The following is a 115,343-nucleotide window of genomic DNA, read 5'->3' as shown; positions in this document are numbered from 1 at the left end:
CAATGGCCATGCCTCTGATTCAGAGGAAAGAATGAAGTAATCTGCATTTTTTATGTAAGGATAAGGATTCATTCTGTTACCCAATAAAATAAAGGTGTCCTGTACGTTATTTGCCTGCACCTGCTCTGTCAGGTTTTTCATTTCTTCACCATTACCCACAATCACAATACTGTGTTGAAACCCTTCATTAATCAATTTTTTGTGAGCATCAATAAGCTTATGATAGCCTTTTCTGGTATGAAGGCGGCCTACGGAAACAAAAACCGGCCCTTTTGGAAAGTCTTGTATTTTTTCTTCCGCTTTCTTTTTGATTTCTTCAATAGGAATGGCATTAATGACAACACTTTCTGCCGGGTATTGCAAATTCGGATAAGATTGATGCATAATATCCTTGATCTTTTGAGAACAATAGATCATGTGATCAAACTGAGGAAAGTTTTTAAGAATATCCGGAACCAAAGGCTTCATCCCAGGAATATTGATTTCGGAGTGAAACCATCCTATTTTTTTGGATGCGTGATTGCTGGAATTGATAACCGAAGAGAAGGCCGCGTAAGTAGGAGCAATCTCGATATCAAATTTTTTATTTCCCAGGATCCGATCCGATATTTTATGGTCTTTTAATGCCTTTGAAAGTTTTAGCCTTCTGCGGATAAGCTGAAGCTTATGGACAAGAGGGTTTTGAGAGAAACTTTCTTTTCCTTCCGTCAGATACACTTTTTTTACATGCTTTGGAAATTCATCCTTCAGTTCTCCCTGATTCAGGTTCAGGCAAACCGTAATGTCAAATTTATCAGGATTAAGATTGTTGAGCATACTTAATATCACTTTTTCCACGCCTCCCATTTCCATAGAACGGTGTCTGAAAAGAACCTGTATTTTTTTGTTTTCTGACATTATCTGAAAAGTTTTTGTAATGTAATGACTATATTTTTCTTTATCCTGTACCAAATTCCATGCTGATATTCCAACAGCGCGAAAATCTCTTGATGATTGGTATATTTTTCCGGAATTTTTTTTCCATTGATGGTGGTAAGCCTTCTCCTTTTCATTGTAGCCAAAACAACCTGAGCAAAGTAATCATAGGACTTTCCTTTGTTGTCATTTTGAGAGATGCCTCCGGAGTGTGCTCTGTAAAGATAATTGGTATCATCTATAAAATAAACATCTCCTTTTTCATACATCTTGAGATAAAGATCCTGATCTTCTGCAATCCTCAATTCAGTATTCATTTTTTCTGTCTTTTCATAAACATCCTTTCTGAATGTTACAAAATGATTGATCTGATTAGGGTAATTAAAGAAATAAGGGTCTCCATTCCTTACCTGCATGGCAGATTTAAATGGGGCAATAGGTTTAAGATCCTTATCACAGCCCATAAAGCGGGAATAGGTGAGTACTACATTCTTTTTATTTTTAAAAATCTGAATGGTCTTTTCGATAGCTGTGGGAAGTATAGCATCATCAGGATCTACAAAACCACAGATTTCTCCGGTAGCCAAGTCTATAAGCCTGCTTTTTGTAACTCCAACACCGCTATTTTTTTCATTTTCAAAAAACTTGAATCTTTTGTCTCCTGCAATAAGAGCCTTTACTTGTTCTCGTTCTTCTTCTGAAGATGCATCATCTACGATAACGGCTTCCCAATCTGGGTAAGTTTGCTTAGTAAGGGAATTGTAACAGTCCCTAAACAATGCAGCATTATTGTAATGGGCAATAAGTACGGAAAACTTCATAGTGTTTTATAACGAGTGTTGATCATTTATTCCTGTCTGGCTATCATAATGACAGGGCTTTGTATTTTTATCAGGTATTGCTGACGAATATTTCAGAAAATATGCTGAAAGAAAACTGTTCATTGAAAAATGAAATTCTGATGACAAACTGGCATTTTTCATAATAGGGATAGAGGTAATGCTTTTTTTCACTTGGGCTACACAAATATAATCTGTTTTTATATAAATGAAAAAAAAATCTTTATTTTTGCTTTATTAAAGGCAACACAGTGAGTGAAATAACAAGAGTTCTCAAAACATTTATCGGATATCTGAAAAGACCCGACCTTTATCCGGAACTGGGCCGGAAGATTATTAAAAATACTGTTAACAGAGGCAATGCCTTTAAGGGAAAGGAAAAGACCAATTCCTGGGCAGCCGGAAGGGCAGTATCACAGAAAGAAGCCGTTTCAAAGCTGTTTGGGCTTGAAATAGACGCTTTTCGTAATGATTATCAGGAAATTTTAGCTACAGCAGCACAAAGAGAAAAGGATTGTCCTGTGAAAATGGGTGGGCCTGGTGCTTTGGAACTGATCTATTATGCATGTGAGTTTGCTAATGCTCAGCATGTCGTGGAAACAGGAGTTGCGTATGGATGGTCTTCATTGGCTTCCCTTTTATCTTTGACAAAAAGAAACGGAACGCTATATAGTTCAGATATGCCCTATCTTGCTCAGGATGGCGATCAGTATGTAGGATATGTAGTACCGGAGACTCTTAAAGGGAACTGGAAATTATTCCGGTTTGCAGATAGAGAATCGTTACCAAAAATCTTTTCTGAAAGTACTATTTTTGATGTTCTTCATTATGATTCTGACAAGAGCTATAATGGAAGAATGTGGGCGTATGATGAGCTTTACAGGCATTTAAGAAAAGGAGGTGTTTTCATTAGTGATGATATTGGTGATAATTCTGCGTATCAGGACTTCTGTGAAAAAAATAATATAGAGACTACAGTAGTAGAATACGAAGGAAAATACATTGGTGTTTTTATTAAATAGTTTGTAGAAAGGTACTTGTTAATCCCTTCTCTTAATATATTTTAATGAAAATATGATGATCTCTTTAGTTGACGATTTCTGGATAAAAAAATGTGCATATAAAATGTATAGTACAGTTGTTTAAGCGGTTTTTATGAAAATAAGCCAGATTACATTTACCAGATTTCTTGCGGCTATGGCGATTGTTGTTTCCCATTTCAATAAAGATCTGTTTTTATATAAAATTGATTATATATCCAATATATTCCTGAAAGCCAATGTAGGAGTGAGCTACTTCTTCATTCTTTCAGGTTTTATTATGATTGTAGCTTACCACAAAAAAGATAAAATCGAATATTTTGATTATTATAGAAATCGATTTGCCAGAATCTATCCCTTGTATGTATTGGGGCTTTTGTTGTATTTGGTAACCCGATATTCCAATTTCAGTATTTATAAAGGGTTTTTGTACTTGTTTGGGCTTCAGAGCTGGATTCCCGGTGAAGCTATGATTTTGAATTTTCCCGGTTGGTCTATTTCGGTAGAATTTCTATTCTATCTGTTATTTCCTTTACTATATAATTATTTTTATTCTAAGGGAAATAAAAGTATTTGGGTAGTAACGGTTATTATTTGGATCATGACCCAGGTATTTTGCAGCCTTTATGTGGATTCTTCTTATTATAAAGGCCCACATACAGCAAGTCATGAGTTATTGTACTACTTTCCACTGATGCATATTAATGAATTCCTGGTTGGGAATCTTGCAGGATTATTTTTTGTGAAAAACTCTGGTCAGAAGAATTATGATGTATCGGTAGTTATTATTTTCGGACTCATATTATTGTCCTTAATTTTTCTTCCATGGTTTTATCATAATGGATTGATGGCACTGCTTTTTATTCCACTTATTGTTTTAATATCCAAGAATAATGGTATTTTGACGAAGGTCTTTTCTTTGAAACCTCTGGAATATCTTGGTGAGGCCAGCTATGCTGTATATATTACCCATATTCCTGTTCTTTACATTCTGAGAGAAGTGGTAAGCAAGTATAATTTTTCCATTGATATTGTATTCGGGATTTATATAATTGTAGTTATCCTCACTTCTATTTTATTTTATCAATGCATTGAAAAGCCATTAAGAGATTATCTGAAAAAGGTGAATATCAGATAAAAATCTTTATTTTTGTAACAAAGCAACACAATTATGGAAATGAGAATGGTTCCCAATATTTATATTTCAAATGAAGGTCTGATACAGAAATTCATTGTTCAGGAAAATAAAAAAAAAATACTGACAGCACCGGGAAAGCATACATTAATGTTTTAATAAAAAAGAATATTTATGTACAAGACATTTTCGGAGCTTAAAAAAGAACTTCGCAAAGATTCCAAAGGATTAAAAAAAATAAAAATTGCTCTGTTGGGTGATACGGCAACTCAATTTCTGAATGTTGCTTTGAAAGGGACTGCAATAGGCGAAGGTTTTGAGTTTGACATTTTTGAGGCTGATTTCGGTCAGATTTCCCGACAGATTCTGGATCCAACATCTGAATATTATGAGTTCAATGCTCATTATACAATCATTTTTGAATCCTCACATAAGCTATTGGCGCAATATTACAAGTCATACGATTCACAGGTTTGTTTTGCAGAGAATAAGCTTGCTTATGTGGCAGAGTTATATAAAACGATACAGGAAAGAAGCAAAAGCAGAGTAATTTACTGTAATTTTCCATCAATTAATAATCAGGTTTTTGGAAACTTTTCCAATAAGGTAGAATCTTCATTCGTTTTCCAACAGAATAAACTTAATTATCTTCTTTCAGCAGAAATTGCATTTAAAAATGATAATTTTTTTATTGCCGATCTGGTTTCCATTCAGAATAAATGGGGAAGAGATTTTATGTTCTCTCCCAATATCTATGTGAATACGGAAATGGTACTGTCTCTTGATATACTACCTATTGTAGCTCATCATATTACCGGAATTATTTCTTCTCTGGAAGGAAAATTTAAAAAATGTCTGATCCTAGACCTGGATAATACGACCTGGGGCGGGATTATTGGAGATGATGGCCTTGAAAAAATACAGATCGGAAGCTTTGGGATCGGAAAAGCATTTACAGAATTCCAATATTGGGTGAAAGCCCTTCAGCAAAGAGGAGTAATCCTTGCTGTTTGCAGTAAAAATGATGAAGATAAAGCCAAAGAGCCTTTCGAGAAACATCCTGATATGATTCTAAAGCTTGATGATATTGCTGTTTTTGTTGCCAATTGGGAGAATAAGGCAGATAACATCAGGAAAATTCAGGGAATTCTAAATATAGGATTTGATTCTATGGTGTTTCTGGATGATAATCCTTTTGAAAGGAATATTGTAAGAGAAAACCTGCCTGAAGTTTGTGTTCCGGAACTTCCGGAAGACCCGGCAGAATATCTGGAATATCTTTACAGCTTAAATCTCTTCGAAACAGCAAGCTTTTCAGAAAATGATGCTGAAAGAACAAAACAATATCAGGTAGAAGCTCAGAGAGCTGTTGATGTAGAGCGATTCACCAACGTTGAAGATTTTCTTAAGAGTCTTCAGATGGTTTCTGATGTTCAGGCATTCAACAGTTTTTCAAAACCGAGGGTTTCTCAGTTGACACAGCGTTCCAACCAGTTTAATCTGAGAACAGTACGGTATACAGAACAGGATGTTGAAGAATTAATGAATTCGGATACTCATCATACCATTTCTTTTACTCTTGAAGATAAGTATGGTGATAATGGGCTCATTTGTGTGATTGTTCTTGAAAAGAAAGATCAGGAAACGCTCTTCATAGATACGTGGCTGATGAGCTGCCGTGTTCTGAAAAGGGGAATGGAGGACTTTACTTTAAATACCATCATAGATACAGCCCGGAAAAATGGGTATAAATATGTAGAAGGAGAGTTTATTCCAACAGCTAAAAACCAAATGGTGATGAACCATTATGAAGGACTGGGTTTCACTGAAAAAGATGAACGATGGATACTGGATGTAGAGAAATACGAAGACAAACAAGTATATATTAATCATAAACTATAAAACATATTACAAACTATTATGAACAAGGATGAAATTTTAATTAAACTGACTGATATTTTCCGTGATGAATTAGACAATAATGAAATTGTATTGACTCCAGAAACTACAGCGGAAGACATTGAAGAATGGGATTCACTTTCTCATATTCAGCTAATTGTAGCGGTAGAAAAAGGCTTTGGAATTCGTTTTACTTCATCGGAAATCAGAAGTTGGAATGATGTAGGCGAAATGATAGACTCTATAACTTCTAAATAACTGCTGTTGTATGCTTCTTAATTCATACAGCTTTATATTATTCTTTATTGCGCTTTATTTTATTTATTATCTAAGCGGGAAAACCTCAAAGATTCAAAATATTATTTTGCTTGTAGGAAGCTATGTCTTTTATAGCAGTTGGAGCTGGGAGTTTTTATTTTTATTGATGGCTACAACAGGGGTTACCTATTTTGTAGGAAATAAAATAAAATCAGCTTCAAAAGATACATCTAAAGTATGGTGGCTGAGGTCAGGGGTTTTTATTGTCCTGATTCAGCTTTTATATTTTAAATATTTTAATTTTTTCATTGAGAACTTCAATGATTTCCTGCATCTTTTTGGAGTTAAGAATCAATTGGGAGTATTGAAAATTATCTTTCCGATAGGGATCAGTTTCTATTCGTTTAGAATGATAAGCTATTTGTTGGATATCAGGAATAATAAATTGAAGGAAATTCCATCTCTATTGGATTATGCGGTTTTTATTGCCTTTTTTCCATGTATTATTGCCGGGCCAATTGACCGAGCTACACCATTTTTGAAAAATCTGAAAATAAAAAGAGAGTTTTCTTCTTCTCAATTTACAGATGGATTGAAACAAATTTTATGGGGTCTTTTCAAAAAGCTGGTAGTAGCAGATAATATTGCCGGAATTACCTCGGAACTATTTCAGTCTTATCATACCTTAAACGGAAGTGCTTTATTTGCCGGGGCAGTATTGTATTTTATTCAGCTGTATTCAGATTTCTCAGGATATACAGATATGGCTATAGGGATTTCCAAGCTGTTAGGGATTAAGATTCAACCCAACTTTAATTATCCATTGTTTGCTCAGAATGTTGCCGACTACTGGAGAAGATGGCATATTTCTTTAACCTCCTGGCTTACAGAATACGTTTTTACTCCTTTATCTATTCACTTCAGAGATTATGATAAGTATGGATTGATTATGGCGATCATTATTAATTTTTTAGTGGTGGGATTCTGGCATGGCGCAGAATGGCATTATATTCTTCACGGATTAGTAAGCGGCATCATGTTTATTCCATTGATTTTGAGTGGGAAAATGAATAAAAAGGTGAAAACATCTAACAATTTCATTCCAACAAAAGACGAAATAAAGAATATCCCGGTAACGTTTATTCTTTTTACTTTATTAATGATTCTTTTCTTTTCAAAAGATATGGAAATGGCTACGAAATATTATCAGGGAATTTTCTCATTATCATTTTTCCAGCTACCCAATTTTCCAATCCAGAAAGAAGTTATACTGGTAATGGTATTTATGCTATTGCTGGAATGGGGGAACCGAGATAAAGAATATGCCATTAAAGAGATTTTTGTAAAGAGAAATATTGTTTTACGATGGGGCTTTTATTATATATTGGTGTTTTTAGTTTTTCTGTTTTATATTGCTCCTAAAGGGTTTATGTATGCTATGTTTTAGCAGATTAACGGAAATAATAGGAAGAACTTAGTAAGCTCCGGCATAACTTGAATTATGAAGAAATCACTTTTAAGATTGGTCATGTTTTCTATACTACCTTTGTTGGTATTAGGATATGCCGTCTATTTTTTAACACATAATACGGATGATTTTTATAAAAGGTTTACATCTCCTCAGCAGAACTCTTTTATATTGGGAAGTTCCAGAGCTGCGTTGATGGATCCTTTTATCATGGATCGTATTTTACATTCAAAATATCCCAATTCGGCTATATATAATTATTCCTTCACGTGGGCACATTCCCCTTATGGACCTAAATATCTGGAGTCTATTGAGAAAAAAATAAAACCAGAAACAAAAGATGGTGTTTTTATTGTAACTGTTGAGCCTACAGCTTTAATGGTTGATAAAAAGAAACCGGATAGTCCGGAATTTTATATTGAAAATGATAAGAGCGTTGCAAAGACTTCTATGGTGGCTATCAGTCCCAATATCGAATATCTGTTTGAAAGTTATGATCCATCCATTACCAATGAGCTCAATAAAAAAATACTACCCCCTAAAAATGTAGTGGGAGTTTCTACAATCCTGGACAACGGAAAATATGATTTGAAAATCATAAAAAAGGTTGCGCCGGAAAAACAGGAGATGTCCAACAAAAAGAATATGATAAAATTTCAGGAAAGGATTGACGGATTGAAAGTATCTGAAAATAGAATTCTTTATCTTGAAAAAACGATTGAGTTTCTTAAACAGCACGGAAAAGTGATGGTCATAAGAATGCCTGTTAATAAAGCACCCTATTCAATAGAAGAAAAAGCATTTCCGGATTTTGATAACCGTATGGAAGCTGTTGCCTTGAAAACAAAAGTGTCCTATATCAATTATAATAAATTGGAGAATAGCTACCATTGGCTGGATGAGGTTCATTTGGATAAAAGATCTGTAGAAGCCTTTTCAGGAATTGTAGCAAGAGATATTTTGTCTCGTTAAATAATGCCGAAGTTATTTTAAACGGTTGAACGCGGATTATTTTTAGAAAATAAGGATAATATATAAAGCTTTAGTAATAAGAATTGTAAATTTAATTTCAGAATTTACTGATAACATGTCAGGAGAGTAATTAAGATCAGAAAACAAATCGTGTAACCTAAAACACTTACAATGATTGAAATAATAAATGTTCCCCAATCAACAAAAAATATTCTATCGGAGAAAAATAGAAACACTCGATTTCAGAGAAGTATTATAACCCCTATCTTCTAATTACGATGTTATTCAACTCAATAGGATTTCTTATTTTTTTACCAATAGTATTTTGTCTCTATTGGTTTGTTTTCAATAGAAAATTTCAGGAACAGAACAGGTTGCTGTTATTGGCCAGTTTTTATTTTTATGCCTGCTGGGATTGGAGATTCCTTTTTTTATTGATGTTTTCCATTGGATTGGATTATCTATCAGGAATTAAAATTGAGAACAGTAAGACGAATCGGGAAGCCAAATTCTGGCTCACTTTAAGTATTGCCATCAATCTTGGTTTTTTAGGATTTTTTAAATATTATAATTTCTTTGTTGAGAGTTTTGCAGACCTTCTGAACGGTTTTGGTTTCAAGGTAAATGTTTGGCTTCTCAATGTTATACTTCCTGTAGGAATTTCGTTTTACACATTTCATGGGCTTTCTTATGTAATTGATGTTTATAAAAAAAGAATAAAAGCAGAGAGGAGCTTTACAGACTATGCTGTTTTTGTAAGTTATTTTCCTCTTCTTGTAGCTGGTCCTATAGAAAGAGCAACACATCTTTTGCCTCAGATACAGCGAGAAAGAGCATTCAATTATGAACAAGCCGTGGATGGAATGCGACAAATTCTGTGGGGATTTTTCAAAAAAATGGTGATTGCAGATAATTGTGCACCACTGGTGAACGAGATATTCACCAATTATCAAACGGAAAGTCCCGGAACTCTTGTGATAGGAGCCGTATTGTTTGCTTTCCAGATCTATGGAGATTTTTCAGGATATTCAGATATTGCACTGGGAGTTTCCAGATTATTTGGAATTGAATTATTGAAAAACTTTGCATTTCCTTATTTCTCAAGAGATATTGCCGAATTTTGGAGAAGGTGGCATATTTCGCTTTCTTCCTGGTTTAGAGACTATCTGTATATTCCCTTGGGTGGAAGTAAAGGCGGACTTTTGATGAAGATCAGGAATACATTTATTATTTTTCTGGTTTCAGGATTCTGGCATGGAGCAAACTGGACATTTATGATCTGGGGAGGGCTGAATGCTTTATATTTTATGCCTTTGCTGATCATGAATAGAAATCGACAGAATATAGAAGTTGCAGCTCAAGGAAAATTTTTACCCTCTTTTAAAGAGTGTTTCCAGATTCTGCTTACTTTTTTGATTACCTGTATCGCCTGGATTTTTTTCAGGGCAGAATCTGTAACGCAGGCGATTTATTATATCGGAAGAATTTTTAGCCGTGAATTACTTTCTGTTCCACATCCATTGCCCATAAAAGTATTAGCACTGGTCGGGTTTATGCTCATTGTAGAATGGATCAACAGAGAGAGGTTTCACGGATTGGAAATTAAAAGATTTGGTCCGTGGATGAGGCGTATTTTTTATCTTGTTATTATTTATATCATTCTCCGTTATGCCAACTTCGGGAATAATGAATTTATTTATTTTCAGTTTTAGCATGAAGAAGTTTTTAATTAAAATAGTGCCTTATTTTGTTGCTGTACTTATTGTATTGGCCATTCTTGGTTCTTTTGCAGATGGGAATACAGATGACAACTATATGCATTTTTCGGTTAAAAAACCACAGAATATAATATTGGGAGATTCTCGTGGCTCTCAGGGAGTTGTTCCTGGAGTATTGAAAAATAAGCTTTCCACAAATTTTGATAACTTTTCTTTAAATATTGTAGAATCACCTTATGGACAGGTTTACTTTAAAGCCTTAAAAAGAAAATTAGATCCTGAAACCAAAAATGGAACTTTTATTTTAACAGTAAGTCCATGGAATTTGTCATTAAATAAGAGCATCAAAGAAGAAAAAGATTTCCCTGAAGAACACTCTCCATTGAATGATATGTATTTTTATGATCAGTCTCCAAATTATGAATATCTGCTGAAACATTATACACGAAGCTGGTTTAAGATTTATACTGAAAGAGCAGAACTGGGACGATCCAATACCTTCCTTCACCAGGATGGTTGGCTGGAAGTAAATATCAATATGCATAGAGACTCTGTGGCAGTGAGAACAAATAAAAAGGAGCTGTTTTATGAAGGGTTAGCTAATACCGTAGAGCTTTCACCGGAGCGTCTCAAAGCAATCAATGAAATGATTAATTATTTAAGAACAAAAGGTAAGGTTTATCTCGTTCGTCTTCCTACATCGAAAGGGCTTATAACCATTGAAAATCGAAAATACCCCGCTTTTAATAAGTTGCTTAAAGATATCGCAAGAAAACAGAATGTGAAGTTTTTTGACTTCTCAGGAAATTACTCAGAATATGATTACACAGATGGAAACCATTTGTATAAAGAATCAAGTCGTAAGATTACTGGCCGCATTGCAGATTCTATTCTGGTAAGCAGAGGAAGATAGCGTGTTGCTACCTTAAAATAGATTATTTCTGAAATTAATGTTATAGATTCCAGATCGAATGCTTTTGTAGTCTGTTACAAGATATTTCATGATCATTCCCCATTTTTTTGAGACGGGAGCATTAGCAATCAGAAAGCTTCTATACATTCTTTTGATATGAAGTTTTATATTTTCAGGAAGGGTAGGTTCATTTTCTGCCCAGGTATCTACTTCATTCCATAGAAGAACACGTGTGGTAGCAGGATTTACTTTTTTAGAATCAACCTGAGTAATTCTGTTATCTTCATGTACTCCACGTACAGCCACGGCTTTGTCCAAAATTCCGGGATATAGATTCAGGTAATAGGAGAGTCTAAACAGAAACTCAGTATCCTGATGTAATCTTAAACTGGCTTTAAAGAAAGGATTCATTTTTTTCATTAAAGAATCCCTACGAATTGTTAGTGCGTCAATACTAAATAAACCAAAGCTTCCCAGCATATAGATTTGCCCAGGGAAAACATCTTTAGGTTCATGTATTTTATAGACAGTAGTTAAGCGATCTCCAAATAAAGAATAATACTGTTTTTTTGCCTTTTCGGTGTAATAATGAACACCAAGAGCACCATATACACCTTCTATTTCTGGCTTTTGGAAAAGTTCTTTTTCAGCATCAAACCTGTTGGGAAGAAAATAATCATCTGCATCCAGAAAGGCAATAAAGTCTCCGGTGGATTTTTCTATTCCTAAATTCCTTGTAGGCCCTGCACCGTGGTTTCCTTTATCAGCATGCTGATAGAGTTTTACCCTGTCGAATTTTTCAGCAAGCTGCTGACAAACCTCCAATGCATTATCAGGTGATTTGTCTTCAATCAGTATGATTTCGTAAACTTCATCAAACTGCAAAGCAGATTCAACCGCCTGAGAAACATACTTTTCGGCGTTGTAAACGGGAATAATTACTGAAATTTTCATTTTTTTGCCAACTTAATTTTTTATACCATTCGTGTGTGTGAAAGTGTTGCAAGATAATCAATTATAAAGACTTATATCTGATTTTTTTAATATAAAAAATAGATAAGATTCTTATTCATTTTTGATTCAAAAAGTCTGCCGAATAGAATAGATTCAGATGATTGTAGCAGAAAATTTGTAATGCACGCTTTTTTGATTTTGTGTTTTAATTTAAGTTGTAATCCTGGATTTTAGTTTTTAAGAGATCAATGAATGTCGGAAATTGATATTGTATAATCCAGACCTTATACTTTGATAGTCGGTAAAGAAATACTTTATAATCATTCCCCATTTTTTTAGCATAGGAGCTTTTGCAATTTCAAAACTGCGGTGCATCCTTTTAATATGAATCCTGACATCTTCGGAAATTTCGTTTTCAGTCTGAGACCAAAGGTCTACTTCTTTCCACAGTTTAGCTCTTGATACTGCAGGATCTATAACGCGCAGGTCTACTTTTGTTATCCTATTATTTTCATGTACCCCTCTTATAGCGATCGCTTCATCCAGAATTCCAGGATAAAGATCAAGATAGTAAGAAAGGCGAAACAGAAATTCTGTGTCTTCATGAAGTCTTAAATGAGGTTTGAATAAAGGCTTTAATTTATTCATTAAAGGCTCCCTGCGTACCGTTAAAGTATCAATACTAAACAATCCAAAGCTTCCCAGCATATGAAGTTGTCCCGGAAAGACATCTTTGGGATCATATTTTTTATAGACTGTAGTGAGTCTGTCACCAAATAATTGATAATATTGTTCTTTTGCTTTTTCGGAATAGTAATGTACTCCAAGAGCTCCATACACTCCTTCAACTTTTGGATCTTTAAATAGCTCTTTTTCAGCATCGAATCTATTGGGTAGGAAATAGTCGTCTGCATCGAGAAAGGCAACAAAGTCGCCGGTTGATCTTTCTATGCCCAAGTTTCTACTTGGGCCGGCTCCGTGGTTTTCTTTATCCGGATGCTGGTAGAGTTTTACTTTTTCATGTTTTTCGGCAAGCTGCTGACATATCTGTAATGCATTGTCCGGGGATTTATCTTCAATCAGAATGATTTCGTGTACTTCATCAAACTGAAGAACAGAGTCTACTGCCTGGGAAACAAACTTTTCTGCATTATAAACGGGAATAACTACTGAGATCCTCATTTCTTCTCCTTTTTACAATAAATTTAGAATTACAATTGCGTTTTATTAGTACCTTTTGAATTCGAAATTTAAGCTTTTAATTTTATTTTAAGGTTATTAAAAGTTTGTTTTTTCCATAAAATGGTAGGGAAGCAGTATAGAGGCAATCAGAGCAATGATTTTTGATGAAAAATTCTTCTTTGAAAGGTGAAAAAATAATATAAAATCCTCTATTGTGGGAATTATTAATATTAATTTCTACATAATTTTAAAAAAAATAAACCAGATTTTCTATATGGATGCTATGAATGAGAGTAGGTGAATCTATATTTTGTTTTTAAAATGTTCGGATTTTTTAAAATAGCGGCCAATAATCCAAGAGTCTTTGAGATACCTTTTTTACCTGAAAGTTCAAATGCCTTTTTCTGCAGATAAATATGTTTTGCCGCATCTGTTTCAAGAGATAAAGCGTCAGACCATTGATAGAGAGAGTTCCAAAAAAGAAATTGTCGTTGATTATATTGTGGAGAATATCTTACTATTTTGGTGATTCTGTTATCATCATGCATCCCTCTCATAGCGACTGGAAGGTCTATAATACCGGATTTAAGATGGCAATGATAGGAAAGTTTAATAATAAAATCTGAATCCTGATGAAGACGAAGATTTTCGTTGAATTTTAATTTTTTAGACTCAAGTGATTGTCTTCTAACAGTAAGAGCATCTAAGGTGAAAAATGAGCCAAATGCCTTGGGAGTGAGTCCTAATAATCCTCTGAAGACTTCACTACCTTCCGCCGGATAATTAACAGTGAGCAGTTCGCTTTCATTGATATTAGACTGAAATTCTTCTTTCCCTTTTTCTGTTAGGTATTCTGTACCAATCGCATTAAAAATCCCGTCTATTTTAGGATCTTTAAAAAGTTCTTTCTCAGCAGTAAATCTATTGGGAAGGTAATAATCATCTGCATCCAGAAAGGCAATAAAATCTCCTGTTGCTTTCTCTAATCCCAAGTTTCTGCTGGCTCCGGCACCATGATTCCCTTTATCCGGATGTTGGAAAAGGTGTACACGATCATATTTTTGGGCTAACTCATGACATACCTGAAGAGCATTATCCGGAGATTGATCTTCTACTAAAATCACCTCGTCAACTTCATCAAACTGTAAAGCCGATTCCACAGCTTTTGAAATATATTTTTCTGCATTATATACAGGAATAATTACGGAGATCTTCATGTTATCTATTGTAGTAAGTGAAACGGTATTGGGTTTTTAGTATTTCAGGGTTTTTAAGAACTTCTCCTATAATATTAAAGTGCTTGAAAAAGCCTTTCTTTAAGGACAGGTCAAATGATTTATACAATAAATAAATTCTTTTTCTGGGTTCTGAGGGAATCTGATTGGAAATCGCCCATTGATTGAGAGATTGCCATAAAAGAAACTGCCTCTGATTATATTGCGGAGAATATTTTACAATTTTAGTAATCCTGTTATTATCATGAATACCTCTCATAGCAACAGCTTCTGTAATGTTTCCTGTTTTTAAATAACAATGATAGGCGAGTTTGATAATGAAATCTGAATCCTGATGTACACGAAGATCCTTATTGAATCGTATATGATGATACTCCAGAGAAGCCTTTCTAATAGTAAGTGAATTGAGATGGAAAGACGTACCGAAGGTTTTAGTTGAAAGACTTAAAAGTCCTTTGAATACTTCTTCTCCTTCTGCAGGATAATTTACTGTACTCAGGGATACTTCTTTAAATTTAGACTGAAATTCTTCTTTCCCTTTTTCTGTTAAATATTCTGTACCAATAGCATTGAATACTCCATCTACTTTAGGATCTTTGAAAAGTTCTTTTTCAGCATCGAATCTATTGGGTAAATAGTGATCGTCAGCATCCAGAAATGCAATAAAATTACCTGTAGCTTTTTCTATACCTAAGTTCCTTGATGCACCTGCACCATGGTTTCCTTTATCCGGATGTTGGAAAAGTTTTACCCTACTGTATTTTTGAGCCAGTTCACTGCATATTTGAAGAGCATTATCCGGGGATTGATCTTCTACTAAAATTATTTCACAAACTTCATCAAATTGTAAAGCAGATTCTACAGCTTTTAAAATATATTTTTCGGCATTGTATACGGGAATAATTACGGAGATCTTCATGAACCTAAAGGGGAGTAATAATTAAGTTATCATTAACGAACAGTTCCTGCTCGATAGTAAAGAAATCTTTTTTGTGTACTCTGCTGTATACTTTAAAATGATTATCAAAAAAGAACTGGAGCAAATCCTTAGAAGTATGCTCTCCCTGTTCATCGATAGCAGCCGGACAAAATTCCATAAATAAAATAGGCCTGTTTTTCAGGAAGATATCCTTGTTTTCAAGAATGACAACAGCTTCGTATCCCTCAACATCCATTTTCACAACATCAAACTTAGCATCAGATATCATTTTTTTAAGAGGTTCTATCTGAACATTGATCAATTTTTTTCCGGGATTCTTGCTTTCAATAAATGAGCTCATTCCTGCATGCCCTGCAACATAGTTAAATGACTTTACTTCAGAGGAACCTCCAATAGCTGTATTGAAGAGCTTAATGTTGGTATAATTATTTTTTTTAATACTTTCGTTAAACTCGTGATAGACATCAGGAATAGGTTCAAATGAATATACCTGTTTACAGTATGGAGCTAACAGCAAACTGTGCTGCCCGATATTGGCTCCTATGTCCAACAATACTTTGTCTTTGGTAAGAACAGATCTTATATCATCAATAATATACTTCTCATAGATGCCATTTTCAAAAATATAGAGATCAACAAAACCAAACTTTTTATTAAGATAAATCCTGGTTTTTCTATTATTATAATGAATGGTAAAAAGCTTACGGTTATCAAGATAAGAAATGTTCAATTTTCTTTTGATAAAGCTGATAGGTGTTTCTTTAAATAAAATGCTATGAAGGGATCGTAGGTAGTTAGGCATATGATTTTTTTTGCTTTGTGTTTAAAAATTATAAATATGATTTGTTATTATCTGCCCATAAAGCAAGTTGTAAAAGATTCCAATGTCTCTCATCCTTGTCAAGGAAACTCTGAGCTGCTTTGAAATCAATAAAATTAAATACCTTATGATTAGGGTCTTTTAACAGATCATTTGAAAAATTCATCAGTTTTTCTTCCGCAAACCAGCTTTTTACCCCAAGACCAAATCCTTGTTTATGACGTTTTCTGATGGTTTCCGTCCAGTAAGAGCCCATGGCCTCACGAAGGATAATTTTATCATTACTATCATTAAGTTTCAGTTGATCCGGCAATTGGATACAAAATTCCGCAAAGTCCAGATCCAGAAATGGGGTTCTTACTTCCAAAGAATTAGCCATTGCCATTCTGTCGGATTTTACCATCATATTAGCTGGGACGTAATTCTCCAGATCTACTCTCATAATATCGTTAAGGGAATCAGGATCAGGGGTAAAACTATACGTTTGCAGATAGTCAGATGAAACCCCAAGTAGATCACGTTCTTTTTTATTAAAAGCATTTCTTACATCATTCAAATGAAAATCCATAATGGATGAAAACTCTATATTTTTCCTTGTAAGGAATGAAGTAGGCTTTATTTGCTGGTAGAGTTTTAATCCAAACTGAGCAATGATGTTCTTATAGCTGAAGTGTTTCTTTAATTTATTTTCAACAGTGTAGAAATGGTAGCCTCCAAACAGTTCATCTCCTACATCTCCGGATAATACAACCGTAAGGTTCTTTCTTGCCGCTCTGCATATCTCATAATGAGGGATAAAAGAAGCATCTGCAAAAGGCTCATCAAAGAATGGAGATATTTTTAAAAGAGAGGTGACAAGATCAGATTTCTTCTCATGAACCTCAATATGATTGGTTTTGTATTTATCGGCAATTTCTTTGGCATATTTCAGTTCGTTGTCTTTGTGATCATATCCGAAGCTGATCGTAGTCTGATGAGGTAAAAACTCATCCACCAAAGCTACCACAGATGAAGAATCTAATCCTCCACTCAGGAAACTTCCTACTTCTACATCTGCGATAAGCTGTTTCTTGACAGCATTTTTCAATAGATACAGAAATTCTTCCTTAGCATCAGAAAGACTTATAACGCTATCTTTTGCAGGAATGCTATAGTAGCGTGAAACGGTAAATTTTCCATCTTTCCAAACGAGTTGATGGGCTGGTGGAAGTGTATAAATGTTGCTATAAATGCTCTGATGAGAACTTACATAACCATATTGAAGATAATGGGAGAGTGCTTGAGAGCTTACTTTAGGCTGAATAAGCCCCGAAGCTAAAATTGCTTTGATTTCTGAAGCAAAAATAAACTCATTGTTTTTACCAATGGCATAATAGAAAGGCTTTTCTCCAAAACGGTCTCTTGCACAGAAAAGCTGTTGTTTTTGTTCATCCCAAATAGCAAATGCAAACATCCCGGGAAGATCATGAATGAGGTTTTCCTGTTTTCTCTGATACATGGCAAGAATGACTTCGGTATCAGAACCTCCATGATAAGGATATTCTGCATATTGTTTTTTGATGTCCTGGTAGCCGTAGATTTCGCCATTGAGAACGATACATTCATTTTGAGTATTGGAAAACATAGGCTGCTTTCCATTGTCAGAAAGGTCTATAATGGAAAGTCGGCGGTGGCCTAGTGCGGCATTGTCATAAAATTCATAGTGAGAAGAATCCGGGCCACGATGAATCAGGGAATCTGTCATCTTTCGGATTTCTTCCTGGTAATTTCTGGCATTACTGCTTATAATTCCCGCTATTCCACACATAATATTTTATTTTTCATCATTAATTTTCACTTTTTGTACAGCTAATTTACGATAGATTCAGAAAACTAGATCCTGGTTGGGTCAATTGCTTTCGTAAGCTGCTTATCTTTTCACTATCTCTCGCTATTTTTTTATACTTCAGAGATAATTCTTTGTACTTGCTGATATTTCCTGTGAGCAGGTTTTTAAACATACTTTGTTTTAATGCTTTTTTCTCCTGGTTCAAACCGTTGGGAAGGCTAGGGTTCAATGTATTGATCTCGATACGAACATCTTCGTATTTGGTGAAATCTATTTTGTGCAGGAGCTGTACACCATCATGAACTACTTTACTGCCAGGAACCAACAAGACTTTCTTTTGATGGAAATGAACTCTGTTTACGTATTCATCATCTTCTCCATAATGAAAAAAGTAAGGATTGAAACCTCCTATTGTTTCTATCGTTTTCTTTGGCAATAGCCAGTGAGCTGCATTTACAAAGTGAATTTCGTAATAAGGTTTTAAAGACTGAAAATACAGATCAGAGATCAACCTGGTTTTTTCGTAATTCTTAGCAATATACTGATCCAGGAAAATATCAAGATATTTTTCAGAACCATCAATATGAATAGGGCTTATGATACCAATTTCGTCTTTGTTGGGGTGGCTGTTGTATACTTCCAGCATTGTTTCCATACTATTCTCGTAAAGCCATGCATCCTGATTCATCAGGTAGAAGAATTTTGCCCCATCTTTATAAGCTTTTTCAATCCCTATATTATTGGCTTTTCCGAATCCAAGATTAGATTCAGATTGGGTGAAATCCACTTCAGGGAAATGAGTTTTTATATATTCCTGAGTTCCGTCCGTAGATCCGTTGTCTATTACAAAGCACTTTACAGGGACAGATGATTTTCTTAGACTGCTAAAGCATCTTTCTGCCCATTTCATGGCATTATAAGTAACAATGATGATGTGAATCTCAGGCATTTTTATTTTAATATTATTTGAGGACTGATGAAGCGTCCATATTTTACAGCAAATTCGTGATTCTAAAATACAAAAAATAGTAGATTTGTTTAAGAAACTTGTCAAACTGTGGGAAAAGTTAACATTCCAAAAGAGTTTAATGAACAGATAAAAAGCTGCTGTATATAGTAAAAGATAAATCCAAATACAATATATTCAAATGTAAGTTCATTGGAGGGTATCAATAAGTTTCCCAAAAGTATTTTTAGCTTGAATTCTTCATCTTGGTAATTAATCAATAAATACTTTTTTAAAAGTATCCATCACCGGATGAGGAAGGAACTTTTCATAAAGCTCTTTTGCGGATAAGCTGAGGTCTGCATCCAGAATAATATCCTGTAGTTCTTTACTATCGTTGTAATAATAAGCCTGATCCTGTAAATGAGTAATATGAGCTTTTTCTGGTGGGTTCGCAAAAGCAATTACAGGTTTTCCCATGATCGCAAATTCAGCTACTGTAATTCCAAAAGTTTCTCCTCTTTCGCGGGCATGAAGTAATGCATTACAGGTATTGATGAATTTCTGCTTCATGATAATATCCGAACTTGGTGGAAGAAATATAATGTTTGAAGGAACAGATTTCCACCACTTCTTTTTGATGAATGAATCTACGCCCATAAAAATGAAATAGACATCCTTGTATTTTGATGCAATCTTTTCAATGGTCTTTTGGGCAAAAAGAATATTAAAGCTGATATGCCCACCATAATATCCGAATACTTTTGCATGCTTGGGGATATTAAGTTCTGCTCTTAGATCTTCATGAGTTTGAGAGTCAAAATTAACCATGTGAGGTACATAAGGATATTTTGAGCCTGTCATTTCTTGGCTTAGCCATTCAGAGACATAGGCATAAACATCACCATGAGGTTCAAAATGCTTGAAAACACTATGGATGACAGATTTACATTCCTTAGTATCTATACCGTCTATATTGCCGTTTTTAATAGCATAAAAAAGGTCTACATTCTGCTCACGGATCAGTTGATCTATTTCGCTGAAGTCTGAGTAGCCGTGTACACGGAACCTTTTTTCAAATTTTTCAACACCCAGCGGATGATTGGTCTTTGCATTTTTATTGTATACAATGATAGACTCATTCCCCAGATATTTTTCATTAAAATCTGCGTAATCATATACTGCTATGGAAGTCCCTCTATAATTGAGCTCATCCTCATGGAAAAGAATTTTCATCTTGCTTGTGTTATTTAAATATGTTTTTCAATCTCCCTATGATCTTCTGAATAATGGTTTTCTTCGGATATTTGGTAAGATCATTATGCTTAAAAAGACCTTCTCCCTGTGCTATTTTGAAGCTTTGTTTTACCCACCAGGCAGCAATATTTCTTTCCAAGGATGCTGTTTCTCCTGAAAAAGGAATCACTGTTTCCAGCAAAAAGCTTTTTCCGACAAGGTAAGGATTATTAGTCCAGTTGGCCCAACGTGAGGTCGTAATAAAATATTCTCCCTGCTTTTGTATCTTGTCCGGAAATTCTACAGCAGGATCAAGCCAGTGCAGAGATTCAAGGAGATGGGGGGAAGTACATTCATGCCAGTCGTCATAATAATCTAGCTCGTTTCCTTTATGTCTGATGGAAATAAGAGGATAACCTGGTGTGTTTCTGCTTCGGTAGCGAACTACATCAAAGCCATTGTCAAGCATTTCCAATCCACTTTTAAGGCGGGAGAATACGGTTGCTTTATTTTCAATCAGCTCAAAGTCATGCTCCAGAAAAAGAATATTTTCACAAACAGCATTTTCTGCCAGTGTTTTCATCCCTTTTCCGATACCGATATTATCTTTTAGACCTATGTATCTTATGTTGTACTGATCTGCCAGTTTTTTGTCAGATTCACTTACTTCCTGAAAAAGAATGACAACATCATCAACTATATCTAGAAGACCATACTTCTGATAGGATTTCAATGTGTTTCTCAATGTTTTCCCTGTTTTCCAGGAAAGAATGCAAATGCTGATAGGGAGTGATTTCAAAGGATTAATTTTTATGTACTACATTATTCATCAGTTCTATTACTTTCTTTGTATAGCTTTCCCAAGTTTGATCTTTTACCAGCTCATGGGCTCTTACACATAGTTTTGTATACTCTTCTTCGTTCATCATAAGAATTGTTCGGATACTATCTACAATATCACTGACTTCAGTATTTTGAAGATAAATACCGAAATCATTTTTCTCCCCATAATCTAAAGCAAAGGCTTCATAAGGTTTTATAATGATAGGCGTATAGTAAAACATACATTCAATGGTACTGGAATATGCTGCCCAAATTTCGGATGGATTTACCAAAATTTTTGCATTAGTAATAAGATCGTAGTATTGGGTATTCTGTTCCGGATCTCCTTTATCCAAATATTCATAACAAACTATATTTCGATCTGTATCTTGTAGCAACAATCTGTCTTTAGGAATATTAATAATATTTAAAGTTAAATTGGGGAAATCTTTCTGTAAAATTCTAACTGCTTCTACCAACTTTCTCGCCCCTAATAAATATTTCATCGATCCAATAAGCAGCAGTTGTTGTGATTTTTTTTTCTTTTCTAAAATTTCTTGAACAGTAGGTTTATTAAAGTTGATATCATTAACAACATTACTGCCGAGGTGATGTACTTGTTTACCATGGCGTTCAGAAATTATTTGTTGTGCATCTTTAAAAAGTGAAACGACTAATTCGGAATTGTTGAACGCTTCATGCTGATATTTGATAAACCATTTTTCAAAGAAGTAGGGTTTTCTTTTTAAGCGATCTAAGATGACCATGTCATAACTCCAATCGTGAAATAATAGTGATGGAGTATTACTGAATTTATTATAAAAATCGAAACTCAATACGATAACAAAATAAAGATCCGGATTATTTTTTACAACCTTTTTGATCTTTTTATAAGCTAATATCCTTGAAATAGGAGTTTTAATAAATTCATATTGATGATTCGGAAAGAATCGGGATAAAATTCTTCCCGGGTACTTATTCCATAATGTTTCGTATTTCGGTGAGGGCGATAAATCTACACGCAGGAGTTCATATCCCTGCATTTTTAAATTTTCAGAAAAAAGGAACGGCACATTAGACCAGGCTTTTGGAGAGTTTGAATCTCCATAACAAACAAAAAGAATTTTTTTACTCATTTAGAAATTTTTAGATATTTAAAAATGGGTGTGAAGAGTTGATGATTTTTTGACGATGCTCATGAATTTCCTGTAAGCGAGGTAAAAAATACTTATTCATTTCACGTTGCTCAATACGTTCTTTTGTATAACCTTTTAATGCGAATTTATAAAAATCCCATAATAACTGCTTTTTTATTTTTACTGGATCAAAATCAAATGCAGGATTCATAAATTCGGTTTGTTTTTGTAACCTCAATGAAAGCCATTTTTCTTTATAAGCGGCTTCGGGACTTTGAAAAACTTTATGTTGTTTAGTATCATGAACTACAAGGCTATCCAGACAAAGTATGACTTTCTTTTTATTATACACAACACGATTTAAATAGTCGTAGTCTTCACCATAATGGAAATAAAACGGATTGAACCCACCAACGGTTTCAATGGTAGACTTAGGCAATAACCAATGTGCAGCGTTTACAAAATCTATTTCGTACCATTTATTTAGCTGTTTTAAAAACAGGTCAGAAATTAAGCGGTTTGTTTTGGCATATTTTCCCAGATAATTTTCAAAATGGGAATCTAATTTTTTTTCACTTCCGTCTAAATGCATCGGACTTAGTATGCCAAGTTGTTCTTTGTTGGGATGGCTGTTGTATACTTCCAGTAATTGTTCCATACTGTCCGGGAAAATCCATGCATCCTGATTCATCAAATAAAAAAAGTCGGCTCCTTCTTTATACGCTTTTTCAATACCAATATTATTGGCTTTACCAAAACCTAAATTTTCCGAAGACTGAATAAAATCAACTTCAGGAAAGTTTATTTTAATATACTCTTGAGTGCCGTCCGTAGAACCGTTATCAATAACGATTGTCTTTACGGGAATGTTGGACTTTCGTAAACTTGTAAAACATCTTTCTGCCCATTTCATGGCATTGTAAGTAACAATAATTACATAAAAATTAGCCATCTTAAATATACTTTCTGGTTAATGTTTCTAAATAGCTCTCTGGTGTTTTTCCAGAGAAAAAAGCGATGATATCTTCATCAAAATCCACTTTATAGAAATCACCTTCATGAGTTTCGGTATAAAGCCCTTTTTTATCGGTTTCCTTTTCAATAGTACTGATGATTTCCTTTAGATCATAATAATAAGGAAAGGAGAAATTGATGGTTTTGTTGTGAGCATGTAAACCGTGTGATTCTACAAATCTCGAGATGTCTTCAATGTCTAAAAGAAGTCTTCTGGCTTTAAGATGTAGGGTAAATTGATTGTTGTTGTCAATCTGGGTTTTAAGAAAGTTGAAAAGAGTGTTGGGATTTCCCCCTTTTCCTACAATATTGCCTATTCTCAGAATGAGGTAATGGTCAACATTATTTTCTATGTAATTTTCAATTTCTTTTTTATGGATGACATAGGGGCTATTTTGCTTTGATTGGTCATGGATGCTGAGGGTAGAAAAATAGATCAGCTTCTTTTCTCTGTTATCTCCATAGATCGTTTTTAAAAGAGAAAATTCTCTTTCAAATTCTGATGCTCGTATCTCCAGAGAATTGGATACTCCTGAAGCAAAAAAAACTATATCTTGTCTGTCATAAGATTTTACAGCATTTGCTATAATACCGTTTCCAATAATCATACCTTAGTTGTTTCATTAATTGTGTTATAGGGGAACATTATTCCATATCTGAAGAAAAATTATTTCATTCAGATACTCAAATATATGAATAGTATTTCATTTTGTTGGGGTAACCAGTCTTCTCTCTCTTTTTTCTCATCGGTTAAAAAGATTAAAAATTTTATTTGCCCAAACATATCTCTTGCTGTTGAGGATATTTTTTAAATGCTGGTTATTATCGTAGAGCTTCTCAAAACTACCGAGTTCCTTTGTGAAAAACTCGATGTGTTTTCTGTATACAATATTGTGGGTTACCATTTTCTTCATGTCCCCGTTGTCGGAGATCATGTCTTTGATCATGGAGTTTTCTTTGATCCTGTAATAGAAACAAATTTCTTTGATTTTATGCACTTTACCTCCATTTTTGAGAATGGAAATCCAGAATTCCCAATCTTCCAGACCATAAATAAGGCTGGTGTCATATCCACCGGCTTTTTCCCAATCTGTTCTTTTAAAAAATGCAGTACAAAAAATAACATTTCTTACCGCTAAAGCTTGTGGGGTATATTCGGGTAGAATCCATTTTCCTGTTTCTATACCAAATTTTTCAGCTTCACAGTAAATAACACTATAGCCATTATTGAATTCTTTCTCTGCCAATTCAAGATAAACCGGAGAGATCTTATCATCAGCATCCAAAGGTAAAATCCATTCTCCTTTTGCAACTGCTATTCCTGCATTTCTTGCTGAGGATAATCCTCCGTTTTCCTTATCAACATACTGAAAACGTGCGTCTCTTTCTATCCATTTTTTAGCAGCATCTTTCGTGTTGTCTGGAGAACCATCATTAACAATAATACATTCCCAGTTCTGATACGTCTGCTGAAGTACAGATTCCAGACATTCATCAAGATAAACAGCCTGATTATAGCAAGGAACAATGATGGAGATTAAAGGATTCATTTTATATAATTTTCTTTAAAATCTTATACAAAGAAAAAGGAAGCTTCTTTCTTACAGCGAAGTCCAGTTTCTTTGAACGAAACGGATAGGCATGATAAGCACTGGTATATTCTTCAGGAAGCTGTGTCCCTGATTGATATAATTTTTGAGTAATATAATTGATACTTCCTCTTGAAACTCCTTTTTTATCAAACATCATCTGGAGCAAAGCGGCCTCCATTTCAATTCTGTCGGCTTTTACTTTAGAAATATTATCAGTATGCAGTCTGTAATAGGCCAATTTTTCCGGGATATAGGCAATCAGATATTTTTGGCTGACCTTCAACCATCGATAATAATCTTCTATGATAAATTGAGCATCATATTTACCGGTTTCTCTTACTACATCTGTTCTTAATAATACCGTTAAAGCTGCAATTCTATTCCCTTTCAAGAGTTCTTCTCTGAAAACTTGAGGATCTACTTTGCCTAAAGCATCATAGTCTGCAATATCTTCGATGATCTCACTGTCGTTATTTACAGCATGAGTATGAGAAAAAGACATTCCGTATTCATTTCCTAATTTCTCTAATGTAGAAACTGATTTTTCAATAGATTCCGGATGCAGAAAATCGTCAGCTGCAATGATTTTGATATACTTTCCTTTGGCCAGATCCATACATTCATTCAGCATGGTTGGTAAGCCTGTATTCTTAGTATGGAAGTTTTTTTCTGCAGGATAGTTATTTTCCTGCAGCCACTTTTCAAAAACTTCTACCGAATGATCCGGAGAGGCATCATCACCTACAATTAACTGAATGTTGCTGTAGGTTTGATTTTTTATACTATCCAGATTTTCTTTTATAAACTGAGAGTGATTATAGGAAACTACAACCACTGTTACTAATGGTTGTTCCATTTAAAATTCGTTTACCGTTTTAATAATGGTTTGTATTTCTTCTTCATCTAAAACAGAGGAGATCGGAAGACTTAAAACTTCTGCATGAATTTTTTCACTGATAGGGAAAGACAGGTCATTCCACTCTTTGTAGGCTTCCTGCTTGTGAGGCGGAATAGGATAGTGGATGATGGTTTGTATTCCCTGTTCCGTAAGATAAGTCTGAAGCTCATCTCTTCTATGAGTTCTGATAACGAAAACATGCCATACATGTTCATCTTCATTTTCAGGATATTCAGGAAGAATGATATCCGGGTGGGTGATTTCATTGATGAATCTTTTGGCAATAATTCTTCTTGCATTATTTTCATCATCAATATATTTCAACTTGATATCTAAAACAGCAGACTGCAGTTCATCAAGCCTGGAGTTTAATCCCTGATAAATGTTGACATATTTTTGGTTAGAACCATAGTTTGCCAATGCTCTGATGGCCTTTGCAAGCTCATCATCATTGGTGGTTACAGCTCCTGCATCTCCTAATGCTCCTAGATTTTTTCCGGGATAAAAACTGAATCCCGCAGCATCTCCGAGGTTTCCGGATTTTATGTCATTCCATGCTGCTCCGATAGCTTGTGCATTATCTTCAATGATCTTTAACTCATGTTTCTGAGCAATTTCTTTAAGCTGATCCGAGAAAACAATTCTACCCTGAAGATGCACAATAAGGATACCTTTTGTTTTTGGAGTAATCTTCTCTTCAATTTTAGCTATATCAATATTGTATGTATTGATTTCCGGTTCTACAAGAACTGGAACCAATCCGTTATCAGAAACAGCCAATATAGAAGCAATATAAGTATTAGAAGGAACAAGAATTTCGTCTCCTGCTTTCATAATTCCTAATTCTATGTAAGCGCGAAGAATCAGACGTAATGCATCCAATCCGTTGGCCACTCCAATAGCATGTTTTGTTCCAATATATTGAGCTAGATTCGTTTCAAAAGCTTTGGTTTTTTCTCCTAAAAGATACCAGCCAGATCTGAAAGTTTGAAGTAAGCTATCTTCTATTTCTTGTTGATATTTAAGATTAACTTTTTGTAAATCAAGAAACTTTATCATTGTTATTATTCTTTAAAAATTTTGCAGGGTTTCCTACCCATATTTCGTTATCAGGAACATTTTTAGTAACCACGCTTCCAGCCCCGATTAATGCATTTTTACCAATGGTGATTCCTGCTAAAATAGTAGCATTGGCACCAATGGAAGCTCCTTTTTTTACCAGTGTTTTTACCAGCTTGAAATCTTTATTTTTAGACTTAGGAAAAAGGTCGTTGGTAAATGTTACATTGGGCCCTATAAATACATTATCTTCAAGGCTTACTCCGTCCCAGATCTGAACTCCGGGCTTTATCGTAACATGATTTCCAATGGTAACATCATTTTCTATAAGTACCTGGCAATTGATGTTGCACCCACTCCCAATTTTTGCTCCCTTTAAAATGACACAAAACTGCCATACAAAAGTTCCTTCACCTATATTTTGAGACTGTACGTCAGCTAAAGGATGTATCATTTTTTGTAGTTTTTAAAATCTTCGAAATCTCTGAAATAATCATCCTCGTCATACAGTTCAGAAGCAAGACATAAAAGAACAGCATTGTGGCTGAACTTAATATCTCTCCAGATTAATTCCGGAATATAAAGTCCTTTGGAAGGCGAATCTAATATGAATGTTGCTTCATTACCTTCCAAATCCTGAGTGTTGAATTCTATTGTTCCTGAAACAGCAAAGATAACCTGCTGTAATTTCTTATGTGCATGTCCTCCACGGATTACATCTTGAGGGGTAAAATAAGTCCAGTAAACTCTGTTGATGGAAAAAGGAACATTTTTCTGAGCTTCAGCTACAGTGATGTATCCTAATTCCGGAGATCCGATCTTTAAAAAATCTATAATATGCGGAGTCATAATCATTTAATTTATATATCTATTAGGACTCGTTTTTAGTCCCTTCAATTCCATACGAATTTTGTATCTTCTTTCCATCTTCATCCAATGAATAGAGAAGTATTTTCTTGTCTTCTTTTACTACACTTACTTCAAAAGGAACAATATTAACCACGTCAATATGATCGGGGAGTCCCAGGTGAAGAGTATATCCGTCGACAAATTTTTCATTTAATTCATCAACACTTATATTGATGGTCGGGTTGAATGTTTCCACAGAAACCCTGTTTAAAGTTGTACCTACCAGTTTGGTTTGTAATGGGCTCATTCCTTTTCTAAAGAGTTTATGCTGTAATGCATGTCTGAACACATTTTCTTCTAAAGTGATTGGGTTGTGATAAGGTATTTTTTCTAAAACTTTTAACAAATGCTTAGCGTTGTATACCGTTCCGTCCACTGAAAATGGATAAGACCAGTGCGTAATATTCTTATCTGCATAATAGTCCCATTCATAATGATTGCCTTTTTTCTGAATATAATTAGGGAACCCTTCAATATTATCACCTACATACATTCTGTAAGACGAATGTTCAGGATCTTTTTTAAATTCCGAAAGAACTTCTTCATCCAGAACTACATCATTATAAAAGACACCATCATCGGTATTGAACATGACCAATTCATGTTTGGTCTTTCTTAATAAATCCTGAAGCAGCCCTTTGAAGTTATCGCCCTGCTTATTCTTTAGATTTTTCTCCAGGAAGAATTTAAAATTTTTTTTGTTGGTAAGTGTTTTGAAAAAAGCGGTGTCAAACCATATTTCTTTTCTTTCCTCAAAACGAATATTAGGATAGTTTTTATACTTTTCAATTAATTTTTTATAACCTAAATGATGATTTCCGGTCGTGTGATATAAAATAACCGTTTCATAGTCATCTATCTTTATTTTTTTTAAAATAGTACTTAGCAGATAATCTACCTGCATAGCTCGGTTATATGAAAAGATAATATTTAAAAGCATGATGAATTATTTTGAATGATGAGCACTGAAAAGTTATAACTTTTTGATTTCCGAAGCAATAGCAGGCGAAATTACACCTGGTGATTTTTTGATGTCTCCAAATTGATTTCTGATTCCATTGATTTCAAAACCAAATGATTGTGTTTTGAATGCGATCTCGGAACGGTTCATTCCCCAAAACATATCAAAATAATAAGAATCCTCATTAAGTATATTGGCCGGAATATCAAAACAGATAGAGTAGCCCCCCGGTTCTCCATTCTCACTGATCATAAAGCCGTTACTCATCACAATAACTTCATGAGAGTTTTTGATATAGAAAGAAAGATCTACAGTTGCATTTTGAATCGTGCTTATAAAATCTACTTTTATTCTTACTCCTGAATTGATATTCAGTACATTTCCTTGGATAGGTGTTGCTGAGTAGGCCTGAACTTTAATTCTGTCATTACCAATTTCAAAACCATCTTTTGAAGCTTCATAATGAGAGATGTAGGAATTCTTACGCTGGTATTCAATGATACATTTATCTTTGTCTCCTTGCATGGCCACAGAGCCTTGATCTAATAAAATAGCACTGTTGCAAAGCTCATTAATGGCAGCCATATTGTGGCTTACAAACAAAACAGTTCTTCCTTGTCCCTTTGTAACATCACCCATTTTTCCAAGACATTTCTTTTGAAACTCAGAATCTCCTACTGCAAGTACTTCATCTACGATCAGTATTTCAGACTCAAGGTGTGCCGCAACAGCAAATGCCAGACGGACATACATTCCTGAAGAATATCTTTTTACCGGAGTATCTATATATCTTTCAACTCCTGAAAAGTCTACAATTTCATCAAATTTTCGGGTGATTTCCTTTCTGGTCATCCCAAGAATAGCTCCATTAAGGTATACATTCTCACGCCCTGTCATTTCAGGATGGAATCCTGTTCCTACCTCCAGTAGTGATGCAATTCTTCCCTGAGTATAAATTTTTCCGGTTGTTGGTTTGGTTACTTTACTTAAAAGTTTGAGTAAAGTAGATTTACCAGCACCATTTCTTCCTATAATTCCTACAGCATCTCCCTGTTCAATCTCAAAATTGATATCACGGAGCGACCAAACGTACTCAGAATCTCCTTTAGTTGTTCTGTCGTTGGTTTCACCAATTTTTAAATAAGGATCTTCTTTTCCTCTTACTTTATGCCAGAATCTGTTAAGGTCATGAGAGAGAGTTCCCGTGCCCACCTGTCCCAGACGGTATTGTTTTGATATGTTTTCTGCTTTTAAAGCCAGCATGTTTAGATTGATTTTAGATTAAAGATAACAGTTAAATCTTATACGGTGTCCATAAAGGTTTTTTCAACCTTATTAAAAATCAGTATTCCTAATACCAATAAAATAAGAATAATAACCGTACTGATTCCCAGCATTAATGGCGAGAAATCACCTACGCCAAGCCAGGCGTATTTAAAACATTCAAAAATCCCCGTAAGCGGATTATAGTATGCCAGTTTTTTGAATCCTGCCGGAAGAGAGGATACCGGATAGATTACCGGAGTGGCATACATATATAAACTCACTCCAAAGCCTAATAACATACTCAAATCTTTATATTTTGTAGTAAGAGCCGAAAATATCATTCCTACTCCCAATGCAAAAAAGGCCATCAATATGATCAGAAAAGGAGTTGCAAGAATCCAGATGTTAGGCTGCACTTTTCCTTGGCTCAGGTAATAAGCCCATGCAAGAAGAAATAAAAGGAACTGTACCCCAAAACGCATCAGGTTGGAGATGACAACTGAAAGTGGCGTTACCAGTCTTGGGAAATACACTTTCCCGAAAATAGTTGAGTTCCCTACAAAGGTAGTGGAAGTAGTAAGCAATGAAGCTGAGAAGTAATTCCAGAGAGTTACACCAGACAGATAAAATAAAATAGGGGGAGCACCATCTGTAGGAAGTTTGGCAATCGCTCCAAAAACAACCAGATATACGATTGTTGTTAAAACCGGGTTAATAAAAAACCAGATTGGCCCCAAAATGGTTTGCTTGAAGCTTGATATGAAGTCTCTTTTTACAAACATGTAAATAAGATCCTTATACCGCCATACTTCTTTAAGTTTTAAATCAAATAAAGAATGATTGGCTTCTATTGTTTCTGTCCACTTTTGCTGTGGTTCATTCATCTGTGTAAGTTTTTGCAAATTTATAATAATTAATTCTTACCGATTTTTAGTTCTTACATTAGATATAAGGCTAAAAGTGAATAACTAATATATTGATATTTGTTATTATGAACAAAAACTATTGACTATGAAGTCAATAGTTTACAAAGTTTATAAATTAAATGGTTATTGACCAACGAGTTGTTTCAAATACTGCCCGTAGCCACTTTTACCATACTTTACTGCTGTTTCCAATAGCTTTTCTTCGTTGATGAATTTATTTCTGAAAGCGATTTCCTCAATACATCCGATTTTAAACCCTTGCCTCTTTTCAATAACACTTACAAATTCTGAAGCATCATGAAGTGAATCAAATGTTCCGGTATCCAGCCATGCTGTACCTCTGTCCAGAACACCTACCTCAAGCTTTTCGTTTTTAAGATAAACATTATTAATGTCAGTAATTTCTAGTTCTCCTCTTGCAGAAGGTTGTATGTTTTTAGCAATTTCCACCACATTGTTGTCGTAAAAATAAAGACCTGGGACTGCGTAGTTTGATTTAGGTTTTAAAGGTTTTTCTTCAATAGAAACAGCTTTGAAATTGTTATCAAATTCTACAACACCATATCTTTCAGGGTCTGCAACGTGATAAGCAAAAACAACACCTCCATCCGGATTGGTTTTGTTCTTTAATAAAGTTCCCATTTCAGAACCATAGAAGATGTTGTCTCCTAAAACAAGCGCTGCCGGATCATTACCTATAAATTTATCACCTAGGATAAAGGCTTGTGCCAGGCCATCTGGGCTTGGCTGTACAACATATTCTATATTACAACCAATCTGAGAGCCATCACCTAATAGTTTAGTGAACCCAGCCTGATCATGTGGGGTTGTAATGATCAGAATATCCTTAATTCCAGCTAAAAGTAAAGTGGATAATGGATAGTAGATCATCGGTTTGTCGTAAACAGGCATTAGCTGCTTACTTACGGCAATGGTTAGAGGGTAAAGTCTTGTTCCGGATCCTCCGGCTAATATTATTCCTTTCATCTTTTTTATTTTATATTCTGTGATTGGCAATACTAATTGTACTGATTTTCATAGTATTTTTGGTAATCTCCGCTGGTTACATTTTCAAGCCATTCCTTGTTCTCAAGGTACCAGTCTATAGTTTTTCCTAATCCTTCTTCAAATGTTACGGAAGGCTTCCATCCCAAATCCTTATTTAATTTAGTGGCATCAATAGCATAACGCTTATCATGTCCTGGCCTGTCTTTGACAAATGTGATTAGCTTTTCAGAATAACCTTCAGGTTTTCCAAGTTTAGCATCCATCTGTTTGATTAATTCTTTAACCAAGTCAATATTCTGCCATTCATTGAATCCTCCTATATTATAAGTTTCTCCGGTTTTTGCTTCGTTGAAGATCTGGTGGATTCCTTTAGCATGATCGATTACAAATAACCAGTCTCTGGTGTATTTCCCGTCACCATAAATAGGTAAAGGCCTTTCGTTAATAATATTAGAGATACAAAGAGGGATCAGCTTTTCAGGGAAATGATTAGGACCATAATTGTTTGAGCAGTTGGATACAATAAATGGCATTCCATACGTATTTCCATATGCTCTTACTAAGTGGTCGGAAGCTGCTTTTGATGCAGAATATGGTGATTGAGGGTCATAAGAAGTAGTTTCTAAAAAGAATCCTGTTTCTCCTAAGCTACCATATACTTCATCCGTTGACACGTGATAAAATAAATTGGTTCTCTTCTCATCCGGAAATCTTCCGTGAGTATGCTCCGGGTTGAGTGTCCAGAATTCTTTACAAAGATTAAGAAGATTAGCTGTTCCGTTTACATTGGTGTTGATAAAAGCCATTGGATCAGTAATACTTCTGTCAACATGGCTTTCTGCGGCTAAATGTACAATTGCGTCTGGGTTATATTTTTCAAAAACCCTTCTTAGTTCTTCGGGTTTTGTAATGTCTGCTTTTTCGAAAACATAATTAGGTTCATTTTCAATGTCCTTCAGGTTTTCTAAATTTCCGGCATAAGTAAGAGCATCAAGATTAATGATGGTGCTTTCCGGATTGTTTTTTACAAATTCTCTTACAACATGGGACCCAATGAATCCTGCTCCTCCCGTAATAATAATGTTTTTCATTTCTTTATTTTGTAATTGTCTTTCTACCTATACTTTTATAATAAAATCCGTTTTGTTCAGGAATTTCTAATGGATACATATTCCTGCCGTCAAAAATAACCCTATTTTTCATTTTTTTAGCCATAAGCTCAAAATTAGGATTTTTGAATTCAGGCCATTCTGTAGCAATAAATAATGCATCTACGTCTTCCAATGCATCATACATTCCTTTAGCATATTGAATTTTATCGCCCAGTAGTTTTTGAACATTGTTTTCAGCAACAGCATCATAAGCTACAACTATTGCGCCTTTTTCTAACAAAAGAGCAATGTTATCTAAAGAAGATGCTTCTCTGATATCATCTGTATTGGCTTTGAAGGCGAGTCCCCACATGGCAATTTTTTTTCCTGCAATATTTCCGCCGAAATATTTTTCAATTTCAGAAACTAAAATTACTTTCTGGGAAGTATTTACATTTTCGGTAGCTTCCAGAATCTGAAAGTTGAAATCTTCCTGTTTTCCAGATTTTATAAGAGCTTTTACATCCTTCGGAAAGCAACTTCCACCGTATCCGATGCCTGGAAATAGGAATCTGTGCCCAATTCTGTCATCACTTCCCATTCCTAATCTTACCTTATCTACATCAGCACCTACTTTTTCACAGTAATTGGCAATCTCATTCATAAAGGTAATCTTTACAGCAAGGAATGAGTTTGCAGCATATTTTGTAAGCTCGGATGACTTTTCATCCATAAAAATAATCGGGATTCCCGTATTGGTAAATGGCTGATATATTTTAGCCATAATTTCTTTTGCTTTTTCTGAGCTGGCTCCCACGACTACTCTTGAAGGATTCATTGAATCTTCCACGGCAAAACCTTCTCTTAAAAATTCAGGATTGGAAACAACATCAAAAGGAATATTAGTTTTAAACGATATGGTTTCTCTTACTCTGTCTGCAGTGCCTACAGGAACAGTACTTTTATTAACAATAACCTTATATTCGGTCATCATTTCTCCAATATCATTGGCTACCTTTAATACATAGGATAGATCAGCAGAACCATCCTCGCCGGGAGGAGTAGGTAATGCGAGGTAAATCACTTCGCTTTTGTCTAAAGCTTCTTTTAAATTGGTGGTGAAAAATAATCTTTCAGATTGAATGTTTCTCAAAAACATCTCTTCAAGGTTCGGCTCATAGATGGGAACTACGCCGTTTTTCATACCTTCTACCTTTTTTTCATCAATATCAACACAGTATACTGAATTGCCAAGCTCTGCAAGAGTAGTTCCCGTAACTAATCCTACATAACCTGTTCCTACAATCGTTATATTCAAAATGTTTGTTTTTAAAATTCAAAGACAAAAGTAATAAAAATACCTTCATATGCCTGTTTAATTTAATGTAAATGAATTTCGTTCTATTTGCTTGATAATAAGATAATTTTGCATTTTTGGAAAAAAAGCGTATATTTGCCATGGATTTACGGAAAAAATGGGAAGGCTTCGCAAGAAAGCCTTTTTTCGTACTGTAAATCAAGATAAAAGAATGTATGGAGTTTAAAAAAAGAATTGAAGAATTATTAAATGAATTCCTTGAGACCAGAGAAGATCTTTTTCTTATTGATCTTAAAATCTCTGCAGGGGATGATATTACAGTGATTTTAGATGGTGATAATGGAGTTTCTTTGCAAGATTGCCTTGATGCAAGCCGTGCGATAGAATTCAATATGGATCGTGAAGAACACGACTTCAGCCTTCAGGTGATGTCTGCAGGATTAAGCGAACCATTAGTAACACCAAGACAGTTCAATAAAAACATAGGAAGAGAGATTGAGGTGATGTTGGAGGATTCTTCTAAAATTGAAGGAGAATTGTCAAAAGTAGACGAAGAGAAAATCACTCTTGTTTTACGTTACCGTAAACCGAAAGATATCGGGAAAGGAAAGGTGGATGTGGAAGAGGAAAAAGAAATTCCTTACACGGAGATCAAAAAGGCATTAGTAGTAATTAAATTTTAAAAAAGAAAAAAAAATAGATGGATAATATAGCGTTGATTGAATCCTTTGGTGATTTTAAAGACGAAAAAGGGATCAGTAAGATTGATCTTATGGCAATTATTGAAGATTCACTGAAGACTCTTTTGAGAAAAAGATTCGATTCAGATGACCACTTTGATGTGATTGTAAACCCGGATAAAGGAGATTTTCAGATATTTTTAAATAAAACAATTGTAGAGGACGAAATGTCTGAAGATGATGATTTGGAAATTGAAATTTCTGAAGCAAAGAAGATTGACCCTACCTTCGAAGTAGGTGAGGACTTTACAATGGAAATTCCTGTTGCTCAGTTGGGAAGAAGAAATATTCTTACCCTAAAGCAGATTCTGGCTACAAAACTTCAGGAGCATAATAATGCTATGCTGTATGAACAGTTTAGAGATAAAATTGGTGAAATCGTTGTAGGAGAAATCCACCACATTCGTCACAAGCATGTAATCTTGTTGGATGATGAAGGAAACGAATTTATTTTACCAAAAGAGAACCAGATCCCATCCGATTTCTTTAAAAAGGGTGAGAATATCAGAGCTATTGTTGAAACAGTAGATTTTAAAGGTTCAAAACCACAGATTATTATTTCCAGAACTGCACCTAAATTCTTAGAGAAATTATTAGAGCTGGAAATTCCTGAAATCCAAGATGGAACGATTATCTTGAAAAAGGTAGTAAGAATTCCTGGAGAAAAGGCGAAAATTGCAGTAGATGCTTATGATGACAGAATTGATCCTGTAGGAGCTTGTGTGGGTGTGAAGGGATCCAGAATTCATGGAGTAGTAAGAGAGTTGAAAAATGAAAACATCGATGTTATTCAGTGGTCTAAAAACCCTGAAATTTTGGTGAAGAGATCTTTAGGTAATATTACTATTAATAAAATTGATATCAACGAAGAGGCAAACTATGCATTAGTGTATACTCCAGTTGAAGAGATTTCTAAAGTAATCGGAAAACAAGGACAGAATATCAGATTGGCTTCTTGGTTGACAGGATATGAAATTGATGTTTACAGAGAGTCCAGCGAGGATGACGATGTTGAATTGAGAGAATTCAATGACGATATCGAGCAGTGGATTTTGGATGAATTTAAGAAAGTAGGACTTACAACTGCAAAATCAGTACTGGATAAAGAAACTGAGAGTCTTTTAAATATGGTTGACCTTGAAGAAGAAACAATTGAAGAGGTTAAACGTATTCTGAGAGAAGAATTTGAAGATTAAGAGATGATAAATCTTAATAAAACAGTGAAAAGGAAATACTTTAATTTTAAAAATTAAAAAAACAGTAAATAATATAGATGCCAAAAATTAGATTAAATAAAGCGGTTAAGGAATTCAACATCTCGATGTCCAGATTAGTAGAGTTTTTACACTCAAAGGGTTTCGAGGTTGAAGGCAATCCTAACGCTCAATTGGAAGAATCGGCATATTCTGCATTGGAAGCTGAGTTTGCTAAAGATGGCGAACAAAGAAAAGCTTCCCATGAGGTGGTGATCACTAAAGTTCCGGAAGAAAAACTGGAAATTGAAGAGAAGAAAACCCCTGAAGTGATAAGAGCTAAAGCAAACAAACCAGAAACCAAAATTTTAGGTAAGATAGATTTAGAGCCTGCAAAACCTGAAGTTGAAGAAACCCCTGCTGCTCCTGTAGTGTCACCGGTGGAAGAAAAGAAAGAAGAGATAGTGAAAGAAGAACCGGAAGTAAAAGCAGCTCCTGAAAAGCAGGAATTTAAAGTTTTGGATAAAATTGATTTGTCTCAGATAGAATCTAGAAATAGACCTGTAAAAAAAGACAAGCCAAAAATGGAGGAGAAAAAAGAAGAAGAAAAACCGGTTGAACCTGTAAAAGAAACTCCAAAACCAGTGGTAGAAGAGAAAAAAATAGAAGCTCCAAAAGTGGAAGCTGAACCTGAAAATCAGGAACCTCAAAAAATTGAAACTGTTTATCAGAAACTGGACGGTCCTAAGATCGTAGGTGAAAAAATTGACTTAACTCAGTTTGCCCCAAAACCAGGAGCTGGTGCTAAAAAGAAAAGAAAGAGAATTGAAAAACCTGGTGGCCAGAATAATCAAGGCCAAGGTGGAAACAATCAAAACTCTGGAAATAACAACCAAGGTGGCCAGGGTGGAAACCGTCCGCACAATAATAACAATGGTGGTGGACAAGGTGGAAACCGTCAGGGACAAGGTGGACAAGGAAATCGTCCACAAGGTCAAGGCGGCCAAGGTGGAAACCGTTTCGGAAATAACCAAGGTGGAAACCGTCCAGGTGGCCAAGGTGGTGGATTTAAGAAAGGAGGTCAAAACAACAGACCTGGTCAAAGAGTTATGCCAGTTGAATTAACTGACGAACAAGTTAAAAACCAGATCAAGGAAACCTTAGAAAAACTTACCAACAAAGGTGGTAAATCTAAATCTGCAAAACACAGAAAAGATAAGAGAACTTTCCGTAGAGAACAAGATGAACGTCAGCAGGAGCTTGAAGCACAAGACAGAACGCTGAAGGTAACAGAATTTATTACAGTAGGGGAATTAGCGAGCTTAATGAACGTTTCTCCAACTGAAGTAATCTCTGCATGTTTCTCACTAGGAGTAATGGTGACAATGAACCAAAGATTGGAAGCTGATACCTTATTATTAGTTGCTGATGAATTTGGTTATAAAATCGAATTCTCTGATGCTGATCTTGAAGATACAGATACAGAAGACGAAGTTGATACAGAAGAAAGCTTAGTATCAAGAGCTCCGGTTGTTACCGTAATGGGACACGTTGACCATGGTAAAACTTCATTGCTGGATTATGTTAGAAAAACTAACGTAATTGCAGGTGAATCAGGAGGGATTACTCAGCACATTGGTGCTTATAATGTGAAACTGGAAAATGGTCAGAGAATTACATTCTTAGATACTCCAGGTCACGAAGCCTTTACAGCGATGAGAGCAAGAGGTGCTCAAATTACTGATATTGCAATTATCGTAATTGCTGCCGATGATGATGTAATGCCACAAACAAAAGAGGCAATTGCTCACGCGCAAGCTGCAGGAGTGCCAATGATTATCGCGATTAACAAAGTAGATAAACCAAATGCAAACCCAGATAACATCCGTCAGCAACTTTCAGGTTTAAACCCTCCGGTTTTAGTGGAAGAATGGGGAGGAAATGTTCAGGCTCAAGAAATCTCTGCCAAATTCGGTAATAATGTAGATGTATTACTAGAGAAAGTTTTATTACAGGCAGAAATGCTTGAATTGAAAGCTAATCCAGACCGTTCGGCGAATGGTGTTGTTATCGAAGCATCTCTTGATAAAGGAAGAGGATATGTAGCAACAATGTTGGTACAAACCGGAACTTTAAGAGTTGGTGACTATGTAGTAGCAGGTAAAAATCATGGTAAAGTAAAAGCTTTACTTGATGAAAGAGGAAAGAACCTTGCGGAAGCGGGGCCTTCGATTCCAGCAACGATCTTAGGTTTAGACGGAGCGCCTACAGCAGGTGATAAATTCCGTGTTTATACTGATGAGAGTGAAGGTAAAGCTATTGCGAATAAGAGAGAGCAGCTTCAAAGAGAACTTTCTATTAGAACGAAAAAACATACAACACTTGAAGAATTAGGTAGACGTATTGCTCTAGGAGAATTCAAGGAATTGAATATTATCCTTAAAGGGGACGTGGATGGTTCTGTAGAGGCACTTTCTGATCAGTTACAAAGATTATCAACAGAAGAGATCAGTGTGAAGATCCTTCACTCAGGTGTAGGGCAGATCACAGAATCTGATATCAACTTAGCGGCAGCATCAGATGCTATTATCATTGGATTCAATGTAAGAGCTGGTGCTAATGCAAAAGAACTTGCAGACCGTGAGGAAATTGAAATCAGAACATATTCTGTAATCTATAAAGCAATAGATGAAGTAAAAGAAGCAATGGAAGGAATGCTTTCTCCAGAAATTCAGGAGCAGGTAATCGGTAATGTTGAAATCCGTGAGGTATTCAAGATTTCTAAAGTTGGTTCAATTGCAGGTTGTATGGTTCTTACTGGAAAAGTAACAAGACAGTCTAAAGTACGTTTGCTAAGAGACGGTATTGTGAAATTTGATGGAGAGCTTGAAAGCTTAAAGCGTTTCAAAGATGATGTGAAGGAAGTAACAAAAGGTTACGAATGTGGTCTGAACCTTAAAGGATACAACGATATTGAAATCGGTGATATTCTTGAAGTTTACGAAGAAGTAGCAGTTAAGAAAAAGCTGAAATAATATTCAGATATATAGATAAAAAAAGCCGTCTCAATGAGAAGGCTTTTTTGTTTGTAATCTTTTGAAGTAAACATTCTATTTAGAAATCAATGTTTCTTAATTTATAAAAACGAAACATAAAAACTTTGTTTGATGATTATTCATTGAGTAAAATAAGATCATCTTACTGTTTAAAGGTTGTTAAATTTTTTTTTATGAATGTTTATAGGTATGATGCACAGAATGAGTGGCTTGTTTTTTTTCTTGAATAAGTCTAAAAAAGACACTCAAATATATAAAAGTTTATAGCTTGTCAAAAATCATTAATTTTTTTACATATAAAGTTGTATTTGGTTGAAAATTAGCGCTATTCTAATTTAGATTTATTATAAATAATTTTTTTTTCATCGAATTATTAATTGTTAAATTGCTTTTTAAAACGAATATTTTTTATTTTGATAAATAAAGTGGACTTAATATTGCGGATTCTCTTGTTTGTAAGGGGTTCTGTGTGCCATATTGTGAACGAATTTGTACTTTGTTTATACATGAAATTTGCTAGTGTTAATATTTATTAACATATTTGCGACTAAAATATATTAAAATTTGTTAATATGAATGTTAAACTACGTGTATTGAGCGTTGGAGCATTGTTCTTTATAGGACAGGCTGTATCTGCTCAAAAAGTTAAGAAAGATACTACGGCTAAAGAAACTCAGATTGACGAGGTTGTAATGGTTGGGTATGGAAAGCAAAAGAAGACTGACGTTACGGGTGCTATTGCAACTGTTAAGAGTGAAGTTTTGCAAGAGCAACCGGTTTCATCCGTGGAACTTGCCCTACAAGGGAAAGCTCCTGGGGTTCAGGTAGCAAATACAGGTGGACGTGCAGGAAATAATACTAAAATAAGTATTAGAGGAAATGGATCTTTAAGTGCATCCAATAACCCTCTTTATATTATTGATGGTATTCCTCAGGAATCATTAGGAAACCTTGCTCCGGAAGATATCAATAGCATGGAAATCTTGAAAGATGCAGCTTCTGCAGCAATCTATGGTTCCAGAGCTTCAAACGGGGTTGTATTGGTTGAAACAAAAGCTGGAAGATATAATGGAAAGCCTAGTGTTTCTTTTTCATCATCTTATGGTATCCAGGAAATTATCAAAAGACCTAGATTGCTGAATGCTCAACAATATAAGCAAGTACATGATGTAGCTAGACAGAATTATTTAAGTGATATTGCTGCAGGTATATTACCAAAGCCGGCTAGTCAGCTAGAGTTAACTCCTATGAAAGATACAGGAATTGACACAGATTGGATGAATTATGTTTTGAGAACTGGAGCTATTACCAATAATCAGATAAGCTTTACAGCTGGAGGAGCATCTTCTAAGATGTATTTCTCAGCTTCTCATATTAGCCAAGACGGTATCATTATTGGAGATAATTATGAGATTTCAAGAGCAAGATTAAATGTTGAGCAAAAATTTGCAGATAACTTTAAGATTGGTATTAATACTTATTTTACATATACAAAAGCTAATCCTATAGCGGATGATAATAACACTTATCAACCTTATAGCAACGCAATGGCTGCGCCACCAAACCTTGCAGCATATGGTGCAAATGGTAAGCCTAATAGATTTAACTTTAACAACCCTCTATTTGCATTTGAACGTCAAGTAAGTGATAAATGGCAAAATATTGGAGCCAATTTCTTCGCAATATATAACCCTATCAAGGAAATTACTTTAAAGACATCCATCAGTGGTAATATTGCGTCTAACAGATATAACAGGTTTGATGCTCCTAATACAAGAAGAGGTGAAAATGCCGGAGTGCCTTGGGGATATGGTTATTACAGCACTGCTAATAACAGAGATTATTTGATCGAAAACACGGCGTCATATGACAAAGGTTTTGTTGATAATAGATTAAAACTTAGTGTTTTAGTTGGGCAATCTTTCCAAAGATGGGAATATGAAGATTCTCGTGTTGAGGGAGAAAATTTTCCATCAAATAATTTACCATGGTTAGTTTCTGCTGCAACAATTAATAAAGGAAGAAGTTATATGATTGCTATGTCATTAGCATCATTCTTCGGAAGAGCTCAGTTAACTTGGGATAACAAGTATAACTTAATGTTATCAACAAGATATGATGGTTCTTCTAAATTTGCAAAAGGTAATAAGTGGGGGAATTTTCCAGCAGCTTCAGTGGGATGGACAGTTTCTAATGAAGAATTCTTCAAAGTTCCTTTTATCAATGAATTTAAGCTTAGAGCGTCTTATGGTCTTACAGGAAACCAGACTGGTATTCCTTATTCAGGAGGTCTTAGTCTGATTGCAGCTGGGCAAAACCATAACCAAGAGCCTGGAACAGCTGTTACAGAATTATATAATCCTGATTTGAAGTGGGAGAAAGGTAAGTCTTTTGATGCTGGTTTGGATTTATCAATGTTTAACAGAAGAGTTAATTTAACTGTTGATTTCTATAACAAAACTACAAATGATCTGTTATACAGACTGCCAGTTCCTCAGGAAACAGGATATAACAGTAAATTAAGTAATGTAGGAACAATCAATAACAAAGGGATTGAGATTAGCTTAGATACAAAGATTATCAAAGGAGAAAGATTTAAATGGGATTTTGCGGCTAACTTCTCTTACAACAAGAACGTTGTTGAAAAGATCGGAACAAAAGCAGGATACTTTACAACAGGATTTGGATCAATCGTTAAAGAAGGAGAGCCTTTAGGTTCATTCTATATGATTGAAGCTTTAGGAGTTGCAAAAGAACGTTACGAATATAGAGATCAAAGTGGTAAAATAACTAAAGTTGTACAGCCAGGAGATATGATTTATAACGATCTTAATGGAGATGGAGTAATTGATTCCAACGATAGAAAAGTGTTTAATGGAGGTATTGCTCCAATTTATGGAGGTATTTCTACTAGATTCTCTTTTGATAAATTAGACCTTTCAATTAATGCTCAGTATTCTATTGGTAAAAAAGTTTATGCAATGTATAAAGAAGGGCAGTTAAGTGGAGCTGATACTGGATATCCTTCATATTCTGAAAATATGATTGCAGAGCAAATGAATTACTGGACACCTAATAATCCAAATACTAATGTTCCTCGTCCACATTTAGCGGGTGCAATTTCATCTTGGAATAATCAAAGATCTTCAAGATTCTTAGAAAATGCAGATTATTTAAGAATTACAGATATTACAATTGGATATAACTTTGACAAAACTCAATTAGGTTTTATCAAATCGATGAGAGTGTATGCTCAGGTAAGAAATCCATTTACATTTACTAAGTATTCAGGAGTAGATCCAGAAACTTATTATGTAGATCAGACTGCAGCTTCTTCTCAGAATACAGCAGATACAACTAAGGTAACTTCAGGATTCGACTTAAATGGTATTCCAAATGTAAAGGTATATAGTTTAGGGTTAAATGTTAACTTTTAATTAGAAAAGAAATGAAAAAAATAAGTATATTATTACTAGCATTTGGACTATTAGTAAGTTCATGTGAAAAAGCATTGGATATTCAATCTGAGGTAGCTTTAGATGCTAATTCTCCACTATCTTCTGATGATATTGATAAGTTATTAATTGGTGCTTATAGTAGTGTCATGAAACCAAATGATTATGGTTTCTTTAATATCATGGCTCCAGAAATTTTGGCTCAAGAAAATCTTCAACCGATTAAGTTTCAGTGGATTCAGGTTAAATATTTATATGAGCATACAACGCCTCCAGGAGATATTCTATTAACTTATCTATATAAAGATTTTTATAAAGGAATTAGTAGAGCAAACACTATATTAAAAGTTCCTACATCTTCTAATGCCCAAAAAGGAAAAGCAAGATATGTAAGAGCACTGTCTTATTTAAGGCTATATGATTTATATGAAGGAGTTCCATTAGTTGATGAAACTTATGATTCTAAGCCAATCAAAGCATCTTCTCCTAAAGAAGTATTGAACTTTATTATCAATGACTTAAAGTTTGCAAAAGATAATATTGAGCCTTTCAATGTTAATGATCCTAAAGCTTTGCTTAAGCCTACAAAAGAAGCTGCTATGGCTCTTCTAGCGAGAGTTTACAGAATGAATGGAGATATTCAAAACGCAGGTCTTGAAGCTGAAGCATTGATTAAGAGTGGTAAATTTGCTATTTCAGATAATCCAAAAGATTTAGATGCTGAAACCATTCTTAAATTTAAAGGAAACAGAGCTGAGGAAAATGGATCTTGGGGATGGATTTTAAGTTATGACGCAAGTACATGGAACTGTTTTGCTGCTTCTCAAAGTCTTTTAAACTTGTTAGGAACTAATGATACTAGAAAAGTTTTGTTCGATTTTGCTGAAGCGCCAGATACAGATGGTTTTGTTTTCTCTAATAAATACAGTAAATCTGATGATTCTGATCTTTTGATCTCAAGAATCCCAGAAATGTATTTGATTTCTGCAGAAGCAGGAAATGCTAATAGATTAACAGAATTACAAACTAAAAGACATTCAACTCTTTCTCTAGATAATGAAAGAAGACTAGAACTATCTTTTGAATGGGTAAGATGGTCTGATCTTAAACTTAAAGGAGAAAAGTATAAATTGCCTTTCCCTCAGGGAGCGGTAGATGCTAATGAACTTTTAGGACAATAGTTTCCAAAATTATAGTAATATTTAACATATTATATATAGAACCCCTGCATATAGCAGGGGTTTTTTATTTACTATTATTTCTTATTTTTGCTGTACAATAATGAATAATGAAGTATATCCTTTTCATAATCACTTTCTTCAGCTTCGCTGCCCACGCACAGGTTGTTACAACAGAAGATACTCAAAAAAATAAAAAGTCGGGAGACACTCTGGTCATAGACTCCGGGAAGAAAGATTCCTTGATAATTTTCAAACCTACCATCAACGATTACTTGTATCAAACCCAATTTTCAGAAAAGAAAGTTTTTGATACGGTAATGACTTTTGATAAAACTTATATCTTTTCACAATATAATAACAGAGACAATTTCGGAAGAATACAACCTGCCAATATTGGCTCAGGATTCAACCCTCTTGTATTTGAAACGAATGCAGAACAGAACTTATCGTTATTACCTTCCAATAAATCTTATCTGATTTTGGGCGCAAATGATGTAAAATACTATGATGTAAAAACGCCAACGGCCACATTCATCTATCATAATGCGATGAGAAATGGAGCAGCATTAAATTCTACCTATACTCAAAATATCGGAAAAAGATTCAACTTTGCTATTGAATATATGGGACTTCGTTCACAAGGTCTTTACAGAAATTCATTAGCTGCCAATAACAATACCATATTCTCTGGACACTATGTTTCAAAAAGCGGAAAGTATGAGCTTTTTGCTCACTACCTTCACCAGAACGTCAACAATCAGGAAAGTGGAGGGATTACTGAAGATGATCTATTCCAAAGTGGAGACAGTAACTATAAGAATAGACAAAATGCACAAGTGAATCTATCTTCAACAAGTTCACAATTTGCTTATAGAAGATATTATCTGAGTCACCAGTTTACACCTTTCGATGCTGAAAAATTTCCTTTCAGTATCAGACATACAATATCTCATCAAGGGAATAAATATTATTATAACCAAAATGCATTAGAGACATATTGGTATAAGGCTTCTACAGAGTTAGTGAATGGAATGCCTTGGACAACGAAGAAATATTCAAGCAATCTGAGTAATACTTTGAGCTTAGTTTTTAATAATGAAAAGTTCAAGTTGGATGCTGGAGTTCGTTACCAGATGATTAAATTTGGGATAAGAGACGTTGTTGTTCTTAATAATGTTCCTATTCCTGGTGAGCTTAAAGAAAGCCGAATTGGAGCAGTAGGAAATTTGGAAGTAAAACTTTGGGATAAAGTACAGCTAAACTCATTCCTTGAGTTCTCCAACGGAAGCGAGTTTAAAAGTTATTTAAAAACGACAAATAATCTGAAGTTTGAGCCAATAAAAGATTACTTTGTGAATGCAAAAGTGAACTTCCAAAGCGCTTATCCATCATTTAACTATTTATTGAATACTTCAGTTTATAATAAGTTCAACTATTATCTTGAAAATGCAAAGAACCAATCGATAATGGAACTGGGTGGAAGTATCAATTTAAAATGGTTTAAAACAGAGCTTTTTGCTAACTACTTCAGAATTGATAACTATACTTATTTTGATAGCAATGCAGCTCCTAAGCAGAGTGACAATTCATTAAGTATTTCTCAGGTAGGAGGGGATGCCACTTTTAGTTATGGTAAATTCCATTTGAATACAAGACTGCATTTCCAAAATGCATTAACAAATAAAAACCTTATGCCAATGCCAAGTTTTGTAGGAAGAGCAAATTTCTTCTATCAAACGCAGGCATTTAAAAAAGCAGCAGAAATTCAGGCAGGGCTTAAAGTGTATTATTTCTCTAAATTTAGCTCCAGAGAGTATTTCCCGGTTCTTAACGAATATGTTCTTCCCGGTACAAATTCATTCTCTATCGGAGGGCAGCCTATTGCTGATCTATATATTAATATGAAGGTGAAAAAAATGTTCTTTTTCATAGAAGGGCAGCAGATTGGAACCTTTATTTCCAATAACAAAGCTTATGCATTTCCACATTACCCGGTGTATGATTTCAGATTGAATATTGGGATCTTGTGGTATTTGTTCAACTAAAAACTATATACGAGTTGAAAACAATTAACAAAATATCATTTAATGATATAGAAAGCATACCTCAATTAGTAAAAGACTTTTTGAATCAGAATATTGAGGGTTTTGAAGATAAAACATTTTCTGTAGAGCATTTTAGCCAGCAGATCCACTTAAAAAAAGATTCCTTCTCTTCAGAGCAGAGGAATATTTTATTTGATGTGTTCGAAAAGCAGTTGTCTGATCTTGATCTTTCTTCAAAACAGAAAGAAAATCTTGAAAATCTTAAACAACCTAACACTTTTACCATTACAACCGGGCATCAACTGAATTTGTTTTCAGGGCCGGTTTTCTTTGTCTATAAAATCTTGCAGACCATTAAAACCTGTACCTATCTTAAAGAACATTTTCCTGATTTTAATTTTGTTCCGGTATATTGGATGGCATCAGAAGATCATGATTTTGCTGAAATCAACCATTTTAAGACAGAGAATAATTATTATGAAATCAATGAGAAATCCGGTGGCCCTGTGGGCAGGATTCAGATTAGTGATACCTATTTCATCTCTGAATTTGAAAAAGAGTTCAAAGATTCAGTTTTTGGAACAGAACTGATCCTCATGTTGAAAGAAGCCTATAAGATTGGAAATACTTTAACACAAGCCATCCAGATTTTGGTTAATCGCCTTTTTTCTGAATTTGGATTATTGATACTGGATGGAGATTCAAGAGAACTTAAAGAACAGATTAAAGAGGTTTTTAAAGATGAGTTACGTCATTTCAGTTTACAGAAAAATTCAAAGGATAAAGTAGATTTTCTGACTGAAAAATATGGGAAAGTTCAGGTGAACCCTCGCGATATTAATCTTTTCTATCTTTCCGAAACGAGGGACAGAATTGATTTTAATGGGCAGAAATATATCGTTGTAGATACCCATATTCAATTTACAGAAGAAGAGATCATTGCTGAGCTTGAAAATTATCCTGAAAAATTCAGTCCAAATGCATTAATGCGTCCTGTATATCAGGAAAAAGTATTGCCAAATCTTGCCTATATTGGAGGAAATGCTGAAATCATGTATTGGTTAGAGCTTAAAGACTATTTTTCCAAAATAAATATTCCTTTCCCTATTCTGATTCCAAGAAACTCTATGCTTTTCTTGAAGGAGAAAACATTGAGGAAAATTGAAAAACTTGATCTTAACATAGAAGATTTTTTCCAGAATTTTACGGTGATTACCAATCACAAAATTTTGAAAAATAATCCTGTTCTAGAATTATTAGAGCAAAAAGAAGAAATGTTGACAAAGAATTTTGCTGAGTTAAAAGTATCTGCTGAAGCCACCGAAAAATCCTTTGGAAATATGGTGAAAGCAGAAGAAGTAAGACAACTGAAATCCTTTAAAAGGATGAAAAAACGTCTTCTTCATGCTGAAAAAATAAAACAAAACGAATTATTGGAAAGGCTTGAAAATCTGTTTTTAGATGTACACCCTTCTAAAACCTGGCAGGAAAGAGTTTTCAATTTTAGTGTATTCTTTTCAGATGAAGGCTATCCATGGCTTGAAAATTGTTTGGAAGAGATGGTGGTTCAAGATTCCAAATTAATAATTGTTGCCATTTAATTTTAAAGAAGTATTTTTGTAAATTATAATTATCTAATATGATAAAGAGGTTTTTTATTCTATCCAGTTTATGTATGGTTTTGGGAGTTTCAGCCCAGAAATCGCATACCGTTGTACAAGGTGATAACCCTTACAACATTGCAAAGAAGTATGGAATGACTGTAGATGAATTGCTGAAACTAAACCCTAAACATAAAGATGGCAAGCTGGCTATCGGAGATGTTTTAACCGTAAAAACAGAAAAAGCAGCAACTCAGGTTGCTCCTAAAGCTGCCGTACCTGAAAAAGTAGGTACCATTGCGGGAACTTCGGTTGGTAAAATTATTTTACAGCCTAAGCAAACCATCTATGGAATTACAAAACAATACAGAATATCTGAAACTGATTTGAGAAAGCTGAATCCTGAATTGGATTCTCATATGAAAATCGGGGATGAAATCACATTACCTCTTGCCAGCATCAAAAAATATGGTGGTGATCAGCCAACAGTAACCGCAGCAAAACCTGTAGAAACTTCTGTAGAAAAGACAGAAACTGTTACCTCTACACCTGTATCCGCTGTAGAAGGAGAAACTTATGTGATCCAGGCGAAAGATAATTATTACAGAATTACAAAACAGTTTGGAATCAGCCAACAGGATCTTTATGCTTTAAATCCAGGATTGGAAGAAAAAGGCTTAAAACCTGGTGATGCCATCAAAATAAAAAGATCCAATACAGAACCTGTAGCTGAACCAGCCAATTCAAAAACGAAAATTGATGCAGGGAATGAGAAATCTTCGACGGTTTCTAATAATGTAGTGGTTGGTGACGACTATGTTACCTATACCGTTCAGCAGGGAGATACTGTATTCTCAATTGTGAATAAGTTTGGAGTAAGTATTGATGAATTAATTGCTCTTAACCCAGACCTTTCAAAAGGATTAAAATCTGGAATGGTGTTGAAAATCAAAAAGCAGGATCCGGTATATGTTAAAAAAAGCGGTGATGCGCTAAGCGTAGTATTGATGCTTCCTTTCGGATACAGTACCAACGAAACACAGTACAGAGGAATGGCTCTTGACTTTTTAACGGGAGCTAAGCTTGCTATTGAAAGAAACGCAAGAGGAGGTCAGAAGCTGGATATTAAAGTCGTAGACTCAGGAAATGAATCCTCTTTCAAAAACTCTTTAACACAGATAAATCCTGAAAATACAGATCTTATTATTGGCCCATTCTTTAAGTCCAATGTAATTGATGTTTTAGATTTTACTAAAAATCAAAAGATTCCTGTAGTAGCACCATTTGCCAATACACCGGAATTATACAACTATAATAATTTGATTATTGTTGAAACGAATAATCAGACTTATGCAGATAAACTTGTAGAAGAAGTAAAAGCAGTATATTCAGATCAAAAAATATATGTAGTAGCAGACGCTAAAAAAGAAAATGCAAACTACATCAAGTCTGGTCTGGAAAAAGCAGTGAAAAATCCTAATATCGTTATTGTGAATTCTCCGGCAGAAATTCAATTAGATCAAAACATGATGACAGGGCAGTCTGCACCAGTGATTGCTGTTCTGGCCAATGACGAAATGGGAGACGCATTTGCCAACAGAATGATTGCTATTTCTAAAGAAGTACATGGAGTAAAAGCATTCAGTATGTTTTATTCTCCGGTTTTTGAAAAGAAAGTTGACGATTTGAGCCAGGCAAGTCTGGTATATCTGATGGACAGAAAGATCAATACAGATGGTAATTTTGAAAAAGAGATTCTAGCTGCTTACAAGAGCAAATATTGCAAGACTCCTCCAAAATATGCTATTGTAGGTTTTGACGTTGTTAATGATATGTTGACAAGAGAAAATAAAAAAGGAGAGATTTTCAAACAAATGAATAAAGTGCAGACTCAGCTTGCAACCAAATTTGAATTTGTAAAATCTAAGGCTAACGGAGCTTATGTAAACACAGGTTACAGAGTAATTAGGTTGGTACCTTAGATGATTTATCTTCGTTTAAAAGAATATTGTTAACATTATAGTTATATTTGCATAATATTTAATTCAATACATGAAAGCACTTGTATTTCCAGGGCAGGGTTCTCAGTTCGTAGGAATGGGAAAAGAATTGTATGATTCTAGAAAAGATATTAAAGATCTGATGGAATCTGCCAATGAAATTTTAGGTTTCGACATTCTTTCCATTATGTTTAACGGAACAGATGCGGATCTTAAAAAAACAGAGGTTACCCAGCCTTCAATATTTATACACTCAGTAGCAGCATTAAAAGCAGTAAACGGTCTTGGAGCTGAAATGGTAGCAGGACACTCTTTAGGAGAGTTCTCAGCATTGGTAGCGAATGGCGTTTTATCTTTTGATGATGGCTTGAAATTGGTTTCTGAAAGAGCGAAAGCAATGCAGGAAGCTTGTGATGCAAATCCAAGTTCAATGGCAGCTATTTTAGGTCTTGAAGATGCTAAAGTTGAAGAAATCTGTGCACAGATTAGTGGTATCGTAGTTCCGGCAAACTATAACTGTCCAGGACAATTAGTGATCTCAGGTGAAACTTCTGCAGTTGAAGAAGCTTGTGTAAGACTAAAAGAAGCAGGAGCAAAAAGAGCTTTATTGTTACCTGTAAACGGAGCTTTCCATTCACCATTGATGCAGCCGGCTCAGGAAAGATTAGCTGCTGCTATCGAAAACACGAAATTCAGAAAAGCTACAATTCCTGTTTATCAGAATATTACCACTACAGCAGTTACAAATCCTGATGAGATCAAACAAAATCTTATCGATCAGCTTACTGGGCCAGTAAAATGGACTCAATCTGTACAGAATATGATTAAAGATGGGGCATCTAACTTCGTAGAAGTAGGGCCAGGAAAAACTCTTCAGGGATTGATCAAAAAAATTGACAGTTCAGTAGATTCTACTTCTGCCATCTAATTAATATAATATGAGCGCGATTTTTTCACCGGGCAAGCTTATGCTTACTTCAGAATATTTCGCAATCGACGGAGCTCTTGTCTTAGCGGTACCAACCAAGCTGGGACAAGAGTTTTTCTTTGAAGAAAAAGATGATAACCAATCTTTAATTCTTTGGGAAGCCCTTCATCAAAACAAACTTTGGTTAAAGGCTGTCATTGACTATGAAAATTGGCAGATTCTCGAAACCAATATTCCATCAAGCGCTGAATTCATTTTGAAAACATTAAAGAATGTTCAGCAGCTTTCTACTACAAAATTCAAAAACGATTTTAGTTACCACTTAACAACCAACCTTCAGTTTCCCGCAGACTATGGTCTTGGAAGTAGTTCTACATTAATGAATAATCTTGCAGAATGGGCTGATATCGATCCTTTTTATCTAAATACAATCAGTTTAGGAGGGAGTGGTTATGATATTGCAGTGGCAAAAGAAAAGTCTGCCATTCTTTTTCAGAGTAAACCTGAGATTAAATATGAGAAAGCAGATTTTAATCCGTCTTTTAAAAATGAACTGATCTTTATTCACTTAAATCAGAAACAAGATAGTCGGGAAGGAATCAATCTTTATAAATCAAAAAATAAGTCTCAAGAATTGGTTGATGAATTTTCAGAAATCACAAAGAAAATTTTATTATGCAATGAATTGGAAACTTTTTCTGAATTAATGATGATTCATGAGCGTAAAATCTCCGATTTTATTGAAATTCCTGCAGTTAAGGGTAAAATGTTCCCAGATTGTCCCGTATTTGTCAAAAGTTTGGGGGCTTGGGGCGGAGATTTTGTGATGAGTGCCAAATTTGGGGGCTTTAAAGACTATTTTTGGGAGAAAGGTTTTACAACTATTTTTGAATGGGAAAATTTAATTGATTTATAATCAGTATTTTACAAGTCTGTTTTTTTATTTGTCATTCTGACTTATATCAGTATATTTAAACCACCTTTAACAAATAATTAATATTATTTTTGTTGAAGTCAATAAAGAAATAGAAAATATAAGTAAAATGAAAAACACTAAAATCATCCAGGATTTAGAGAAATTAGGGATTAAAGGAAACTATGAAGTAGTGTATAACCCTTCTTACGAAGAATTATACCAGGCTGAAGTTTCTCCTGAAAATCAGGGGTTTGAGAAAGCGGAACTTACGGAATCGGGCGCGGTATCAGTAAAAACAGGAATTTTCACAGGTCGTTCACCTAAAGACAGATATATTGTTCAGGATGATGTTACAAGAGATACAATTTTCTGGGATGGTAAAGTAAACTTACCTACTACAGCAGAAATTTTCGGGTCTTGTAAAGAACTAGTGCTGAACCAGCTTGCTGAATCTAAAAAGATTTATGTAGTAGATACATTCTGCGGAACGAATGCAGATACGAGACTTAAAGTAAGATTTATCGTTGAAGTAGCTTGGCAGGCGCATTTTGTTACTAATATGTTCATTCGTCCTTCTCACTATGAGCTTGAAAACTTTGGAGAGCCAGATTTCACAGTAATCAACGGTTCTAAAACAACAAACCCTAACTGGGAAGCTCAAGGATTAAACTCTGAAAACTTCATCATGTTCAACCTTACTGAAAAACTACAGATCATTGGTGGTACTTGGTACGGAGGTGAAATGAAAAAAGGTATGTTCGCTATGATGAACTATTACCTTCCATTAAAAGGAATGGCTTCAATGCACTGTTCCGCTAACGTAGGAGAAAAAGGTGATGTAGCTTTATTCTTTGGTCTTTCAGGAACAGGAAAAACTACTTTATCTGCAGATCCGAAAAGATACCTTATCGGTGATGACGAGCATGGTTGGGATAACAACGGAGTATTCAACTATGAAGGTGGATGCTATGCTAAAGTTATCGACTTATCAGAAGAAAAAGAACCGGATATCTTCGCTGCCATCAAGAGAGATGCACTTCTTGAAAACGTTGTTGTTAACAATGGAGTAGCAGATTATACAGACGGATCTATCACTGAAAACACAAGAGTTTCTTACCCAATCTATCATATTAACAAGATTGTATTGCCTTCTAAGGCAGGACATGCTAAAAAGATTGTTTATCTTTCTGCGGATGCATTCGGAGTACTTCCTCCAGTTTCTATCCTTAATGAAGATCAGGCTCAATACCACTTCCTTTGCGGTTATACCTCTAAATTAGCAGGAACTGAAAGAGGAATTACTGAGCCTCAGCCATCTTTCTCTCCGGCATTCGGTGAGGCGTTCCTTACATTACACCCAACAATGTATTCTAAAACATTGATCGGAAAAATGAAAGAACATGGAGCTAAAGCTTATTTAGTAAATACAGGTTGGAATGGTACTGGTAAGAGAATTTCTCTAAAAGATACAAGAGCAATCATTGATGCGATCATTGACGGATCTATCGATAACGCTCCTAAAACTCAGGTTCCAATTATGAATCTTGAGATTCCAACTGAACTTCCAAATGTTTCTACTGGTATCCTTGATCCTAGAGATACATATGCTGCTGCTTCAGAATGGGAAGAGAAAGCAAAAGATCTTGCTTCAAGATATATCAAAAACTTCGAACAGTATTGTGATACTGAAGAAGGGAAGAGATTAATTGCTTCAGGGCCTCAATTACAGGAACAAACAATCTAATCAGATTATTTATAAATACAGAAAAGCCTCATCATTGATGAGGCTTTTTTATTTTAATATTTTTTGCAATTGCTAATTAATTCATTTTGATCATCTAGTTTGTGAATAGTGTCCTTGATAATCTCTTCACTCAGGTTTTTGACAATAAGAAAATGGCTTGAAGAAAAGTAAGGAGCTGTTTCAAGGATATTATCCAAATATTTTGGAGTGGTAAAGGTTAACCAATATCTATCATTATTCGAAAATGTGATGGTTACTTCTATGTTATCAGATTCCGGATCTATTATTTCATCATCTATATGAATTGATGTTATTTCCGGTTCACTATCTGAGCTAAAATAAAATTTTGAATACCATTTAAGTTTATTTTCATCATTACAGATCCTTATATTTCCAGAATCTGAATTTATTCCTTCAATAATATAGGATTTTCTCTTTGTGAGCTGGCTGGAATAAACTCCTATAGCAGTACAATAAACTTTATCCTTTATCTTCATATGTTTTGTAGGCAAACTTATTTTAAACTCAGTATCGCCAATCTATATCCATCCATTCCAAATCCGGATAAAACAGCATCAGTATTAGCTGCTGTAACAGATTTCTGTCTGAATTCTTCTCTTTTATAGATATTACTGATGTGAACTTCAACCTTTGGTTTCTGAATGTTCTTTAGGCAATCTGCAATGGCATAGGAATAATGGGTAAAAGCTCCCGGATTAATCACAACAGCATCAAAATCATCTTCCTGAAGTCTGTTGATTAATTCTCCTTCAATATTGGATTGATAATAACCTAGTTCATGAGTTTGGAACTCCGATTTTAAGTTTTCCAGATAAGTTTCCATGGAGATGTTTCCATAGATTTCAGGTTCCCGGGTACCTAAGAGATTTAGGTTTGGCCCATTTATAATCAAAACTTTCATTCTATAAAATTAAAAAGTTTTTTCAATTAAAGATCAAAAACTTTAGAATCTCTCATGTTTTAATAATTACATTATTGATAATGATATTTATCATGTTTAATAATATGGCAATCATTGTAATTCCTTTTTGTAATGGGTTTTAATAAAAACTTATGTTAATTTTTGAAAAATTATCATGAAAAAACAATAAGTCTACTTGTTTTATAGACTAAAAGTTTATAGCTTTGCAACCATATTTCGATCGGCTTATAAAGAAAGATGGAGGGAACTGACCCTGCGAAATCTTGACAACCTGCATTGTGTAAGGTGTTACATTCAGCCTTTAAAGGAAAAATAAGCATTTGGTTTATCGTATTTATCGATGCCCTTTGCTGACTTTTCAGTAAAGGGCAAAATTTTAATATATGGTAAACAAAATTGATTATGATTAATAAAAATTTATTTAATTCTAAAGTTTGGATTCCACCAGTTGCTGTATTTTTTCTGGGAATTGTAAGTGTCAATGCACAGAACTCCAAACCTAAAAAAGATACTCTTAGAGAAAAGGAAATTGATGAAGTAGTAGTGGTAGCTTATGGAAAAGCGAAAAGAAACAGTTATACCGGATCGGTAGCAACAATTTCCAGCGATAAAATCAATAACAGACCTGTAACCAATGTTACTAAAGCATTGGAAGGGCAAGTTCCCGGAATTCAGGTTACGGGTGCTTCGGGACAACCTGGAGCTACTGCTACCATCAGAATCAGAGGAGTAGGTTCGGTAAGTGCTTCCAGTGAACCATTATATGTTGTAGATGGGATTCCTTTTGACGGAAATATCAATGGAATCAGCCCCAATGATATAGAATCTATCAGTGTACTAAAAGATGCAACAGCAAGTGCATTGTATGGTTCCAGAGGGGCAAACGGAATTATTATTGTTACTACAAAATCCGGTAAAAAAGGAGAAGCGAGAGTGAACTTTAATATAAGCCAGGGATTCTCAGGCAGAGCCGTAAAAGACTATGAACAAGTAAATACTGATCAGTATTTCCAATTATACTGGGAGGCAATGAGAAACGGATATCAGTCTGGTTCAATTTCTGCACAGCAGGCAGCGCAGATGGCGACGGATAATATTATTTCTAATTTAGGGATTAATCCTTATGGAGCTAATTATCCAAAACCAATAGGCACTGACGGAAAGTTATTACCGGGAGCAAGAGCTTTATGGAATGATGACTGGAGAGATGTCTTACAAAGAGTAGCTTCCAGAAATCAGGTAGATCTTGATATCAGTGGCGGAAGTGAGAAAAGTAATTACTTCTTTTCATTAGGATATCTGGATGATAAAGGAATGGCCATTGAATCCGGATTTAAAAGATATAATACAAGGTTAAAGATTAACTCAGAAGTTAAAAAGTGGCTGAATGTTGGGGTGAACTTAAGTTATACCAACAGTATTCAACAGGCACCGAGTTCTTCAGATTCTAAAGCAAGCAATATTATTCAGGCTGCGAGAGCAATCCCTTCTTTCTATCCGTACTTTGAAAGAAATCCTGACGGCTCTTACGTATTAGACGCTGATGGAAACAAGGTGTATGATTTTGGGAGATACAGACCTACGGCAGCACTTCAGAATCAGAACTTAGCGGCAAGCTTACCATTGGATAAGAATGAAAATAAGATTGATAACTTTTCAGGAAAAGGTTTTATGGAATTAACGTTCCTTCCGGAATTGAAATTTAGATCAAGCTTTTCTGTTGATTTGGTAAACTATAACGAGCATTATTATACGAATCCACTTCTTGGCCAAGGAAAAGAGACCGGAGGATCTGTAAGAAAAACCAACAGCAGAACGCTTTCTTATACTACCAGTAATATCCTGACCTATGATAAAAAGTTTGGTAAGCATCATATTAATGTTTTGGGAGGTCATGAATTTTACAAATATGATTACCAGATTATTTCAGGAAGCAGACAAGGATTTTCATTACCTAACTATTATGAGCCTGACGCAGCTTCTTTATTGGTAGATTTCGGCGGAAATAGTGATAAATTAAGTTTATTGAGTTTCCTTGGAAAAGTGGAGTATGATTTTGATAATAAATATTTCTTATCCGCATCAACAAGAGCAGATAGTTCTTCCAGATTTTTAAAAAATAACAGATGGGGAACATTTTGGTCTGTCGGCGGATCTTGGAAACTTTCAAACGAAGAGTTTGTTAAAAACCTGAATTTCTTTAATCTATTAACGTTGCGTGCAAGTTATGGAGGACAAGGAAATGACAAATTGCAAAAGCCAAATGGTTCAGCTCTTTATTATGCTTACCAGGAATTATACAAAGATTCACCGCTTGCTGGTGAGCCCGGAAAAACATTAGAAAAAGTAGGTACTCCTAATCTGATGTGGGAAACTAACCTTAACCTGAATGTAGGGTTAGAGTTTGCGATTCTTAATAACAGGATTAAAGGTAATGTAGAGTATTTTGAAAGAAAAAGTAAAAACTTGCTGTTTAACGTACCAGTGGCTCCGTCTTTAGGAATTAGTGACTATCCAGCCAATGTAGGGACAATAAAGAATACCGGTTTTGAATTTTCATTGTTTACCACACCTATTAAAACTGAAGATTTCCAATGGAATGTAGATGTTAACCTAAGTACTTTAAATAATAAAATTACAAAATTGCCTAATGGGCCACTTGTGGTTGGGACGACTAAGCAATTGAATGTAGGAGGTTCTGTATATGATTTTTACATTCAGGAATGGGCAGGGGTAGACCCAAGCAACGGAAAACCATTATGGAAGACCATTACAAAAGATGCCAATGGAAACCAGGTAGAAGGAACAACATCCGAATATGCTAAAGCTACAAAAATATTACAAGGTTCCGCTTTACCTAAGCTAACTGGAGGTGTGAGCACAAGTATCAATTATAAAAGCTTTGATTTTTCAGCTTTATTAACATTTAAAATTGGTGGGAAGATTCTGGATTCAGATTATGCTTCCATCTTACATAGCGGAAACTTAGGCGGACGTGCATGGGGAACAGAAATGCTAAACAGATGGACTCCGGACAATCCTTATACAGATGTTCCTGCTTTAAGCACGAAAACCAACAACTGGACATCAACGTCTACAAGATTCCTTTATTCAGGGACGTATGCAAGGCTGAAGAATGTAAGTTTAGGATATACGCTTCCATCTGATTATTTTGAAACATTAGGGTTGAAAAAGTTCAGAATTTATGTTCAGGCAGAGAACCTTCTGACATTCTACAAACATAAAGGAATGGATCCTGAGCAGGCATTGGATGGGACAACTTATTTCAGATATCCGGCAATGAGAACGATCACTTTTGGTCTTCAGGCAACTTTCTAACTTTTAAAATTTAAACAATGAAAAATTTAAAATATTTATCTTTTGCTTTAATAGGATTATGGTCGCTTACAAGCTGTGAGAGTGAAATGGATACCGCACCTACAGATCAGGCTACCAGTGAAGAGGTTTTCAAAACAGCTGAAAGTGCGGAAACGGTAATCAACGGAACATGGGCAAAATTCAATAATGACGGAACTACTTTTGCTAATATTGGATATTCCACTGTTTTAAGAGCAAGTGATGCGATGGGAAGCGATGTTGCTGTATTAACTAATAAATACGGTTTCGCATCTACCTACGATTTTACTGAAATGGTGAACAATACAGTGTCTCGCCCGCTATTTATCTGGACGATGTTGTATTCCACCATCAATAATATGAATAATGTTATTGCGAAAATTGATGCAACGGAAGGAAGCCAGGCGAAAAAAGATCAGGTAAAAGGCCAGGCAAAAGCATTACGTGCTTTTTGTTATCTTAATATTGCCAGCTTTTATCAATTCAGCTATCTTAAAGATAAGTCTGCATTAACGGCTCCGATCTATACAGAACCTTCAACGACAAGTAGCGTAGCAAAGAAAAAATCAAGCCTTGAAGATATTTATACTCTGATTAAAAGTGATCTTACGGATGCTGATAATCTGTTGAAGAACTATACAAGAAATACCAAGGATAAAATTAACCGTAACGTTGTAAACGGTATCTTGGCAAGGGTTTATCTGAATACAGGAGAATGGAGTAAAGCTGCTGTTGCGGCAAAAACGGCAAGAGAAGGATTTCCTTTGATGGCTCCGGAAAAGTATAAAGATGGATTCAATGATATTAATAATGAAGAATGGATTTGGGGAAGTAGACAAACTCAGGAACAATCAGATGGAAGTTATGCTTTCCACTATCTGGATGTATCTTCATCGGGAAGCTATTATTACAGCTTTATGGCAGATCCCTATTTTCAGAAATTGTTTGATACCAATGATATCAGAACTCAATTGTTCTCATGGGATAATCTTCCATCAAGAGAAGGACTGTTGAGATATGCTAAATTTAAATTTAAGTCAACACTTATTGCAGATATTGTCTATATGAGAGCCGCTGAAATGTATCTGATTGAAGCAGAATCAGAAGCCAGAAATGGGAATGTAGCTCAGGCAGTAACAGCTTTAAATCAATTGAGAGCCGCAAGAAAAGCTAATGCTTATACAGGTTCATTAGTACAGAATGATGTTGTGAACGAAATCTTGATTGAAAGAAGAAAAGAATTATTTGGAGAAGGATTCTCTCTATCAGATATTATCAGAACACAAGGGACAGTGGTGAGAAAGCCATTTGTAGATGGAGAAGGAAAACCGATCAAAGTTCAGATTATAACCTCTAACGGAACGATAAAAACAGTGGATGGTAAAGGCCATACAGTATTTGACCTTCCTAATAAGACCCAATTTGTTCCGAACAGCCCTTATTATTTATTCAGTATACCATTGAAGGAGATTGAAAATAATCCCAATTTATAATAATATACAGTCCAATAATTAGATTTGATTTTTTAGCCACCGCTTTTGCGGTGGTTTTTTGTTTCTATCCCCAATGCAATTATTTTTCTTTAGTGGAATATGTTATGCACTTTGGTAAAAAGTAATACAAATATCACTCTCATCAAATAGTCCATTTTCAGAGAGAATAAAATCAAATTTTTTATCTGGAAATAGATGATAAAGCCTCATCTTCCAAAATTCCAGAATATATAATCCTATTTTCTTATGAGCTTCCGGCTCGTGAGATTTGATGTCTTCGGAAAAATAAAATACATCTGAGATAGAAAGATTGTTGATATATTTTTCCTTTCCTTGCGGGGTGTTGTCAAATCTATTTTTATCGTTTTCTCTATAACCTTTAAAATGGGATAGTAAGTAAATGTTGCCATCGATCTCAATAAAATCAGGACTTATCACTTTCATTACAAGTACTATTTGCTCGATTGTTAAAGTGTATCCCATATATGCCAAATCAGATTCTAAATTATTTTCTGTTATAATTCCTTTGTGTATAGTCATCATTTCCGAAAAGTCTATTAATGGATGGAGTATTTGATTCTGTATTTCTAGCAAAGCTAGGTTTTCTGCCAGAAAATATATTACTAAATGCTAAAATATGTATGTTTGTTCCTCTTTCTAATAAGATTCTACTTATTTTAAACAGCAATTGTTATTTAGTATTCCATTGAAGGAAATTGAAAATAATCACAATTTATAATCTACAGTCCGATACTTTCCCAAGTACAGTTGTCTTAGAATCGGCATGAGTAATACTGGCACTGACAAAAGTTTTATAAATTATTTACCTTGAGATCTGTAATATACCAAAGAGTCAAAAGTCTTCATAAATTTATTGAAATTGATACTCTTTACACTATCAAATTTTTCTCTTTTTTCAATAAAATAATGGTATTGCAATGATAACAACCTTTTATTTGTTCTGATTTTAATTCTATCGGACATATAAATAGAATTGGTTCTTTGTCCTATTTTTGTGTTGTCATTGATAAGATGAATCTGGTTCTTGTCAAAGCTTTCTTTTAAAATTGCCCAATCTTTTTCTGTTAATTTAAACCTAAGGGTATCAGAGGTATCCGGTTCAATCTGAAGATTTGATGTATAAATATCAGTTCCAAGAATAGTAGAGAGATTTCTACTTGGGGTTAATATAGTAATATCTTCGCTTAATGTTTCCTTTCTCTCACATGAAAATAGGATGAAACAGAATCCTATGAGAAGTATATTGATCTTGAATAATTTCATTTAAATGTTGAGTATTTATAAAATTGTATAAAGAATAAAAAATATCTAAGTCATCAATTTACTTCTAAAACTTAACTTTTATGCTATCCTTGATAACAAAATTATCCAGATAAATTTTAAAATACATATGAGATAAATGAGTCTTTTTGATCTTACAAAGGTAAGAACATTATTTGGGTGATCACAGAAAGTGAAAAATGGTATTTGTTTTGATAATTGGAAAATTACTGTTGGAAGCATAGTCTGATTGTAAAAACTGTATAAAAGACTTTAGAATTCACCCTGCTCTCCGAAGTTTCCCGACTTTGGAGAATGTTTATAAATTACTTTTATTTTTTGACTCAAAGTCTGGAGACTGTGCCTAGCGGAGGTTTTTTGTTGAAATATAAAGAGATATTTGAATAAAAACTGTCTCATTGATGAGACTGTTTAAATGTTATAAGTTATTAAATTTCATTATCTTCAAAAGACTCTTCAATAAAATTAATAAATTCTTTAGTTGTATGATGCAAGAGATCATAGTAGAAGTAGGCATGTTGTTTTAATAGATCTCCGAACTCTTCTGAGATATACATTTTAACCATGTCATTTTCTAAGAATTCTTTTTCTATCATATATTTAAGAGAGAATTCTAATTCACTTACCTTAATTGAATTTTCAGCATATCTATACTTTTCGAATGAAAAAACGGGTGGATTAAAGAAAGGATGTACAAACTTGTTAAATACAACGATATTTTCTATTTTCTTATCTGTTACTTTCTTAAAAATGATAAGTTTATATTCAGGTTCTTCCCATTTTCCTTTTCTAAAATTGGTTTTACAAGATTGATAATCGGTTTCAATCCCTAAATAGAAACTTCCTTTAAAGGGGCGATATTTAATTATCTTTTTGCCCAAAACTAATTTCTGTGAAAAGTCAGGAAACTTTAGATCTAAAAGATCCTGATAATATTGAATCCAACTATCTACATTGAAAAAAGCAGCATTTGCTAATGCCGTAAACATTTTTGCTTTTGGTACCAGCTTTTCTTCAAAACAATCAAAACAGGAAATGGTTTTGTAATGATTCATTTCTTCTTTGTCTGCCCAAAATAATTCTTTTGAAAAATTTTGAATTTGGTGTGTAAGATCAGTAATCACCCACGAATCATCAATTTTTTGTCCATCAACATATTTATACTGACTATATCCAGGAATTTTATTATCAAAAGTAACATCTGTATAATCTACAAAAAATTCTAAATGAGAAAGTCGTTCTTTCAAAAACTCGATGTGCGGATCAAGATCCTCGTATTTTATGCGGGGGTCAAGAATTTTTTGAAACAAAGTACATTCTAAATACGTATTTTGAATTGTAAGAATGTATTTCAGCGTTTCTTCAGAAAATTTTCCTTCATTCAGTTCTATATGTGAAAATTGATTCATATTTTAAGTTGGAATGGGTCATGGAGTAATTCTAAATAGGTTGGGTCCAATGGCTGCTACTCCCATTTGATTAATCTGTTGTATTGTAGTTGAAGATTTAGTAAGCATTTGTGTTTGTCTCAAAGGATCGGACTCTGCAGGAGCACAATTTAAGCAATTATAATAAATTATCCTATTATTTAAAATTCTAAGGATTTACCATTTTAGAAAAAAACTTTACCTTTGTAACAATGAACCTGTTAAGATGGATACTGGCAATTTATTTCATGGCGTTATCACTGATGCCATGTGAAGATGTGTCTCATCCATTGAACTCAGGAAACAAAAGTATTTCTTTAAGCATTTCCGAGACTCATTCTACAGACAAAGGAGATATCTGTTCTCCATTGTGTGCCTGCAGCTGTTGTCAGATGACGGTTTCAGCATTTAAAATGGATCCGTTATTGGAAATCCCTGAGCAGATTCCTGCTTATTTTTCAAAGAAAATCTTATTTCATAAAAACGATTTTGCCTACCAGGTATACGATCCTATCTGGCAACCTCCTAAAATTTAATTTTATTGACTGTTAGAAAGTTATGCTTTCTAAGCCTGCGTGAAACTTTGCAATACCATTGCAGAGGTTTTCATGATATTTTTGCTGCAGTATTCTATACTGTATGCTCGTATTTTCAATAAAATTAAATAAAAATCGTGTTAGATAAAATCATAAAATTCAGTATCAAGAACAAGGTTATTATTGGTATTATGACATTGGTACTTGTCATTTGGGGAACATGGAGTGCTACCAAACTACCCATTGACGCTGTACCGGATATTACCAACAATCAGGTTCAGATCATTACTGCATGTCCTACATTGGCAGGGCAGGAGGTAGAACAATTGGTCACCTTTCCCATTGAACAAAGTATTGCCAACGTTCCGGATATTCAGGAAACAAGAAGTATTTCAAGATTCGGACTGTCTGTTATTACAGTAGTCTTCAAAGAAAATGTGGATGTTTACTTTGCCAGACAGCTTATCAATGAACAGCTGAAAAATGCTGTAGAAGAAATTCCCAAAGGAGTGGGAACTCCGGAATTAGCTCCTGTAAGTACAGGTCTTGGAGAAGTATATCAATATATTCTTCACCCTAAAAAGGGAAGCGAAAAGAAATATAATGCAAAGGAACTGAGAACGATGCAGGACTGGATTGTTCGAAGACAGCTTAACGGAACTCCGGGAGTGGCTGAGATCAACAGTTTTGGAGGAGAATTAAAACAATACGAAGTGGCTATCGATCCCAACCGATTAAAGGCAATGGGAACAAGCATTACCGAAATATTCACAGCCCTTGAAAAAAATAATCAGAATACGGGAGGAGCTTATATAGATAAAAAGCCCAATGCTTACTTTATCCGTGGAATCGGACTGGTAACTTCCCTGGAAGATATTAAAAATATTGCCGTTAAAAATGAAACAGGAAGTGTTCCGATTTTCATCAAAGACGTAGCTGATGTCCGTTTAGGAAGTGCAGTACGTTATGGTGCTTTAACATACGATGGAAAGGTAGATGCTGTAGGTGGAGTAGTGATGATGCTAAAAGGAGCCAACAGTAATGAAGTAGTGAATAACATCAAGGCAAAAATTCCTACCATTCAGAAATCACTTCCTGACGATGTGGTAATAGAGCCATTTTTAGACAGAACAGATCTAGTAGGAAGAGCTATCAGTACGGTTGAGAAAAACCTGATCGAAGGAGCTCTGATTGTTATTTTCGTGCTTGTGGTGTTCCTTGGAAACCTGAGAGCCGGGCTTATTGTGGCATCAGCCATTCCGCTTTCCTTATTATTTGCTTTGGGAATGATGAATGTGTTTGGTGTAAGTGCTAACCTGATGAGTCTTGGAGCAATAGACTTCGGGTTAATTGTTGACGGTGCGGTGATCATTGTAGAAGCGACTTTACACCATTTAGGAGTAAGGAAATCTATGAGAACCTTAACACAGTCTGAAATGGATGAAGAAGTTTTCCTTTCTGCCTCAAAGATCAGAAGTAGTGCCGCATTTGGGGAAATTATCATCCTGATTGTATATATCCCGATTCTTACTTTGGCTGGTGTAGAAGGAAAAATGTTTACCCCAATGGCAAAAACAGTTGGATTCGCCATTCTTGGAGCATTGATTCTTTCCTTGACTTACATTCCAATGATGAGTGCCTTATTCTTATCTAAAAAAGTATCACACAAAGAAACTTTCTCTGATAAAATGATGAACTATCTTCAGAAGATCTATCAGCCATTATTACAGAAAGCGATTAAAGTAAAATATATTGTTGTTTCAGCAACAATAGCGGTTTTTGTGATCGCAGCATTTGTCTTTAAAAACATGGGTGGTGAGTTTATTCCTCAATTGCAGGAAGGAGACTTTGCTTTTCATTGTATATTGCCACAGGGAAGTTCACTCAGTCAGAGTATAGAAACCTCAATGCAGGCTTCCAGATTGATCAAACAATTTGATGAGGTTAAAATGGTCGTTGGAAAAACAGGATCTGCTGAAGTTCCTACAGACCCGATGCCGCCTGAAGCCACTGATATGATTGTCGTATTAAAGCCGCAAAGTGAATGGAAAACCAAAAAATCCTATAATGAACTGGCAGATGAGATCAGTGAAAAACTGGAAACTATTCCTGGAGTATTTTTTGAGAAAAATCAGCCTATTCAAATGCGTTTTAATGAATTGATGACCGGGATCAGACAGGATGTTGCGGTGAAGATCTTTGGAGAGAACTTAGATTCATTGGCGGTGTATGCTGATAAAGTGGGTAAGATCATTCAAACAGTAGATGGAGCAACAGCGCCGCAGATTGAAAGAGTAAGCGGTCTTCCTCAGATCAATGTACAATATGACAGAACAAGAATTGCCAATTACGGATTAAATATAGAAGATGTCAACAATGCAGTAAGTACAGCCTTTGCAGGAAAAGCTGCCGGACAGGTTTTTGAAAACGAAAGACGTTTTGATTTGGTAGTCCGCTTAGACAGTCTTCACAGAACAGATATTTCCGATGTGAATAACCTGATGATCACCTCAGCGACAGGAGCTCAGATTCCATTGTCACAGGTTGCCAATGTGAGTTATAAACTTGGGCCTGCACAAATCAGCCGTGAGCAAGGGAAGCGTAGAATCGTAATAGGATTCAATGTGAAAGGACGTGATGTGGAAAGTGTGGTAAAAGATATTCAGACCAAACTGGATAAAGTAAAATTGCCATCCGGATACTACTTTACCTATGGCGGACAGTTTGAAAATCTTCAGGAAGCCAGTAAGCGTCTGATGATCGCGGTTCCGGTTTCATTGCTGCTTATTTTTATGCTGTTGTATTTTACCTTCAAATCTTTCAAACAAGCTGCTTTGATCTTTACGGCCATTCCGATGAGTGCTATTGGAGGTGTCTTTGCCCTTGTTGTAAGAGATATGCCATTCAGTATCAGTGCCGGAATTGGGTTCATTGCATTATTTGGAGTCGCAGTTCTTAACGGAATTGTATTGATCGGAACTTTTAACCAGCTTGAAAAAGAAGGTGAAACAGATATTTTAAAACGTGTTTTTGAAGGAACAAAAACCAGATTAAGACCTGTTCTGATGACCGCAACTGTTGCTTCTCTTGGATTTTTACCGATGGCTATTTCTACAGGAGCAGGAGCGGAGGTACAGAAACCTTTGGCAACCGTTGTGATTGGCGGGTTGGTAACAGCTACATTCCTTACCTTATTTGTATTGCCAATGCTGTACATTATTTTTAATACAAAGATTTTGAAAAGAAAAAATAATAATCCTCAGTCATTTACTATCGTTCTTGTATTGGGATTAATGATGCTTGGGCAGACCTTTAAAGCGCAGTCCAGACCAATTTCTGTGGAAGAAGCAGTTCAGATGGCAGTCAATAATAATTTGACTTTACAATCAAAAGATTTAAGCATTAAATCGGCAGAAGCTCTACGTCCAACGGCTAAGGAGCTTCCCAAATTAAGTTTTGATGCCCAATTGGGACAATACAACAGCCCAAAATTTGACCAGTCTTTTGCGATTTCACAGAGCATTCCTTTTCCAACTTTATTTAAAGCCAGAAAAGAACTCATTAATGAAAATATCAAGAGCAAACAGATCGATAAGGAGATTACGACCAATGAATTGATAAAAGACGTTCGTACTTACTATTATCAGATCGAATATCTTCAGTACAATAAAGAAAAGCTGACCAGTTTAGCAGGTTTTTATGAAGAATTTATCAGAATTGCAACAGTAAGATTTAAAGCAGGTGATATCAAAAAAATTGAGATCAACACTGCAGAAACTCAAAAAGGAGAAATTGATCTGTTATTAAGACAGAATGAAGTCTATTTGAATAATGCCTATAAAAATCTAAAAACACTTCTGAATACCTCAGAAAATCTCGAAGTGCCATTCAACGCAAACTATGAACCATTGAAAGCTGAAAATGTTTTGGATAGTAATGTCGTAGCAAATAATCCTACGGTAAAAGCTTTCTATCAGGAAATGGAAATTGCAGAGAAGAATAAAAAGGTAGAGAAAGCTACAGGGTTACCAGATTTTAGTTTGGGATATATCAATCAGTCATTGATAGGTCTTCATACCATCAACGGACAGGAGAATTTTTATGGTTCAGGAAAACGTTTTCAGTCAGCAACAGTAGGAGTAGCTATTCCATTGACTTTTGGAGCTACAAAAGCCAGAATGCAGGCGTTGGAATATGATAAACTAGTAGCAGAAACGAATGCGAAAATGCAAAAGAAGCAGCTTACAGCCCAATTGGAAAACGCTTTCAATCAGTATCAGCAGGATGTTCAGCAATATGATTACTATACCAATCAGGCATTGCCAAATGCTGAAAAAATTGTAAAAGCAGCTCAGTTAGGTTATAAAACAGGAGAAATTTCTTATGTAGAATATCTTTTTGCCCTACAAACAGCAACGAATATTCAGTTAAAATATCTGGAATCTATTCAGCAGGTGAACCAGGCTGTAGTAACCATTAATTCAATCATTAATAAATAATATGAAGTCGATTGTGTACGACCTTAGACTCAATAAAAATTCAAATATGAAACTCAAATATAACATCATAGCCCTTGTATTCATTTCTCTGTTGGCAGTAAGCTGCGGAAAAAAAGAAACTGCAGAAGAAAAAGCACCTGAAAAAACGGAACAGAAAGAACAGGCACATGAAGATGAGGCACAAACCATTGCTTCTCTTACAGAAGAGCAAATGAAATCTGTTGGAGTGGCTTTGGGATCGGTAGAAATGAAAGAACTGACCTCAACGATTAAAGCCAATGGTCTTTTGAGTGTTCCTAATAGTAATAAAGCAACCATTACTTCTTTGTATGGGGGAATTATTAAAACAATAAACATCCAGGTAGGAAGTATTGTAAAAAAAGGACAAGTAATTGCAACCATTGCTAATCCTGAATACATCCAGCTTCAGGAAGATTATTTAACCACCAACAGCAGAATTACCTATGCTGAACAGGAGTTCAGAAGACAAAGAGAACTTTTTGATAATGATGCCGGTGCTAAAAAGAATCTTCAGAATGCTGATGCTGAATTGAAAACCCTAAGAACGAAAAGAGCCTCCCTTTTAAAGCAGTTGCAGATGATGGGAATCAATCCGGGAAATGTAAACAATGGAAATATGAGATCCGGTTTGGTGATTACGGCTCCAATCAGTGGCACCATTAGCGGAATTACTGCACAGATAGGAAGTTATGTGGATATTTCTTCTCCTGTGGCCACAGTGATTGATAACGGTTCTATTCACCTGGATCTTCAGGTATTTGAAAAAGATCTTCCGAAAATGAGAGTAGGACAGATTGTACATTTCAAACTGACAAATAACCCTGAAACAGAATATGATGCCAAGATTTACAGCATTGGATCTTCTTTTGAAAACGAAAGCAAGACCATTTCAATGCACTGCGAAGTGATCGGAAATAAAACAGGACTGATTGATGGAATGAATATCACAGGGATCGTAAGCCTTGATAAAAGTGTTACCCCTGCAGTTCCTACCGAAGCTATTGTAGAAGCAGACGGAAAATTCTATGTCTTTATTCAAACCGATAAAAAGGCAGAAGAAGAACATGATGAAAAAGGGAAACCTCATCCGAAAACTTTAAACTTCGAGAAAATAGAAGTAGTGAAGGGAACTTCAGATATGGGCTATACTGCCATTACGCCTGTCGGGAATATTCCGGACAATGCTAAAATTGTAGTAAAAGGAGCCTTTTTTGTAAATGCTAAATTAGTAAATTCAGGAGAGCACGAACATTAATGAAGGAGATCAGAATCAGTAAAATGTCGATTTTTATACGTAAATTAGAACTGTTTACGGACTTATTATAAAAACCGACTGAGGAAAGTAAAGATTATCTTACAAACTTTAATACATGACCTATTTATGCTATTAAACAAAAAAATATCAGTCTGGTATTTCATCCGTGAAATAAAATCTCAGATTCTGTTCATCGGAATATTTGCCGTAGCTATTGGACTCTTGGATATGTTGCCATGGTTTCGAAAAATTTCACTTCCACTCAATATTCCTGCACTTTTAGGAACAGCGGTCTCACTACTGCTGGCATTCAGAACTTCTCAATCTTATGAAAGATGGTGGGAAGCAAGAACGGTTTGGGGGGCTATTGTGAATGATTCCAGAAGCTTTGTAAGGCAGGTGATTCAATTTTTACCTGCTGAAGATCATAAAATGGTTAGAGAATTTGCAGAACGACAGATCATCTGGACTTATGCTTTGGGAGAATCGTTGAGGAAATTACCTTTTTCAGATAAAGTTCAGGATTATTTGAAGGAAAATCAAATCAATGCTGTTAATATCCCCAATGCTCTTCTGGATGCGCATTCAAAGCAACTTAAAGAAATTGGATCTTCAAAATTGACAGATTTTCAGCAAATGCAGTTAAATGATATGGTAACAAGGCTCTGCGACAGCATGGGGAAATGTGAAAGACTAAAAAACACCGTTTTTCCGAGATCCTATAGTGTTTTAGTGCATACTTTGATCTATGTGTTTGCGATAATCCTTCCATTTGGGCTGGATGATTCACAATTGATTGTAGAGATTCTCATTACTTTCCTGATTCCGATTGTATTTATTATCATAGAGAAAACATCCATCATGATGCAGGATCCATTTGAGAACAAACCGGTGGATACTCCGGTGACCTCTCTGGCTCAAACCATAGAAATCAATATCAGACAAATGATGGGAGAGCAAAACGTTCCTTTGAAAAAAGAAAATACATCTTATTATGAAATGTAAATAAGCCATTAACTATGGAAAACACCCAAACACAAATACAGACTCCCTCCGCAGCAAGCAGACATAAAAAAAACTTGCTGATTGTACTTTGCCTCAGTGGTACCTATCTTATTGCTGAGGTGATAGGCGGAATTGTTACCAATAGTCTAGCATTACTTGCAGATGCTGCACACATGCTGACTGATGTTGTAGGTTTATTGCTGGCCTTTATAGCTATAAAAATAGGCGAGAAAAAAGCAGATCCTTCCAGAACATATGGATATTATCGTACCGAAATATTAGCAGCAGTTATCAATGCTGTCGTTTTGTTGGGAATTTCGATATATGTTTTGTTTGAAGCTTACAAAAGATTTCAGAATCCACCAGAAGTACAGAGTAAATCTATGTTGATTGTGGCAGGGATTGGATTAGTGGTCAATATTGTCGGAATGATGATCCTTAGAAAAGATTCAGAAGGGAGCCTGAATATGAAAGGGGCTTATTTTGAAGTGCTTTCTGATATGCTGACTTCCGTAGGAGTGATGATTGCCGGAATTATTATGCTGACAACAGGCTGGTACTATGCAGATCCATTGATTTCAGCAGCCATCGGGTTATTAATATTCCCCAGAACATGGCGATTGTTAAAAGAAGCAATCAATGTATTATTGGAAGGAACTCCTGCTGATGTAGATATCCATGCACTAAGAAAATCATTGGAGCAGGTTCAGGGCGTGAAAAATGTGCATGATCTGCATGTATGGTCACTGACTTCCAGTGTCAATGCCATGAGTGCTCACGTGGTGAAAGATAGAGGAGTTTCCCAAAATCAATTGTTAAAAACGCTGACGGATACTACTGTTGAAAATTTTAAAATAAGCCATACAACATTTCAGATCGAGGAAGAAGGGTACGAAGAAAATGAAGTACATCTGTAATATTTTAAAAGATTAAAAATGAAAAAAGATATAGAAAACAAACTCATCGATAAAAATACGAAGCCTACCAGTATGAGGATTTTGGTCTATGATTTTTTAAGCTCGCAGGACGCAGCATTGTCCCTGTCTGAAATAGAAAATCATTTTGAGAATGCAGACCGAATTACCATTTACAGAACATTAAAAACCTTTGAAGAAAAAGGAATCGTTCACGGCATTCAGGAAAATACCACCACAAAATACAAGTTATGTGATGACGATTGTGATGAGAAGACACATAAAGACTGGCATCTTCATTTCTATTGTAAAATATGCAAGCAGACTACCTGTAAAGAAGATATTTCCTTCCCGGAAAACATACAAACCAATTTCCGAATCGATGAAATAAGGCTTTTTGCTAAAGGAATCTGTGAAAATTGTCTTGAAAGTTTGCAATAGCATTGCATCAGTCTCACCATTAAATTTGTATAAAAATATCAGTTATGGAAAAATGCTGTAGTACAACCCCGGAAAAAGATCCAAAAGGACATACTCATAATCATTCAGAAGGAGATGGGCATAACCATGACCACGATCATGATGATCATGGCCATTCTCATGACACCGGCGATCAGACCATATTTCAGATGTTTCTCCCGGCGATTGTTTCTTTTGTGCTCTTACTATTAGGAATTGCTTTTGACAATTATATAAAACCTGCCTGGTTTGCAGGATGGGTACGTTTAGTCTGGTTCCTGGCAGCTTATATTCCTGTGGGCTTCCCTGTATTGAAGGATGCTTTTAAAAGTATTATTAAAGGTGATGTCTTTTCAGAATTCTTTCTGATGAGTATTGCCACCATTGGAGCCTTTGCGATCGGAGAATATCCTGAAGGAGTAGCAGTGATGCTTTTTTATGCTGTGGGAGAGGTTTTCCAGTCTATGGCGGTAACCCGAGCGAAAGGAAATATCAAAGCTTTACTAGATCAACGTCCTGATGAGGTTACGATTATGGAGAATAATCAGCCTAAAACCATTAAAGCTAAAGAAACAAAAATAGGAGATGTGATCCAGCTAAAACCTGGTGAAAAGCTAGCGCTGGATGGAGAACTGATTTCCGATTCAGCTTCATTTAATACCGCAGCATTGACCGGAGAAAGTAAACCCGATACCAAAAATAAAGGTGAAGTGGTTTTAGCAGGGATGATTAATATGAACAGTATTGCTTTGGTAAAAGTAACTACTGCTTATGAAGACAGTAAATTAAGTAAAATATTGGAGTTGGTTCAAAATGCAACCGCTCAGAAAGCCCCTACAGAATTATTCATCAGAAAATTTGCAAAAGTATATACACCAATTGTCGTATTTCTGGCAATAGGCATTACCTTCTTGCCTTATTTCTTTGTCAGCGATTATCTGTTTAGAGATTGGTTGTACAGAGCATTAATCTTCCTTGTAATTTCGTGTCCTTGCGCTTTGGTGATCTCTATTCCGTTAGGATACTTTGGGGGAATCGGGGCAGCGAGCAGAAACGGAATTTTATTTAAAGGAAGCAATTTCCTCGATAGCATTGCTGAGATCCAGAATGTAGTGATGGATAAAACCGGAACCATGACAGAAGGTGTTTTCAAAGTTCAGGAAGTAAATATGAGCTCTGAATTTAACAAAGATGAAATCATGCAGTTGGTTAATCTGCTGGAAAGTAAAAGTACCCACCCGGTAGCTACTGCCATTCACAATTATGTAGGAGATATTAATTATTCCATTCCGATGGAAGAAGTAGAAGAAATTGCGGGCCACGGATTGAAAGCTACAGTTAATGGAAAAGAATTGTTGGTAGGAAACTTTAAATTAATGGATAAGTTCAATATCAGTTACGATATCAATCATGCTAATATTGTGTATACCCTTATTGCGGTTGCGTATGATAAAAAATTCGCAGGATATATTACCATTGCAGACAGTATTAAAGCAGATGCCAAAGAAACCGTTGATAATCTTCACAAAATGGGCGTAAAAGCTACGATGTTAAGTGGAGATAAAGGAACCGTAGTAAAATATGTAGCCGATCAGTTGGGAATTGATAATGCATTTGGAGATCTTCTTCCGGAAGATAAAGTGAATAAAGTAAAAGAGATCAAAGCCAAAAATCAAACCGTTGCCTTTGTAGGGGATGGTGTGAATGATGCTCCGGTAGTGGCTTTAAGTGATGTGGGAATTGCAATGGGAGGTTTAGGCAGTGATGCTACGATTGAGACTGCAGATGTTGTTATTCAGGATGATAAACCAAGTAAAATTCCAATGGCAATCAATATCGGTAAACAAACGAAAAAAATCGTTTGGCAGAATATTATCCTGGCCTTTGCTGTAAAAGCGGTTGTGCTTATTTTGGGTGCAGGAGGTCTGGCAACAATGTGGGAAGCTGTTTTCGCAGATGTGGGAGTTGCTTTGCTGGCAATCTTAAATGCAGTGAGAATTCAGAGAATGAAGTTTTAGAAATTAAAAACATACAACTATATTATATTAAAGAAGGCTCTGCTGGTTACAGCGGAGTCTTTTTTTGTTGGAATACGCAAAGGCGCAAATTTTATCTGCATTGTGTATATTTTTAAGGCGCAAGAAAATCAAAGATTTTCAGCAGGAAATCTTCTAAATGATTTGCCACTAATACACAAATAAAAGGTTAGTATTTTCAAAAATGAATTTTAAGAACTCTTCTACCCTTGTATTTATCTTGTTTAACCACATATCCACATAGATTTTGTGCAAAATAAGCTCATTCGTGTATCCTTGGCATCAAAATATGCAGCATTCAATTTTATCGAAGATAAAATCCTGGCGCCTTAAAGCACAATCTTTTAAAAACTCTTCGCGCCGTTGCGTATTCCAACAACAACAACAACAACAACAACAAAGAAAAAGCCCTGCCGAAAAACAACAGAGCTTAACAAGATTAAACTTTTATAAAGAACTAAATTTTTTGTTTTGATAAGGCAAAGAAATCAAAATTCTCTTTTCCAATACTGAATTGATGTTCCCCAACTTTGGAAAAACCGTTTTTATCATAGAACTGTAATGCTCTTTCATTGGAATTCAGAACAGATAACCAGATGTATTTCTGATCAGAATTTTCGAATGAAGTCATGAGTTCATCCATCAATGCTTTTCCTGCTTTTTTATCCAGAAACTCTTTAAGAACGTAAATCTTCTGTAGCTGAGAAACATCAGCCGAATCAATAAAATCAGTAGGAGAATTCACTTTCAGTTTTGCATATCCAATAGGAAGCTCATTCCAAAAGGCAATCCAGAATTTATTATTAGGGTTTTGTATACTGCTCCTGATTTTATCAACACTGAAGGTTCGTTCAAAGTAATCAAACAAATCTTTTGGATCTCGGAAATGTTCCGAGAATGTTTCTGTGAAAGTTACCCTTCCCAGCAATGCAATGTGTTGAGCATCCTCTGTAGTAGCGGTTCTTATCTGGATCATAGTATAGATTCTGAAACCTTATATTCAAAGTTCGTTATAATATGATAATGATGACAGGTACAGTTTTATTAATTTTATAGGTAACAGATTCTTGTAAAGAGGTGAAGACTCTCGCAGATCTTGCTGTATCGCAGATAAAATCTTCTTACCTTAAAAATGTAATCTTAAAAGTTCTTTGTGCCTTCGCGTATTCCAACAAAACAGGAAAAATCATCAATGACATTCATCATAAATACAATATAAAACAATTTTGAAGTAGTATATTTGTAACACAGAACAGAAGAATTGAGGTTATTCATATCCATATTTATCATTTTTACGGTTGCAATACGTCCTGTGTTGCCACTGGTAAACTATGCGGTAAACTATGATTATATTGTAAAAAACCTTTGTGAAAAAAGAGATATCCCGCAGTCTACCTGTAAAGGGAAGTGCTATGTAGAGAAAGAACTGGCAAAAACAGAAAAACAGTCCAATACTTCACAAACTGTAAAGATTTCCGGATTAGATGTTTTTATCTCTAATGAAATCCTTTCTTTTTCGAACAAGAAAGATCCTGAACCACTGGTAAAAGCTCCAGGTTCGGATTACTTTGATTTCCATTCTTCTGATTATTTTTCCAGAATATTTCATCCTCCTTTAGTTTAGTTTTAATATTGAACTAAGATTTTAGTTTTTAGCTAAAATCTATATAAACAATTCATTGCGGATTTATAAAAAATTTTCTATGCGATTTCAATGTGTCGTATAATTTATTTTGATGTATTGTTTAATCCCGTAATTTTATCAATAGTATTAATTTCAATTTATTATTAAAATGAAATCTCCAATTATTTTGATGGCTTTGCTGTCAATTACCTTATTTTCCTGTGCAAAAGAGCCACAGGTAAAACATACAAATAAAATGGATTCTTCCGGAGAGAATATAAAGAACGTACAGGTCGTTAACGAAGAAGATCCTATATGCCATATGAAAACAGCAGGATTTACAAAAGATACTGCAGTATATAAAAATAAAATATATGGTTTCTGCAGCTCTTACTGTAAAGATGAATTCAAGAAAAATCCTGCAAGTTATGCCCAAAAATAAACAGACTAATAACAAAAGTAAGGTCATTATCCCGATTGCTGTTATGGCCTTATTATTCCTGGGAATAGGAGTAGGAATGGGTTATTTTAAAAAGAATCTTTATACAGTGATGAAAGTTCCTGATTTTGAATTGACCGATCAGAATGGAAAAAAAATCACCAATAAAGATATGTTGGGAAAAGTATATCTGGTAGAGTTTTTTTTCAGTAAATGTCCTACTATATGTCCTGTAATGAATACCAATATGAAGGCTGTGCAAAACCAAATTGATAACCCTGATTTTGGAATTATCTCCATCAGTATTGATCCGGAAAATGATACTCCTGAAGCTTTAAAAGAACATGCCAAAAGAATCGGAGCAAAATCTCCCAACTGGCATTTCCTGACTGGTGACAGAACATATATTGGTAACCTGGCAGATAAGTTTAATATCTATGTGGGAGATAAGGAAGATGATGCAGAAAGTCTTAATCATAGTGGAATGATTGCTCTTGTAGATGAAAAAGGAAATATCCGTTGCAGATACAATAAAGAAAATATGCCGATTCTTTATTATTCAGGATTAAATTATGAAGATCCGGAAGGAAAAACTCCAAAGTTAACCGGAAAGTATCATCCAGACAGAGAGATTCTGATTGAGGATGTTAAAAAGTTGCTGAATTAGAAGGGAAGAGGGACGCACGAAGATGGAAGTACTCTTCGTTTATAGAATAAAAGAGTTCAGATTATTAACTAATATAACTTCCAGCTTCCAGCCTCCTTACTTCCTTTTTAAAGAAATATTGTTAAACCATATAACAAAACATTATGAAGATTATGAAAATAGCTGCTTTAGGAGCAGTATTTGCGGCTCAGTTTACACTGGCTCAGTTTAAGCAAACCCCTTTACCATATGCTTATAATGCATTGGAAGGATCAATAGATGCACAGACCATGGAGATTCACTATTCAAAGCACGGAGCGGCCTACGCTGCCAATTTGAATAAGGCTATTGCCGGAACTCCACAAGAAAAAGAAACGTTGATTCAGATCCTTTCTGAAACTTCCAAATTAAGCCCTGCGGTAAGAAATAATGCTGGCGGACATTACAACCACGAGCTTTTCTGGACGATTCTTACTCCAGAGAAGAACACTCAGCCTTCAGCAAAATTAGCAAAGGCGATTAATGATGCTTTTGGAAGCCTTGATGCTTTTAAAGAAAAAATGAGTAAAGCGGGGGCAGACCGTTTCGGATCAGGATGGGCTTGGCTTTCTGTGGATAAAAACGGAAAACTTTTCGTTTCCTCTACTCCAAATCAGGACAACCCTTTGATGGATATTGTAGAAGAAAAAGGAACTCCTATTTTGGGAATAGATGTTTGGGAGCACGCTTATTACCTGAAATATCAGAATAAAAGAGCAGATTATCTTTCAGCGATCTGGAATGTACTGAACTGGAAAGAAGTCAGCAAAAGATATGAGGCTGCTTTAAGCAAAAAATAATCAATGAAATTCATTTACAGCATACTTTTTATAGGCTATATGGTGTTCAGACCTCTGATACCACTGGCTGAGTATGCTGTAAATTATGATTATATCGTTAATACGCTGTGTGTAAACAAAGCTAAACCTGAACTTCATTGTAACGGAAAATGTTACTTGAGCAAAGAGTTGGCAAAAGCCAATAACGAGACAGAATCTACTCCTTTCAATAAAATAAAAAACTCAGGGCAGAAAATTCTTGATGTGTATACACTGCCTGAGATTACAGAGGTTATCATTACTGGAAAAATTACATTTTTCAATTTCAACTTTCTTTATGAAACAGCTTATTCCTTTCTGTTTCTGAATCACATTTTCAAACCACCGGTTTTTTAAGTTTTTCCTATAAAATACTAACCACAAAAATCACAAAAGTTTACTTAAGAGAGCTTAAGTAAGCTAAAATTTACTGTGCCTTTTGTGGTAAAAAATATTGGATGTTTTTGCATTCAAAGTATTTGTATTTACCAACTAAAAAAATCAACAATGAAAATGTATCAACTTTTCATCATGAGTTTACTGTTGATGGTTGTTTCCTGCACCCTCGACAAAACGGATTATGAAAACGAAATCAATACAGCCGTTCCGGAACACTATGAGTTTAAAGAAGCAACGGCTATTAATAAAGATCAATATAAAATAAGCATAGAGACCTTAAACGGAACATTTTATCAGGGATATAATGAAATCAGAGTAAAGATTATCAATACTCAGACCAACGAAAATATCAATACTTCGAACATTACTTTTTTACCCATCATGACAAAAGCTGATGGAAGTAACACTTCATGTCCTTATCGATACACTTTAGATTACAAACAGGATGGGAAATATTATTCAGGGTATTCTGTATTTACTGATAAAAGTAATTCTACAGTAAGCTGGAAACTTTATATGAGTTTCACAGTGAAAGAGGAAATGTATACGATCAATAAAGATATTATTGTGAATGAGCAGAGCAATAAAAACCTTAATATGACTTCGTTTACAGGAAATGATGGTGAGCAATATTATATTGCCCTTATTGCCCCTCAGAAACCTAAGGTGGCAGAAAATAAACTGGTCGCTGGAATTTATAAATACAATAAACCTACTGTTTCATCCGGGAGTTTTCCTGATCCTTCACAGTTTTCCTATTCTGAAGTGAAAGGATATACGCTGCAATTGGATCCGAGAATGCCCGAACCATCCATGGGAAACCATTCCTCTCCCAATAATCAGAATTTAACACAGGGAAATGACGGATTGTATTACGGGATTGTCAACTATACCATGACAGGAAACTGGACTTTAAATTTTATCATGCTGAATCAAAATGGTAAGATCATTAAAGGAACTAAGGTTTCAACAGACTTTACCCCAGGTGTTCCGGGAGCTAAAAGTGAACTTTTTATTGATACCTTATTCTAAAGTAATGAAGCAGTTCGGAATTATATTGATCTTTTTGAGTGTTGTTATCAATGCACAACACCGAAAAGTAAAAAAAGACAGTATTGCTCATATCGCTGAGGTAAAAGTTAAAAGCAATAAAAAGAAGATTGAAACGGACATGAAAATGGGCGTTTCAGTGGATGAATTTTTGGCATCTTCTGATAAAATCAGTTTTATAAAACGTGGAGCCTATGCTTGGGAACCGTTGCTCAATAACATGAGTACGGAAAGATCCGTCATTACTCTTGATGGGATGCGCATCTTTGGAGCATGTACTGATAAAATGGATCCGGTTACCTCATATATGGAAAGCAATAATCTTTCAGGGATAGATATAAAATCAGGCCAGGAAGGAAGCTCGCATGGAGCAACAGTAGCAGGAAGTATTGATCTGAAAAGAAAAAGTACTTCTTTTGGCCTTGAAAAAAAGTGGAATGGGGCCTATCAGACAGGTTTTGAATTCAATAATAAGCAAGTATTCAATCTTGGAAATATATCTTATTCTGGGAAAAAGCTTGTGGTGGACGGAAGTATCTCATTCCGGAAAGCAGGGAATTATTATGACGGGAATGATGCTGAAGTAAATCACTCTCAATATAATAAGTTCAATACCGGAATTGGAATCGCTTACAAAACAAGTCCCTTGTCTTCAGTGAAAGTGGATGCGATTTTTGATATGGCAAAGGATGTTGGATTTCCAGCATTACCAATGGATTTATGGCTTTCCCGAGCAATGATTACCTCTGCGTCTTACAAACAATTATTTCAAGAAGGAGTCATTAAGTCCTGGGATACAAAAATCTATTTCAATACCATCGAACATTATATGGATGACACAAAGCGTCCTGAAAATCTGGTACACATGGATATGCCGGGATGGAGTACTACTTACGGTCTGGTTTCTTCAATGAATATTACAAAAGAACGATATACTTCAGACATAGAACTTAATGCCTACAACAATACATCAATTGCAGAAATGAGAATGTATCCTCAGGATAGAAAGAACAGAACCATGTTTGCGTATAGTTGGCCTTGGGTAACTACACGTTTTACCAGTTTTTCGATGAATAATAAATGGGATCTATCTGATAAAAGCCATTTGAGTTTTGGAGGATCATTAGGACTGAATTATAATGAGTCTAAATATCCTGAATTCAACTGGATCTTTCATCCTAGAGCATCACAGAAAAAGACAAGAATTCTTCCCAGCCTGCATGCTGGATATCAATTTACCAATCATCATTTTAATTTTTCTGTAGGAACGGGTTATGGCCATAGAGCGCCTTCCGTTTCAGAAGGGTATGGCTATTATATTTACAACAGCTTTGACCGCTATGACTATATCGGAAACCCTGATTTAAAAAATGAAATTTCTTATGAAACCAATGCCAGTGCAGGTTTTAAGAATGAAAAAATGAGTCTTGAAGCCAAAGTGAATTATTTCTATATTCAGAATTATATTATCGGAAGGATTCTGAGTCTTGGAAGCCCTATGAACTATCAATCGGTAGGAGTGAAGGCTTATACTTCACTGGATCATGCTACACTCTTTAATATGTCTCTGAATGCCAATTACAGCATTATCCCGGATTTACACTGGAAAGGAACGTTGACGTATGCAAGAGGAAGAGATGATAAAGGAAAAAACCTGCCCTTCATCCGCCCTTTAAGCTATCTGACTTCTTTACATTATACTCATGGTAGTTTTGGAATTCAGACCTCTGTAAATGGAGATTTTATTCAGCTTAATTACAGTCCGGAATATGGTGAAGATCAAACACCAGCTTACACCGTATGGAATCTTTCCATGGATTATACTTTCAGAATCAGAAAACTTAAGACCGTTTTTCAGATAGGAGCCGAAAACCTGTTAAACAAATATTACAGCACCTATGCAGACTGGGGAAACATCCCAAGAATGGGTCGTAATATTTATACGTCTTTAAAATTCAATTTTTAAAGATGACAGAAACTTTAATTAAAACAACAACTAAAATTTTTAAAATGCAAAACTTAAAACAATATCTACTATTATCCGCTTTTTCATTAGGAATCATTTCTTGCCAAAACAGTGATGATAATCCTGTTGCCAATAATGTGACCCTTGAATTCAAAAATACATTTAAAAATGAAACGATTGTTCTTGGAGGTGCCACTTCAAGTACTGCCACTATCAATACCTCAGCAGAAGGGCAAGTTCATCATTTTTCAGAATTGAAATATGTGATCAGTAATATTCGTCTGGTAAAAGCAGGTGGTAATGAAGTTCCTTATAAAGTCAATGATCTTGATCAGGGTGCTACAGTGATTGACCAATCAAAACCGGAAACGCTTCGTTACTTGCTGAGTAATATCCCTGCCGGAGAGTATAAAAAAATAAAATTCGGACTAGGTGTAAAAAAAGATCTGAATGTTTTAGATCAGGTTAGATTTCCAAAGTTCTATGCTACTGCAGGCTCCAATGATACCCAAATGATGTGGGAATGGGGAGCTGGGTATCGTTTTACAAAAATCGAAGGTTTTTATGGAGCGGATAATAAGCAGATGTCTATCCATACAGGAAGTACCATAAAAGGATCAGAAGGTAATTTTACCCAGGGAGTAGATGCATATAGAGATGTGACTTTAGATCTTTCTCAACATGCTATTGTAGATAATAAAGCTCCTAAAATTATTATTAAAGCAGATTTTGATAAACTGTTAACGGGTAAAATCAATACGATTGTATTGGTTACAGGAACTGGATCAGATGGCAATGCCACTCCGAATATTCATACCGCTAATCAAATGGTAAAATTTGTTGATAACCTCGGTGGAAACGGTTCAAGTGATATTTCCGGAATGTTTTCAGTGAGTGCTGTTGAAAATTAAACTCTTTTCTGTTGCGATGAAAAAAGGATTAAGCATTTTAGTAATTGTTATTCTATTAATATCTTGTAATAATGATCGTTACGAACCTGTTTCTGACGATAATCCACAGATCTCGCTCAATATTCCGTCTGGGTTTCCGGAACTAAATAATTCGGTGAACTTTAACAGACCTACAAAGTATGGGGTAGAGTTGGGGGAAAAGTTATTTAATGAGAAAAGGCTGAGTGCAGATAATAGTATTTCCTGCTCCAGTTGTCATATACAGGGAAATGCCTTTGCTGATCATAATGCACAGGGAGTAGGGATTCAGAATAGAGTAGGATTGCGAAATGTTCCCGCTATTCAGAATATGCTCTTTATGAGGTTTTATAATTGGGATGGCAATATCCTTCAATTAGAAAATCAGCCCTTGGTTCCTATTATCACTCATGAAGAAATGGGTTCTTCTATTCTGGAGGTGATAGGGAAAATAAGAGACGATATAATGTATAAAGATCTGTTTCGAAAAGCATTTGGAAGTGAAGCCATTACTGCTGAAAGAATTTATAAAAGTATTGCCCAATATGAATACACTTTGATTTCTGCCAATAGCAAGTACGATAAAGTAAAACGAAATGAAGGGGAAGCTTTTACAGAAAACGAGAAACAAGGTTATCAGACTTTTCAGCAAAAGTGTGCAAGCTGTCATAATACAGAGCTTTTTACCGATCAAAGTTTCAGAAATATCGGATTTCCTGTAAATCCGAATACTAATGAAGCAGGACGTGGAAGAGTTACCGGTATTCCGGGAGATTATATGAGTTTCAGAGTTCCCTCTCTAAGAAATGTAGAATATACGGCTCCTTATGGAAGCTATGGACAGTTCCCAACATTAAGAGCAGTTCTGGATTATTTTGATAAAGGTGTTTTGGAAGCAGATAACCTTGATCCTGTTTTTAAAAATAATGGAAACAGAATTCCTCTCTCAGAGCAGGAAAAGACCAATCTTATCTTGTTTATGAAGACACTGAGCGACCGTGAATTTGTGAAAAAATAATCATTGATAAACACAGAGAAATTCAACAGAAATTAATTGTTTATATCCCGTTACAATGTAGCGGGATTTTTCATGTTTATTGGTTGATAATCATTTTGTTCTGCATAACATCGTATCTAGTGGGAATTTTATATCTTTGCCGGAATTTGGTGAGCCATAATAAGCTCTTAAAAGGGAATCCGGTGAAAATCCGGAACAGACCCGCTGCTGTAAGCTCCGCACCAAAGTTTTTGAAAAATACATCCACTGTTTTTAGGAATGGGAAGGATTTCAAAAATGGAGTAAGTCAGAAGACCTGCCAGAAATAATAAACGTTTGACGCTTTCGTGGAATAAAGCTTAGGACAACAATGATTCTGTGCAGTGACAGCTGTGCTTTGTCGTTGCTATTCTTATATCCATTAGCGTCATCATGATCCATGAATGAGCTAATGATAGCAAAACTAACTACATTTCAATTCCATACGATTGTTTTCACGGTATTCGTGTTGACTTCTCAAATTTTATTTTCTCAATCAAGAAAAAAAGATAGTATTAAAGGGGAAGCCATAAAGACTGTCAATATTTACAAAAAAAACTTTAAAGAAATCTTGCCTGCGCAGGTCTTACAAGGTGAAGAACTAGAAAGGCTTAATAGCCATTCTGTTGCAGATGCATTACGGTATTTTTCCGGTGTCCAGATTAAAGATTATGGAGGAATGGGAGGTTTGAAGACTGTCAATATCCGAAGCATGGGAAGTCAGCACGTAGGTGTTTTCTATGATGGAATTCAACTTGGAAATGCGCAGAACGGATTGGTAGATTTGGGAAGGTATTCTTTGGATGATCTGGAAGAAATTTCATTGTACAATGGTCAGAAAAGTGAAATTTTTCAGCCCGCAAAAGACTTTGGGTCATCAGGATCTATTTATTTACAACCCAAAACACCTGTATTCACAGGAAATAAGAAAACCAATCTTTTGATAAGAGCAAAAAGTGCTTCTATTGATTTATTTAATCCTTCTTTCCGCTTAGAACAAAAGATTTCCAAAAGAATTTCAGCAAGCATCAGTGCAGAATTTCTCCAAAGTGATGGTCTTTACAAATTCCATTATAGTAGGAAATATCCTAATGGAGCTACTGCTTCTGATACCATTTCCAAAAGATATGATTCCGACATTAAAGCAAAGCGCTTTGAAACGGCTCTTAATGGAACTTTAAATAACGGAAGCTGGAATATACGGGGGTATGGTTATATTTCAAACCGTGGTATTCCGGCACCTATTGTGAAGAACCGTTTTAAAGCAAGAGGAGCGAGAATGCTTGATGAAAATTATTTTGTTCAGGCCAATTTCAGAAAAAAACTGTTTCCTAAGCTTGAAACTCAGCTGAAGGCAAAGTTTGCTTATGATTATACCTATTTTAATGATACGGTGTTGTCTCAGTCTGCGATGCCAGCCATCAATACTTATATTCAACGGGAAGTTTATCTTTCCTCTTCCAATGTATACTCCATCACTCCTAATTGGGATGTCAGTCTGAATGGAGACTTTCAGTACAATAATCTGGATGCTAATTTGTATAACTTTTCATATCCTACCCGCTATACTACGCTTGTTGCCTTAGCTTCTACTTATCAGTGGAACAGGTTTAAGTTTTTAGGAAGCCTTTTAGGGACATTTACCTTTGAGGAAGTAAAAATGAATAAACGTCCTGATGACAGGAGAGAATGGACACCTGCTTTCTTTATGAGTTATCAGCCTGAATCAATACCAGAGCTTACCCTCAGAGCTTTCTATAAAAATATTTTCAGATTACCAACCTTTAATGACCTGTATTATACGAGTGTTGGAAATACGTATCTGCAACCTGAGTTTACTCATCAATACGATGTGGGATTTACTTATCAAAAAAAATATAATCATTCCCTATTGAAAGGTCTTTATGTAAAAGTAGACGGATATTATAACAGGGTAAAAGATAAAATTGTTGCTGTACCTACCACTAATATGTTTCGTTGGATGATGGTAAACCTTGGGAAGGTTGAAATCATTGGGGCAGATGTAAACATACAGGCTGAAATGATGTTGGGGAATGTGAAAATTAGACCATTATTATCATATACCTATCAGAAGGCTCAGGACATAACAAACAATGCCGGAGAGAAAGAAACCTATTATGGAGAACAAATCCCTTATACACCATGGCATAGCGGATCCTTTACTTTAATGGCTGATTATAAAGACTGGAGTTTCAATTACAGTACAATCTATGTAGGAAAAAGATATGATGGGCAGCTGGATAATATTCAGTACAATTTTATTCAGCCCTGGTATACCCACGATCTTTCTATTCAGAGAAAACTGAGCCTGGCCGGACATCCTTTTAAAATTAATCTGGAAATGAATAATGTTTTTAACCAGTACTATGATGTAGTGCTCAATTATCCTATGCCGGGAAGAAACTTCAGACTCACTTTAAACTTTAATTTATGAAAAAGCTAAATATTTGTTTTCTGTTTTTGACATTGATTGCGCTTGTTTCCTGTCGTACCGATGATATCATTATTCCCATGGAAGTTGTAGAAGGGCTAAGCCCTGTTGAAAATACAGCAATAAAAGGATTCTATGTATTGAATGAAGGAAATATGGGCAGCAACAAATGCACCCTTGATTTTTTTGATTATACCAAAGGAACCTATTTCAGAAATATCTATTCAGAGATCAATCCCAATGTTTTAAAAGAATTGGGTGATGTAGGAAATGATATTAAAATCTACGGGAGTAAGCTATACATTGTAGTTAATGTTTCCAATACCATCGAAGTGCTGGATGCCAAAACCGCCAAGCATATCAAATCAATTTATTTACAAAATTGCAGATATATGACCTTTAAAGATGGAAAAGCCTATGCCAGCAGTTATGCAGGGCCTGTGGATATCAACCCGCTAGCTCCAAAAGGAAAAGTAGCAGAAATAGATACTTTATCTCTTACTATTCAGCGTACTGCAACAGTAGGATATCAGCCGGAAGAAATGGAAGTTGTAGGAAATCAATTATTTGTTGCCAATTCCGGAGGATACATGGTTCCGAATTATGACAGAACCGTTTCAGTGATTGATCTGAACACTTTTACTGAAAAGAAGAAAATTGATGTAGCGATCAATCTTCACCGTCTTAAAAAAGATAACTATGGGGACTTATATGTGAGTTCAAGAGGAGATTATTATAACATTCCTTCCAATTTATACCTGGTAGATGCAGCAACAGGAGTGATCAAAAAAGACTTTCATATTGCAGTCAGTGAGATGACCATTGTGAATGATAAATTGTATTACTATGGAAATGAATTCAACTATAATACCCACGCTTATGTAAAGACATTTGGAATTATAGACGTAAAGACGGAGCAGGTTATTTCCAACAGAATTATGGATAAGGAGTATGAATCAATCATTAAAACACCTTACGGAATTGCCGTAAATCCAATTACTGAAGACATTTATATGACAGATGCCCGAAACTATGTATCGATGGGATTTGTATACTGCTTCGATAAAAACGGACATTTTAAATGGAAAACTGAAGGCGGAAATATCCCTGCCCATTTTGCTTTTTTATATAAATAATAAAAACTGAGAACATGCATAAAAGAACGATTAATTATTTAACAACTGGTATTGTGTCTCTTTTGTTGGCAGGAATCATAGCTTCTTGTCAGCATGACGATGAGGTGACAGCAGTTCCTACCGATCCTGAAGTAATACCTCCTACGTTTAAAGGTTTAGATACAGCTTATACTATTGAACGATTCAGAGTATTGAGTATTCCTACCAATATTTCAGGAAACATCACCTGGAGCATTAATGATTCTATCATTTCTAAAAATTCCGAATTGGAATTTATCAGTACTAAAACAGCGGTCTATCCTTTAACACTAAAAGTGGGTGCGGATAAAGTATTTCATTCCAAAATTGTTGTCACTAAAGAAAAAGGAACATTGAGTCAATATATTTCCAAAGTATTAGACTTCCGCCCTGCTGTAGGACAGTTTATGAATGAGATTCCTGAATTCGAACAAGGAAATACAACCGCAAATATGATCAAGAAAGCCAATGACTATCTCGTGGGTTCCAATCCTTCTATGGTAAGCCTTGGAGGATTTGGTGGATATGTAGTATTTGGCTTTGACCATACCATTCCCAATATGGAAGGAAGAGATTTTAAGATCCTGGGAAATGCCTTCTTTGGAAATGAAGCCACTGACCCGCGTTCCGGAAACTGCGAGCCGGGAATTATTATGGTGGCCTATGATAAGAATAAAAACGGAAAACCTGATGATGACGAATGGTATGAAATTGCCGGAAGTGAATATTTTAAAAATACAACCGTAAAAAATTACAGCATTACCTATTTCAAACCTAATGAGAATAAAACTCCAGTTCCTGGAAACAATCCATGGCAGGCTGATATAGAATATATCAAATGGCAGGATAACCAGGGGAACACAGGATTTAAAACAAGAAATGCGTTCCATTCACAAAGCTATTATCCTCTATGGTTTTCAGATGCCTCTTACGGCTTTACAGGAACAAGGCTTAAAGATAATTTTTACGATCAGAGCGGTGTAGGAAACTATTGGGTAGGGAAATCTTATGAATTCGGATACGCAGATAATGCTCCCAATAATGACGAGGCTTCCAACATCGATATTTCATGGGCGGTGGATAGAAACGGAAAATATGTAAAACTCCCTGGAATTGATTTCGTAAAAGTATACACAGGGGTCAACCAGGAAGCCGGATGGCTTGGAGAGGTTTCTACAGAAGTAGCAGGAGCTTATGATCTACATTTAAAAAAATAAGAACAAACAATAAATTTAATTAATAAAAATGAAAAAGTTTTACCTTTTTACTCTGCTTTTTCTGTTTGCATTTTTCACGAATGCTCAGATAAAAGTGCAGGGTGTCCCACGAAATGATATTCCGGGGAATACCCAATTGAATACCATCAATAAGAATGTGACAACAAATATCAGTTTTTCTGATATTCAGTATTGGGTGGGAACCGGTTCTAACCAGGCTGCATTCGTAGTACAGTGGAATGATAGTAAAAATCCTGATGCTTTGGTATGGGGATTCAGATGGGATGGCAATGCAACAGGCGAAGATATGCTTAAAGCGATTGCAAAGACAGATAAGAGATTCTTCACATTACTTTATCAGGGAACTCAGTTCGGAACTGCGATAGGAGGGTTTGGATTTGATCTGAACGGACAGGATTCCAATGCACTTATTAAAAGCGGTAATACAACCTATCCTTTATATCCTGTTAATGGTATTGTCAATACAACAGCGTATGATTTTGATGATTATGTTGCAAAAGATGCCAGCGATCACTGGGTATCTGCTTGGTATAACGGGTATTGGTCTTATTGGGTGAAAGATCCTACTGATCCTGATTTTGGATATTCAGGGTTAGGAGCTTCTTCTCGTATTCTCCAAAACGGATCATGGGATGTATGGAACTTTAGCCCGTCTTCAGGAGGAGTACCGATCTCATCTACTTTAACACCTGTTTCGCCTTATGTAAGTTCTACCAACTTTACAAACGGTTTCTTTATGGTGAATGAAGAATGGTTTGGACATACTAACGGTTCTGTAAACTTTATAGATAATAACGGACAAATCAATTACCGTGTTTACAGCAATGCGAACAACAATCATGCTTTTGGGGCAACTACTCAATTTGGAACAATCTATGGAGATAAGTTCTATTTTGTATCCAAGCAAGCCGCAGACGGAGGAGATTCTCAATATACTCCTGGCGGGAGATTAGTTATTGCCAATGCGCAGACGATGCAGAAAATTGCAACCTTTAATACCATTGGAGGTGGAGACGGAAGATCATTCTTGGGAGTCAATGAGAATAAAGGATATATTGGAGCATCCAATGGTATTTTCTTATTTGATATCGCAAATTTACAGGTTGGTAATATGATTGCAACAACTGGTGGCGGAAGTCAATATACCGGACAGATCGGAAATATGATTCGTACTTCAAAATATGTTTTTGCCGTAAAACAGACTGCAGGAATTTTAGTAATTGATCCAACTACAGATACTGTTGTGAATACTATTGCCGGAGCTTTTATTTCCGTTGTTCAGGCTAAAGACGGAAGTGTATGGGCAATTCAGAATCAGAAACTAGCTAATATTGATCCTGCCACCCTTGCAGTACAGTATTATAATATTCCAACTACAAAATATTCTGACACATGGGGCGCTTGGAATGCAGGAAGCTTTACAGCAAGTAATACAGAAAACACATTGTATTGGATCAAAGCCGGTACCGGATTTAACCCGGGAAATCAGGTGGTAAAATTTGATGTTACTACAAAGGTATTTAATGAAAGCTTTATTACATTACCAGGTCAAACAGGAACTTATAAACAAATTCCTTACGGTGCAGCACTTCGTGTAAATCCTTCTACAGGTAATCTTATTTTAAATACTACAGAAAGTGGATTTGGAGCACATTACCAAAAAAACTGGATTCATACCTTTGATAATAATGGGAATCTTATTGATACTAAAACATTGGCTGATTATTATTGGTTCCCTTCATTAGCGGTTTTCCCGGATAATACAGCTCCGGTTGTAAACAATACATTCCCATCACAGGTTACTGCAACAGGTACTACAACTATTGATCTGAAAACAATGGTTTCTGATGAAGACAGTTTTGGTTCATCGATTATAAAATCTGTAAAATCAAATTCTAATCCATCAGTAGTAATGGCTGAAATCAATGTCAATGAAGAATTGGTACTTACTCCAATAGGCTCAGGGACATCAAATATTGTAATCAGCTTCAACTCAAACGGGAAAGTAGTAGAAAGAACACTTACAGTAAACAGTACTACTTCTACATTAGCAACTGCTGAGGTGAAAAAACTGGAATTCGGTATCTATCCGAATCCTGTTACAGATATTTTATATATCAAAACACAGGAGAAAGTAGTAAGCGTTGCCATTTATGATATCTCAGGTAAGCTTATCAATACTCAGTTCAATAATGGACAGATAAATGTAAGCATGCTGCCAAAAGGAATGTATATTCTAAAAGCAACTACAGATAAAGCTGTTTATCAGCAAAAGCTGATTAAAAATTAATTTTAGCATAGCTAATTTTAGTTTCACTCTGACCCGGCCATAGATTGGCCGGGTTTTTTGATAAGATAAGACGTATTTTATTTAATATTTTTTGCGAAAAAATGAAAATTGTATGTTTTTATTCAAAAATTTTTAGAATACTTGTGATAAAAAACATAAGGCTTACACCCTTTCAGTTACTGAGGTCGTAGGATGCGTGTAGAGTGTCTTGAGTACCATGGATATTGGTGTTGTTGTATCTAAGGCGTATGTGTATTTTCGGAGATTGAAGTACCTAAAATATATTTTTGCTGCAAAATCAAACCAAATGAAAAGCAGAAAAAATTATGTATTACCCTTAATATTCTTTACGAGTATTTTATTTTCCCAAGTAGGTATAGGTACAGCCAATCCCAGAGGTGCTTTGGACATCAATAAAGAAACCACCAATAATATGGGGTTGGTTCTTCCTACCAATGCAGATCCTAAAAACATGATCAATCCCAAAGGAGGTGATGTTGCCATAGGGACAATTATGTATGATTCCACACTGAGTTGTGTAAGAGTTTTTAAATCTACAGGATGGTCAAATTGTTTGTGTGATCAATGTGGGCCTACGCCTGGCCCTGGTTTTACTTTAGATTGTTCCAGTGGTTCTCTTAATGGAACTTTCACTACAGGGGCCCAGTCTAGTGGTACCAAAATAATTAATTATACAAACGCAACGGGGCAGTCTTATCCGGCAATAGCAGCAGCCTCTTCAGGAGTTTCAGGCCTTACAGCTTCGGCTGTAGCGGGAACATTGGCGAATGGGAGTGGAAGTATTTCTCTCAATATTTCGGGATCTCCATCCGGAGCAGGACTTGCTTCTTTCACAATAAATATCGCAGGGCAGTCCTGCAGTTTTTCTGTGAATGTAAATTCAGGGGTGATTCCCAAAAGAATGATTCTATCTCTGGGTGGAGGGATGTATACACCCAATCCGGGAAATACAACAGCTCCTACAACGATATTGCAGTCATTAGCAAATTTTGGTCCTACAGGAACTGTTCCATCCCAAGGATTTGATATCAGGTCTATAGGTACTGCACAGGGTAACCTTGCTACAAACATTGCCACATACAATCCTTATATAATTATTTTTACATGGGATTATACGTCTAATGCAGCAGATGCAGTTGCCCTTAAAAATTATCTGGATAAAGGTGGCCGGGCAATGATCTTCCTGCAGCAGGCACAGCCTAATCAGTTGCTGAATCAGATCTTTGGGGGAACCACCACTCATAATGCAGCTACCGCTACTGGACTGGTTAAGCCCATCGCTAATCTTAGTCATCCTATCCTGAACGGGCCCTTTGGAGATGCAAGAGGAAAATTGGTAGGGGATGATAATGATGATTCCAGTTCTTATACTAATGCGAATATCAACAGTTCAAATGTTGACATTTTATCCACAAACAACGGTCAGATCGTTGGTTTTGTTCATAAAACATACAAATTATTCTTTTGGGGAGATGGTGGATTCCCGTTAGGAGCATCAGCCAATACTTCAGCAACATCATATCCGGCAGGAGTAGATGCATCCGCTAAACCTATCCCAAAGATCAATTTTGGTACAGGAACTTCAGCTTCCTCAATAGTTTATAACAGTATTTTATATGCTAATGCAGTAGCATGGATGATGCAGTAACTCATGAGTGTATATTTCTAGTTTAATATTTGTTTGGGCACTGAAAATCGTAAAACAGTTTTGGTTTAACATCACAAGTCTATTTTAATGGTACACAAGTGCGATAAGGCAGGTTCTATATAACCTGCCTTATTAATACTACTTTGCTGACTATCCAATTATCATATGTTGAATAACGTTGATCACGTATTATGTCCTATTAAAAGCAATATTCGAAAACTTTGTAGGATATATGTAGTATTGATACTTCACTCTTATTATGCTTTTGAGGTAGCTATGGAATAGGTTGATTTTTGGGAGTATAAAAAATGAAATACATTTTTTATAAAATTATTAATAAAAATAATCAATGATGTGGGTTAAATGAAATTATTGTTGTGAATTTTGTAAAATATAGTTTAAAAATAAATTATATATTTAATGGTGAGGATATTTTAATTCAAGATTCTATTTTTCTCCTTTTTCTTATATCACACCGTATTTTGATGAAATGATATTGATTTTAAATGAAATACAGACGGATGTGTACTTTCTGAATCCTAGATATAAAACAAATTTATTATCAATAAAAATATACTAATATTAAAATAATAAAAACATGAAAAAAACCTTATTATTGATCTTTACTGTTTTGTATCTTAAGTTCCCAGGTAGGAGTTAATACAGGTACACCTAACCCAAAATCCATACTGGATGTTGTCTCTACGGATAAAGGAGTCCTGCTGCCAAGGCTGTCTACAACAGAAATAAGCAATATTTCAGGGCTAGGTGCCACCGAAATTGGGCTTACCGTTTTTAATACCACCACAAAATGCTATAATATTTGGAATGGCTCCCAATGGTACGATGCATGTGGAAATGCAGAAGGGCAAAGTACTTTTAGCATTAATTGCAGTACAGCCTCAATTTCTTCTAATCTTGTGGTTGGCGAGCCCGCAAAGTCTATTATCACACTGGAAATTAATGCATCAACTATAGGAACATGGAGCCTGCAGAGTAATACCATTTCGGGAGTGTATTACTCAGGGGCCGGAAATATTACCGCTCTCGGCCCTCAGTTGATTAAGTTAACAGCTATAGGAACTCCAACAGCCGCTAACAATAATGCAGTGTTTACTTTTACAGATACTCAGACACCTCCGAATACCTGTTCTGTGACCATTAAAATTATTGACCGTGCTACTAAAGTTTATACGGTGATGAGTTTATTGCCAGAATACTGGAACTCCACATTGGGGCCAACTTCTAATTCATTTACCTCTACTTTAAGAACAACATTGGCAGGTAATTTTTCACCAAGTGGAACCGTTAAAATTGCAGGATTCAATTATGTGGAAGGTACTGCAAGTGAAAGTTTAGCAAGCTTTACCAACAAACTTAATTCCGCGGATATTTTATGGTGTGGATGGCCTGCTACCAATGACTGGCGCACAGCTAATGATAAGATACAAGCTATAAGAGCATGGGTTGATAATCACAAAGGAGTAGCTATTTTTCATGCTGATGATAGTGATCATGCTATTTTTGCTAATATTTTAGGATACGCAGGTCCCTACTATGGAAATCAGTCCGGAGTCTTTACAGCCGAAAACGAAATCCCTCTTAACGGAAGTTTTGGAGATCTCAGATCTCAGGCATTCCCTGCAGCGGGTTCAGGGGCTAACCAGTCAGCAGTGCTGGGAGAGGGGAAAGTATTAGCCTATGGAAGTGGTGCCAATAGTACAGTAGCTTTAATTGTTATGAAAGATAATTACATTATTCTGGGAAATATAGATTGGGCTGGGAACTCTACCCTTACAGCTGCCAATATTTTTGGAAAATTGTATATGAATATTTTTGAATGGGCAATTAAAACCGGACCTGTTAACTAAAATTATTTACTTTATGAAAAAGCTTTTGTTATTAATAGGAATTGCTGGATTTACATTGTTCGGCGCTCAAGTAGGAGTTGGTACAGAATCACCCAATATGAAATCAGTACTAGAAGTAAAGGCAAACAATAAAGGAATGATTTTTCCAAGAATAAATACTGTTACCAGAAATGGAATGAATTTAGGGCCATCAGAAAACAGTATGTGGATTATGAATACAGATACTAAAAGAGCCAACTTTTGGGACGGAACACAATGGAGAAACTTTCAGTCTATTAAGCCTGCTGTTTTTACCATGGATTGCACTACAGTTGTTAATAATTCTTACTTAAATGTGAATATGTCTGCTTCAGGATATATTCGAATCACTCTTAATGTGAGTGAACCGGGGGCCGTAAGTTTGCAAACCAATATCGTGAACGGGGTTCGATTTATCGGAGCTCAGAGTGTGAATTCCGGTAAAATTGATTTTATATTGAATGTCGTGGGAACCCCTACTGCATCTGGAAATGTAAACTTTACCTTAACAGGAGGAGGAACGTCATGTACTATTCCGGTAAAGATAAATTAATCAGGCCATATCTAACCTTACACATATTCTAAAATAAATAAGATATCCGGTTAAAGTTGGATTAATAAGATTCAAAAAATCAAATAAATAAGCCGTCTCATTCTGGAGACGGCTTATTTTATGCTTCTGTCCTGTCCTGAAATAAGTTGACCATTAATCAACTTATTGATGAAGGAACAAGAATTTAAAAGAAAGCTTTTATCGTTAAAAGAGGTTTCTGCTATCCTGAACGAGGTGTAGTGATTGATTGAACTTGCAAATATTCTTTCACGCAAAGACCTGAGATATATTTGTTATTATCGAGTTAAGATGATCTTACGGGTATAAATCTTTTTATCCTGAGTCTGCAGGGTAAGCATATAAACGCCTCCCGGAATAGAAACAGGCAGTTCAAAAGTTTTGGATCTGAAAGGGGAGTGATAGACTTCCGTTCCCGAAGTGTTTCTGATGGAAATCTCAGAACCAGCCAATGGGATACTTCCTTCAAGAGAAATTTGCCCGGAAGTGGGATTGGGAGAAACGGTGAAAGTTTCTTTTGCAGGCAATGTCTGCATTGCTGAATGGGTATTCTTGTTCACATTGGATTCACAACCAGGTAGGATGCCATAAGAACAAGCTAATGCCGAGACTTCAGCAGAACTTAGCGCCCTCTTATAGATGATAAGTTCATCAACTTTTGCATCTCTGAGAGTCATACTTACCAAATCAATCTTTCCTATATCCGGATTTGCATTTATACATCTCTGTTCACCAGGGGTTGAAGGGGTGGCTAGTGATCCATTTTTATAGATACAGAGACTTTTGGTATCATCATAAACAATGGTAAAATGGTTTAATTGTCCGGGAGTATTCATCTGTTCAGCCTGTATTGGGCCATCCAAAGGAACTTGTTCTGCCATAACCTTTGAAGAATTTACTGCAATTTGTAGATTAAAACCAAAAAAACCGAAAACTGCACCCGGCTTTTCCATTCTTGCCCAGAAGGAGATGGTCTTTGAACCTTGTGAAAGGGAAGGGTCAATAAACATTTCAAAAGAAGATGGAATTGTACCAGTGCTAAGTGCTTCTTGGCAGACTAGATTGTTATGAAAGATGGGAGCGGAAGATGGAGCGGGAAATATTTTGTTTCTGATGACATCTTGTGGATTCCCAAAAACTGTATCATTATCTTCTTTATTGAAAGTGTAATAATAAAACGGATCCAGAGGTGGGTTGCCACATGTTGTAAATTGAGTGGGAAGCTGCTGAACATAATAAATTCTAAGTTCTTCCCCCAAGCCGATAAGTCCGCTATGCACGGTGAGCTTGATTCGGTCAAACATTTGGGTAACAGGGAACTCAATGGTTCCTTTTTGCGGATCTGAACCGGGTTTAAGCATATTGCTGTCTAGCCTTTTGCGATCATTGTTTGAAGAGATTCCATTAAATGTTTCAATATAAATCTCCCTTTTCGCTTGTTCTTTGATGGATACATTAGGAGTTTCTATTCCTATTGTGACTTTCCTGTAGGCTGGGGACAATGCAGGTAAAATAAAGGTTTGTTCAATTCTACCGTAAATTCCGGCAGGTATTCTTAAGGTGGCATAATCATTCTCATTATTCCCTATTATATTTTGTGGGTTTTCCACAGAGCAGAGTAAACAAACTCCATAAACCTGTTTGCTTTGCCCACTGATATATGTCTTTTCCAGTTGGGCATATAAAAATGTTTTGGTAAGAAATACTAAGGTTGCCAATGCGATTCTCGGTAGTAAACACTGACAGGAATTTTTTTTTTCATATAGTAAAATTTGATGTTATTGAAAAGTGAAAAGAGGAGGAACCAGCAGAGGAGCTCCTCTTTTCACCAAGTTTATCGGTTCAGGATAATCTTTCGGGTATAGATCTTTTTATCCTGAGTCTGCAGGGTAAGCATATAAACGCCTCCCGGAATAGAAACAGGTAGCTCAAAAGTTTTGGATCTGAAAAGAGAATGATAGACTTCCGTTCCTGATGTGTTTCTGATGGAAATCTCAGAACCAGCCAATGGGATATTTCCGTTTAGGGTAATCTGGCCGGAAGTAGGATTAGGTGAAATTGTAAATATTTTATTTTCGTTTATGGAAGCCGTTTTTGTGGTAACAGAATTGTTAGTAGGACTCGACGAATAAGCTTTGAAAAGTTCTTCAGGATAAAACTTTCTGTCGAAAATGAAAAATTCGTCAATTTGTGAGGTTTTCAATGAAATGATAAACTCATTGTTTATAAGATCTGCTCCTTGGGTATAATAAGGTGCCCAATGGGTGGTGTAAATAGTCGTAGGATAAGTACTCAATATATTTCCATTGTTAAAGAAATTGAATGAACCAGGTAACGATTGACTATTAACAGAAATTTTCAGATCTACCGGGTAATAAGGAGGGAAAGTTTTGTCATTAGGTTGGTAAAAGTTGCTGTTTGTGGTATAAGGCGGAGTAGGATCATTGTTGAAATTAATAACATAGAAATTGAAAGCTCCTGCAGTAGCAGGATTTTTTCTAAACATCCTTCCGAAGATCCTTTTATCAAAATTATGATTCTCATTGACGGGCTTGATGACAATACTGTCTGAGGTTATTTTTATTTTTTCACCGTATAGAGTAAGACTTACAGATCCTCCCTGTTCAATACGTGCCCAAAAAGAAACAGTTCTCGGACTTCTTGGAGATGGAACATTTAAAAAATCACTTGCTTTGAATACATACGTGGAATCCGGAGATGAATAAGTAAACCCCTGCTCACAGATCATATTATTTGAATATGCTTCCTCATGGCTTCCTACACGGATGAGATTAATATTTCCACCAGGCATATCCAATGTATTTCCATTAAGTGAATAATGATGAATAGGCGTAAAAGGAATCGTGCATTGTTCTTCATAATAAGCATAATAGATCCGGAGTCCACCGCTTAGATTAAGGAGTCCGCCATTCAAACTTATTTTGACACGGTCATATCCCTGGGCAGGACTCAATTCAATCATTGCTTTGCTGGCTTCGGTGCCTATTTTAAGAATATTACCATTTATCGCTCTGGAATCATTGTTGGATATAGTTCCGTTCATGGTTTCCACAGTGATTCCATTGAGTAAAGAAACAGATAGCGGAATATGATCTGAACCGATACCAATAATCAGTTTTTTAGTAACAGTTTGTGGGAAAATTAAGGTCTGTTCAACTTTGCCGAGAACTCCGATGCCAATTTTTAAGGTTGAATAATCATTTTCATTATTTCCTGTTGCATGCTGTGAATTCTCAACACTGCATCCTAAACAAATGCCAGAAATCTGATGGTTCTCAATGTTGGCGTATTTTTTATTCTGTGCAGAATACCATATACTCATCAGAAAAAAAAATAAAACGGATAAGGATACCCTTATTGGGTATTGATCTGGTAATAAACTTGTTTTCATATTTTGAGATTTAATGATGACAATAGAATTCATCCGTAGGGATGGGTATGAAATAAGACCGGCAGACTTTAAAGTCTGCCGGTTGTAAGCTTTTGTTTATTTGATCATAATTTTTCGGGAGTATGTTTTGCCTTCTTTCGTCTGAAGGTTGAGGATGTAGAGGCCATCCGGCTGTCTTGTTTCAAACGTATTGGATTTCAGTTTGGAACGGAATACCTCTTTTCCGGAAGTATTGATAAGACTTACCTCTGAACCGTCCAATACTAAATTTTTATCCAGTGTGATCTGCCCGTTTTCAGCATGAGCCATTAAGCTGATATAAGGATCTTTGTACTGGTATCCGTAATATACTCTAAACTCTCCTCCTAAACTCAATAATCCACCATTTACATTAATCTTAATACGGTCATAAGGCTTGTTCATGGTAAGTTCAATTTCACCTTTGCTTGGATCACCGGCTCCAAGCTTTAAAATATCATTGTTTAGGTTTTGGTAGTCGTTGTTGGAAACATCCCCGTTGAATGTCTCAATAGATACGCCTCCTAATACTTGTGCACTTAGAGGAGTCCCATTAGACCCAATACCAATCACCAATTTGTTAGTGTATGCACTGTTAGGGAAAATCAAGGTTTGTTCAGTACGAGCTAACAAACCAATAGATACCTGTAATACAGAATAGTCAGTTTCGTTAGGGCCAATGGCATTCAATGGATTTACCACTCCGCATCCTATACAGACACCATATACTTTACTTTCCTGGGCGTTAGCATAGTATTTTACGATCTGGGCGAAAGACTTTCCGCCTGCCAAAAATAGGAATGAAGCAAAAACTACGGCTTTCAATGCGCGCGAACTCAATAATAAATTAGTTTTCATATATAAAAAATTTTGGTTTTCCAGTTTAGTGTAAATTTATAAATAAAATAATTATGTTGTTTATTTTATTTGTATTTTTTAATATGTATTGATAAATTGTTTAAATTAATTAAAATTATTGTTTATAAATTAATATAGAATAGCTTTGTAGGCAAAAAAAACGGCAGCCTTTAAAAAGACTGCCGTTTTTTTGATCGTTTATTTATTTAATTATAATTTTTTTAGAATAAGTTTTGCCTTCTTTAGTCTGAAGAGTCATGATGTAAACACCTCCAGGTTGGTTAGACTCAAATGTATTGCTTCTAAGTTTTGAACGGTAGACCTCTTTTCCTGAAGTATTCGTTAAAGCAACTTCGGAATCTTCTACATTTACATTTCCACTTAAAGTTACTTGTCCATTCTGGCTATGAGCCAATAATTGAATCAAAGGATCCTGATAGGCGTAATAAATTCTGAATCCGCCGCCAAGACTTAATACTCCTCCGGTTAGTCCAATTCTGATTCCATCATAAGGTTTTGCAGGTTTAAATTCTATTGTACCTCTGTTAGGAGTTGCTCCCAGTTTTAAAAGACTTATGTCTATCGTTCTTCGGTCTTCATTAGATGTTCCTCCGTTCATGGTTTCAAGGGTTACACCACTTAATAATTGTACAGATAAAGGAATGTTATCCGTTCCGATACCTACTACAAGTCTTGTGTCAGCTCTTAGATCAGGAAAAATTAATGTTTGCTGAATTCCTCCCAATAATGCTGTTCCTAATACCATGGTGGAATAGTCATCTTCATTTCCTCCAACGGCATTTAATGGATTATCTACCCGGCAGCCTAAGCATGCAACTCCAAATACACCGGAACTCTGAGCATGAGCATAGATTCTGTTCTGGGCAAATAAAAATTGTGTGAAGAATAAAAGCAATGCAACAAGAGCACCTTTTAAAGAGAAATCATTTCTCAAAAGTAAATTAAATTTCATGTTATTGATTTTGGATGAATAGTTTTATTCAAATTTAAGGAATAAAAGAAGATGTGAAAAATAATATTTCCATTTTTGGTGATTTTTTTAATAAAATTTAATATTCCGCAAAATAAATGGTTTTGAGTGAGGACGGAGAGAATGATGAATGTTAAATACAAAGGCTGATCGAAGCCTAAAAGATATTAAGAAGTCTCGAATGAAAGCGGGAAGGTGTTTCTTTTCGCTTTTTGATTAGATTGGTGTGTACATTTCATCCCAATCATGTTCGTTTTATAGTATAATGGAGTAGACTGAATCCCCAAAAAGATAGGAGAGATGTATAAAAACGAAAAAAGGACTTTCGAAAAAGTCCTTTTTGGTAGCCCGTAGGGGAATCGAACCCCTCTTACCAGAATGAAAATCTGAGGTCCTAACCGATAGACGAACGGGCCCTCTATCTTCCATTACCGGAGTAATGTGTTAGTCTTGTTTTTATAAGTATCAACTCTTAGTTTGTAGCCCGTAGGGGAATCGAACCCCTCTTACCAGAATGAAAATCTGAGGTCCTAACCGATAGACGAACGGGCCGGTTAGATTATTTTAAGTGATAGCTTTGCAACTTTCTTTTTAAAAACCACTGTAAAATTTCAGTGGCTTTTAAAAATTAAGTAGCCCGTAGGGGAATCGAACCCCTCTTACCAGAATGAAAATCTGAGGTCCTAACCGATAGACGAACGGGCCGCTATACTTATTACGCTAATTTATTAACGTGCTTTGTCAATTTGCTTTTTAAGTTAGCCGCTTTGTTTTTGTGGATAATATTTTTCTTAGCTAATTTATCCAATAAAGCGATAACTTTTGGCAGTTGCTCTGTTGCAGCAGCTTTGTTTTCCTCATTTCTTAAGGCTTTCAATGCTGTTCTAGCAGTCTTGTGATAATATCTATTACGAAGTCTTCTAGTTTCGTTCTGTCTGATTCTCTTTAGTGCTGATTTATGATTTGCCATATCGTTCAAATGTGAGTGCAAAACTATAAACTTTTTTTTAAACTACCAAATTTATTTTGAAAAATTTTAATTTTCTTCTGAAAGGTACTTTCTAAGCTTATCTATTGCTTGTTCTATTTTTAAATTTTCTTGTTCTTTCTCTATTTTTTTGATCGTATTTCCCAACATGATCAGTGCGTTGTTCCATTCTCCAGTAGTATTGGTGAAAGTAAGTCCATCTATTGTTACTTCAAAAGCAACCCTTTCTCCTGTCCTATAAAGTCTGAAACTTATTTTATCATCCTTGCCTGTAATCCCGTCTTCATTGATTTGTAAATCATAACTTTTTGGGTTAGAGTGGATTTTCTTAAAAAGCAATTTCGCTTCTTGTATTTTTAAATCCGGCATGATATAAAATTTGATAGCCTGTAGATCACTACAGACCTGGGTTTATCAATAATATTTTTCATCAGTGTAACCATATTCGACTGATCAATTATGGTTAAATTTATTAAAAAATTTTTGCAAATATAATACTTTTGTGAGATATACCGTAATTAGAATGACTTTTTAGAGAAAAAGGTGCGATATTTTTATAGGTATAATAATAAGTACCAGTGTTTCAGTATTCTATAATTAGGTGTTTTTTTATTGCTGTAGTTTGAAATAACAAAGAATAATGGCTGAAAAGAAAAAAAACAGCTATTGTTAGCCTCAATTTACAGATGAAAAGTCTCCTTTTATAACCTTCAATTGTATGAATAAAGGCTGTAAGGATTCAATGCTAAAAAAGACTGCTTATGTATGGTTTCGAATAGATGAAATGAAAAGGAGTGCTTGTCTTATCGAAAAATACCAGGCAATACTTCCCAATAAATAGAGGTGTATTAAAATAAAAAGGAGAAATGATTATGATATCATTTCTCCTGAAGTGTAGCCTATAGGGGAATCGAACCCCTGTTGCAAGAATGAAAATCTTGAGTCCTGACCACTAGACGAATAGGCCTTAATTTTGAGGTTGCAAAAGTAGAAAAAGCTTTTGAAACTTCAAAATTATTTTTTAACTATTTATAAACTTTCTGAATCACGGTATTCTTAATTCCTTTACCTTCAAGTTCTTTCTGTAACTTTACAGCATCCTCAAGGGTATAAACCTTACCATAAGTATAATAGAAAACGCCACTGTCTTTCTCTCTTTCTACATCTTTAAGGTTTTGCAGGATATAGGAATTTCCGTTCAGTTTTTCTCCCGAATAAACCTCTATGGTGTAATATCCCATACTGATTCGTTGGTTTGGCATAAATCCTACCGCAAATGCGTTTCTAAATCCTGCGTCTTTAGCAGTTTTAAGGTTGATATCCTTTACAGAAGCCATATTGGTTACCGCATAGTAATATTTATATTGTCCATTTTCCTTGATCGTAAGAACGTAATTCAAGCCTTTAAGTGCGGGATCATTTTCATTGTATTTCGTAGGAGAACTCATCAATAATATTCTGAAATCGTTCTTCAATGGAGTTTCTGCCGGTTTTTCAGGTTCCTGTTTTTTCATGGCTATAGAACCTCCGGATTTTCTGTCAACTGCTTTTTTATAATCGATGATGGCATTATAGATACTCTCGGCAATTTCACTCTGCCCCTTTTCAGAAGCAATATAATGACTCTCTTCCGGGTGGTTGATGAAGCCTGTTTCAATCAAAACAGAAGGCATGGCATTCATACGAAGAACGTGTAAGTTTTTCTGGAAAACTCCTCTGGAAGATCTTTTATCCTTATTTACAAAGTTGTCTTCCACCAATCCGCCTAAAAGAAGACTGGATTCAAGATATTTACTTTGCTGAAGTTTCAAGGCAATTAAAGATTCGGGAGACTCAGGATTGTAAGATCCGAAGATCTGCTTATCTTTTTCATCCAAAAAGATTACATCATTCTCTCTTTTGGCAACTTCCAGGTTTTCATTGTTCTGGTTAGGCCCCTGTACATATGTTTCCGTACCATAAGCTGTAGGTCTTGCAGAAGAATTACAGTGAATAGATACAAAAAGATCCGCTTTACTTCTGTTGGCAAGGTTTGTTCTGTCAGATAAAGAAGGATATTCATCAATCTTTCTGGTATAGATTACCTTAAAGTCTCTGTTTTTTTCAAGCATGGCTCCTACCTTTAAAGTGATAGCCAGTGTAATGTCTTTTTCTGCAATTCTTCCAATGTCGGAATAAGTCCTGTTGGCTCCATGATCACTACCTCCGTGTCCCGCATCAAGAACTATAGTAAACTTCTTTTGAGAGAAAAAAAAGTTGCTGATTAGGATAAGGAGAAATGATAAAATTATTTTAAAATTTTGTTTGTGCATCTTACAGTTATAAAAATTATATTAATTTTGAGCCTTAATTATATAGAATAAAATTGGCCAAAACCGTCCTCAAAAATATATTACAAATTTTAATTATCCTAATTTTTAACAATTTTTTAGCACAGAAAACACCTGAAAAATTGCCTAAAAATGCGGTTAATGATACTATTTCCAAAAAGGATACCATTGTTGCAAAAAAAGAAGCTTTAGATGATGTACTTCATACAAAAGCCGATGATCAGCGACGAGATATCCCTAAAAAAATGACATTCCTTAATAAGAATGCCCAGGTAAAATATCAGGATATGCAGATCGATGCGGATTATATTTCCATTGATGATAACAAAAATCTGATCTATGCCAGAGGGAAACAAGATTCTTTAGGAAAGATTATAGAGCCTGTAATTACGACGCAGGCTGGGAAAAAATACGAAACCAACGAATTCAGCTATAATACCAAAACCAAGCAGGCTATTGCTTTCAATGCAAGAACTGAAGAGAGTGAAGGGGTAATTGTAGCTCAGAAAACTAAAAAATATAACGATTCGGTATTCGCTATGAGAAGAGCGGATTATACAACCGATGAATATTTCGTTAAGAAAAAAGATACGGCGGCAGACTACTTTATGAGAGCCTCCAATATCAAATTGATAAAATCCAAGACAAAATCCCAGATCGTTACAGGGCCTATTCAAATGTATATAGAACAGGTTCCTACACCGCTTATTATGCCTTTTGCCATATTGCCGTTCTCGGACAAACGTGCAGCAGGTATTTTGATTCCGAGTTTTGGAGAGCGAGAAGATGTAGGATTTTTTCTGAATGGTATTGGATATTATCAGCCGATTGGGGAGCATTTTGATCTTAAATTACTTGCGGATATTTATACCAAAGGAAGCTGGAATTTACGCCCACAAATGAATTACCAGAAAAAATACCGTTACTCGGGAAGCTTTAATGCGGACATTGGAACCATGGTAAGAGGGATTAAAGGATTGGATGATTATACAAGAAACAGTACCTATAGGATCAGTTGGACACACTCTCAGGATTCAAAAGCTAATCCTTTCCTGACTTTTAGTGCTTCAGTGGATATTGTAAGTACAAAGTTCTATAACAACCCGCTTAACAATAATTATATTTTCAATCAGAATGTATTGAATACTCAACAGAATTCAACGGTAACTCTTACCAAAAGATTTCTGAAACTTCCAATGACCATTACGGGAACGGCATCTTACTCTCAAAACTTTGCAACGGGATTGGCAGACCTTCGTCTTCCACAGATGAACGTTGCGATAAACCAGTTTTATCTGTTTAAATCCAAAACAGGAGTAAGACAAGGGCTTCTTGAAAATATTACTGTAAATACAGGTTTTAACCTTACCAACTTTGTGAATACTCAGGAAAATGAGTTGTTCAAAAAAGAAATGTGGGATAAAATGCAAACAGGTCTTAAAAATAATATCTCCTTAGCAACAAATACTACTTTAGCTAAATATTTTACATTCAGTTTAAGTGCAAATGTGGATAATGCTTTAACTACAAAAACGTTGAACAGATACTATGATCCTGTAGCGAATGTTACAGTGGATGAAATCAATAAAAAGTTTGCCGGATATTCTTCATTCTCTACCACTGCGAGTCTTCAGACTACTTTGTATGGAATGATGAAGTTTAAAAAAGGATCTGTCATTGAAGCGGTAAGACATATGATGACTCCTAGTATCGGGTTTACTTATGCTCCGGATTTTTCAAGCCCTGGTTTCGGATATTATAAAAATTATTATAATGCAACGGGTGCCCTTACCCCTTATTCTATCTTTGAAAAAGGAATTATAGGAAGCCCGCCAAGCGGATTGGTAGGAGCGTTGGGATTCAGTATTGGAAATAATATTGAAATGAAAGTGAAATCTAAGAGCGATTCTACGGGAGTAAAGAAAATTAAGATCTTTGAATCCTTAAATCTTACAGGAAGCTACAACTTTGCGGCTAAAGATCACCCTTGGTCTATTCTTACAATCAACGGTCAATCTTCTTTCTTTAATAATAAGCTTACTGTTAATACAAGTCTTTCTCTTGATCCTTATAAAATTCAATTCCTTCCGGGACAGGATACGGGAATCAGAACAGAACAATTTGGAGGTTTCAGTGTACAAGGATTCAATATTCAGGTATCTTATCCGTTAAGCAGCGAAATTTTTGGTGAAAAAACGGATTATGCTAAAAAATATAGTTCAAAAGGGGAGATCCGAAATGAAAACTATTATTTTGATGATGACCATTATGCGCATTTCAATCAAGCATGGACATTGAATGTGAATGCCAACTACGCCTATTCGAGACAGCTTAAAAGAGAAGGAAGTAAAATTGCTTCTGTAGGTCTTGAAGGAAGTGTTAAGCTTACTCCTTACTGGAATGTTACCGGAAGTACTCACTATGACCTGGTGACTAAAGAACTGGCATATACAAGAATTGGTTTTTCAAGAGATCAACGAAGTTTTACCATTAATTTTAACTGGGTACCATTCGGACAATATAAAGTGTATGACTTCTTTATTGGGATCAAAGCCAATATATTAAGTGATGCATTGAAGTATAAAGACAGAAGCTTTACACAGCCAAATTCACCTTTCTAATATCAGATTGGCATTTGACAATATAAATTTTATATTTGCAACCAAAATAAATCTAACAAGATTATCATGAAATTGCTTAACTTATGGTGGGTAATGAAAGATGATTTTACAAAAAAATAAATATCCGTATATGAAACAAATAATCAATACAGTTAACGCACCTGCAGCTATCGGTCCTTATTCTCAAGCGAATATGGCAGACGGAGTTTTATACATCTCCGGACAAATTCCTGTAGATCCTGCAACAGGTAAACTGGTAGAGGGAATTGAAAAGGAAACTCATCAGGTAATGAAAAATCTTGAAGCGATCCTTACCGAAGCTGGAATGACTTTTAAAAATGTTGTAAAAGCAACAATCTTCCTTAAAAGCATGGATGACTTTGCTGTAATGAATGATATTTACGCTTCTTATTTAGATGCAGAAAGCTATCCTGCACGTGAAACAGTACAGGTCTCTTGTTTGCCTAAAAATGTGGATATTGAAATCTCTATGATCGCACACCAGGATTAATGAACTTTATAAGAAATACATTTGCGGTATTGATAGGCCTTGTAATAACCGGGCTTATAATTACTCTTGGTATAAGAGCTTTTCCGCAATGGGTTACTTTCGAAGCTTTTGCTCCGTTTGAGCATTGGCAAAGATTTCTTTTCAGTATGAAAGACGATAAGGCCTTTTTTGGCTTTCTTTTGTTTATTTCCGGATTAGGAACTACCATTGGTGGAGTAGCAACGGCTATCATCGTTAAATACGCAAAAGTAGCCTATGCAATCCTGATCGGTTTCATCATGCTTTTTATAGCGATGCTGGATGTGATTATTTTTCCTTACCATCCTACGTTTTATAAGATTTCAATCTTTCTTACCTTTTTTCCATTTTCCTGGATTGGTGGTAAGATTGTAGAAGTAATTTATGAACGGAACAAGAAAAAAAGGATCGCTGAGAAAATGAATAAACCCAAATAAATAATAAAAAAACGCTGCAAATATTTGCAGCGTTTTTCTGTTGATATGAAAATAACTATTGTTTAGTTTGTTGATTAAGGCATTTTAAATCCTTTAGTGTACATTCTTCCGTAGTCATCTACAAATTTTACCTGTACATTTCCTTGGTATTTATTCAGAATGCTTTCGATATCTTTTTGTGAATTTACCGGCTTACCATTGATTTCGATAATAATGTAGTTGTCTACAATTCCGATCTTGGCCATTTCACCTCCTTCAGATACATTCTTAGTCACTACACCACTATTCAAACCGTATTCAGTTTTGAATCTTTCAGTAAGCGGATCAAACTCAGCTCCGATTTTTTCTGTTACGCTAAGGTCAGCTTTAGTTCTGGTAGAAGTTCCTCCTTTTTGATCTCTTAACGTTACATTGGTTGTCGCTTCTTTACCATTTCTTGAATAGGTTACCTGAACTTTATCACCAGGGCGTTTGCTTCCGATAGACATAGAAAGATCAGCAAAATCTGAAATCTCATAGTTGTCTATTTTTGTAATGATGTCTCCTTTTTTCAGACCTGCATCTTCTGCACCACTATTATCACCAAATCCTGTTACATACACTCCGGCACCAGATTTAATGTTGGTTTTGAATTGCTTGTTATAAGCCTGAACTTGTTGGTCATTGGAAAGGTCTAATGATGAAACCCCTAAGAAACCTCTTTGTACAATACCGAACTTCTTAATATCCTCAACAATTTTTCTTGCTAAGTTTGATGGAACAGCAAATCCATATCCTTGATAATATCCTGTTGTAGACTGAATTGCAGAGTTGATTCCGATAAGTTCACCATTGGTGTTTACTAAAGCACCTCCGGAGTTTCCTGGATTAATAGCGGCATCCGTCTGAATAAAGCTTTCAATTGGGTTGCTTGCTTTTCCTTGGCTTCCTAAGATGCCGATTCCTCTTCCTTTAGCAGAAACAATACCTGCAGTTACGGTAGAATTTAACCCTAGTGGGTTTCCTACGGCAAGTACCCATTGTCCTACTTCAATATTATCTGAATTAGCAAAATTTAAATAAGGAAGTCCTTTTTCTTCAATCTTTAATAGAGAGATATCTGTATTAGGGTCAGTTCCTACTAAAGTTGCGATATATGATTTTTTGTTGCTTAAAACTACTTCAAGTTTATTAGCACCTGCTACCACGTGATTGTTTGAGATGATATAACCATCCGGAGAGATAATTACCCCTGAACCCATTCCTGAAGGCATATTGTCTGGAGCTTGTTGTTGCTTTTGCCTTTGCTGGCCTCTTCCTCCAAACGGATCTCCGAAGAAATAATCGAACAGATCCTGCTCAGTCGCTCTGCTTGCTGTTCTGCTTTGATAATTTTTAATGGTAACTACAGCGGGAACAGTTGTTTTAGCTGCCTTTACAAAATCATCGCCTACTGCACCTGTATTCATTCCTGCGAATGATGTATTAGGGGCTGATGTTGTGAAATAAGATTGATCTCCATTGTTGGAACCATGTCCGAAATATTGTATAGCTCCAACGGTAGTAGCTCCGGAAACAACTCCTACTACTGCAAATGGTAATAGTTTTTTTAAAGTACTCTTCATTGTATATCTTTCTTGTTTATTAATTAATTTCTTTTTTATGTTTTTGAGTAAACAAATTTAATGTTAAATAAGTAATCAATTAGTGTGCTATGTTTCAATTTTAACTAAAATTTAACGGCTATTATGTCATTTTGTGTATTATGTCATAATTGTTAAGCTCGTAGTTAACAAAACTTAAAAAAAACTTAAATAAAAAATGACAAAATAAAGCCGACCAAAGTATCATGCGAAAAAATTATCTTTCATTACTCATGGCCACGATCCCTTCCGCCCTATAAAATTAATTTAAAATGTCTATCTTTGCAAAAATATTTTTCTCACTTAAAACGTTTATAGCATGCAACTGTATAACACCTTAAGCGCAGAAGAAAGAGCTAGACTTATTGATGAAGCTGGTAAGGAACGTCTTACTTTATCTTTCTATGCGTACGCTAAAATTGAAGATCCCAAAAAATTTCGTGACGACTTATTCCTAGCCTGGAATGCCCTTGATGCGCTTGGCCGTATTTATGTTGCTCATGAAGGTATTAATGCTCAGATGAGCGTTCCTGCAGACCAATTTGAGGCTTTCCGCGATACGTTAGAGGTTTATGACTTTATGAAAGGAATCCGTTTGAATGTTGCAGTTGAGCAAGACAATCACTCCTTTTTAAAGCTGACTATTAAAGTAAGACATAAAATTGTTGCTGATGGTCTTAATGATGAAACTTTTGATGTTACTAACAAAGGAGTTCACTTAAAAGCTCAGGAATTTAATAATATGCTTGATGATCCTAATACGATTGTAGTAGATTTCAGAAATCATTACGAAAGTGAAGTAGGACACTTTGAAGGAGCTATTACTCCTGATGTGGAAAACTTCAGAGAAAGTTTACCGATCATCAATGAACAATTACAGGATTTTAAAGAAGATAAAAACCTGTTGATGTATTGTACTGGAGGTATCCGTTGTGAAAAAGCCAGTGCTTATTTCAAACATCAAGGTTTCAAAAATGTATTCCAATTGGAAGGCGGAATCATTGAATATACCCGTCAGATCAAAGAAGAAGGGATAGAAAGTAAATTCATCGGTAAGAACTTCGTATTCGATCACCGTTTAGGAGAAAGAATTACAGATGATATTATTTCACAATGTCACCAGTGTGGTAAACCTTGTGATAATCATACCAATTGTGCGAATGATGCTTGTCACTTATTATTTATCCAATGTGATGAATGTAAAGCTGCTATGGAAAACTGCTGTTCTACAGAATGTTTAGATACCATCCATTTGCCTTGGGACGAACAGGTGAAATTAAGAAAAGGGCTGCAGGTTGGTAATAAAGTGTTCAGGAAAGGAAAATCTGATGCTTTGAAGTTTAAAAACTCAGGAGATCTGCCTAAAGCACCTTTAGCAAAAGCTGAAACTAAAAATATCCGTCAGAAGATATCTGTTAAAAAAGTTTTAGTTGGAAAAGCAGAACATTATTTCTCAAAATCAAAAATCGGACAGTTTTTAATTGAAAATAAAGAACTTTCAGTAGGAGATAAGGTGTTGATCTCTGGTCCTACAACAGGTGATCAGGAACTTACGATCACTCAGATTTATGCAAATGGCGGGCCTTGCGAAACAGCAAAACAAGGAGATCAAATCACTTTTGAAATTCCGTTTAGAGTTCGTTTATCTGATAAATTATATAAGATTCTTGAACCTGCTGAAAACGCATAATCTAAAAGAAACTGTTCAGTAAAAGTAATATAACTCTTATGTTGAAAGCTGAGCTTAGAAAAAAATATATGCATAAAAGAAAAGCCTTGTCTCGTGATGAGGCTTTCTTGTTATCTGAAAAGATCTTTCAAAATTTCATTGCTTACTTTGATCCTCAAGAAGCTCAAAAGATCCATATTTTCGTTCCTATTGAGAAGTTTAATGAGATTGATACCCAAATCTTCATCCAATATTTTTTAGAGCATAATATCAGGGTATTTGTGCCTAAGATTATTGCGGATAAACTTATTAATATTGAAGTCTTCAGTGATACTGTCTTTGAAACCAATAGTTGGGGAATTTTAGAACCCGTTTCTAATGAAGATTCAGGAGAAGCGAATTTTGATTATGTGATTACTCCGCTTTTGTATTGTGATGGAAAAGGAAATAGAGTAGGCTATGGAAAAGGTTTCTACGATGGTCTTTTTCAAAGTATGTCTCCAAAGGTAAAAAAAATCGGAGTCAATTACTTTGACCCCGATGAATATATTGATGATGTCTGGGAAAATGATATTCCGCTGGACTATTTGGCAACTCCTACTGAAGTGCTGTCTTTTTTTATTGGTTTGGAATAAAAATCTAAAAAGTAAAACTTAAACTCTCTTTTTAGCTTTGAAGTTGACAGTAATATATACTGAGCATTCTTTTCAAAGCTTCCTAATGATTTGTTCTTGTCATCAAAGTATTCTACATTGAATTTGGCGTAGTCCAGAGTATCCTTTTTGTAGAACTCCTTATATACATTAAGATCGTTTACTTTAGCGGTTTTTACTTTTAAGCTGTCCATTTCCTTTAGCATTCTTTTGAATGTTAAAGAATCGGGTTTGTGAAAATAGCTTTCCATTTGAGAATAGATGAAGCTGTCTACTTCTGTATTTCTATTCCCATTAACGTATAGAGTGGATAGGTCAAGAAGCTCCTGAACCTTTTGCTTGGTTATAGAGTTAATGGCCTGCATGCTATCCATCTGTACAGCTGGATAACTTTTGGTATTATTGCTGTTTCGTAGTTTATCAAGGTCACTTGCTTCCGTTTTTTTATTACAGGCAACAAATAAAGTCAGAAGCACCGTGAAAATTAAAAAATTATTTATTCTTTTCATCTGTGGTGGCAATTTTGAATTTAATGGATACGATCTTACCGTTGTTGTCTTTTTTCATTTCTATTACATTCAGATTTTTCAATGATGTAGTAGGTGTGGTAACGAGGGTAATGTATTTTTGTTTGTCAAGTCTTTCGATTCCGTAGGTATTGTTGTCATAAACCTGATAGATGATCGCATTATTGCTGATCAGATTCTCCAGTTGATTTCTCTTTTGCTTGATAAGGGCAACTTGCTCCTCGGGATTCCCGTTTTTAATGTCTTTTACGGAGAAATAATAAACAGCCATTTTATAATCATCTGGTTTTAGTTCTATTTTTTCTTCCGCAGATGCGTTTTCTAAATTCCTGTTGACTTCCAATGGTTCATAGAAAGGAGCACTGATCTTCATTTTCAGATTTTTATCTTTCGTAGAATAAGAAAAACATTCTCCAGGTTTGATTTTATACATCAATGGAGATTCGTTTTCTTTGATCACCATTATCTCTAGGGTGTTGATGACAGAAACTCCTCTGTCTTTATCAATAAAACAGTACGTATAACTTTTTGAAAAAAGTAAATCTTTAAACCCAAGTAAACCTGTTATGGCAATTAAAACGGAAGTGACCAATGCCCAAGCGTTCTTTTTGAAGAAATTTTTCTTCGTTGTAACAGGCGAAATTTCTACTTCATGTTGATTGGGTTGATTTTTTTTAATTTGTTGGTTTTCAGTATTTGATTTTTGTAAATCAGTGTTTTCTGGGGTCTTGATTTCGGTTTTTTGAGGCTGAATTTCCGTTTTTGGAAGTTCAGGAGCTGAAGAAACCGTTTTTTCTAATTCATTGATTTCTTCTTCCTCAAGATTTTCAATTTCCTGTAGCAATTCTCCTGCAAAAAGATGTTGCTTCTTGAACTCGTACCATGAGTCGTAACCCGCATAGAGACTCAATAAATTGAGCATATCTATTCTTGGTAATTTGGTGACCGGAGAAGTTTTGAAATAGGTGTAAAATGACTTTTCACTGATGTTACCTTTGGCCTTTTTGCGCAGGTCTTCCTGAAAATATATGATATCTATACCCTTCCATTTGGATATGTCATCCTGAGAAGGGGTATATTCTTTTAAATATTGACCCTGAACGTCCTTTTTTAGTTGTTCAAAGTGTAATAGATCTAAATCTGTCAATTTTTTTTAAAATAATTAAATTGTTGATTATCAGTTGTCTTTTTTTGTAAAACTATTTTACAAAGGTATTACAATTATTTTTCATAGACAAATTTTCTAACTGCTATACCTTTGTCTTGTTCAAATAACAGAACAGAAGAAAATTTTATAAAACAATATTAACAAAATTAAATTTAATTTATTATGAAAAAGTCATTATTCGTAGCTGCTATCGCTGCAATCTCTCTAGTTGCTTGTAAAAAAACTGACGCTACAGCTACTGAAGGTACAACTGATTCTGCTGCTGCTAACGTAGCTGATTCTGCTGCTGTAGTTACTGATTCTGCTGCTAAAGTTGTTGATTCTGCTGCAACTACTGCTGTAGAAGCTACTAAAGATGCTGCTGCTGCTACTACTGCTGCTGGAGCTGAAGTTGCTAAAGATGCTGCTAAAGGTGCTGCTGACGCTGCTAAAGGTGCTGCTGATGCTGCTAAAGGAGCTGCTGATGCTGCTAAAGATGCTGCTAAGAAATAATTCTAGCTTAAGCTTAAAAATAAAAGAACCGTTTCCCTGTGAAACGGTTTTTTTATGCTTTATCATCAACTCCTAATTTACTTACCAGTTATCGAGAACCAAAAGAGGAACAATTTCTATGATTGAAAACAAAAGTAATTATTCAAGACAACACTCTCGTGCTTATCCTTTCTTTTGTTTTAAAGATTCATAGCAAGTTATCGCTACTGCATTACTTAGATTCAAAGAATCAATACTTCCTGACATCGGGATCAATGTATTTTTCCCTTTTCCAATCCAGAAATCACTTAATCCGGAATGTTCTGTTCCAAATAATACAGCAGAACGTTGCGTAAAATCTCTTTTGTAAAGATCTTCAGCTGTCTCATCCATCAAAGTTATATAGATGTTGAAGTTGTTTTTCTGAAGAAATTCTAATGTTTCTTCATTTTCTGCCTGATAAACTTCCATTCCAAAAAGGCAACCCACACTGGATCTGATCACATTAGGATTATAAAAATCGGTTTTTCCGTCTGCGACAATCAAAGCATCAATTCCAAAAGCTTCACAACTTCTCAAAATAGCACCCAAATTACCCGGTTTTTCTACTCCTTCAACAATGATAATGGTAGCGTTTTCCTTTGGAACATAAGATGAAAGCGGCGTTTCTTTTGTCTGATATACTCCGATAATACCTTCGGAACTTCCTCTGTAGGCTATTTTTTCATAAACTTTGTCACTTACGAAATGAATTCTTCCATCAGGAAGTTTTTCTTTGAATATATTTTCACAGATAAAGAATTCTACAGGTTCAAAGCCATATTGCATTGCTCTGGCATTTTCCTGTTGCCCTTCTACGACAAAAACGTTTGATTTTTTACGGAATCTGTTGTCAGTAAGTAGCTTAGTGACATTTTTTACTTTTTCGTTTTGAAAACTTTCTATCAACATTTTGCAAAATTATGCAAAATTTATGATTGAATTTCCCTGCTTTTAACAAAAAGAGTCTTCCACGTGATTTGAAATTGCTTTTTGTTCTTCTTTTTATCGTAAACCGTAATCCCAATAATCAAAAGAATGGACAGGAACTTATACAGATTACCAAAAGTGTTTCCGGAGACATTATCTGAAACATTGAAGATTTCCCAATACAGATTCATCAGAAAATGAAGTGATATAGCTGTCCAAATATTAAAATTGTGTTCAAAATATACCCATGCAAAAAATACTGAGCCTAAAAATGTAATGGCAAATATTTCAATGAGTTCTGTAATATTTTGGCTTTGATATAGGTGTACCTGGGCAAAGAGTAATGATCCTAATAGAATTGAAGATAAAAATCCCAATCTGGTAAATCTATATAATGTACCAATAAGGAAACTTCTGAATATTATCTCTTCAAAAAAGGCAGATGAAATCGTATTGATAAATAAGGATTCAAAATTGAATGTACTGACTATTCTGAAATGTATTGCATATCCGATCAGCATGGGTAAGGTTCCGATAAAAGCTAAAGAAAAACCTTTAAAAACTGAGTGATTCAAGGAAAATAGATCAAGGATTTTCTTTTTAGGAAATAATATTTTTAAAGTAATGACTAATGGAATCAAAGTTATAGAGTAGGCTATCACATGGGCTATAGCTTTACTGTGAAATAGATCTCTTGTGAAATTCTGAATGCCTTTAAAACAAAATAAATCAAAGAAATAATAGATAATAAATCCTAAGATCAGGATAGAAAAGAAACGAATTTTTTTACTCATGTTAATTATTTTTGAGCAAAAGTGGGGCTTTGTGAAAAACAGATCAAAACAATGTGATGATTGTCAAAAAATAGTGACGATTGACAAGCTTCTATGGGTTAATCTCTTGCAATCGAGGAATAATAGCAGAAATGAAACTTCTTGAAACAGGAACTTCAAAGTCGATGTTAGGGAGTGTTAATTTATACCCTTGAGCGTTACCTTTGGTGTTTTTTACTTTTTCAAGGTTCACAATAAAAGAGCGGTGACATTTCTTGATGAGATCAGTTTCTGTTTGTTGTAAAATATTGGATAAGCTTATTCTTAACAGTTGCTTTTTTACTTCACCATTTTCTAAATAGTATACAGTACAGTAGTTTTCCATGGATTGAACACATAAGAAATCAGCTGTAGAAATTACTATTTCTGCATTGTTACTCAGAATGTTTAATATCGTTTCTTTTGATTTTTTGTGTTCAGTAACTAAAGGGGTTGCAATATTCCTGGCCGTGTTTTCATGACTCTTTTTTAAATAGATATATCTTGATAAGACATAAATAGTTGAAATAGGAATACCTACTGCTAAAGAGTAAAGGAACATATATCCATAATTTTCAAAACTAAGGGAAACTTTGCTGATCACTAATGAATTGTAAAAATAGGCTAGGATAGATCCTAAAAATAATATGATGAATATTTTTAATAATTCTGAACCTATATTCCAATCATTGAGACGAGATACATAAAGATTTGAAATGAAAAATACAGTTCCGAAAATAATAGTATAAGGAAAAAGAAGTAAATATTTCTGAGGGTGGTGGAAACTTTCAGTTCCAAAGGGCTGAAAAATAATCAGAAAAAGATACACCGTAATGCCTGCTCCTAACGAAGAGAGTAGAATTTCTGCAAATGATTCAGACTTGGGGTAAGAATACAATGGTAAGGAAGGCAGATGTTTCATGGGATCATACCTGAATATTTTTATATCAGCTTTGTAAAATTATATAAAATATTATATATATCAGTATATGCTTTTTTTGTCAGTAAGCATTTGATTGGTAATGTATTCACTCGGAGTAATTCCTTCAAATTGCTTAAATACCCTGTTGAAGGTGGCCTGGCTTGTGAAACCGGCACCTGTGTAAATGTACATAAGAGTAACTTTCGTTAAATCTGATTTTTCAATGAGATTTTTTACATAATCGATCCTTAATGAATTGAGGTATTGGTTGAAGTTTTTATATCCTTTGTGATCAATCGCTCTTGAAAGGTAATTTATATTGGTTTTTAATTCTGAACATAAATCGGATATTTTAATAGAAGGGTTGGTAAAGTAATTATTGCTCCTCATATATTTATCCAGCTCCAGAAACAAACTTTCAAGTTTACGATGGTCTATCATTAAATCACTTTTATGTTTGTCTGGTAATTCTATTACGTTTTGTAGCGTATGTAAAGAAATATTCGTTTTGAGTTTTTGTTTTTCTTTCATTTTACTCCTGATACTGTATTCAAAAGCTTTAGATTCTAAGTGGTTTATTTTGAGTTTATAATAGATGAATAAACAGATTAGAGAAAAGTTGGCCAGTATTGTTGCGGCATTAGTCGGACGAAGAAATTTTTTGTCGTATGCATAAAAATGATGGTCAAAGTATTTGGCATAAACCATAATGAGCAGCATCAATATCATCGTATAGAACATGTAGTATATGACCATCTTTCTTTTTAAAAAAACATAGGCATATACCGGAATGGGAACCAACCAGATAAATCCTACAAGGGAATCATCGATAAAGTTTAGGATGATAACAGAAATATACAAAGAACTGAAATGAAGATAAGCATTCACAACTCTGGATATATTTACATTCCTCCTGATGAGTATATAGGAATAAATATAGAATACTAATGCCCCTGCAAAATAATAAAGAGGAAAAGTGTTTTTTAACCAAAAAAGATAGATGTAAATAGAAACAACATGAAAGATGGCTAGAATAACTAAATATGTTTCAACAAGCTGCTTTTTTAACGAATGTATTCTGTTATTGTAGTATTGGGTAATTCTCATCGCAGCAGGCCCTCAGCTTTTATTCATTATTTAGAAGAAGCAAAGATAGTCTCTAAATTTTTTATACAAAGCAAACATTCAAATTAAATTTTTATTACGGACTGTTTTAATAATCTTAAAAAAATACACAAATAATCATATTCATAAAATGATTGGGTTAAAAAATTAATATTCAGGATTCTATCACTGTTTCAATCATTTTTTCAATATGATTTTACTAGGGGTTTTATGGTTTTGAATAAGATTTAATTTTGCAAAAAGATAATGATATAGGGGTTTAACGGTGAATAACTCGTAAAAATTCGTACTGATTCTAATTAACACATTGATGATTTTAAAACGAGCAATAGTAAGATGTTGCCCGAATTCAATAAAAACTAAATGAGTCGTCCTAAAATAGGTTGACATAAATTAAACAATATTTAATCCGGAGAGATATTTTATTTCTTCGGATTTTTTATGCACTTTATCTGGCGTTTCCATATTAAGACTTAAATGTGGTCTTTTAGTATTATAAAGATAAATACTTTCTTTTACTAATAAGTTTAGATCTTGAATATTCTTTGTTTTAGAAAAAAGGAATTCTTGTTTCAATATTCCATTAACCCTTTCTGCTAGCGCATTTT

At 35.1% G+C, this 115,343-nt stretch carries 97 protein-coding genes, 4 tRNA genes and 2 riboswitches (1 of these 103 running past the window's edge); of the genes, 50 read left to right on the top strand and 51 right to left on the bottom strand.

Annotated elements, in window-relative coordinates:
• Together GTR01_RS06535 and GTR01_RS06530 are read right to left on the bottom strand one after the other, a co-directional pair.
• Positions 1 to 897, bottom strand: partial view of a glycosyltransferase gene (locus GTR01_RS06535; protein ID WP_160137061.1) — the 5' portion only. 264 nt of this gene lie to the left of the window's left edge; 897 of the gene's 1,161 nt are visible here — the first part of the coding sequence; the start codon lies at positions 895 to 897; its stop codon lies off the left edge, out of view.
• On the bottom strand, positions 897 to 1,736 hold the full coding sequence (locus GTR01_RS06530; RefSeq protein WP_160137060.1) for a glycosyltransferase family 2 protein: 840 nt from the start codon (positions 1,734 to 1,736) through the stop codon (positions 897 to 899). Before GTR01_RS06530 ends, GTR01_RS06535 begins: the two co-directional genes overlap by 1 nt.
• Before the next feature lie 269 nt (positions 1,737 to 2,005).
• On the opposite strand from GTR01_RS06530, the gene GTR01_RS06525 reads away from it, so the two are divergent.
• From GTR01_RS06525 to GTR01_RS06490, 8 genes are all read left to right on the top strand, one after another.
• Positions 2,006 to 2,776, top strand: a complete 771-nt coding sequence (locus GTR01_RS06525; protein ID WP_160137059.1) for a class I SAM-dependent methyltransferase — start codon at positions 2,006 to 2,008, stop codon at positions 2,774 to 2,776.
• 133 nt (positions 2,777 to 2,909) lie between these two features.
• Positions 2,910 to 3,932 carry an acyltransferase family protein gene (locus GTR01_RS06520; protein WP_160137058.1) on the top strand — a complete coding sequence of 341 codons (1,023 nt, stop codon included), beginning with the start codon at positions 2,910 to 2,912 and terminating at the stop codon, positions 3,930 to 3,932.
• A 171-nt stretch (positions 3,933 to 4,103) separates the two neighbouring features.
• Positions 4,104 to 5,831: an HAD-IIIC family phosphatase gene (locus GTR01_RS06515; protein ID WP_160137057.1), complete on the top strand. Its 1,728-nt coding sequence runs from the start codon at positions 4,104 to 4,106 to the stop codon at positions 5,829 to 5,831.
• An 18-nt stretch (positions 5,832 to 5,849) separates the two neighbouring features.
• Positions 5,850 to 6,086, top strand: a complete 237-nt coding sequence (locus GTR01_RS06510; protein WP_160137056.1) for an acyl carrier protein — start codon at positions 5,850 to 5,852, stop codon at positions 6,084 to 6,086.
• A 10-nt stretch (positions 6,087 to 6,096) separates the two neighbouring features.
• A complete protein-coding gene (locus GTR01_RS06505) occupies positions 6,097 to 7,533 on the top strand; it encodes an MBOAT family O-acyltransferase (RefSeq protein WP_160137055.1) in 1,437 nt (478 codons plus the stop codon).
• Positions 7,534 to 7,587: 54 nt separating this feature from the next.
• Positions 7,588 to 8,526 carry a hypothetical protein gene (locus GTR01_RS06500; RefSeq protein ID WP_160137054.1) on the top strand — a complete coding sequence of 313 codons (939 nt, stop codon included), beginning with the start codon at positions 7,588 to 7,590 and terminating at the stop codon, positions 8,524 to 8,526.
• A 278-nt stretch (positions 8,527 to 8,804) separates the two neighbouring features.
• Entirely contained in the window at positions 8,805 to 10,238 is a 1,434-nt protein-coding gene (locus GTR01_RS06495; protein WP_160137053.1) for an MBOAT family O-acyltransferase, read from the top strand.
• Position 10,239: 1 nt separating this feature from the next.
• Positions 10,240 to 11,157 (top strand): hypothetical protein, encoded by a 918-nt coding sequence (locus GTR01_RS06490; RefSeq protein ID WP_228452171.1) that lies wholly within the window; start codon positions 10,240 to 10,242, stop codon positions 11,155 to 11,157.
• 12 nt (positions 11,158 to 11,169) lie between these two features.
• Here the strand turns inward: GTR01_RS06490 and GTR01_RS06485 are convergent, their stop codons facing one another.
• The 23 genes from GTR01_RS06485 to GTR01_RS06375 all read right to left on the bottom strand — a co-directional run bounded on the left by GTR01_RS06485 (position 11,170) and on the right by GTR01_RS06375 (position 34,298).
• Positions 11,170 to 12,111, bottom strand: coding sequence for a glycosyltransferase family 2 protein (locus GTR01_RS06485; RefSeq protein WP_160137051.1), 942 nt, complete (start codon positions 12,109 to 12,111; stop codon positions 11,170 to 11,172).
• A 237-nt stretch (positions 12,112 to 12,348) separates the two neighbouring features.
• Complete coding sequence (locus GTR01_RS06480) at positions 12,349 to 13,293, bottom strand: glycosyltransferase family 2 protein (RefSeq protein ID WP_160137050.1); 945 nt, start codon at positions 13,291 to 13,293, stop codon at positions 12,349 to 12,351.
• 281 nt (positions 13,294 to 13,574) lie between these two features.
• Positions 13,575 to 14,510, bottom strand: a complete 936-nt coding sequence (locus tag GTR01_RS06475; protein ID WP_160137049.1) for a glycosyltransferase family 2 protein — start codon at positions 14,508 to 14,510, stop codon at positions 13,575 to 13,577.
• A 1-nt stretch (position 14,511) separates the two neighbouring features.
• Positions 14,512 to 15,447, bottom strand: coding sequence for a glycosyltransferase family 2 protein (locus tag GTR01_RS06470; protein WP_160137048.1), 936 nt, complete (start codon positions 15,445 to 15,447; stop codon positions 14,512 to 14,514).
• Positions 15,448 to 15,451: 4 nt separating this feature from the next.
• Positions 15,452 to 16,270 carry an FkbM family methyltransferase gene (locus tag GTR01_RS06465; RefSeq protein ID WP_160137047.1) on the bottom strand — a complete coding sequence of 273 codons (819 nt, stop codon included), beginning with the start codon at positions 16,268 to 16,270 and terminating at the stop codon, positions 15,452 to 15,454.
• 28 nt (positions 16,271 to 16,298) lie between these two features.
• Complete coding sequence (asnB, locus tag GTR01_RS06460) at positions 16,299 to 18,095, bottom strand: asparagine synthase (glutamine-hydrolyzing) (RefSeq protein ID WP_160137046.1); 1,797 nt, start codon at positions 18,093 to 18,095, stop codon at positions 16,299 to 16,301.
• A gap of 46 nt (positions 18,096 to 18,141) precedes the next feature.
• Entirely contained in the window at positions 18,142 to 19,065 is a 924-nt protein-coding gene (locus GTR01_RS06455; protein ID WP_160137045.1) for a glycosyltransferase family 2 protein, read from the bottom strand.
• 270 nt (positions 19,066 to 19,335) lie between these two features.
• Positions 19,336 to 20,298: a hypothetical protein gene (locus GTR01_RS06450; RefSeq protein WP_160137044.1), complete on the bottom strand. Its 963-nt coding sequence runs from the start codon at positions 20,296 to 20,298 to the stop codon at positions 19,336 to 19,338.
• 10 nt (positions 20,299 to 20,308) lie between these two features.
• On the bottom strand, positions 20,309 to 21,097 hold the full coding sequence (locus tag GTR01_RS06445; RefSeq protein WP_160137043.1) for a glycosyltransferase family 2 protein: 789 nt from the start codon (positions 21,095 to 21,097) through the stop codon (positions 20,309 to 20,311).
• A 4-nt stretch (positions 21,098 to 21,101) separates the two neighbouring features.
• Positions 21,102 to 22,256, bottom strand: a complete 1,155-nt coding sequence (locus GTR01_RS06440; protein WP_160137042.1) for a glycosyltransferase — start codon at positions 22,254 to 22,256, stop codon at positions 21,102 to 21,104.
• 10 nt (positions 22,257 to 22,266) lie between these two features.
• Positions 22,267 to 23,208: a glycosyltransferase family 2 protein gene (locus GTR01_RS06435; RefSeq protein WP_160137041.1), complete on the bottom strand. Its 942-nt coding sequence runs from the start codon at positions 23,206 to 23,208 to the stop codon at positions 22,267 to 22,269.
• A gap of 1 nt (position 23,209) precedes the next feature.
• Positions 23,210 to 23,878 (bottom strand): hypothetical protein, encoded by a 669-nt coding sequence (locus GTR01_RS06430; protein WP_160137040.1) that lies wholly within the window; start codon positions 23,876 to 23,878, stop codon positions 23,210 to 23,212.
• 135 nt (positions 23,879 to 24,013) lie between these two features.
• Positions 24,014 to 24,820, bottom strand: coding sequence for a glycosyltransferase family 2 protein (locus GTR01_RS06425; RefSeq protein ID WP_160137039.1), 807 nt, complete (start codon positions 24,818 to 24,820; stop codon positions 24,014 to 24,016).
• A 1-nt stretch (position 24,821) separates the two neighbouring features.
• Positions 24,822 to 25,718: a glycosyltransferase family 2 protein gene (locus GTR01_RS06420; protein WP_160137038.1), complete on the bottom strand. Its 897-nt coding sequence runs from the start codon at positions 25,716 to 25,718 to the stop codon at positions 24,822 to 24,824.
• Positions 25,719 to 26,819, bottom strand: a complete 1,101-nt coding sequence (locus GTR01_RS06415; protein WP_160137037.1) for a DegT/DnrJ/EryC1/StrS family aminotransferase — start codon at positions 26,817 to 26,819, stop codon at positions 25,719 to 25,721.
• Positions 26,803 to 27,273, bottom strand: a complete 471-nt coding sequence (locus GTR01_RS06410; RefSeq protein WP_160137036.1) for an acyltransferase — start codon at positions 27,271 to 27,273, stop codon at positions 26,803 to 26,805. The genes GTR01_RS06415 and GTR01_RS06410 overlap by 17 nt, the downstream gene beginning before the upstream one ends.
• Positions 27,270 to 27,668: a sugar 3,4-ketoisomerase gene (locus GTR01_RS06405; RefSeq protein ID WP_160137035.1), complete on the bottom strand. Its 399-nt coding sequence runs from the start codon at positions 27,666 to 27,668 to the stop codon at positions 27,270 to 27,272. Before GTR01_RS06405 ends, GTR01_RS06410 begins: the two co-directional genes overlap by 4 nt.
• 22 nt (positions 27,669 to 27,690) lie before the next feature.
• Positions 27,691 to 28,668 carry a hypothetical protein gene (locus GTR01_RS06400; RefSeq protein ID WP_160137034.1) on the bottom strand — a complete coding sequence of 326 codons (978 nt, stop codon included), beginning with the start codon at positions 28,666 to 28,668 and terminating at the stop codon, positions 27,691 to 27,693.
• A gap of 33 nt (positions 28,669 to 28,701) precedes the next feature.
• Positions 28,702 to 29,952, bottom strand: coding sequence for an ABC transporter ATP-binding protein (locus GTR01_RS06395; protein WP_160137033.1), 1,251 nt, complete (start codon positions 29,950 to 29,952; stop codon positions 28,702 to 28,704).
• Positions 29,953 to 29,990: 38 nt separating this feature from the next.
• Complete coding sequence (locus GTR01_RS06390; RefSeq protein WP_160137032.1) at positions 29,991 to 30,839, bottom strand: ABC transporter permease; 849 nt, start codon at positions 30,837 to 30,839, stop codon at positions 29,991 to 29,993.
• A 165-nt stretch (positions 30,840 to 31,004) separates the two neighbouring features.
• Positions 31,005 to 31,868: a glucose-1-phosphate thymidylyltransferase RfbA gene (rfbA, locus tag GTR01_RS06385; protein ID WP_160137031.1), complete on the bottom strand. Its 864-nt coding sequence runs from the start codon at positions 31,866 to 31,868 to the stop codon at positions 31,005 to 31,007.
• A 32-nt stretch (positions 31,869 to 31,900) separates the two neighbouring features.
• Positions 31,901 to 32,980 (bottom strand): dTDP-glucose 4,6-dehydratase, encoded by a 1,080-nt coding sequence (gene rfbB / locus GTR01_RS06380; protein WP_160137030.1) that lies wholly within the window; start codon positions 32,978 to 32,980, stop codon positions 31,901 to 31,903.
• Between the two features lie 4 nt (positions 32,981 to 32,984).
• A complete protein-coding gene (locus GTR01_RS06375; protein ID WP_160137029.1) occupies positions 32,985 to 34,298 on the bottom strand; it encodes a UDP-glucose dehydrogenase family protein in 1,314 nt (437 codons plus the stop codon).
• A gap of 215 nt (positions 34,299 to 34,513) precedes the next feature.
• Here GTR01_RS06375 and rimP point away from each other — a divergent pair, with 215 nt between their 5' ends.
• From rimP to pckA, 11 genes are all read left to right on the top strand, one after another.
• Positions 34,514 to 34,981, top strand: a complete 468-nt coding sequence (rimP, locus tag GTR01_RS06370) for a ribosome assembly cofactor RimP (RefSeq protein ID WP_160137028.1) — start codon at positions 34,514 to 34,516, stop codon at positions 34,979 to 34,981.
• Between the two features lie 17 nt (positions 34,982 to 34,998).
• Positions 34,999 to 36,234, top strand: a complete 1,236-nt coding sequence (nusA, locus tag GTR01_RS06365; RefSeq protein WP_160137027.1) for a transcription termination factor NusA — start codon at positions 34,999 to 35,001, stop codon at positions 36,232 to 36,234.
• A gap of 77 nt (positions 36,235 to 36,311) precedes the next feature.
• Positions 36,312 to 39,266 carry a translation initiation factor IF-2 gene (infB, locus tag GTR01_RS06360; protein ID WP_160137026.1) on the top strand — a complete coding sequence of 985 codons (2,955 nt, stop codon included), beginning with the start codon at positions 36,312 to 36,314 and terminating at the stop codon, positions 39,264 to 39,266.
• 593 nt (positions 39,267 to 39,859) lie between these two features.
• A complete protein-coding gene (locus GTR01_RS06355) occupies positions 39,860 to 42,724 on the top strand; it encodes a SusC/RagA family TonB-linked outer membrane protein (protein WP_160137025.1) in 2,865 nt (954 codons plus the stop codon).
• A gap of 11 nt (positions 42,725 to 42,735) precedes the next feature.
• On the top strand, positions 42,736 to 43,923 hold the full coding sequence (locus tag GTR01_RS06350; protein WP_160137024.1) for a RagB/SusD family nutrient uptake outer membrane protein: 1,188 nt from the start codon (positions 42,736 to 42,738) through the stop codon (positions 43,921 to 43,923).
• 107 nt (positions 43,924 to 44,030) lie between these two features.
• The gene (locus tag GTR01_RS06345; RefSeq protein WP_160137023.1) at positions 44,031 to 45,968 is read left to right on the top strand and encodes a putative porin; all 1,938 of its coding nucleotides are present in this window, start codon (positions 44,031 to 44,033) and stop codon (positions 45,966 to 45,968) included.
• 14 nt (positions 45,969 to 45,982) lie between these two features.
• Positions 45,983 to 47,569, top strand: a complete 1,587-nt coding sequence (bshC, locus tag GTR01_RS06340; RefSeq protein ID WP_160137022.1) for a bacillithiol biosynthesis cysteine-adding enzyme BshC — start codon at positions 45,983 to 45,985, stop codon at positions 47,567 to 47,569.
• A 38-nt stretch (positions 47,570 to 47,607) separates the two neighbouring features.
• On the top strand, positions 47,608 to 49,551 hold the full coding sequence (locus GTR01_RS06335; RefSeq protein ID WP_228452170.1) for a LysM peptidoglycan-binding domain-containing protein: 1,944 nt from the start codon (positions 47,608 to 47,610) through the stop codon (positions 49,549 to 49,551).
• 70 nt (positions 49,552 to 49,621) lie between these two features.
• A complete protein-coding gene (gene fabD / locus GTR01_RS06330; RefSeq protein ID WP_160137021.1) occupies positions 49,622 to 50,497 on the top strand; it encodes an ACP S-malonyltransferase in 876 nt (291 codons plus the stop codon).
• Positions 50,498 to 50,507: 10 nt separating this feature from the next.
• Entirely contained in the window at positions 50,508 to 51,413 is a 906-nt protein-coding gene (locus tag GTR01_RS06325) for a GYDIA family GHMP kinase (protein ID WP_160137020.1), read from the top strand.
• Positions 51,414 to 51,540: 127 nt separating this feature from the next.
• Positions 51,541 to 53,157, top strand: a complete 1,617-nt coding sequence (gene pckA, locus GTR01_RS06320; RefSeq protein WP_160137019.1) for a phosphoenolpyruvate carboxykinase (ATP) — start codon at positions 51,541 to 51,543, stop codon at positions 53,155 to 53,157.
• A 53-nt stretch (positions 53,158 to 53,210) separates the two neighbouring features.
• Here pckA and GTR01_RS06315 read toward each other — a convergent pair whose 3' ends face one another.
• Together GTR01_RS06315 and GTR01_RS06310 are read right to left on the bottom strand one after the other, a co-directional pair.
• Positions 53,211 to 53,654 carry a hypothetical protein gene (locus GTR01_RS06315; protein ID WP_160137018.1) on the bottom strand — a complete coding sequence of 148 codons (444 nt, stop codon included), beginning with the start codon at positions 53,652 to 53,654 and terminating at the stop codon, positions 53,211 to 53,213.
• A 17-nt stretch (positions 53,655 to 53,671) separates the two neighbouring features.
• Positions 53,672 to 54,079 carry a type II 3-dehydroquinate dehydratase gene (locus GTR01_RS06310; protein WP_160137017.1) on the bottom strand — a complete coding sequence of 136 codons (408 nt, stop codon included), beginning with the start codon at positions 54,077 to 54,079 and terminating at the stop codon, positions 53,672 to 53,674.
• A gap of 243 nt (positions 54,080 to 54,322) precedes the next feature.
• Positions 54,323 to 54,419, top strand: a riboswitch (SAM riboswitch).
• A gap of 83 nt (positions 54,420 to 54,502) precedes the next feature.
• Here GTR01_RS06310 and GTR01_RS06305 point away from each other — a divergent pair.
• Both GTR01_RS06305 and GTR01_RS06300 read left to right on the top strand, forming a co-directional pair.
• Complete coding sequence (locus GTR01_RS06305) at positions 54,503 to 57,439, top strand: SusC/RagA family TonB-linked outer membrane protein (RefSeq protein WP_160137016.1); 2,937 nt, start codon at positions 54,503 to 54,505, stop codon at positions 57,437 to 57,439.
• Positions 57,440 to 57,456: 17 nt separating this feature from the next.
• Positions 57,457 to 58,950, top strand: coding sequence for a RagB/SusD family nutrient uptake outer membrane protein (locus GTR01_RS06300; protein WP_160137015.1), 1,494 nt, complete (start codon positions 57,457 to 57,459; stop codon positions 58,948 to 58,950).
• 102 nt (positions 58,951 to 59,052) lie between these two features.
• Here GTR01_RS06300 and GTR01_RS06295 read toward each other — a convergent pair whose 3' ends face one another.
• From GTR01_RS06295 to GTR01_RS06285, 3 genes are all read right to left on the bottom strand, one after another.
• On the bottom strand, positions 59,053 to 59,493 hold the full coding sequence (locus GTR01_RS06295) for a hypothetical protein (RefSeq protein WP_160137014.1): 441 nt from the start codon (positions 59,491 to 59,493) through the stop codon (positions 59,053 to 59,055).
• A gap of 276 nt (positions 59,494 to 59,769) precedes the next feature.
• Positions 59,770 to 60,234 (bottom strand): hypothetical protein, encoded by a 465-nt coding sequence (locus GTR01_RS06290; RefSeq protein ID WP_160137013.1) that lies wholly within the window; start codon positions 60,232 to 60,234, stop codon positions 59,770 to 59,772.
• A 446-nt stretch (positions 60,235 to 60,680) separates the two neighbouring features.
• Positions 60,681 to 61,661: a hypothetical protein gene (locus GTR01_RS06285; protein ID WP_160137012.1), complete on the bottom strand. Its 981-nt coding sequence runs from the start codon at positions 61,659 to 61,661 to the stop codon at positions 60,681 to 60,683.
• 230 nt (positions 61,662 to 61,891) lie between these two features.
• On the opposite strand from GTR01_RS06285, the gene GTR01_RS06280 reads away from it, so the two are divergent.
• From GTR01_RS06280 to GTR01_RS06250, 7 genes are all read left to right on the top strand, one after another.
• Positions 61,892 to 62,215 (top strand): DUF6660 family protein, encoded by a 324-nt coding sequence (locus tag GTR01_RS06280; protein WP_160137011.1) that lies wholly within the window; start codon positions 61,892 to 61,894, stop codon positions 62,213 to 62,215.
• A gap of 137 nt (positions 62,216 to 62,352) precedes the next feature.
• Positions 62,353 to 66,714: a CusA/CzcA family heavy metal efflux RND transporter gene (locus GTR01_RS06275; RefSeq protein ID WP_160137010.1), complete on the top strand. Its 4,362-nt coding sequence runs from the start codon at positions 62,353 to 62,355 to the stop codon at positions 66,712 to 66,714.
• 46 nt (positions 66,715 to 66,760) lie between these two features.
• Positions 66,761 to 67,990, top strand: a complete 1,230-nt coding sequence (locus GTR01_RS06270) for an efflux RND transporter periplasmic adaptor subunit (protein ID WP_160137009.1) — start codon at positions 66,761 to 66,763, stop codon at positions 67,988 to 67,990.
• 126 nt (positions 67,991 to 68,116) lie between these two features.
• On the top strand, positions 68,117 to 68,995 hold the full coding sequence (locus GTR01_RS06265) for a bestrophin family protein (protein ID WP_160137008.1): 879 nt from the start codon (positions 68,117 to 68,119) through the stop codon (positions 68,993 to 68,995).
• A 14-nt stretch (positions 68,996 to 69,009) separates the two neighbouring features.
• On the top strand, positions 69,010 to 69,912 hold the full coding sequence (locus GTR01_RS06260; RefSeq protein ID WP_160137007.1) for a cation diffusion facilitator family transporter: 903 nt from the start codon (positions 69,010 to 69,012) through the stop codon (positions 69,910 to 69,912).
• A gap of 18 nt (positions 69,913 to 69,930) precedes the next feature.
• Positions 69,931 to 70,350 (top strand): Fur family transcriptional regulator, encoded by a 420-nt coding sequence (locus tag GTR01_RS06255; RefSeq protein ID WP_160137006.1) that lies wholly within the window; start codon positions 69,931 to 69,933, stop codon positions 70,348 to 70,350.
• A gap of 44 nt (positions 70,351 to 70,394) precedes the next feature.
• Positions 70,395 to 72,386 carry a heavy metal translocating P-type ATPase gene (locus tag GTR01_RS06250; protein WP_160137005.1) on the top strand — a complete coding sequence of 664 codons (1,992 nt, stop codon included), beginning with the start codon at positions 70,395 to 70,397 and terminating at the stop codon, positions 72,384 to 72,386.
• 475 nt (positions 72,387 to 72,861) lie between these two features.
• Here the strand turns inward: GTR01_RS06250 and GTR01_RS06245 are convergent, their stop codons facing one another.
• Complete coding sequence (locus GTR01_RS06245) at positions 72,862 to 73,380, bottom strand: GNAT family N-acetyltransferase (RefSeq protein ID WP_160137004.1); 519 nt, start codon at positions 73,378 to 73,380, stop codon at positions 72,862 to 72,864.
• Positions 73,381 to 73,665: 285 nt separating this feature from the next.
• On the opposite strand from GTR01_RS06245, the gene GTR01_RS06240 reads away from it, so the two are divergent.
• The 14 genes from GTR01_RS06240 (at position 73,666) to GTR01_RS06175 (ending at position 90,153) form a co-directional block, all read left to right on the top strand.
• Positions 73,666 to 74,028 (top strand): hypothetical protein, encoded by a 363-nt coding sequence (locus tag GTR01_RS06240; RefSeq protein ID WP_160137003.1) that lies wholly within the window; start codon positions 73,666 to 73,668, stop codon positions 74,026 to 74,028.
• A gap of 169 nt (positions 74,029 to 74,197) precedes the next feature.
• On the top strand, positions 74,198 to 74,470 hold the full coding sequence (locus tag GTR01_RS06235) for a YHS domain-containing protein (RefSeq protein WP_160137002.1): 273 nt from the start codon (positions 74,198 to 74,200) through the stop codon (positions 74,468 to 74,470).
• Positions 74,457 to 75,134 carry an SCO family protein gene (locus GTR01_RS06230; protein ID WP_160137001.1) on the top strand — a complete coding sequence of 226 codons (678 nt, stop codon included), beginning with the start codon at positions 74,457 to 74,459 and terminating at the stop codon, positions 75,132 to 75,134. The genes GTR01_RS06235 and GTR01_RS06230 overlap by 14 nt, the downstream gene beginning before the upstream one ends.
• 143 nt (positions 75,135 to 75,277) lie before the next feature.
• The gene (locus GTR01_RS06225) at positions 75,278 to 75,952 is read left to right on the top strand and encodes a superoxide dismutase (protein ID WP_160137000.1); all 675 of its coding nucleotides are present in this window, start codon (positions 75,278 to 75,280) and stop codon (positions 75,950 to 75,952) included.
• A gap of 3 nt (positions 75,953 to 75,955) precedes the next feature.
• Complete coding sequence (locus tag GTR01_RS06220; protein ID WP_160136999.1) at positions 75,956 to 76,327, top strand: hypothetical protein; 372 nt, start codon at positions 75,956 to 75,958, stop codon at positions 76,325 to 76,327.
• A 150-nt stretch (positions 76,328 to 76,477) separates the two neighbouring features.
• Positions 76,478 to 77,401, top strand: coding sequence for a hypothetical protein (locus GTR01_RS06215; protein ID WP_160136998.1), 924 nt, complete (start codon positions 76,478 to 76,480; stop codon positions 77,399 to 77,401).
• Positions 77,402 to 77,405: 4 nt separating this feature from the next.
• Positions 77,406 to 79,385, top strand: coding sequence for a TonB-dependent receptor (locus GTR01_RS06210; RefSeq protein WP_160136997.1), 1,980 nt, complete (start codon positions 77,406 to 77,408; stop codon positions 79,383 to 79,385).
• Between the two features lie 44 nt (positions 79,386 to 79,429).
• Positions 79,430 to 80,296: an MbnP family protein gene (locus tag GTR01_RS06205; protein WP_160136996.1), complete on the top strand. Its 867-nt coding sequence runs from the start codon at positions 79,430 to 79,432 to the stop codon at positions 80,294 to 80,296.
• A gap of 16 nt (positions 80,297 to 80,312) precedes the next feature.
• Positions 80,313 to 81,332 carry a cytochrome-c peroxidase gene (locus GTR01_RS06200; RefSeq protein ID WP_160136995.1) on the top strand — a complete coding sequence of 340 codons (1,020 nt, stop codon included), beginning with the start codon at positions 80,313 to 80,315 and terminating at the stop codon, positions 81,330 to 81,332.
• A gap of 130 nt (positions 81,333 to 81,462) precedes the next feature.
• A riboswitch (cobalamin riboswitch) is annotated at positions 81,463 to 81,650 on the top strand.
• Positions 81,651 to 81,762: 112 nt separating this feature from the next.
• Positions 81,763 to 83,805 carry a TonB-dependent receptor plug domain-containing protein gene (locus GTR01_RS06195; RefSeq protein ID WP_160136994.1) on the top strand — a complete coding sequence of 681 codons (2,043 nt, stop codon included), beginning with the start codon at positions 81,763 to 81,765 and terminating at the stop codon, positions 83,803 to 83,805.
• Positions 83,802 to 84,938 (top strand): YncE family protein, encoded by a 1,137-nt coding sequence (locus GTR01_RS06190; protein ID WP_160136993.1) that lies wholly within the window; start codon positions 83,802 to 83,804, stop codon positions 84,936 to 84,938. Before GTR01_RS06195 ends, GTR01_RS06190 begins: the two co-directional genes overlap by 4 nt.
• Before the next feature lie 14 nt (positions 84,939 to 84,952).
• Entirely contained in the window at positions 84,953 to 86,173 is a 1,221-nt protein-coding gene (locus GTR01_RS06185) for a cell surface protein (protein ID WP_160136992.1), read from the top strand.
• A 28-nt stretch (positions 86,174 to 86,201) separates the two neighbouring features.
• A complete protein-coding gene (locus GTR01_RS06180; RefSeq protein WP_160136991.1) occupies positions 86,202 to 88,484 on the top strand; it encodes a DUF5074 domain-containing protein in 2,283 nt (760 codons plus the stop codon).
• Positions 88,485 to 88,791: 307 nt separating this feature from the next.
• Positions 88,792 to 90,153 (top strand): hypothetical protein, encoded by a 1,362-nt coding sequence (locus GTR01_RS06175; protein WP_160136990.1) that lies wholly within the window; start codon positions 88,792 to 88,794, stop codon positions 90,151 to 90,153.
• A 613-nt stretch (positions 90,154 to 90,766) separates the two neighbouring features.
• On the opposite strand, the gene GTR01_RS06170 is transcribed toward GTR01_RS06175, so the two are convergent.
• Positions 90,767 to 90,961 (bottom strand): hypothetical protein, encoded by a 195-nt coding sequence (locus GTR01_RS06170; RefSeq protein ID WP_160136989.1) that lies wholly within the window; start codon positions 90,959 to 90,961, stop codon positions 90,767 to 90,769.
• A gap of 112 nt (positions 90,962 to 91,073) precedes the next feature.
• On the opposite strand from GTR01_RS06170, the gene GTR01_RS06165 reads away from it, so the two are divergent.
• Together GTR01_RS06165 and GTR01_RS06160 are read left to right on the top strand one after the other, a co-directional pair.
• Entirely contained in the window at positions 91,074 to 92,024 is a 951-nt protein-coding gene (locus tag GTR01_RS06165; RefSeq protein WP_160136988.1) for a hypothetical protein, read from the top strand.
• A 13-nt stretch (positions 92,025 to 92,037) separates the two neighbouring features.
• Positions 92,038 to 92,595: a hypothetical protein gene (locus tag GTR01_RS06160; RefSeq protein ID WP_160136987.1), complete on the top strand. Its 558-nt coding sequence runs from the start codon at positions 92,038 to 92,040 to the stop codon at positions 92,593 to 92,595.
• Positions 92,596 to 92,891: 296 nt separating this feature from the next.
• On the opposite strand, the gene GTR01_RS06155 is transcribed toward GTR01_RS06160, so the two are convergent.
• From GTR01_RS06155 to GTR01_RS06105, 11 genes are all read right to left on the bottom strand, one after another.
• Entirely contained in the window at positions 92,892 to 94,331 is a 1,440-nt protein-coding gene (locus GTR01_RS06155) for a LamG-like jellyroll fold domain-containing protein (protein WP_160136986.1), read from the bottom strand.
• Between the two features lie 116 nt (positions 94,332 to 94,447).
• Positions 94,448 to 96,025 carry a T9SS type A sorting domain-containing protein gene (locus GTR01_RS06150; protein WP_160136985.1) on the bottom strand — a complete coding sequence of 526 codons (1,578 nt, stop codon included), beginning with the start codon at positions 96,023 to 96,025 and terminating at the stop codon, positions 94,448 to 94,450.
• Between the two features lie 96 nt (positions 96,026 to 96,121).
• Positions 96,122 to 96,901 (bottom strand): T9SS type A sorting domain-containing protein, encoded by a 780-nt coding sequence (locus GTR01_RS06145; protein WP_160136984.1) that lies wholly within the window; start codon positions 96,899 to 96,901, stop codon positions 96,122 to 96,124.
• 202 nt (positions 96,902 to 97,103) lie between these two features.
• Positions 97,104 to 97,874: a T9SS type A sorting domain-containing protein gene (locus GTR01_RS06140; protein WP_160136983.1), complete on the bottom strand. Its 771-nt coding sequence runs from the start codon at positions 97,872 to 97,874 to the stop codon at positions 97,104 to 97,106.
• 359 nt (positions 97,875 to 98,233) lie between these two features.
• Positions 98,234 to 98,308 (bottom strand) — tRNA-Glu (locus GTR01_RS06135).
• Between the two features lie 64 nt (positions 98,309 to 98,372).
• A tRNA-Glu gene (locus GTR01_RS06130) sits at positions 98,373 to 98,444 on the bottom strand.
• Positions 98,445 to 98,525: 81 nt separating this feature from the next.
• Positions 98,526 to 98,597 (bottom strand) — tRNA-Glu (locus GTR01_RS06125).
• Positions 98,598 to 98,607: 10 nt separating this feature from the next.
• Positions 98,608 to 98,862 carry a 30S ribosomal protein S20 gene (gene rpsT / locus GTR01_RS06120; protein WP_002983073.1) on the bottom strand — a complete coding sequence of 85 codons (255 nt, stop codon included), beginning with the start codon at positions 98,860 to 98,862 and terminating at the stop codon, positions 98,608 to 98,610.
• Positions 98,863 to 98,928: 66 nt separating this feature from the next.
• Positions 98,929 to 99,249 (bottom strand): hypothetical protein, encoded by a 321-nt coding sequence (locus GTR01_RS06115; protein WP_160136982.1) that lies wholly within the window; start codon positions 99,247 to 99,249, stop codon positions 98,929 to 98,931.
• 526 nt (positions 99,250 to 99,775) lie between these two features.
• Positions 99,776 to 99,847: transfer RNA gene (locus GTR01_RS06110), tRNA-Glu, on the bottom strand.
• 58 nt (positions 99,848 to 99,905) lie between these two features.
• Positions 99,906 to 101,192, bottom strand: coding sequence for an N-acetylmuramoyl-L-alanine amidase (locus GTR01_RS06105; protein ID WP_185155099.1), 1,287 nt, complete (start codon positions 101,190 to 101,192; stop codon positions 99,906 to 99,908).
• A gap of 53 nt (positions 101,193 to 101,245) precedes the next feature.
• Between GTR01_RS06105 and GTR01_RS06100 the strand changes: the two genes are divergently transcribed.
• The 3 genes from GTR01_RS06100 (at position 101,246) to GTR01_RS06090 (ending at position 104,797) form a co-directional block, all read left to right on the top strand.
• Positions 101,246 to 103,831: a putative LPS assembly protein LptD gene (locus GTR01_RS06100; protein ID WP_160136981.1), complete on the top strand. Its 2,586-nt coding sequence runs from the start codon at positions 101,246 to 101,248 to the stop codon at positions 103,829 to 103,831.
• 130 nt (positions 103,832 to 103,961) lie between these two features.
• On the top strand, positions 103,962 to 104,342 hold the full coding sequence (locus GTR01_RS06095; protein ID WP_160136980.1) for a RidA family protein: 381 nt from the start codon (positions 103,962 to 103,964) through the stop codon (positions 104,340 to 104,342).
• Positions 104,342 to 104,797: a hypothetical protein gene (locus tag GTR01_RS06090; RefSeq protein WP_160136979.1), complete on the top strand. Its 456-nt coding sequence runs from the start codon at positions 104,342 to 104,344 to the stop codon at positions 104,795 to 104,797. Before GTR01_RS06095 ends, GTR01_RS06090 begins: the two co-directional genes overlap by 1 nt.
• Before the next feature lie 74 nt (positions 104,798 to 104,871).
• Here GTR01_RS06090 and GTR01_RS06085 read toward each other — a convergent pair whose 3' ends face one another.
• On the bottom strand, positions 104,872 to 106,401 hold the full coding sequence (locus GTR01_RS06085) for a trypsin-like peptidase domain-containing protein (RefSeq protein ID WP_160136978.1): 1,530 nt from the start codon (positions 106,399 to 106,401) through the stop codon (positions 104,872 to 104,874).
• 337 nt (positions 106,402 to 106,738) lie between these two features.
• Here GTR01_RS06085 and GTR01_RS06080 point away from each other — a divergent pair, with 337 nt between their 5' ends.
• Positions 106,739 to 108,109, top strand: a complete 1,371-nt coding sequence (locus GTR01_RS06080) for a rhodanese-related sulfurtransferase (protein ID WP_160136977.1) — start codon at positions 106,739 to 106,741, stop codon at positions 108,107 to 108,109.
• Positions 108,110 to 108,147: 38 nt separating this feature from the next.
• Positions 108,148 to 108,723 (top strand): 5-formyltetrahydrofolate cyclo-ligase, encoded by a 576-nt coding sequence (locus GTR01_RS06075; protein ID WP_160136976.1) that lies wholly within the window; start codon positions 108,148 to 108,150, stop codon positions 108,721 to 108,723.
• On the opposite strand, the gene GTR01_RS06070 is transcribed toward GTR01_RS06075, so the two are convergent.
• Both GTR01_RS06070 and GTR01_RS06065 read right to left on the bottom strand, forming a co-directional pair.
• Complete coding sequence (locus GTR01_RS06070) at positions 108,672 to 109,250, bottom strand: hypothetical protein (protein WP_160136975.1); 579 nt, start codon at positions 109,248 to 109,250, stop codon at positions 108,672 to 108,674. The two genes, GTR01_RS06075 and GTR01_RS06070, sit on opposite strands and share 52 nt — an antisense overlap.
• Positions 109,234 to 110,415 carry a hypothetical protein gene (locus GTR01_RS06065; RefSeq protein ID WP_160136974.1) on the bottom strand — a complete coding sequence of 394 codons (1,182 nt, stop codon included), beginning with the start codon at positions 110,413 to 110,415 and terminating at the stop codon, positions 109,234 to 109,236. Before GTR01_RS06065 ends, GTR01_RS06070 begins: the two co-directional genes overlap by 17 nt.
• Positions 110,416 to 110,598: 183 nt before the next feature.
• On the opposite strand from GTR01_RS06065, the gene GTR01_RS06060 reads away from it, so the two are divergent.
• Positions 110,599 to 110,928, top strand: coding sequence for a hypothetical protein (locus tag GTR01_RS06060; RefSeq protein WP_160136973.1), 330 nt, complete (start codon positions 110,599 to 110,601; stop codon positions 110,926 to 110,928).
• A 162-nt stretch (positions 110,929 to 111,090) separates the two neighbouring features.
• Here GTR01_RS06060 and GTR01_RS06055 read toward each other — a convergent pair whose 3' ends face one another.
• From GTR01_RS06055 to GTR01_RS06035, 5 genes are all read right to left on the bottom strand, one after another.
• Positions 111,091 to 111,858 (bottom strand): TrmH family RNA methyltransferase, encoded by a 768-nt coding sequence (locus GTR01_RS06055; RefSeq protein ID WP_160136972.1) that lies wholly within the window; start codon positions 111,856 to 111,858, stop codon positions 111,091 to 111,093.
• Between the two features lie 20 nt (positions 111,859 to 111,878).
• Positions 111,879 to 112,670, bottom strand: coding sequence for a CPBP family intramembrane glutamic endopeptidase (locus tag GTR01_RS06050; RefSeq protein WP_160136971.1), 792 nt, complete (start codon positions 112,668 to 112,670; stop codon positions 111,879 to 111,881).
• Positions 112,671 to 112,761: 91 nt separating this feature from the next.
• The gene (locus GTR01_RS06045) at positions 112,762 to 113,610 is read right to left on the bottom strand and encodes a LytTR family DNA-binding domain-containing protein (RefSeq protein WP_160136970.1); all 849 of its coding nucleotides are present in this window, start codon (positions 113,608 to 113,610) and stop codon (positions 112,762 to 112,764) included.
• Positions 113,611 to 113,670: 60 nt separating this feature from the next.
• Positions 113,671 to 114,717, bottom strand: a complete 1,047-nt coding sequence (locus tag GTR01_RS06040) for a helix-turn-helix domain-containing protein (RefSeq protein WP_160136969.1) — start codon at positions 114,715 to 114,717, stop codon at positions 113,671 to 113,673.
• A gap of 411 nt (positions 114,718 to 115,128) precedes the next feature.
• Positions 115,129 to 115,343, bottom strand: a 215-nt coding sequence (locus tag GTR01_RS06035) for an integrase core domain-containing protein (protein WP_160136968.1), incomplete at its 5' end; no start/stop codon positions are given.

Source organism: Chryseobacterium sp. c4a (assembly GCF_009900745.1).
Classification (GTDB): Bacteria; Bacteroidota; Bacteroidia; order Flavobacteriales; family Weeksellaceae; genus Chryseobacterium.
This window is presented reverse-complemented; position numbering and strand designations above follow the sequence as displayed.

Excerpts from the sequence above, each read along its gene's own strand:
- GTR01_RS06530 (WP_160137060.1), bottom strand. The coding sequence starts at position 1,736 with ATGAAGTTTTCCGTACTTATTGCCCATTACAATAATGCTGCATTGTTT.
- GTR01_RS06520 (WP_160137058.1), top strand. The coding sequence starts at position 2,910 with ATGAAAATAAGCCAGATTACATTTACCAGATTTCTTGCGGCTATGGCG.
- GTR01_RS06515 (WP_160137057.1), top strand. The coding sequence starts at position 4,104 with ATGTACAAGACATTTTCGGAGCTTAAAAAAGAACTTCGCAAAGATTCC.
- GTR01_RS06510 (WP_160137056.1), top strand. The coding sequence starts at position 5,850 with ATGAACAAGGATGAAATTTTAATTAAACTGACTGATATTTTCCGTGAT.
- GTR01_RS06505 (WP_160137055.1), top strand. The coding sequence starts at position 6,097 with ATGCTTCTTAATTCATACAGCTTTATATTATTCTTTATTGCGCTTTAT.
- GTR01_RS06500 (WP_160137054.1), top strand. The coding sequence starts at position 7,588 with ATGAAGAAATCACTTTTAAGATTGGTCATGTTTTCTATACTACCTTTG.
- GTR01_RS06495 (WP_160137053.1), top strand. The coding sequence starts at position 8,805 with ATGTTATTCAACTCAATAGGATTTCTTATTTTTTTACCAATAGTATTT.
- GTR01_RS06490 (WP_228452171.1), top strand. The coding sequence starts at position 10,240 with ATGAAGAAGTTTTTAATTAAAATAGTGCCTTATTTTGTTGCTGTACTT.
- GTR01_RS06485 (WP_160137051.1), bottom strand. The coding sequence starts at position 12,111 with ATGAAAATTTCAGTAATTATTCCCGTTTACAACGCCGAAAAGTATGTT.
- GTR01_RS06480 (WP_160137050.1), bottom strand. The coding sequence starts at position 13,293 with ATGAGGATCTCAGTAGTTATTCCCGTTTATAATGCAGAAAAGTTTGTT.
- GTR01_RS06475 (WP_160137049.1), bottom strand. The coding sequence starts at position 14,510 with ATGAAGATCTCCGTAATTATTCCTGTATATAATGCAGAAAAATATATT.
- GTR01_RS06470 (WP_160137048.1), bottom strand. The coding sequence starts at position 15,447 with ATGAAGATCTCCGTAATTATTCCCGTATACAATGCCGAAAAATATATT.
- GTR01_RS06465 (WP_160137047.1), bottom strand. The coding sequence starts at position 16,270 with ATGCCTAACTACCTACGATCCCTTCATAGCATTTTATTTAAAGAAACA.
- asnB (WP_160137046.1), bottom strand. The coding sequence starts at position 18,095 with ATGTGTGGAATAGCGGGAATTATAAGCAGTAATGCCAGAAATTACCAG.
- GTR01_RS06455 (WP_160137045.1), bottom strand. The coding sequence starts at position 19,065 with ATGCCTGAGATTCACATCATCATTGTTACTTATAATGCCATGAAATGG.
- GTR01_RS06450 (WP_160137044.1), bottom strand. The coding sequence starts at position 20,298 with ATGAAAATTCTTTTCCATGAGGATGAGCTCAATTATAGAGGGACTTCC.
- GTR01_RS06440 (WP_160137042.1), bottom strand. The coding sequence starts at position 22,256 with ATGAGTAAAAAAATTCTTTTTGTTTGTTATGGAGATTCAAACTCTCCA.
- GTR01_RS06435 (WP_160137041.1), bottom strand. The coding sequence starts at position 23,208 with ATGGCTAATTTTTATGTAATTATTGTTACTTACAATGCCATGAAATGG.
- GTR01_RS06430 (WP_160137040.1), bottom strand. The coding sequence starts at position 23,878 with ATGATTATTGGAAACGGTATTATAGCAAATGCTGTAAAATCTTATGAC.
- GTR01_RS06425 (WP_160137039.1), bottom strand. The coding sequence starts at position 24,820 with ATGAATCCTTTAATCTCCATCATTGTTCCTTGCTATAATCAGGCTGTT.
- GTR01_RS06420 (WP_160137038.1), bottom strand. The coding sequence starts at position 25,718 with ATGGAACAACCATTAGTAACAGTGGTTGTAGTTTCCTATAATCACTCT.
- GTR01_RS06415 (WP_160137037.1), bottom strand. The coding sequence starts at position 26,819 with ATGATAAAGTTTCTTGATTTACAAAAAGTTAATCTTAAATATCAACAA.
- GTR01_RS06410 (WP_160137036.1), bottom strand. The coding sequence starts at position 27,273 with ATGATACATCCTTTAGCTGACGTACAGTCTCAAAATATAGGTGAAGGA.
- GTR01_RS06405 (WP_160137035.1), bottom strand. The coding sequence starts at position 27,668 with ATGACTCCGCATATTATAGATTTTTTAAAGATCGGATCTCCGGAATTA.
- GTR01_RS06400 (WP_160137034.1), bottom strand. The coding sequence starts at position 28,668 with ATGCTTTTAAATATTATCTTTTCATATAACCGAGCTATGCAGGTAGAT.
- GTR01_RS06395 (WP_160137033.1), bottom strand. The coding sequence starts at position 29,952 with ATGCTGGCTTTAAAAGCAGAAAACATATCAAAACAATACCGTCTGGGA.
- GTR01_RS06390 (WP_160137032.1), bottom strand. The coding sequence starts at position 30,839 with ATGAATGAACCACAGCAAAAGTGGACAGAAACAATAGAAGCCAATCAT.
- rfbA (WP_160137031.1), bottom strand. The coding sequence starts at position 31,868 with ATGAAAGGAATAATATTAGCCGGAGGATCCGGAACAAGACTTTACCCT.
- rfbB (WP_160137030.1), bottom strand. The coding sequence starts at position 32,980 with ATGAAAAACATTATTATTACGGGAGGAGCAGGATTCATTGGGTCCCAT.
- rimP (WP_160137028.1), top strand. The coding sequence starts at position 34,514 with ATGGAGTTTAAAAAAAGAATTGAAGAATTATTAAATGAATTCCTTGAG.
- nusA (WP_160137027.1), top strand. The coding sequence starts at position 34,999 with ATGGATAATATAGCGTTGATTGAATCCTTTGGTGATTTTAAAGACGAA.
- infB (WP_160137026.1), top strand. The coding sequence starts at position 36,312 with ATGCCAAAAATTAGATTAAATAAAGCGGTTAAGGAATTCAACATCTCG.
- GTR01_RS06355 (WP_160137025.1), top strand. The coding sequence starts at position 39,860 with ATGAATGTTAAACTACGTGTATTGAGCGTTGGAGCATTGTTCTTTATA.
- GTR01_RS06350 (WP_160137024.1), top strand. The coding sequence starts at position 42,736 with ATGAAAAAAATAAGTATATTATTACTAGCATTTGGACTATTAGTAAGT.
- GTR01_RS06345 (WP_160137023.1), top strand. The coding sequence starts at position 44,031 with ATGAAGTATATCCTTTTCATAATCACTTTCTTCAGCTTCGCTGCCCAC.
- GTR01_RS06335 (WP_228452170.1), top strand. The coding sequence starts at position 47,608 with ATGATAAAGAGGTTTTTTATTCTATCCAGTTTATGTATGGTTTTGGGA.
- fabD (WP_160137021.1), top strand. The coding sequence starts at position 49,622 with ATGAAAGCACTTGTATTTCCAGGGCAGGGTTCTCAGTTCGTAGGAATG.
- GTR01_RS06325 (WP_160137020.1), top strand. The coding sequence starts at position 50,508 with ATGAGCGCGATTTTTTCACCGGGCAAGCTTATGCTTACTTCAGAATAT.
- pckA (WP_160137019.1), top strand. The coding sequence starts at position 51,541 with ATGAAAAACACTAAAATCATCCAGGATTTAGAGAAATTAGGGATTAAA.
- GTR01_RS06315 (WP_160137018.1), bottom strand. The coding sequence starts at position 53,654 with ATGAAGATAAAGGATAAAGTTTATTGTACTGCTATAGGAGTTTATTCC.
- GTR01_RS06310 (WP_160137017.1), bottom strand. The coding sequence starts at position 54,079 with ATGAAAGTTTTGATTATAAATGGGCCAAACCTAAATCTCTTAGGTACC.
- GTR01_RS06305 (WP_160137016.1), top strand. The coding sequence starts at position 54,503 with ATGATTAATAAAAATTTATTTAATTCTAAAGTTTGGATTCCACCAGTT.
- GTR01_RS06300 (WP_160137015.1), top strand. The coding sequence starts at position 57,457 with ATGAAAAATTTAAAATATTTATCTTTTGCTTTAATAGGATTATGGTCG.
- GTR01_RS06295 (WP_160137014.1), bottom strand. The coding sequence starts at position 59,493 with ATGATGACTATACACAAAGGAATTATAACAGAAAATAATTTAGAATCT.
- GTR01_RS06290 (WP_160137013.1), bottom strand. The coding sequence starts at position 60,234 with ATGAAATTATTCAAGATCAATATACTTCTCATAGGATTCTGTTTCATC.
- GTR01_RS06285 (WP_160137012.1), bottom strand. The coding sequence starts at position 61,661 with ATGAATCAATTTTCACATATAGAACTGAATGAAGGAAAATTTTCTGAA.
- GTR01_RS06280 (WP_160137011.1), top strand. The coding sequence starts at position 61,892 with ATGAACCTGTTAAGATGGATACTGGCAATTTATTTCATGGCGTTATCA.
- GTR01_RS06270 (WP_160137009.1), top strand. The coding sequence starts at position 66,761 with ATGAAACTCAAATATAACATCATAGCCCTTGTATTCATTTCTCTGTTG.
- GTR01_RS06265 (WP_160137008.1), top strand. The coding sequence starts at position 68,117 with ATGCTATTAAACAAAAAAATATCAGTCTGGTATTTCATCCGTGAAATA.
- GTR01_RS06260 (WP_160137007.1), top strand. The coding sequence starts at position 69,010 with ATGGAAAACACCCAAACACAAATACAGACTCCCTCCGCAGCAAGCAGA.
- GTR01_RS06255 (WP_160137006.1), top strand. The coding sequence starts at position 69,931 with ATGAAAAAAGATATAGAAAACAAACTCATCGATAAAAATACGAAGCCT.
- GTR01_RS06250 (WP_160137005.1), top strand. The coding sequence starts at position 70,395 with ATGGAAAAATGCTGTAGTACAACCCCGGAAAAAGATCCAAAAGGACAT.
- GTR01_RS06245 (WP_160137004.1), bottom strand. The coding sequence starts at position 73,380 with ATGATCCAGATAAGAACCGCTACTACAGAGGATGCTCAACACATTGCA.
- GTR01_RS06235 (WP_160137002.1), top strand. The coding sequence starts at position 74,198 with ATGAAATCTCCAATTATTTTGATGGCTTTGCTGTCAATTACCTTATTT.
- GTR01_RS06230 (WP_160137001.1), top strand. The coding sequence starts at position 74,457 with ATGCCCAAAAATAAACAGACTAATAACAAAAGTAAGGTCATTATCCCG.
- GTR01_RS06225 (WP_160137000.1), top strand. The coding sequence starts at position 75,278 with ATGAAGATTATGAAAATAGCTGCTTTAGGAGCAGTATTTGCGGCTCAG.
- GTR01_RS06220 (WP_160136999.1), top strand. The coding sequence starts at position 75,956 with ATGAAATTCATTTACAGCATACTTTTTATAGGCTATATGGTGTTCAGA.
- GTR01_RS06215 (WP_160136998.1), top strand. The coding sequence starts at position 76,478 with ATGAAAATGTATCAACTTTTCATCATGAGTTTACTGTTGATGGTTGTT.
- GTR01_RS06210 (WP_160136997.1), top strand. The coding sequence starts at position 77,406 with ATGAAGCAGTTCGGAATTATATTGATCTTTTTGAGTGTTGTTATCAAT.
- GTR01_RS06205 (WP_160136996.1), top strand. The coding sequence starts at position 79,430 with ATGCAAAACTTAAAACAATATCTACTATTATCCGCTTTTTCATTAGGA.
- GTR01_RS06200 (WP_160136995.1), top strand. The coding sequence starts at position 80,313 with ATGAAAAAAGGATTAAGCATTTTAGTAATTGTTATTCTATTAATATCT.
- GTR01_RS06195 (WP_160136994.1), top strand. The coding sequence starts at position 81,763 with ATGATAGCAAAACTAACTACATTTCAATTCCATACGATTGTTTTCACG.
- GTR01_RS06190 (WP_160136993.1), top strand. The coding sequence starts at position 83,802 with ATGAAAAAGCTAAATATTTGTTTTCTGTTTTTGACATTGATTGCGCTT.
- GTR01_RS06185 (WP_160136992.1), top strand. The coding sequence starts at position 84,953 with ATGCATAAAAGAACGATTAATTATTTAACAACTGGTATTGTGTCTCTT.
- GTR01_RS06180 (WP_160136991.1), top strand. The coding sequence starts at position 86,202 with ATGAAAAAGTTTTACCTTTTTACTCTGCTTTTTCTGTTTGCATTTTTC.
- GTR01_RS06175 (WP_160136990.1), top strand. The coding sequence starts at position 88,792 with ATGAAAAGCAGAAAAAATTATGTATTACCCTTAATATTCTTTACGAGT.
- GTR01_RS06160 (WP_160136987.1), top strand. The coding sequence starts at position 92,038 with ATGAAAAAGCTTTTGTTATTAATAGGAATTGCTGGATTTACATTGTTC.
- GTR01_RS06150 (WP_160136985.1), bottom strand. The coding sequence starts at position 96,025 with ATGAAAACAAGTTTATTACCAGATCAATACCCAATAAGGGTATCCTTA.
- GTR01_RS06145 (WP_160136984.1), bottom strand. The coding sequence starts at position 96,901 with ATGAAAACTAATTTATTATTGAGTTCGCGCGCATTGAAAGCCGTAGTT.
- GTR01_RS06140 (WP_160136983.1), bottom strand. The coding sequence starts at position 97,874 with ATGAAATTTAATTTACTTTTGAGAAATGATTTCTCTTTAAAAGGTGCT.
- rpsT (WP_002983073.1), bottom strand. The coding sequence starts at position 98,862 with ATGGCAAATCATAAATCAGCACTAAAGAGAATCAGACAGAACGAAACT.
- GTR01_RS06115 (WP_160136982.1), bottom strand. The coding sequence starts at position 99,249 with ATGCCGGATTTAAAAATACAAGAAGCGAAATTGCTTTTTAAGAAAATC.
- GTR01_RS06105 (WP_185155099.1), bottom strand. The coding sequence starts at position 101,192 with ATGCACAAACAAAATTTTAAAATAATTTTATCATTTCTCCTTATCCTA.
- GTR01_RS06095 (WP_160136980.1), top strand. The coding sequence starts at position 103,962 with ATGAAACAAATAATCAATACAGTTAACGCACCTGCAGCTATCGGTCCT.
- GTR01_RS06090 (WP_160136979.1), top strand. The coding sequence starts at position 104,342 with ATGAACTTTATAAGAAATACATTTGCGGTATTGATAGGCCTTGTAATA.
- GTR01_RS06085 (WP_160136978.1), bottom strand. The coding sequence starts at position 106,401 with ATGAAGAGTACTTTAAAAAAACTATTACCATTTGCAGTAGTAGGAGTT.
- GTR01_RS06080 (WP_160136977.1), top strand. The coding sequence starts at position 106,739 with ATGCAACTGTATAACACCTTAAGCGCAGAAGAAAGAGCTAGACTTATT.
- GTR01_RS06075 (WP_160136976.1), top strand. The coding sequence starts at position 108,148 with ATGTTGAAAGCTGAGCTTAGAAAAAAATATATGCATAAAAGAAAAGCC.
- GTR01_RS06070 (WP_160136975.1), bottom strand. The coding sequence starts at position 109,250 with ATGAAAAGAATAAATAATTTTTTAATTTTCACGGTGCTTCTGACTTTA.
- GTR01_RS06060 (WP_160136973.1), top strand. The coding sequence starts at position 110,599 with ATGAAAAAGTCATTATTCGTAGCTGCTATCGCTGCAATCTCTCTAGTT.
- GTR01_RS06055 (WP_160136972.1), bottom strand. The coding sequence starts at position 111,858 with ATGTTGATAGAAAGTTTTCAAAACGAAAAAGTAAAAAATGTCACTAAG.
- GTR01_RS06050 (WP_160136971.1), bottom strand. The coding sequence starts at position 112,670 with ATGAGTAAAAAAATTCGTTTCTTTTCTATCCTGATCTTAGGATTTATT.
- GTR01_RS06045 (WP_160136970.1), bottom strand. The coding sequence starts at position 113,610 with ATGAAACATCTGCCTTCCTTACCATTGTATTCTTACCCCAAGTCTGAA.
- GTR01_RS06040 (WP_160136969.1), bottom strand. The coding sequence starts at position 114,717 with ATGAGAATTACCCAATACTACAATAACAGAATACATTCGTTAAAAAAG.